General features: G+C 43.7%; 97 protein-coding genes, 1 tRNA gene and 2 pseudogenes (1 of these 100 running past the window's edge). 40 read left to right on the top strand and 60 right to left on the bottom strand.

What is annotated here, in order from left to right; genetic code table 11:
* The 3 genes from ACRQQK_RS04110 to ACRQQK_RS04100 form a co-directional block, all read right to left on the bottom strand.
* A protein-coding gene (locus ACRQQK_RS04110) for an ABC transporter permease (RefSeq protein WP_457510162.1) crosses the window boundary here: on the bottom strand, positions 1-379 show its 5' portion. 353 nt of this gene lie to the left of the window's left edge; the window shows 379 of its 732 coding nt (coding positions 1-379); its start codon is at positions 377-379; the stop codon falls past the left edge of the window.
* 125 nt (positions 380-504) lie between these two features.
* Positions 505-1,281 carry an ABC transporter substrate-binding protein gene (locus tag ACRQQK_RS04105; protein WP_457510161.1) on the bottom strand — a complete coding sequence of 259 codons (777 nt, stop codon included), beginning with the start codon at positions 1,279-1,281 and terminating at the stop codon, positions 505-507.
* 83 nt (positions 1,282-1,364) lie between these two features.
* Positions 1,365-2,135, bottom strand: coding sequence for an ABC transporter ATP-binding protein (locus ACRQQK_RS04100; protein ID WP_457510160.1), 771 nt, complete (start codon positions 2,133-2,135; stop codon positions 1,365-1,367).
* Positions 2,136-2,745: 610 nt separating this feature from the next.
* On the opposite strand from ACRQQK_RS04100, the gene ACRQQK_RS04095 reads away from it, so the two are divergent.
* The 3 genes from ACRQQK_RS04095 (at position 2,746) to ACRQQK_RS04085 (ending at position 8,070) form a co-directional block, all read left to right on the top strand.
* Complete coding sequence (locus tag ACRQQK_RS04095) at positions 2,746-4,293, top strand: DUF3360 family protein (protein WP_457510159.1); 1,548 nt, start codon at positions 2,746-2,748, stop codon at positions 4,291-4,293.
* A 322-nt stretch (positions 4,294-4,615) separates the two neighbouring features.
* Entirely contained in the window at positions 4,616-6,895 is a 2,280-nt protein-coding gene (gene pflB / locus ACRQQK_RS04090; RefSeq protein WP_457510158.1) for a formate C-acetyltransferase, read from the top strand.
* Between the two features lie 188 nt (positions 6,896-7,083).
* A complete protein-coding gene (locus tag ACRQQK_RS04085) occupies positions 7,084-8,070 on the top strand; it encodes a lipid A deacylase LpxR family protein (RefSeq protein WP_457510157.1) in 987 nt (328 codons plus the stop codon).
* A gap of 13 nt (positions 8,071-8,083) precedes the next feature.
* On the opposite strand, the gene ACRQQK_RS04080 is transcribed toward ACRQQK_RS04085, so the two are convergent.
* The gene (locus tag ACRQQK_RS04080; protein ID WP_457510156.1) at positions 8,084-9,964 is read right to left on the bottom strand and encodes a methyl-accepting chemotaxis protein; all 1,881 of its coding nucleotides are present in this window, start codon (positions 9,962-9,964) and stop codon (positions 8,084-8,086) included.
* A 235-nt stretch (positions 9,965-10,199) separates the two neighbouring features.
* On the opposite strand from ACRQQK_RS04080, the gene pflA reads away from it, so the two are divergent.
* The 3 genes from pflA to ACRQQK_RS04065 all read left to right on the top strand — a co-directional run bounded on the left by pflA (position 10,200) and on the right by ACRQQK_RS04065 (position 12,345).
* Positions 10,200-10,940 (top strand): pyruvate formate lyase 1-activating protein, encoded by a 741-nt coding sequence (gene pflA, locus ACRQQK_RS04075; RefSeq protein WP_457510172.1) that lies wholly within the window; start codon positions 10,200-10,202, stop codon positions 10,938-10,940.
* Positions 10,941-11,054: 114 nt separating this feature from the next.
* Positions 11,055-11,720: an energy-coupling factor ABC transporter permease gene (locus tag ACRQQK_RS04070; RefSeq protein ID WP_457510155.1), complete on the top strand. Its 666-nt coding sequence runs from the start codon at positions 11,055-11,057 to the stop codon at positions 11,718-11,720.
* Between the two features lie 124 nt (positions 11,721-11,844).
* The gene (locus ACRQQK_RS04065; RefSeq protein ID WP_457510154.1) at positions 11,845-12,345 is read left to right on the top strand and encodes a YfbU family protein; all 501 of its coding nucleotides are present in this window, start codon (positions 11,845-11,847) and stop codon (positions 12,343-12,345) included.
* A gap of 84 nt (positions 12,346-12,429) precedes the next feature.
* Here ACRQQK_RS04065 and ACRQQK_RS04060 read toward each other — a convergent pair whose 3' ends face one another.
* The gene (locus ACRQQK_RS04060; protein WP_457510171.1) at positions 12,430-13,182 is read right to left on the bottom strand and encodes a MipA/OmpV family protein; all 753 of its coding nucleotides are present in this window, start codon (positions 13,180-13,182) and stop codon (positions 12,430-12,432) included.
* A gap of 326 nt (positions 13,183-13,508) precedes the next feature.
* On the opposite strand from ACRQQK_RS04060, the gene ACRQQK_RS04055 reads away from it, so the two are divergent.
* The 3 genes from ACRQQK_RS04055 (at position 13,509) to ACRQQK_RS04045 (ending at position 18,405) form a co-directional block, all read left to right on the top strand.
* The gene (locus ACRQQK_RS04055) at positions 13,509-15,443 is read left to right on the top strand and encodes a PrkA family serine protein kinase (RefSeq protein WP_457510153.1); all 1,935 of its coding nucleotides are present in this window, start codon (positions 13,509-13,511) and stop codon (positions 15,441-15,443) included.
* Positions 15,444-15,565: 122 nt separating this feature from the next.
* Positions 15,566-16,837: a YeaH/YhbH family protein gene (locus tag ACRQQK_RS04050; RefSeq protein ID WP_457510152.1), complete on the top strand. Its 1,272-nt coding sequence runs from the start codon at positions 15,566-15,568 to the stop codon at positions 16,835-16,837.
* An 11-nt stretch (positions 16,838-16,848) separates the two neighbouring features.
* Positions 16,849-18,405: a SpoVR family protein gene (locus ACRQQK_RS04045; protein WP_457510151.1), complete on the top strand. Its 1,557-nt coding sequence runs from the start codon at positions 16,849-16,851 to the stop codon at positions 18,403-18,405.
* A gap of 157 nt (positions 18,406-18,562) precedes the next feature.
* Here the strand turns inward: ACRQQK_RS04045 and kdsB are convergent, their stop codons facing one another.
* From kdsB to ACRQQK_RS04020, 5 genes are read right to left on the bottom strand one after another with little or no spacing between them, the layout of a single operon-like run.
* Positions 18,563-19,318, bottom strand: coding sequence for a 3-deoxy-manno-octulosonate cytidylyltransferase (gene kdsB, locus ACRQQK_RS04040; RefSeq protein WP_457510150.1), 756 nt, complete (start codon positions 19,316-19,318; stop codon positions 18,563-18,565).
* Complete coding sequence (locus ACRQQK_RS04035; RefSeq protein ID WP_102940655.1) at positions 19,318-19,497, bottom strand: Trm112 family protein; 180 nt, start codon at positions 19,495-19,497, stop codon at positions 19,318-19,320. The genes kdsB and ACRQQK_RS04035 overlap by 1 nt, the downstream gene beginning before the upstream one ends.
* The gene (lpxK, locus tag ACRQQK_RS04030; RefSeq protein WP_457510149.1) at positions 19,478-20,485 is read right to left on the bottom strand and encodes a tetraacyldisaccharide 4'-kinase; all 1,008 of its coding nucleotides are present in this window, start codon (positions 20,483-20,485) and stop codon (positions 19,478-19,480) included. The genes ACRQQK_RS04035 and lpxK overlap by 20 nt, the downstream gene beginning before the upstream one ends.
* Positions 20,486-20,494: 9 nt before the next feature.
* Positions 20,495-22,243: a lipid A ABC transporter ATP-binding protein/permease MsbA gene (gene msbA, locus ACRQQK_RS04025; protein WP_457510170.1), complete on the bottom strand. Its 1,749-nt coding sequence runs from the start codon at positions 22,241-22,243 to the stop codon at positions 20,495-20,497.
* A 32-nt stretch (positions 22,244-22,275) separates the two neighbouring features.
* Positions 22,276-24,519 carry a DNA internalization-related competence protein ComEC/Rec2 gene (locus ACRQQK_RS04020; protein WP_457510148.1) on the bottom strand — a complete coding sequence of 748 codons (2,244 nt, stop codon included), beginning with the start codon at positions 24,517-24,519 and terminating at the stop codon, positions 22,276-22,278.
* Between the two features lie 8 nt (positions 24,520-24,527).
* Between ACRQQK_RS04020 and ACRQQK_RS04015 the strand changes: the two genes are divergently transcribed.
* Complete coding sequence (locus ACRQQK_RS04015; RefSeq protein WP_457510147.1) at positions 24,528-25,043, top strand: DUF2062 domain-containing protein; 516 nt, start codon at positions 24,528-24,530, stop codon at positions 25,041-25,043.
* Between the two features lie 147 nt (positions 25,044-25,190).
* Here the strand turns inward: ACRQQK_RS04015 and lolE are convergent, their stop codons facing one another.
* Genes lolE through lolC form a run of 3 tightly spaced genes read right to left on the bottom strand, consistent with a single transcriptional unit; the run spans position 25,191 to position 28,322 of the window.
* Complete coding sequence (gene lolE, locus ACRQQK_RS04010) at positions 25,191-26,435, bottom strand: lipoprotein-releasing ABC transporter permease subunit LolE (protein WP_042486715.1); 1,245 nt, start codon at positions 26,433-26,435, stop codon at positions 25,191-25,193.
* Entirely contained in the window at positions 26,435-27,121 is a 687-nt protein-coding gene (gene lolD, locus ACRQQK_RS04005) for a lipoprotein-releasing ABC transporter ATP-binding protein LolD (RefSeq protein ID WP_102953892.1), read from the bottom strand. Before lolD ends, lolE begins: the two co-directional genes overlap by 1 nt.
* Entirely contained in the window at positions 27,114-28,322 is a 1,209-nt protein-coding gene (lolC, locus tag ACRQQK_RS04000; protein ID WP_457510146.1) for a lipoprotein-releasing ABC transporter permease subunit LolC, read from the bottom strand. Before lolC ends, lolD begins: the two co-directional genes overlap by 8 nt.
* 249 nt (positions 28,323-28,571) lie before the next feature.
* Here lolC and ACRQQK_RS03995 point away from each other — a divergent pair, with 249 nt between their 5' ends.
* The 4 genes from ACRQQK_RS03995 (at position 28,572) to ACRQQK_RS03980 (ending at position 34,062) form a co-directional block, all read left to right on the top strand.
* On the top strand, positions 28,572-29,141 hold the full coding sequence (locus ACRQQK_RS03995; RefSeq protein WP_457510145.1) for a PilZ domain-containing protein: 570 nt from the start codon (positions 28,572-28,574) through the stop codon (positions 29,139-29,141).
* A gap of 8 nt (positions 29,142-29,149) precedes the next feature.
* Positions 29,150-32,611, top strand: a complete 3,462-nt coding sequence (mfd, locus tag ACRQQK_RS03990; protein WP_457510144.1) for a transcription-repair coupling factor — start codon at positions 29,150-29,152, stop codon at positions 32,609-32,611.
* Between the two features lie 69 nt (positions 32,612-32,680).
* The gene (locus ACRQQK_RS03985; protein ID WP_457510143.1) at positions 32,681-33,454 is read left to right on the top strand and encodes a peptidoglycan binding protein CsiV; all 774 of its coding nucleotides are present in this window, start codon (positions 32,681-32,683) and stop codon (positions 33,452-33,454) included.
* 68 nt (positions 33,455-33,522) lie between these two features.
* Positions 33,523-34,062: a GNAT family N-acetyltransferase gene (locus ACRQQK_RS03980; protein ID WP_457510142.1), complete on the top strand. Its 540-nt coding sequence runs from the start codon at positions 33,523-33,525 to the stop codon at positions 34,060-34,062.
* Positions 34,063-34,159: 97 nt separating this feature from the next.
* Here the strand turns inward: ACRQQK_RS03980 and ACRQQK_RS03975 are convergent, their stop codons facing one another.
* The 7 genes from ACRQQK_RS03975 to hinT all read right to left on the bottom strand — a co-directional run bounded on the left by ACRQQK_RS03975 (position 34,160) and on the right by hinT (position 40,129).
* Positions 34,160-35,449, bottom strand: a complete 1,290-nt coding sequence (locus tag ACRQQK_RS03975; RefSeq protein WP_457510141.1) for an NAD(P)/FAD-dependent oxidoreductase — start codon at positions 35,447-35,449, stop codon at positions 34,160-34,162.
* Positions 35,450-35,790: 341 nt separating this feature from the next.
* A complete protein-coding gene (ycfP, locus tag ACRQQK_RS03970; protein ID WP_457510140.1) occupies positions 35,791-36,330 on the bottom strand; it encodes an alpha/beta hydrolase YcfP in 540 nt (179 codons plus the stop codon).
* A 100-nt stretch (positions 36,331-36,430) separates the two neighbouring features.
* The gene (locus ACRQQK_RS03965; RefSeq protein ID WP_457510139.1) at positions 36,431-37,285 is read right to left on the bottom strand and encodes a phosphotransferase; all 855 of its coding nucleotides are present in this window, start codon (positions 37,283-37,285) and stop codon (positions 36,431-36,433) included.
* 35 nt (positions 37,286-37,320) lie between these two features.
* Entirely contained in the window at positions 37,321-37,911 is a 591-nt protein-coding gene (gene lpoB / locus ACRQQK_RS03960) for a penicillin-binding protein activator LpoB (protein WP_102962697.1), read from the bottom strand.
* A 20-nt stretch (positions 37,912-37,931) separates the two neighbouring features.
* Entirely contained in the window at positions 37,932-38,321 is a 390-nt protein-coding gene (locus ACRQQK_RS03955) for a YcfL family protein (protein WP_457510138.1), read from the bottom strand.
* Complete coding sequence (locus tag ACRQQK_RS03950; RefSeq protein WP_457510169.1) at positions 38,321-39,754, bottom strand: COG3014 family protein; 1,434 nt, start codon at positions 39,752-39,754, stop codon at positions 38,321-38,323. The genes ACRQQK_RS03955 and ACRQQK_RS03950 overlap by 1 nt, the downstream gene beginning before the upstream one ends.
* Positions 39,755-39,778: 24 nt before the next feature.
* Positions 39,779-40,129 (bottom strand): purine nucleoside phosphoramidase, encoded by a 351-nt coding sequence (gene hinT, locus ACRQQK_RS03945; RefSeq protein WP_042486751.1) that lies wholly within the window; start codon positions 40,127-40,129, stop codon positions 39,779-39,781.
* Between the two features lie 267 nt (positions 40,130-40,396).
* On the opposite strand from hinT, the gene ACRQQK_RS03940 reads away from it, so the two are divergent.
* Together ACRQQK_RS03940 and ACRQQK_RS03935 are read left to right on the top strand one after the other, a co-directional pair.
* On the top strand, positions 40,397-42,388 hold the full coding sequence (locus tag ACRQQK_RS03940; RefSeq protein ID WP_457510137.1) for a methyl-accepting chemotaxis protein: 1,992 nt from the start codon (positions 40,397-40,399) through the stop codon (positions 42,386-42,388).
* A 177-nt stretch (positions 42,389-42,565) separates the two neighbouring features.
* The gene (locus ACRQQK_RS03935) at positions 42,566-43,726 is read left to right on the top strand and encodes a DUF1887 family protein (RefSeq protein WP_457510136.1); all 1,161 of its coding nucleotides are present in this window, start codon (positions 42,566-42,568) and stop codon (positions 43,724-43,726) included.
* A gap of 44 nt (positions 43,727-43,770) precedes the next feature.
* On the opposite strand, the gene fadR is transcribed toward ACRQQK_RS03935, so the two are convergent.
* Positions 43,771-44,610 carry a fatty acid metabolism transcriptional regulator FadR gene (gene fadR / locus ACRQQK_RS03930; RefSeq protein WP_457510168.1) on the bottom strand — a complete coding sequence of 280 codons (840 nt, stop codon included), beginning with the start codon at positions 44,608-44,610 and terminating at the stop codon, positions 43,771-43,773.
* Between the two features lie 641 nt (positions 44,611-45,251).
* Here fadR and nhaB point away from each other — a divergent pair.
* Positions 45,252-46,844 carry a Na(+)/H(+) antiporter NhaB gene (gene nhaB, locus ACRQQK_RS03925; RefSeq protein ID WP_457510135.1) on the top strand — a complete coding sequence of 531 codons (1,593 nt, stop codon included), beginning with the start codon at positions 45,252-45,254 and terminating at the stop codon, positions 46,842-46,844.
* Between the two features lie 83 nt (positions 46,845-46,927).
* On the top strand, positions 46,928-47,461 hold the full coding sequence (dsbB, locus tag ACRQQK_RS03920) for a disulfide bond formation protein DsbB (protein WP_457510134.1): 534 nt from the start codon (positions 46,928-46,930) through the stop codon (positions 47,459-47,461).
* A 74-nt stretch (positions 47,462-47,535) separates the two neighbouring features.
* On the opposite strand, the gene ACRQQK_RS03915 is transcribed toward dsbB, so the two are convergent.
* Both ACRQQK_RS03915 and lrp read right to left on the bottom strand, forming a co-directional pair.
* On the bottom strand, positions 47,536-50,412 hold the full coding sequence (locus tag ACRQQK_RS03915; protein ID WP_457510133.1) for a DNA translocase FtsK 4TM domain-containing protein: 2,877 nt from the start codon (positions 50,410-50,412) through the stop codon (positions 47,536-47,538).
* Between the two features lie 188 nt (positions 50,413-50,600).
* Positions 50,601-51,095: a leucine-responsive transcriptional regulator Lrp gene (gene lrp, locus ACRQQK_RS03910; protein ID WP_004726475.1), complete on the bottom strand. Its 495-nt coding sequence runs from the start codon at positions 51,093-51,095 to the stop codon at positions 50,601-50,603.
* A 156-nt stretch (positions 51,096-51,251) separates the two neighbouring features.
* Here lrp and ald point away from each other — a divergent pair, with 156 nt between their 5' ends.
* The gene (ald, locus tag ACRQQK_RS03905) at positions 51,252-52,376 is read left to right on the top strand and encodes an alanine dehydrogenase (protein WP_457510132.1); all 1,125 of its coding nucleotides are present in this window, start codon (positions 51,252-51,254) and stop codon (positions 52,374-52,376) included.
* 43 nt (positions 52,377-52,419) lie between these two features.
* Here the strand turns inward: ald and ACRQQK_RS03900 are convergent, their stop codons facing one another.
* Entirely contained in the window at positions 52,420-53,622 is a 1,203-nt protein-coding gene (locus ACRQQK_RS03900; protein WP_457510131.1) for a methyltransferase, read from the bottom strand.
* A gap of 54 nt (positions 53,623-53,676) precedes the next feature.
* On the bottom strand, positions 53,677-54,651 hold the full coding sequence (gene cysB / locus ACRQQK_RS03895) for an HTH-type transcriptional regulator CysB (RefSeq protein WP_457510130.1): 975 nt from the start codon (positions 54,649-54,651) through the stop codon (positions 53,677-53,679).
* Between the two features lie 309 nt (positions 54,652-54,960).
* On the opposite strand from cysB, the gene ACRQQK_RS03890 reads away from it, so the two are divergent.
* Positions 54,961-55,725 carry a hypothetical protein gene (locus ACRQQK_RS03890; protein WP_042486783.1) on the top strand — a complete coding sequence of 255 codons (765 nt, stop codon included), beginning with the start codon at positions 54,961-54,963 and terminating at the stop codon, positions 55,723-55,725.
* Between the two features lie 71 nt (positions 55,726-55,796).
* Positions 55,797-56,567: a tRNA isopentenyl-2-thiomethyl-A-37 hydroxylase MiaE gene (gene miaE / locus ACRQQK_RS03885; protein WP_457510129.1), complete on the top strand. Its 771-nt coding sequence runs from the start codon at positions 55,797-55,799 to the stop codon at positions 56,565-56,567.
* 44 nt (positions 56,568-56,611) lie between these two features.
* Here the strand turns inward: miaE and pyrF are convergent, their stop codons facing one another.
* The 13 genes from pyrF to tig form a co-directional block, all read right to left on the bottom strand.
* Positions 56,612-57,307 carry an orotidine-5'-phosphate decarboxylase gene (pyrF, locus tag ACRQQK_RS03880; protein WP_457510127.1) on the bottom strand — a complete coding sequence of 232 codons (696 nt, stop codon included), beginning with the start codon at positions 57,305-57,307 and terminating at the stop codon, positions 56,612-56,614.
* 103 nt (positions 57,308-57,410) lie between these two features.
* Positions 57,411-58,580, bottom strand: coding sequence for a lipopolysaccharide assembly protein LapB (lapB, locus tag ACRQQK_RS03875; RefSeq protein WP_042486793.1), 1,170 nt, complete (start codon positions 58,578-58,580; stop codon positions 57,411-57,413).
* 12 nt (positions 58,581-58,592) lie between these two features.
* A complete protein-coding gene (locus ACRQQK_RS03870) occupies positions 58,593-58,880 on the bottom strand; it encodes a LapA family protein (protein ID WP_457510126.1) in 288 nt (95 codons plus the stop codon).
* Positions 58,881-59,009: 129 nt separating this feature from the next.
* A complete protein-coding gene (ihfB, locus tag ACRQQK_RS03865; RefSeq protein ID WP_042486798.1) occupies positions 59,010-59,288 on the bottom strand; it encodes an integration host factor subunit beta in 279 nt (92 codons plus the stop codon).
* Between the two features lie 308 nt (positions 59,289-59,596).
* Positions 59,597-61,267, bottom strand: coding sequence for a 30S ribosomal protein S1 (rpsA, locus tag ACRQQK_RS03860; RefSeq protein WP_457510125.1), 1,671 nt, complete (start codon positions 61,265-61,267; stop codon positions 59,597-59,599).
* A gap of 105 nt (positions 61,268-61,372) precedes the next feature.
* Positions 61,373-62,053, bottom strand: a complete 681-nt coding sequence (gene cmk / locus ACRQQK_RS03855) for a (d)CMP kinase (RefSeq protein WP_042486803.1) — start codon at positions 62,051-62,053, stop codon at positions 61,373-61,375.
* 243 nt (positions 62,054-62,296) lie between these two features.
* Positions 62,297-62,554 carry a ComEA family DNA-binding protein gene (locus ACRQQK_RS03850; RefSeq protein WP_457510167.1) on the bottom strand — a complete coding sequence of 86 codons (258 nt, stop codon included), beginning with the start codon at positions 62,552-62,554 and terminating at the stop codon, positions 62,297-62,299.
* Between the two features lie 202 nt (positions 62,555-62,756).
* Entirely contained in the window at positions 62,757-64,616 is a 1,860-nt protein-coding gene (ppiD, locus tag ACRQQK_RS03845; protein ID WP_457510124.1) for a peptidylprolyl isomerase, read from the bottom strand.
* 155 nt (positions 64,617-64,771) lie between these two features.
* The gene (locus ACRQQK_RS03840) at positions 64,772-65,044 is read right to left on the bottom strand and encodes an HU family DNA-binding protein (RefSeq protein ID WP_042486811.1); all 273 of its coding nucleotides are present in this window, start codon (positions 65,042-65,044) and stop codon (positions 64,772-64,774) included.
* 192 nt (positions 65,045-65,236) lie between these two features.
* Positions 65,237-67,591, bottom strand: a complete 2,355-nt coding sequence (gene lon, locus ACRQQK_RS03835; protein ID WP_269349443.1) for an endopeptidase La — start codon at positions 67,589-67,591, stop codon at positions 65,237-65,239.
* Positions 67,592-67,742: 151 nt separating this feature from the next.
* Entirely contained in the window at positions 67,743-69,023 is a 1,281-nt protein-coding gene (gene clpX, locus ACRQQK_RS03830; protein ID WP_042486817.1) for an ATP-dependent protease ATP-binding subunit ClpX, read from the bottom strand.
* Positions 69,024-69,106: 83 nt separating this feature from the next.
* Positions 69,107-69,733 (bottom strand): ATP-dependent Clp endopeptidase proteolytic subunit ClpP, encoded by a 627-nt coding sequence (gene clpP / locus ACRQQK_RS03825; RefSeq protein ID WP_042486819.1) that lies wholly within the window; start codon positions 69,731-69,733, stop codon positions 69,107-69,109.
* Between the two features lie 107 nt (positions 69,734-69,840).
* A complete protein-coding gene (gene tig, locus ACRQQK_RS03820) occupies positions 69,841-71,145 on the bottom strand; it encodes a trigger factor (protein ID WP_457510123.1) in 1,305 nt (434 codons plus the stop codon).
* A gap of 524 nt (positions 71,146-71,669) precedes the next feature.
* On the opposite strand from tig, the gene ACRQQK_RS03815 reads away from it, so the two are divergent.
* Together ACRQQK_RS03815 and ACRQQK_RS03810 are read left to right on the top strand one after the other, a co-directional pair.
* Complete coding sequence (locus ACRQQK_RS03815; protein ID WP_457510166.1) at positions 71,670-73,463, top strand: sensor histidine kinase; 1,794 nt, start codon at positions 71,670-71,672, stop codon at positions 73,461-73,463.
* A gap of 14 nt (positions 73,464-73,477) precedes the next feature.
* Entirely contained in the window at positions 73,478-74,818 is a 1,341-nt protein-coding gene (locus ACRQQK_RS03810; protein ID WP_457510122.1) for a sigma-54-dependent transcriptional regulator, read from the top strand.
* A 90-nt stretch (positions 74,819-74,908) separates the two neighbouring features.
* On the opposite strand, the gene ACRQQK_RS03805 is transcribed toward ACRQQK_RS03810, so the two are convergent.
* The 7 genes from ACRQQK_RS03805 to ACRQQK_RS03775 all read right to left on the bottom strand — a co-directional run bounded on the left by ACRQQK_RS03805 (position 74,909) and on the right by ACRQQK_RS03775 (position 83,365).
* Complete coding sequence (locus ACRQQK_RS03805) at positions 74,909-76,270, bottom strand: TRAP transporter large permease (protein ID WP_457510121.1); 1,362 nt, start codon at positions 76,268-76,270, stop codon at positions 74,909-74,911.
* Positions 76,271-76,273: 3 nt separating this feature from the next.
* A complete protein-coding gene (locus ACRQQK_RS03800) occupies positions 76,274-76,936 on the bottom strand; it encodes a TRAP transporter small permease (RefSeq protein ID WP_457510120.1) in 663 nt (220 codons plus the stop codon).
* Between the two features lie 84 nt (positions 76,937-77,020).
* A complete protein-coding gene (locus ACRQQK_RS03795) occupies positions 77,021-78,019 on the bottom strand; it encodes a DctP family TRAP transporter solute-binding subunit (RefSeq protein WP_457510119.1) in 999 nt (332 codons plus the stop codon).
* A gap of 275 nt (positions 78,020-78,294) precedes the next feature.
* Positions 78,295-79,542 carry an ABC transporter substrate-binding protein gene (locus ACRQQK_RS03790; protein ID WP_457510118.1) on the bottom strand — a complete coding sequence of 416 codons (1,248 nt, stop codon included), beginning with the start codon at positions 79,540-79,542 and terminating at the stop codon, positions 78,295-78,297.
* Positions 79,543-79,566: 24 nt separating this feature from the next.
* The gene (locus ACRQQK_RS03785; protein WP_457510117.1) at positions 79,567-81,021 is read right to left on the bottom strand and encodes an ATP-binding protein; all 1,455 of its coding nucleotides are present in this window, start codon (positions 81,019-81,021) and stop codon (positions 79,567-79,569) included.
* A 5-nt stretch (positions 81,022-81,026) separates the two neighbouring features.
* Positions 81,027-81,755: a response regulator gene (locus ACRQQK_RS03780; RefSeq protein ID WP_457510116.1), complete on the bottom strand. Its 729-nt coding sequence runs from the start codon at positions 81,753-81,755 to the stop codon at positions 81,027-81,029.
* A 140-nt stretch (positions 81,756-81,895) separates the two neighbouring features.
* A complete protein-coding gene (locus tag ACRQQK_RS03775) occupies positions 81,896-83,365 on the bottom strand; it encodes a protein adenylyltransferase SelO (RefSeq protein WP_457510115.1) in 1,470 nt (489 codons plus the stop codon).
* Positions 83,366-83,866: 501 nt separating this feature from the next.
* Here ACRQQK_RS03775 and ACRQQK_RS03770 point away from each other — a divergent pair.
* The 3 genes from ACRQQK_RS03770 (at position 83,867) to ACRQQK_RS03760 (ending at position 87,106) form a co-directional block, all read left to right on the top strand.
* Complete coding sequence (locus tag ACRQQK_RS03770) at positions 83,867-85,399, top strand: bifunctional GNAT family N-acetyltransferase/carbon-nitrogen hydrolase family protein (protein WP_042486855.1); 1,533 nt, start codon at positions 83,867-83,869, stop codon at positions 85,397-85,399.
* A 184-nt stretch (positions 85,400-85,583) separates the two neighbouring features.
* The gene (locus ACRQQK_RS03765; RefSeq protein WP_042486858.1) at positions 85,584-86,204 is read left to right on the top strand and encodes a LysE family translocator; all 621 of its coding nucleotides are present in this window, start codon (positions 85,584-85,586) and stop codon (positions 86,202-86,204) included.
* Positions 86,186-87,106: a DMT family transporter gene (locus ACRQQK_RS03760; protein WP_457510114.1), complete on the top strand. Its 921-nt coding sequence runs from the start codon at positions 86,186-86,188 to the stop codon at positions 87,104-87,106. The genes ACRQQK_RS03765 and ACRQQK_RS03760 overlap by 19 nt, the downstream gene beginning before the upstream one ends.
* 95 nt (positions 87,107-87,201) lie before the next feature.
* Here the strand turns inward: ACRQQK_RS03760 and ACRQQK_RS03755 are convergent.
* A tRNA-Arg gene (locus ACRQQK_RS03755) sits at positions 87,202-87,278 on the bottom strand.
* A gap of 200 nt (positions 87,279-87,478) precedes the next feature.
* Between ACRQQK_RS03755 and folD the strand changes: the two genes are divergently transcribed.
* Positions 87,479-88,339, top strand: coding sequence for a bifunctional methylenetetrahydrofolate dehydrogenase/methenyltetrahydrofolate cyclohydrolase FolD (gene folD, locus ACRQQK_RS03750; protein WP_457510113.1), 861 nt, complete (start codon positions 87,479-87,481; stop codon positions 88,337-88,339).
* 69 nt (positions 88,340-88,408) lie between these two features.
* Here the strand turns inward: folD and ACRQQK_RS03745 are convergent, their stop codons facing one another.
* Positions 88,409-89,380, bottom strand: a complete 972-nt coding sequence (locus ACRQQK_RS03745) for a lytic murein transglycosylase (protein ID WP_457510112.1) — start codon at positions 89,378-89,380, stop codon at positions 88,409-88,411.
* Between the two features lie 20 nt (positions 89,381-89,400).
* On the bottom strand, positions 89,401-89,682 hold the full coding sequence (locus tag ACRQQK_RS03740) for a YcgL domain-containing protein (RefSeq protein WP_102940072.1): 282 nt from the start codon (positions 89,680-89,682) through the stop codon (positions 89,401-89,403).
* A gap of 191 nt (positions 89,683-89,873) precedes the next feature.
* Between ACRQQK_RS03740 and minC the strand changes: the two genes are divergently transcribed.
* Genes minC through minE form a run of 3 tightly spaced genes read left to right on the top strand, consistent with a single transcriptional unit; the run spans position 89,874 to position 91,643 of the window.
* On the top strand, positions 89,874-90,536 hold the full coding sequence (gene minC, locus ACRQQK_RS03735; RefSeq protein ID WP_457510111.1) for a septum site-determining protein MinC: 663 nt from the start codon (positions 89,874-89,876) through the stop codon (positions 90,534-90,536).
* A 21-nt stretch (positions 90,537-90,557) separates the two neighbouring features.
* Entirely contained in the window at positions 90,558-91,370 is an 813-nt protein-coding gene (gene minD / locus ACRQQK_RS03730) for a septum site-determining protein MinD (protein ID WP_457510110.1), read from the top strand.
* Between the two features lie 9 nt (positions 91,371-91,379).
* Positions 91,380-91,643 carry a cell division topological specificity factor MinE gene (minE, locus tag ACRQQK_RS03725; RefSeq protein ID WP_042486075.1) on the top strand — a complete coding sequence of 88 codons (264 nt, stop codon included), beginning with the start codon at positions 91,380-91,382 and terminating at the stop codon, positions 91,641-91,643.
* A 74-nt stretch (positions 91,644-91,717) separates the two neighbouring features.
* On the opposite strand, the gene rnd is transcribed toward minE, so the two are convergent.
* From rnd to ACRQQK_RS03685, 8 genes are all read right to left on the bottom strand, one after another.
* A complete protein-coding gene (gene rnd, locus ACRQQK_RS03720; protein WP_457510109.1) occupies positions 91,718-92,836 on the bottom strand; it encodes a ribonuclease D in 1,119 nt (372 codons plus the stop codon).
* Positions 92,837-92,939: 103 nt separating this feature from the next.
* Complete coding sequence (gene fadD, locus ACRQQK_RS03715) at positions 92,940-94,628, bottom strand: long-chain-fatty-acid--CoA ligase FadD (RefSeq protein WP_457510108.1); 1,689 nt, start codon at positions 94,626-94,628, stop codon at positions 92,940-92,942.
* A 142-nt stretch (positions 94,629-94,770) separates the two neighbouring features.
* Positions 94,771-95,631, bottom strand: coding sequence for an alpha/beta fold hydrolase (locus ACRQQK_RS03710; RefSeq protein ID WP_457510107.1), 861 nt, complete (start codon positions 95,629-95,631; stop codon positions 94,771-94,773).
* Complete coding sequence (locus tag ACRQQK_RS03705; protein ID WP_457510106.1) at positions 95,628-96,191, bottom strand: Slp family lipoprotein; 564 nt, start codon at positions 96,189-96,191, stop codon at positions 95,628-95,630. The genes ACRQQK_RS03710 and ACRQQK_RS03705 overlap by 4 nt, the downstream gene beginning before the upstream one ends.
* A gap of 37 nt (positions 96,192-96,228) precedes the next feature.
* Positions 96,229-96,525 carry a chromosome partitioning protein ParA gene (locus ACRQQK_RS03700; RefSeq protein WP_457510105.1) on the bottom strand — a complete coding sequence of 99 codons (297 nt, stop codon included), beginning with the start codon at positions 96,523-96,525 and terminating at the stop codon, positions 96,229-96,231.
* Positions 96,526-96,614: 89 nt separating this feature from the next.
* Positions 96,615-97,334 (bottom strand): tRNA (adenosine(37)-N6)-threonylcarbamoyltransferase complex dimerization subunit type 1 TsaB, encoded by a 720-nt coding sequence (tsaB, locus tag ACRQQK_RS03695; protein ID WP_457510104.1) that lies wholly within the window; start codon positions 97,332-97,334, stop codon positions 96,615-96,617.
* An 8-nt stretch (positions 97,335-97,342) separates the two neighbouring features.
* Positions 97,343-99,274, bottom strand: a complete 1,932-nt coding sequence (locus ACRQQK_RS03690; RefSeq protein WP_457510103.1) for an ATP-dependent DNA helicase — start codon at positions 99,272-99,274, stop codon at positions 97,343-97,345.
* Between the two features lie 159 nt (positions 99,275-99,433).
* A complete protein-coding gene (locus ACRQQK_RS03685; RefSeq protein WP_042486091.1) occupies positions 99,434-99,643 on the bottom strand; it encodes a hypothetical protein in 210 nt (69 codons plus the stop codon).
* 197 nt (positions 99,644-99,840) lie between these two features.
* Between ACRQQK_RS03685 and purU the strand changes: the two genes are divergently transcribed.
* A complete protein-coding gene (gene purU / locus ACRQQK_RS03680; protein WP_102968121.1) occupies positions 99,841-100,674 on the top strand; it encodes a formyltetrahydrofolate deformylase in 834 nt (277 codons plus the stop codon).
* Between the two features lie 78 nt (positions 100,675-100,752).
* Here purU and ACRQQK_RS03675 read toward each other — a convergent pair whose 3' ends face one another.
* A complete protein-coding gene (locus tag ACRQQK_RS03675) occupies positions 100,753-102,756 on the bottom strand; it encodes an FAD-dependent oxidoreductase (RefSeq protein ID WP_457510102.1) in 2,004 nt (667 codons plus the stop codon).
* Between the two features lie 207 nt (positions 102,757-102,963).
* Here ACRQQK_RS03675 and sppA point away from each other — a divergent pair, with 207 nt between their 5' ends.
* Positions 102,964-104,811 carry a signal peptide peptidase SppA gene (sppA, locus tag ACRQQK_RS03670; RefSeq protein ID WP_457510101.1) on the top strand — a complete coding sequence of 616 codons (1,848 nt, stop codon included), beginning with the start codon at positions 102,964-102,966 and terminating at the stop codon, positions 104,809-104,811.
* Positions 104,812-104,931: 120 nt separating this feature from the next.
* On the top strand, positions 104,932-105,945 hold the full coding sequence (gene ansA / locus ACRQQK_RS03665; RefSeq protein ID WP_457510100.1) for an asparaginase: 1,014 nt from the start codon (positions 104,932-104,934) through the stop codon (positions 105,943-105,945).
* A gap of 105 nt (positions 105,946-106,050) precedes the next feature.
* Here ansA and ACRQQK_RS03660 read toward each other — a convergent pair whose 3' ends face one another.
* Entirely contained in the window at positions 106,051-106,335 is a 285-nt protein-coding gene (locus tag ACRQQK_RS03660; RefSeq protein ID WP_457510099.1) for a YeaC family protein, read from the bottom strand.
* Between the two features lie 192 nt (positions 106,336-106,527).
* Here ACRQQK_RS03660 and ACRQQK_RS03655 point away from each other — a divergent pair, with 192 nt between their 5' ends.
* Positions 106,528-107,349: a DUF2989 domain-containing protein gene (locus ACRQQK_RS03655; RefSeq protein ID WP_457510098.1), complete on the top strand. Its 822-nt coding sequence runs from the start codon at positions 106,528-106,530 to the stop codon at positions 107,347-107,349.
* 42 nt (positions 107,350-107,391) lie between these two features.
* On the opposite strand, the gene msrB is transcribed toward ACRQQK_RS03655, so the two are convergent.
* Positions 107,392-107,796, bottom strand: a complete 405-nt coding sequence (gene msrB, locus ACRQQK_RS03650) for a peptide-methionine (R)-S-oxide reductase MsrB (protein WP_457510097.1) — start codon at positions 107,794-107,796, stop codon at positions 107,392-107,394.
* A 336-nt stretch (positions 107,797-108,132) separates the two neighbouring features.
* Between msrB and gap the strand changes: the two genes are divergently transcribed.
* Together gap and ACRQQK_RS03640 are read left to right on the top strand one after the other, a co-directional pair.
* Positions 108,133-109,128, top strand: coding sequence for a type I glyceraldehyde-3-phosphate dehydrogenase (gene gap / locus ACRQQK_RS03645; protein WP_457510096.1), 996 nt, complete (start codon positions 108,133-108,135; stop codon positions 109,126-109,128).
* Positions 109,129-109,257: 129 nt separating this feature from the next.
* Positions 109,258-110,142, top strand: a complete 885-nt coding sequence (locus tag ACRQQK_RS03640; RefSeq protein WP_457510095.1) for a D-hexose-6-phosphate mutarotase — start codon at positions 109,258-109,260, stop codon at positions 110,140-110,142.
* A gap of 101 nt (positions 110,143-110,243) precedes the next feature.
* Here the strand turns inward: ACRQQK_RS03640 and ACRQQK_RS03635 are convergent, their stop codons facing one another.
* On the bottom strand, positions 110,244-112,127 hold the full coding sequence (locus ACRQQK_RS03635; RefSeq protein ID WP_457510094.1) for a methyl-accepting chemotaxis protein: 1,884 nt from the start codon (positions 112,125-112,127) through the stop codon (positions 110,244-110,246).
* A gap of 285 nt (positions 112,128-112,412) precedes the next feature.
* On the opposite strand from ACRQQK_RS03635, the gene rlmA reads away from it, so the two are divergent.
* The 4 genes and pseudogenes from rlmA to ACRQQK_RS03615 form a co-directional block, all read left to right on the top strand.
* Positions 112,413-113,231, top strand: a complete 819-nt coding sequence (rlmA, locus tag ACRQQK_RS03630; RefSeq protein WP_457510093.1) for a 23S rRNA (guanine(745)-N(1))-methyltransferase — start codon at positions 112,413-112,415, stop codon at positions 113,229-113,231.
* Positions 113,232-113,487: 256 nt separating this feature from the next.
* A complete protein-coding gene (locus ACRQQK_RS03625; RefSeq protein ID WP_102968116.1) occupies positions 113,488-113,844 on the top strand; it encodes a hypothetical protein in 357 nt (118 codons plus the stop codon).
* Positions 113,845-114,834: 990 nt separating this feature from the next.
* A pseudogene (locus ACRQQK_RS03620) lies at positions 114,835-114,999 on the top strand (type VI secretion system tube protein Hcp); the annotation flags it as partial.
* A gap of 113 nt (positions 115,000-115,112) precedes the next feature.
* Positions 115,113-115,343: pseudogene (locus tag ACRQQK_RS03615) on the top strand (type VI secretion system tip protein VgrG); the annotation flags it as partial.

The raw sequence follows: 115,343 nt of genomic DNA, 5'->3' as shown, positions 1-115,343 counted from the left end.
TGTAAGCACCAAAGATAAATCCAATCGTTAATACACCAGCAATAAATGGGCTCACATCGATATAATCTGGCACATACTGAACCCATTCATCGGCAGTACCAAGCCAGTTATTGAGAGATTCATTGATCGAATAAAGACTGTTATTAAGTAAGATTTGACCACCGAAGAAAATCAACATCATCAGAACAAGGTCTGGAATGCCGCGAATGATGGTGGTGTAAAGAGTCGCGATGCCCTTAGCCCAAGCATAAGGAGACAGCTTAGCCAGTGCGCCTAACATACCAAGCACAACGGCTAACAATAGTGAAAGTATTGCAACTTCAATGGTGAGTACAGCCCCCTTTGCAATAGAGGCTTCATATCCCTGTAGATCCAGCATAAAAACTTCCTAGTCCTTAAAGCTTGGCTGCTGGGTACTGCTACGAACTAGGAACCAACAACCAAGAATGCCTTTATTATTGTTACGTCTCTGCCGTTCAGCACGACAGAGACATTTGAGGCTTATTAATCGCCGTATACGTCGTACTTGAAGTATTTGGCAGCGATTTGTTGATAAACGCCTTTTTCACGAAGTGAAGCGATAGCGCCATTCAACTTTTCAGTCAGGTCTTTATCTTGTTTACGAGTTGCAATGCCGAAACCGTCACCAAACCATTTAGGGTCTGTCAATGATGGACCAACAAACTCGTAGCCTTCGCCACCCGGTTTGTTTAGTACGCCATCTTCTAGTGCAGACGCGTCACCTAGAACAGAAACAATACGACCATTTGCAAGGTCAAGATAGGCTTCATCGAACGAGCCGTAACGAACGATTTCTACAGAGTCACCGTAGTTGTCCGTTAAATACTTGTCATGAGTCGTTGCACGTTGCACACCAATTTTAACGCCTTTAAGGCCTTCTTTAGAAAAATCTAAACCCGCGCCTTTCTTAGCGATAAATTTGTTAGGAATCAGTGCGTATTTGCTGGTGAAATCGACTTTCTTCTTGCGCTCTTCAGTGATAGACATCGCTGCAATGATCGCGTCGTACTTACGAGCAAGTAGAGAAGGAATAATACCATCCCAATCTTGAGCAACAATTTGGCATTTTACTGCCATCTCTTTACAAAGCGCGTTTGCCATATCAACGTCAAAGCCTTTCAGAGAACCATCTGATTCTGTCCAGCTAAACGGAGGGTAAGCACCTTCAATACCAAAGCGTACAGTTTTCCACTCTTTCGCTTGGGCAACACCGGTCGCAGCTGTAGCAGCTATCGCCGCAACTAATAACCACTTTTTCATTTCCATACTCCTGTGATTGTTGTGTTTTATTTTTACTTTAGTTTTATCAACCTATCTTTAATGAATCGAAAGGCTGAAAGAATTTAATAAATTGAAGAGATAAACTGCTTGAGACGTTCTGAATCCGGATTACTAAACAGCTTTTTAGGATCGCCTTGTTCTTCCACCAATCCTTGATGCAAAAACAACATATGGTTAGAAACGTCACGTGCGAAAGCCATTTCATGAGTTACCACTAACATGGTTCGTCCTTCTTCGGCTAATGAACGCATAACTCCCAGCACTTCTCCCACTAATTCAGGGTCAAGCGCAGACGTCGGCTCATCAAATAGTAAGACTTCAGGCTCAACAGCGAGCGCTCTTGCAATTGCCGCACGTTGTTGCTGACCTCCGGAGAGATGTCCCGGATAATAATCTTTTCGTTCGTAGAGACCTACTTTCTTTAAAAGCAGCTCTGCATTTTCAATCGCTTGGGCTTTAGGAACACCAAGAACGTGAACGGGTGCTTCAATTACGTTTTCCAGCACTGTCATGTGTGACCAGAGGTTGAATCCTTGAAAAACCATAGCTAAGCGTGAACGGATGCGCTGCACTTGTTTTTCATTAGCAGGAAGAGAGATACCTTGACGGTTTTTTTTCATTTGAATCAATTCACCATTGACCCATATTTCACCATCTGTCGGTGTTTCGAGTAAATTGATACAACGTAGAAAGGTACTTTTGCCAGAACCAGAAGAGCCAATAATAGAGATAACATCCCCTTTATGTGCTTGAAGTGAGATACCTTTCAGAACTTCATTCTGGCCAAATGTTTTGTGCAGTTGTTTTATATCGAGCGCTGGTACTTCATTCATGCGCTTTAACTCCCTGTATTTTATGACACTGCAGAGCATTCCAGCTCAATTTCGCTACAAAGTATCACTCGACGCCATAACATGCAACAAATTATTAACCTGCAAAAATGAAATATTTAATTATTTTATGTGAGTATTAATTCATAAATTGGCTATTTCTTCTTCAAAGGTCGCATATTAAAACACTCTGAACCTATCTAACACAACCAAGCCAATTTAACAAAAATGCTAAAAGCAAGACATATAGCAAACTTTGAAACATAACCACCACATATAGGTTTTCACGTTTTGGCAAGTTAAAAAAGGGTAATAAACCTCACACTTTGAAAATAAATTTCAACTAAAAAATCCCCTATCTGACTGATTTCATTACTACGATGTAGTTTTCTTTCATTTCCTAAACTAAAGTGATCAAGATCAATCACTATAAAGGGTTAGCACGTTAAACTCGCCAGCAATTATAAGGCGATTCTAATGCCCATTATTATTACGTTAGCTATGCTATAAAGCACAATAGAAACGTGTTACATATTCAGCCGAAACTTTCGCTATTGCGGACACTTAAGCAGAATTCATTTCAGAATTAATAACTTTATACAATGAGGAATCTATGTCAGAAGCAGTGAATAAAGCGCATTCTGATTCAGATATCGAGACTAAGAGCTACAGTGAGCTTCATCGTCCAGCGTCTGAGTTCGACAGCCGTTCAGATTACTTAGATCATGAACTACAAATCATGAAGCCTCGCCGCTTTGGTTTAAACTTGCCAGGTCGCGATTTCCGTTTTGAGCTTGAAGATTTCGTTCCTGCTCTTGCAGGTACTATCGGCATTATCGCGATGTACTCTGCAGTTATGATGTCTTGGGCGGAAGGTCTGACACAAGCTTGGGATCACGTTCATCTAACGAAAGAGTTCGCCATCGAAGTTGCTCGTGTGGAAATGTTGATTCCTGCACTCTTATTCTGTGTGCTTGCTTCTGGTGTATTTAACCCTAAAGCAAACTTAGCAGGTAACCACGGTCCGATGATTCCACTTATCGGTACTATCGCTCTAGCTGGTGCTCACCCTCTTGCATTAGCATTGCTTATCGGTGTCTTTGGTTTGCTACTTAGCTTTTTCAAAGGCGGCTCTAAGCTTGTTAACCTTACTTCTGAAGGCACCGCGGGTGGTTTACTTATCTTCTTAGGTTTAACGGGTACAATCAGTCAGATTAACTCCATCCAATCTTGGGCTGTGAGTTTACAATCGGCAGATGTAGCAGCTGGAAGTATGGGTTACGTAGGCTTAGTTGTCCTCGGTGTAACCGTCGCTATCTACGCTTACCTAGCTAAAATCAATAAACGCTGGCTTGCAATCCCTGTGTGTGCGTTTACTGGTCTAGCTATCGCATTGTTATTTGGCGCTGGTTTCGATATTAAATTCGAAACAGAAATGGGGCTTCCAAACCTTAACCCTGTTTACTGGTGGGGCAGTACTGAAGAAGGTTGGATGTTAGGTCTTCCTAACATGGAACACTTCATCGCATCTCTACCGTTCGCAATTCTTGCAGTAGCAATGTGGTCTCCAGATTTCCTTGGTCACCGTATTTTCCAAGAGATGAACTACCCTAAAGGAACTGAAAAAGTACTGATGGACGTAGATGACACTATGACTATGTGTTCATTCCGTCAAATGGTAGGTACAGCGGTTGGTGGCGGTAACATTACTTCATCTTGGGGTACGTACATGATCCCAGCAGCTATCGCTAAACGTCCGATTCCTGCAGGTGCAATTCTGCTTGGTTTGATAGTAATGACTGTTGCTGTACTTGGTTTCCCAATGGACGTTGCAGTATGGCCACCAGTAATGCGTGTTGCTCTACTAGTAGGTGTATCTCTACCTCTACTAGAAGCGGGTATGCAAATGGTTCGCGATACTAAAGACTCACAGGCGGCTGGTATCTGTATCTTTGCTTCTATCGTAGCAAACCCTGTATTGGCGTGGGCTCTAACCATGTTCCTGGACAACAACGGTCTAATCGGCGACAAAGAACGTGCAGCACGCTTGTCTTTCATGGATAAAATTGTTATCCCTGTAACCGTGTTTATTATCTGTCTTGTTGCTATGCTTGCAGTTGGTATGCTTGAAGCGCAATACGGTCTAAAAGCTTGGCTTTAAGTTAAAAAGATTAAATACTAAACGGGTAGCGCAAAGCGCTACCCTCTTTTTATTATCTGATTATCTTTTCAACTTTTTTTTGTTTTATTCAACTTTTATTGATTTAGTTTAAGTTTTGCAATTTTTTTTTAGTGTAATGTAATTTCATCAAACGGACATTTGACAGTAAGAACGAGTAACAATATCTATAGTATTAATCTGAGATTATGAACTATATATATTGTTATTAAATATAGAGTGTACTGCCTCTCTTTAACTAAAGAGATAGCTGGCTCAACGGCGAAACAGTGCGTGTTTTTTCTACTAAAAAGGTAGGTATGTCATGGCAGAGCAATTTGCTAAAGCTTGGGAAGGTTTTGCTGCAGGTGAGTGGCAAAATGAAGTAAACGTTCGTGATTTCATTCAAAAGAACTACACTCCGTACGAGGGTGACGAATCTTTCCTAGTTTCTGAGGGAACTGAAGCGACCAACGCGCTTTGGGCTAAAGTAATGGAAGGTATCAAACAGGAGAACGCTACTCATGCTCCTGTAGATTTCGACACTTCTGTTATCTCTACCATCACTGCTCACGATGCAGGCTACATCGACAAAGATCTAGAAACTATCGTTGGTCTTCAAACTGACGCTCCACTTAAGCGTGCAATCATTCCTAACGGTGGCATCCGTATGGTTGAAGGTTCATGCAAAGCATACGATCGTGAACTTGATCCTATGGTTTCTAAAATCTACACCGAATACCGCAAAACACACAACGCGGGTGTTTTCGATATCTACACTCCAGACATCCTTGCATGTCGTAAATCTGGTGTACTAACAGGTCTTCCTGACGCATACGGCCGTGGTCGTATCATCGGTGACTACCGTCGTGTTGCACTTTACGGTATCGACTACCTAATGAAGGACAAACTGGCTCAATTCACGTCTCTACAAGAGCGTTTTGAGAACGGTGAAGATCTTCACATGACTATGCAACTTCGTGAAGAAATTGCTGAGCAACACCGCGCTCTTGGCCAAATCAAAAAAATGGCTGCGAAATACGGTTGTGATATTTCTCGTCCAGCTGAAACTGCTCAAGAAGCAATCCAATGGACTTACTTCGGCTACCTAGCTGCTGTTAAGTCTCAAAACGGTGCTGCAATGTCTCTAGGTCGTACTTCTACGTTCCTAGACGTGTACATCGAGCGTGATATCGCTGCAGGTAAGATCACTGAAGCTCAAGCTCAAGAAATGATCGACCACTTCGTAATGAAACTACGTATGGTTCGTTTCCTACGTACTCCTGAGTACGATGAGCTATTCTCTGGCGACCCAATTTGGGCAACAGAATCAATGGGTGGTATGGGTCTTGACGGTCGTACGCTAGTTACGCGTTCTAACTTCCGTTTCCTAAACAGCCTATACACAATGGGTCCTTCTCCAGAGCCAAACATCACGGTTCTTTGGTCTGAAGCGCTACCAGACGGTTTCAAACGTTTCTGTGCAAAAGTATCTATCGATACTTCTTCTATCCAGTACGAAAACGACGACCTAATGCGTCCAGACATGAACTCTGACGATTACGCAATTGCATGTTGTGTATCACCAATGGTTGTTGGTAAACAAATGCAGTTCTTCGGTGCTCGTGCGAACCTTGCTAAAACGATGCTTTATACCATCAACGGCGGTGTCGATGAGAAACTGAAAATCCAAGTTGGTCCAAAAATGGACAAAATCGCTGGTGAGTATCTTGACTACAATGAATTGTGGGACAAGATGGACCACTTCATGGATTGGCTAGCTAAGCAATACGTGACTGCATTGAACTCTATCCACTTCATGCATGACAAGTACAGCTACGAAGCTTCTCTAATGGCTCTACATGATCGTGACGTTGTACGTACTATGGCATGTGGTATCGCAGGTCTATCTGTTGCAGCTGACTCTCTATCTGCAATCAAATTCGCGAAAGTTAAGCCAATTCGTGACGAAGATGGCCTAGCAATCGACTTTGAAATCGAAGGCGATTACCCTAAATTCGGTAACAATGATCCTCGCGTTGATGACATCGCTTGTGAACTTGTTTCTGTATTTATGAACAAAATCCGTAAGCTTAAGACTTACCGTAATGCGATTCCTACTCAGTCTATCCTTACTATCACTTCAAACGTGGTATACGGTAAGAAGACTGGTAATACTCCTGACGGTCGTCGTGCTGGTACTCCATTTGCACCTGGTGCAAACCCAATGCACGGTCGTGACGAAAAAGGTGCAGTAGCATCATTGACTTCAGTAGCGAAACTACCGTTTGCTGACGCTCAAGATGGTATCTCTTACACCTTCTCTATCGTTCCTAACGCATTAGGTAAAGAAGAAGCAAGCCAACGTGCTAACCTTGCAGGTCTAATGGATGGTTACTTCCACCACGAAGCTGGCAAACTAGAAGGTGGCCAACACCTAAACGTTAACGTGCTTAACCGCGACACTCTACTTGACGCTGTTAAACACCCAGAGAAATACCCTCAGCTAACTATCCGTGTTTCGGGTTATGCTGTTCGTTTCAACTCTCTGACTGCTGAACAACAAGCTGACGTTATCGCACGTACATTTACTGAGTCTATGTAAGACTTAGCTTAAATAACAAGCTAAAAGCCCTCGCATTTGCGGGGGCTTTTTATTTATTCATTAATTTTATCAAAGCGTTAAAAACACCTAATATGACTCAATTGCTTAAATCCACCCTTTATCTTTACTCGTCTTAGTGTTTTCAATCAGTTAAACTCACAATTCTGTTGTATTCGAGTTGTAATCAAATGTCCGTATCCCGAATTTTCCTTTTATTAACATGCAGTTTTTCCGCTCTTGCTGCTCAAACATCGACTGTAACTCTCAACGTTGATAACGATGGTATTTACGGGATAGACCAAGATTACACCAGTGGTCTTTTCCTCTCTTACACGTCAAGCGCCATTCGTCCAAACTGGTGGTCAAAACCGCTTAGTCTTTCTGCTTGGGGCGCAGCCAGTTTAGATAAATGGGAAATCAGTGTTGGTCACAAAATGTGGACACCTTCAGATATCACGCTTGATACCCCACAGCCTAACGAACGCCCTTATGCAGGTTTGTTGCATGGCGAGTTTAGCTACATCAGTTTGCACCCGCAACAAGCACAGCGCTTTAACCTTCTAATTGGTACTACTGGTGAAAGTGCCTTATCCGAAGAAGCACAACGTGTAGTGCATTCCATTACCAAGTCTGACGATCCCAATGGTTGGGCTTATCAAGTTGAAGATAAAGTCGTAGGCAGCGTCGGTTATCTTTCGCATTTCAATTTAATTCGCCGTCGTTTCACCATGAGCACAGACTTCGAAATCTCCACCATTTCTGAAGTCAACGTTGGTAACTATCGCAGCGACGCCGCAACAGGATTTATGGTTCGTTGGGGACAAGATCTGGCAGGCAACTTTGGTAGTGCACAAATATCAGTAGAAAACCCATTTAAGGCCGGAATGATTGGCGCGTCTGACTACGGTTGGTTTCTATTCGGTGGTATCGAAGGGCGTTATCGCTTTAATGACATCACGCTTGAGGGAAATCGACCATTAGATGGTTTGGAGCACCCTGCAAGCTATTACGAAGTGACTTTAGAACCTTGGCAAGCGACTGCGGTAGCGGGTGCGGCTTGGTACAGCCGCCACTTCGGTTTTACTTTTACGACGACCGCCAATACCTCTGAATACAAACAAGATAAGAAATCTCTGCACGGTACTGGCGGTGTATCCTTCTATGCGTTTTTCTAATCGCATTTGTGGGTTAGATACTAAAGCGTTGGCAATCCGAGTTTAGCTCTGAAGAGCGTTGGTCAACGACGCGGCTGATTGAACGCAGCTGCTCGTTGTTATCTTCCAGCTCTTTCATTGCCACAGAAATTTGCGTCATATTATCGGCCATAGATTGACTGGTAGTCGCCAATTCTTTGATGGAACTGACAATGATTTCTGTTTGGTGCGCCGCCTCTCCCGCTTTATTAGTTATCTGAGCCAAAGCCTCCATCGCTTCATGGCCTCGTTCCTGACCAATTTGCATGGTTTGCCCAGATTGACCAAATTTCTGAATAACCTCAGCACTCTCTTTCTTCATCGTATCAATCGTACCTGAGATTTCAGCAACCGCATTTACGGTACGGACAGCCAAGTTTCGGACTTCATCTGCTACAACCGCAAAACCACGTCCTTGCTCTCCTGCTCGCGCAGCCTCGATAGCCGCATTTAGCGCTAGCAAGTTGGTTTGCTCAGCAATGCTGTTGATGATGTCCATAACTGAGTCAACTTTGGTCGAAGCTTCTTCCAGTTGCTGAATATTAGTCGTCGCAGAGCTTAGAATTTTACCTACATCCTCTAGTGAACCAATGGCGGCCGCAATGACTTTCGCACCATTTTCCGCTGCCTCTGTCGATGACTTACTCACATCAGAAACAAACGCCAGAGAATTAGACACTTCGTGAGTAGTGACACTGACTTCTTCAGTAGCAGAAGCCAATAGTTGAGTTTGCCCCAAAACATCAGACTGCCCGTTCACAAGGTCGTCAATGCCGTTGTTTAGCTGTGCTGCATCTCCTGATAAGGCTTCACTTCGCTGCTGAACAGCTTTAACCAACTCCCCTAAGTGTTTACAACTCTGGTTAATCGCTACTGCCAACTGATTAAATTCATCATTTGGGTTATTCGATATTGGCATGCGCTGTGATAAATCACCTTGCGACAAACGTTCCATCACCGCTTTGGTTTGTGATAGTGAACGAGTCAAAGAGATACTTAACATGACAAAAATCGAAATAGTTATCACCGCCAAAACAGCACAGGCCACCAGCACAGACCATTGAGTTTGTACGCCAGCTTTTTCCGCTTGTTGCTGATAGGTTTCACTAAGGCTCTCAATCTGTTTGGATAAACTTTCAATTAAACTTTTCGCTTGAGATTCACTGGCAATCAATTGCGCTTGCTGATCGTTAACCAATTGCGAAAGCTCACTGACACGTAAAAAAGTTTCTTTAAAATTCGCCACTTCTTTTTCATAGAGAGAAAGCATTGAGTAGCTTTTCGACATGTTTATAAAACCTGCCATAGCACGATTAAACAACTTTAGGTTTTGTTCACTTGGCTGAAGAAGATAGTTTTGTTGCGCTTTGACTACAGCTTGGAAATCGGAGTTGATAGTGACCATCCCTGTTTCAGCAATTTTCGCTTCTATGGTCGTCGCTAGTTGTTTTAGCTCACCCAATATTCCCTCTTCTACATTGAAGCCCAATTCGGACTTTAGCTCCATCCAAGGCAAAAGCGACTGTTCAAACTGTGAGGTAACTTGTAGCAGTTGCTGAGACTCTTCACTGAAATTCAATTGTTGTAGAAAAGTGATGTCTGCCTGCACATGCTCCATCAAACTTTTTAATTTGTCCTTCGCTTGAGAAACCTGATCTGCGGTAAGACTTTCTTTTTCGGAGGCCAAAGCAAGCAGATTTGCTTGGGTTGAGTGCAATGCTAACGCCCCAGACGTAATGTCCGAACTTTGCTTATATTGTGAACCCATACCTGACAGGCTCATTGCGGTATAAAGACCAAGGCTAACAAAGCCAATACATAGAACAATAATAAAAAGTGTGATTTTTTGCTTCTGAGATAATTTCAGTACATCCATGCTAATCTTCCTTGTCACCATCCTGTGACTTTAACTTCAAGATACTACGGGCTAAAGTGTTGTAATGTTTCATTTACATTTTTGTTACTAATATCTTTTTTATAACACCCATCTTCAGCAATTTCGATTTTTTTTTAAACTATTTATTACAACTCTGAATGGGATAAGGAAAACCTATTTAATCCACACTATTTGTAATAAAATGACGACTAAATTACACAATCGAGAGCAGCACATGTCTACTTCTGGTCGAATTCACTCATTCGAATCTTGCGGTACGGTTGATGGCCCAGGAATTCGCTTCATCGTTTTTCTTCAGGGTTGCTTATTCCGTTGTAAATATTGTCACAACCGTGACACTTGGGACACGCACGAAGGCAAGGTAGTTACTGTTGAAGAGATCATCAACGAAGCTAAGTCTTACCGTCACTTTATGAATGCCTCTGGCGGAGGTGTTACGTGCTCTGGTGGTGAAGCCATGCTTCAGCCAGAATTTGTGCGAGACTTCTTCCGAGCGGCGAAAGCAGAAGGCATACACACTTGTCTCGACACCAACGGTTACATCCGTAAATTTACGCCTGTGATCGATGAAGTTCTTGAAGTCTCTGATCTTGTGATGCTCGATATCAAACAAATCAACGACGACATCCACCAAGATTTAGTGGGTGTTTCCAACAAGCGTACGCTCGATTTTGCTCAGTACCTACATAAAATTAAGCAACCGACTTGGTTACGCTACGTGATTGTCCCAGGGTATACCGATGATGATGAGTCTGCTCATAAGCTGGGTGAGTTCATTAAAGATATGGACAACATTGAGAAGATAGAGCTGCTTCCATATCACAAACTTGGAGCCCATAAATGGGAAGCGATGGGAGAAGAGTACCCACTTGAAGGTGTAGAGCCTCCTAGCAAGGAAACCATGGATAGAATCGTATCTATTCTTGAGCAATATCACTCAAACGTAAAATACTGATTCAAACTCGGTGACTAATCGTGAAAAATGCCAACCTCAATAGGTTGGCATTTTTATATCTGTTCTAAAGTCCATAAATGCTCAACAGGATGAACTTAACATTGAGGGATAATTTTGCAGTTACAAGAACTGGTCGCACTGGCTATCGTGGTTATCTTTTTCGTCGTCTCGCTCAAAGATGCACAACACGCTTTCCTGCCAAAGTTTAAAACTGAAAAATCCTTTCAGCATCTTACCTATGCCGTAATGTTTGCCCTTGTATTACTGTGGTCAGCGCAAGCTAGTGTCAAAGATGGTCTCCAAATCCATTTCTTAGCACTCACAACACTGACCATGATGTATGGTTGGAGAAGTGCTTTCGTGCTAACCATTCCTGTGAGTTTTGCTCTGGTCACCGTGGGGAAATTGGCGCTGTTTGCTCTGCCGGAGTTTTTATTACTTTCCAGCTTAGTTCCGATTCTGATCTCTTATGTTGTATTCTCATTGAGCTATCACTATCTACCACGCAACATTTTTGTATTCATTTTTGTCGCAGGTTTTTTCAACGGTGGTTTGACCGGAAGTCTGCACCTCGCCATTAATGCGGGTTATCAGCTCAATCTGGGCAACCACGATTGGAAAACCATACTGGACAACTATCTTATCTTTGTGCCTCTACTCGCCTTCCCAGAAGGGCTGCTTAACGGTATGGCTCTGGCGATACTTTCCGTCTTTAAGCCAGAATGGCTGCGAGTGTTCTCTGATCGGGACTATATCTACAATCATCACCACAAAAAATAGTCATACCTCTGCATGTTTTATGTACTATCTCTATTAAAACAGTGTTGAGATCATGTTTCAGATTAATGCATTACTGTTAACCTAACTTCAGCAAAAAAATAATCAATTTTTAGTGAGGCCAGCTATGGAAATGACTAACGCTCAACGTCTTATTCTTTCAAACCAATACTTTTTAATGTCTCAGCTTGACCCTTCAAATTCAGCAAAATACAAGCGTATGCAGACAATTGTAGAGCGCGGTTATGAACTTCAAATGTGTGAATTGAATAAAGAGTTTGGCTGTTTAAGTGATGCCCAATGTCGTGAAGTTATCGACATCATGGAGATGTACCACGCAATGCAAGAATCACACAAAATGCTTAACGAAGACGCAAAAAAAGACGTTGATTTACGTCGTTTGAATTTCTTAGGTTACGACATTGCTACAGAAGGTCAATTGGTAAACTACGTGCGCTTCCTAGTCGATTCTGAAGGCCTTTATCCGCAGTTTGACAAAGGTGATCACCATTTCAACAGTCAGATGCCAATGGCTGACAAATATCGTCGTATGCTGGCGACATGGCGTCATTGCCCTCGTCAGTACCATTTGTCTGCAAATGAATTGCGTCAGATCTTTAACGCATAGCAAAGAACTCACCATCGTTAAAAATCTAGTTGGAAATGCTATAAGGCGGGCTCTGCCCGCCTTATTTATATCTAAAATTCGGGCTTAGAAAAGGTAAGCAATACCAAAAGAAACGCTAGTACTAATACCACTTTCTATTATTGGACTTTTTTCTATATCGCCTTCCAGATTCGTGTAACGAACGTTGCCCGTCACTCTTACTGTATCAATAATATTCCAGTAGGCAGACGCCCCAATAAAGTACTGACCGTCCCATTTCGCTTCAAATTCAGGCAATCCGCTGCGCGCCGCTTCTTCACTAGAAACACCATAGAGATGGTTATTTAACTTATCTGAGTTGTAGGAATAACCAATACCCGGAGTCACTCCCCAGTTACTAAAGCGCAGTGGGAAACGCAATGCAACTTCTGCATATAAACCATTATGTGTATCACCGATGTCTGTTGCCGCAGAGGTTTCAAGCATACCTACCGGAGTTCTCAACTGATAGCTGACACCGCCTAAAATCGTTGAAGAACGCTTATCCAACATTTGAATTTGCGCGTTGTCTGAGTCTCCCGGTTTGAGTGTTCTCGGATCATAGATCAATCTGAAAACGAAGTTTTGCGGAGAACTCATCGGCAGTACTCGGTAGCCCGCACTGAAGCCACGTAGAAACAGGTGTTCGCCTTCATAGCCGATAACAGGAATAACCGTTTGATTAGATGGTGTTTCTTTATATACCGCTGGTGAATACGCCGCTGCGACGCCTAACGACCATTGATCAGGCTGAGCTTGAACAGGAAGTGCCATTGTTAATGAGGAAGCAACAAACGCAGAAAAATAGAACTTATTCATAGTGATAGTTATGTCCATAGGTATGCAATCCATTGAAAGACATCATACGAACCTATACTCCCATTGACAATAAACATGGGAACTATTGTGATTTTTAGCCTTTAAAACCTTATAAAGGTCTCATTCATGAACCACATTTCGCACGACAAGCACAAAACATTTCTTCTGCAAATATCAATTTCGAAATTTCTTTTTATCATCACTAATTTGAAATAAATGCATAATCTCTAAGCAAAATCGTGAATAGCAAACTAGTCTTAATTTGTTAGGTATTTATGTTTTAAAGCGGTTGGATGTCTGTGTGACATTATTAGAGGGGACTTATTATGAGTATTTTTGACCACTTTCAGGCACGCTATGAAGCAGCCAAGGATGAAGAGCTAACAATTCAAGAGTTCTTAAATCTATGTAAGGAAGACAAAAGCGCATACGCAAATGCAGCCGAACGTCTGTTGCTCGCCATCGGTGAACCCGAGATGATAGATACTTCAAAGCACCCTCGATTAAGCCGTATTTTTTCAAACCGAGTTATCTCCAGATACAAAACTTTCCAAGACTTCTACGGTATGGAAGATGCCATAGAACAAATCGTTTCTTACTTAAAACACGCCGCTCAAGGCTTAGAAGAACGCAAACAAATTCTTTACTTACTCGGCCCTGTGGGTGGGGGTAAATCTTCTCTTGCTGAAAAACTCAAAGCACTGATGCAACAGATGCCTATCTATGTCCTTTCGGCTAACGGCAAACGCAGTCCAGTGAACGATCACCCGTTCTGTTTGTTTGATGTCAACGAAGACGGAGAACTTCTAAAGCAAGAGTACGGTATCGAAAAACGCTACATCAAATCCATCATGTCACCTTGGGCAGCCAAGCGATTACATGAGTTTGGTGGTGATATTACCAAGTTTAAAGTGGTTAAAGTACGCCCTTCAATCTTGGATCAAATCGCGATAGCGAAAACCGAACCGGGTGATGAAAACAACCAAGATATTTCCTCACTGGTAGGTAAAGTCGATATTCGTCAATTAGAACATTTCTCTCAAGATGATCCTGACGCTTATAGCTACTCAGGCGCATTGTGTCGCGCGAACCAAGGTTTAATGGAATTCGTAGAGATGTTTAAAGCCCCTATCAAAGTGCTTCACCCTCTACTTACTGCGACACAGGAAGGAAACTATAACGGTACCGAAGGTCTTTCAGCCTTACCGTTTGACGGAATGATACTCGCCCACTCGAACGAATCTGAATGGCAGGCTTTCCGTAACAACAAAAACAATGAGGCATTCCTAGACCGTGTTTACATTGTCAAGGTTCCATACTGTCTACGAGTTTCCGAAGAAGTCAAAATTTACCAAAAACTGCTTGAGCACAGTGAGCTTTCCAAAGCTCCATGCGCACCAAGTACACTTGATTTGCTTGCTCAATTCAGCGTACTTTCTCGTTTGAAAATTCCTGAAAACTCATCGCTATTTTCAAAAATGCGGGTTTACGATGGTGAAACACTCAAAGACACCGATCCAAAAGCGAAAAGCTACCAAGAGTATCGCGACTACGCAGGTGTCGATGAAGGTATGTCGGGTCTTTCCACTCGTTTTGCGTTCAAAATTCTCTCTCGCGTATTCAACTTCGACCACAGTGAAGTGTCAGCAAACCCTGTACACCTATTCTATGTAATTGAACAACAAGTAGAGCGTGAGCAGTTCCCGCAAGAAACGGCTGATCGTTACTTAGAGTTCGTAAAAGGTTATTTAGTACCGCGTTATGTAGAGTTCATCGGTAAAGAGATTCAAACCGCATATTTAGAGTCCTACTCTGAGTACGGTCAAAACATTTTCGACCGCTACGTTACTTATGCCGATTTCTGGATTCAGGATCAGGAATACCGCGATCCGGAAACTGGACAACTGTTTGACCGAGCTTCACTCAACGGAGAATTGGAGAAAATAGAAAAAACCGCTGGGATCAGTAATCCGAAGGATTTCCGGAATGAAATCGTCAACTTCGTATTACGTGCACGTGCGAATAATAATGGTAACAACCCAGCTTGGACCAGCTACGAAAAATTGCGCACCGTTATCGAGAAAAAAATGTTCTCGAATACTGAGGAACTACTACCTGTTATCTCCTTTAATGCGAAAACCTCTTCTGAAGATCAGAAAAAGCACGACAACTTTGTCGCTCGCATGATGGAGAAAGGTTATACCGAAAAACAAGTGAGACTGTTGTCTGAGTGGTATTTACGCGTGCGTAAATCTTCTTAAACACTGTCAGTACCCAAAGAACTTGTTGTAAAGGGTATATCTGAAATCCAACTCAGCAGGCATCCAATCAAAGGATGCCTCGTTGGGGGAGTTATTCAGGTGACGTATACGGGGGAAGACTCATGCCGCAATTCATCGATAGACGATTAAACGGTAAGAACAAAAGCGCAGTGAACCGACAACGCTTTTTACGCCGTTATAAAGAACAGATTAAAGAGTCGGTTTCCGATGCGGTAAACCGCCGTTCAATCACGAACACAGAAACTGGCGAAGATGTCTCTATTCCAAATAAGGACATCAAAGAGCCTATTTTTCATCAAGGTCAGGGAGGCATGCGTGAGCGTGTACACCCAGGCAATGACCAATTCACACGTGGTGACAAGATAGAACGCCCTCGCGGAGGCGGTCAAGGCGGCGGATCAGGCGAAGGAGAAGCCAGCCAAGACGGTGAAGGCGAGGACGAATTTGTATTCCAGATTTCCAAAGACGAATATTTGGATATTCTGTTCGAAGACCTCGAACTACCCAATCTCGAAAAAAACCAAATTAATAAGATAACGGAGTGGAAAACCCATCGAGCTGGATACCAGACTGCGGGCTCTGCTTCTAACATTGCTATTGTTCGCTCGTTACAACAATCATTGGCACGCCGCACGGCGATGACCGCCAATAAACGTCGTTTAATGAAAGAACTGGAAGATGAGTTAGAGCGTATTAAAGCCGCTGAACCAGCTAAACTTCTGGAAGAAAAACGCATTAAACAAGAGATTGAAGAGCTTCGCGCCAAAATTGAGAGCGTGCCTTTTATTGATACCTTCGATTTGCGTTTCAAAAATTATGAAAAACGCCCTATCCCATCTAGCCAAGCGGTTATGTTCTGTTTGATGGACGTCTCTGGCTCTATGGACCAAGCAACGAAAGACATCGCAAAACGTTTTTATGTCTTGCTCTATCTGTTCCTAACGCGCACATACAAAAATGTCGAAGTGGTTTTCATCCGCCACCATACTCAAGCGAAAGAAGTGGATGAACAAGAGTTCTTCTACTCCCAAGAAACCGGCGGCACGATTGTTTCCAGTGCACTAAAACTGATGCATGAAATCATTGAAGAACGATACCCGCTCGGCGAATGGAACATCTACGGTGCGCAAGCTTCCGATGGTGATAACTGGGCAGATGATTCGCCACGTTGTAAAGAGTTGCTCACCAAACAACTGCTACCTTATTGTCAATACTATGCCTATATCGAAATTACCCGTCGGTCACATCAAACCTTATGGCACGAGTATGAAAAACTACAGCCCGCTTTTGCTAATTTTGCTATGAAGAACATTCGTAATGTGGAGGACATCTTCCCTGTCTTTAGGGAACTATTCCAAAAGGAAACCGCATAGGGGGAGCGCGTATGACAACCAATACTACAAAAAATAAGTCAAATGCTGCGCCGAAGAAACGCGCAACCAAATCGAAAACTCTGCCTGATGGACCGGATTGGACCTTTGACATCCTTGAGCTGTACCACACAGAGATAAAACGTGTCGCTGAGTTTTATAAACTTGATACCTATGAGAACCAAATTGAAGTCATCACCTCAGAACAAATGATGGATGCCTATTCCAGCATTGGTATGCCTATCAATTACAATCACTGGTCATTTGGTAAGAAGTTTATCCATACCGAACAAAACTATAAACATGGGCAGATGGGGCTCGCGTATGAGATCGTAATCAACTCCGACCCTTGTATTGCCTACCTGATGGAAGAAAACACCGTAACCATGCAAGCACTGGTTATGGCACACGCCTGTTACGGACATAACTCTTTCTTTAAAGGAAACTACCTATTCCAAACATGGACCGACGCAAGTTCAATTATTGACTATCTGCTGTTTGCTAAAAATTACATTGCCGGATGTGAGGAAAAATATGGTGTTGATCAGGTAGAACGCCTATTAGACTCATGCCACGCCTTAATGAATTATGGAGTCGACAGATATAAACGCCCAGAAAAAATTTCCATCGCCGAAGAAAAGGCGCGCCAAGAAGAACGTGAAGAGTATTTACAGTCTCAGGTGAACGCCCTTTGGCGCACCGTTCCACAGAAAGCGAGAGCGGAAGACGACCAACTGCGTTTCCCGAGTGAACCACAAGAGAATATTCTCTATTTCATCGAAAAACACGCACCGTTACTTGAGCCTTGGCAGCGTGAAATCGTCCGTATCGTGCGAAAAATTAGCCAGTATTTCTATCCGCAAAAACAAACACAGGTAATGAATGAAGGTTGGGCTACGTTCTGGCACTACACCATTTTGAATCACCTGTATGACGAAGGACTAGTGTCTGACAAGTTTATCCTAGAGTTTCTGCACAGCCACACCAGTGTTGTGGCGCAACCACCATACAACAGTCGGTACTTCAGCGGCATCAACCCTTACGCGTTAGGGTTTGCCATGTTTACCGATATTAAACGCATTTGTGAAAACCCAACCGATGAAGACTACGAATGGTTCCCTGAACTGGCAGGATCAGACTGGTTAGAAGCGGTACATTTCGCAATGCACAACTTCAAAGATGAAAGTTTTATCAGCCAATATTTGTCACCGAAACTGATCCGTGATTTCAAACTGTTCGCCATTACAGACGACGACAGGAAGAACTTCATTGAAGTCACCGCCATCCACAATGACAGCGGCTATCAACAGATACGAGAGAAGCTCGCTGCTCAATATAATCTGAGTAACTTGGAACCGAACATCCAGGTATTCAGCGTCGACGTTCGTGGAGACCGTTCAATTACATTGCAATATGTCCCCCACGACCGAATTCCTTTAGACCCAAGCTACGAGGAGGTACTTAAACACATGCATCGCCTATGGGGTTTTGAAGTCAAATTAGAGGAGGTAAAAGACACTGGAAGAAGAGAAATCCTCGCAACCTGTCCTAAAAAAGGTGATCACGAATAGTGATTATCGTTGCGACAACTAAAACATCTAACCTAACAATTAGTTGTAAAAAGTAAGTAGTTGTAAAAGTAAGTAGTTGTAAAAGTAAATAGTTCTATATAACGAACAAAGCCCCAGACTCTCATCTGGGGCTTTTCTTATTCTGATTGCTTTTAGCCTACGACTGCTTTGCCACAATACTGCGTACTAACTCCAAATCTTCAGGAGTATCCACACCAGCAGGAGGCGCTTCCAGCGCGACTGCAACATGAATTTTCTCGCCATACCAAAGTACGCGTAGCTGCTCTAAACATTCAATTTTCTCAAGCTGGCTAGGCTGCCAGTTGATATAGGTATTAATGAAACCAGCACGATACGCGTAGATACCAATGTGGCGCATTAACGGCTGCACTATGGTTTTGTCTTCAGAGGCAAAGTTATCGCGATCCCATGGAATCGTTGCACGACTGAAGTAGAGTGCGTAGCCGTCTTTATCTGTCACCACTTTCACTGCATTGGGGTTGAACACTTCACTTTCGTGATCAATTTCAACCGCCAGTGTTGCCATAGGAGCGTTGCTCGCCGCCAAATTATCCGCAACCTGACGAACAATAGCGGGTGGAATCAGGGGTTCATCACCTTGCACATTGACTATGATGTGGTCATCTTCAATGCCCATTAATGCAACCACTTCAGCCAAACGCTCAGTGCCTGACTGATGGTCGGGAGAAGTCATACACACCGTACCGCCAAACGCTTTAACCGCCTGTTCAACGCGAGCATCGTCAGTTGCGATAATCACTCTTTCAGCACCCGCCAAAAGAGACTGCTCATAAACCCATTGGATCATAGGTTTACCACCAATATCCGCGAGCGGTTTACCCGGTAAACGCGTCGACTGATAACGAGCAGGAATAACAACGGTAAATGACATTATCGTCCCTCGTCCATTGACATAGTACGAGCTTCCGGTTCAAGGAGAACAGGAATGCCCTCTTTGATTGGATAAGCAAGACGGTCAAATTTACAAATGAGTTCTTGTTTATCTTTATCGTAAGTCAGCTTGCCTTTACATAAAGGACAAGCAACGATTTCAAGCAGACGGTGATCCATACTGTTCCATAACCTCTTTGATTGTTTCCACAATATGCTGCTCATCATGATAAGAGATCTGCGCAGAGACTGGTAGATACCACCAGTTCTCTTTGGCAAACGCAGCACATTTTACAGCGTCTTTTTCTGTCATAACCACATGATCCCCACGTTTTGCTAATGCAAACAGCTGCGAGGAATCAAAGTCTTGGTGGTCAGCGAATCCATGTTCTACTGCAGGTTTAGCACCTAGCTCTTTTAAGGTATTAAAAAAGCGTGGAGGATGACCAATACCCGCCCAAGCAACGATGTTTGACAATGTGTTCACAGGCACTCTTTCTCCAGTGATCATATTTACCGCCAAATCAGGTTGCAGTGTCATAGCTACTTCACCCGCGAGAGGCGCTCCGCCGTTAGTAATCGTGAAATCCACTTCTTTCAAACGTGACACAGGCTCACGCAGTGGGCCCAAAGGCAGTAGCTTCTCGTTGCCAAATCGTCTCACGCCATCAACTACTGCAAATTCAATATCACGGTCCAGTGCGTAATGCTGCAAGCCATCATCGGTAATAATAATATCGATGCTTTCCTTCAGCAGTGCTTTCACAGCATTGGAGCGAACGGGGTCAACCGCAACAGGCGCTTTGGTGCGTTGATAGATAAGCTTGGGTTCATCACCACAGTGGGCTGTCGACGTGTTGTCTGAGACCATCAGAGGATAAGCAGGCGCTTTCGCTCCATATCCTCGAGAAACCACGCCGGGTTTATAACCTAAGCGCTGAAGCGTTTCGACCAACCAGATAACCACAGGCGTTTTACCATTACCACCAGCGGTAATATTACCGACGATAACAACAGGCACTGGTGCCTTGTAACTCTGTTTTTTTCCTGATTGAAATGCCTTTCTGCGAGATTGGCTCATCGCTTTAAACACAAGGCTTAATGGCCACAAAAGTGGCCATAATAGAAAACGAATCGGATGATGTTGAAACCAGATTTTTTCAATCACAGTTCGAACCTACTCACCAAATTGAATTCGGTGCAGCTGTGCATAAGCACCATCTTTTTCAATCAATTCAGCGTGTTTACCGCGTTCAATGATTTCACCTTCATCAACAACCAAGATTTCATCTGCTTGTTCGATGGTAGAAAGTCTGTGTGCAATCACCAGTACGGTTTTGTTCTTTTGCAGCTCATCCAACGCAGCTTGAATAGCACGCTCAGATTCGGTATCCAATGCTGATGTTGCCTCATCCAGAATTAACACAGGGGCATCACGCAGCAGTGCACGCGCAATAGCAATACGCTGACGCTGACCACCAGATAAGCTCGTTCCGTTCTCACCAATAATGGTATCTAGGCCATTCTGCATACCATTAATAAACTCCATCGCATGTGCTAAACGAGCAGCTTCTTCAATTTGCTCTCGGGTGTATTCACCCTCTGCTGCATAAGCGATGTTGTTTGCAATGGTGTCGTTGAATAAATGCACGTTCTGCGACACTAGAGCGAAGTGTTTACGAAGGTTCGTTAGTTTGAAATCACGAACGTCGTGGCCATCTAGCTCAATCACACCGGAGTCCACATCGTAAAAACGTGTAAACAGGTTAGCAATGGTTGATTTACCAGAACCAGATCGCCCCACCAGAGCCACGGTTTTACCCTGAGGGATCCCAAAACTCACGTGTGATAGCGCAGGTTTTTCTTTACCAGAATAAGTGAAAGTCACGTCTTTCACTGCAATCTCACCACGTACCTTGTCCGTTTCGAAAGTACCGTTATCGCGTTCGGTTTCAAGATCCATAAGGTTGAACAGCGTTGCACTTGCCGCCATACCGCGTTGGAATTCTGATGTCACGTTGGTTAACGCTTTTAAAGGACGCATCAAACCAAACATCGCTGAGAAAACCACACTAAAGGTACCCGGAGTCAGTTCAGCACGAATGCTGTCATTGCTGGCGAGTAGTAACACGGTCACTAACGCTAACGACGCAATCATTTGAATCACCGGATCAGCGATCGATTGTGCCGCAACCATCTTCATGGTTTGCTGACGCATGCGATTACTCACTTCATCAAAACGTTCGCGCTCTACAGCCTGACCACCGTAGCTCAATACAACTTTATGGCCTTTCAGCATCTGCTCTGCCGACGATGTAACATCACCCATCGTGGTTTGCATATTTTTAGAAATCTTGCGGAAACGCTTAGAAACGAAACGGATACCCATAGCAACTATCGGGGCAACAACGATCAGTACTAACGAAAGCTGCCAGCTGTTCCAGAACATCAGTGTGAGCAAACCGATAATGCTTGCACCTTCACGCACGATACTGACTAAAGCTCGGCTAGTTGCACCAGAAACTTGTTCAGAGTCGTAAGTAATACGTGACAATAAGCTACCCGTTGGTTCTTTATCAAAGAAAGCGACTGGCATGTGCATGAAATGGTGGAATATCGCGCGGCGCATTTGCATGACCACATTCCCGGAAACCCAGCTTAGGCAGTAGGAAGAAACAAATCCACTCAGGCCTCGAACAGCCATCACTCCAAGAATAATAAACGGAATAACTTGTAAGAAATTAGATTCAACGTCACCAAAACCTTCATCAAGAAGAGGCTTCAGTAGAGAAATCATGTAGGTATCAGAAACGGCATTCACAATTAAAGCAATGACAGCGACATATAGCCCTGTTTTGTAAAGGCGGATGTAAGTCCACAAGCGTTTAAATGTTTGCCATGTTGTTTCGTCGGTATTCAGTGACATATAAGTGCTTATTCTTATTTCAATATTGGTCGTCATTCTACCTCTTTACGCATCATCTGCCTATACCAAGGGAGAATCCCATCTTGCCGTAAAGCGGATAAGTGACGACTTTCTGCTCTATATTGCAAAGTTATCTGACCGCTTTCTCCTGTGTCGTACCATTCAGACCCCAAACTGGTGTACCTTTCGACGATATCAGGGTGAGGAAGATTCCATCGATTCATTTTATCTAACGATGCAATCGCTATTTGGGGTGAAACACGCTCAATAAATGCCTTTGTAGAAGACGTTTTGCTGCCATGATGAGGAACGATCATGACATCACTTTGCAACATCGCATTATCTCTAGCCAGTAACCATTCACCAACAGCAGTAACATCCCCCGAAAGCAATACGCTGTGAGCATGCTTCATATCTGAAATGCGGACTACACATGAATGCTGATTGAAGGCTCGCTCGACTCGCTTTGGCGGCCATAGCACAGAAAAATGCAGACCTTGCCACTGCCACTCTTCACCGCGCACGCATGCCAAAGCGTCTTTTATATGCTGACTGGTATAGACATTGCGAGGTAGAAGTAGCTGGTCGACATCCTTTCTGCCACCAGCATGATCATCATCAAAATGGCTGTATATCACTGCATCAATCGTGTCTGTCCCCCGTTTTGCAAGCAGCGGTGCAATCACAGAACGAACATAGCTACCGTTCTCCCAACTGCTTCCTGTATCGTAAAGCAAGGTTTTCCCGTCTTTTTCGATCAAAACAGCCAGACCGTGACCAACATCGAGTACATCCATCCGCCAGTCATATGACGGAGTTCTAAACAACAAGGTTGAGATCAGAACTATCGCTAGCAACATTTGGCTAAAGCGGCTTAAAACCATCCGTAGTAGCCAAACTAAGGTCAAAACCAGCATCAACTGAAGCAGCCATTCACTGACGGCAATCCAACCTGAAGTCGCGTAAGGAAGCGCATGCGCCAATGGTTGAAACGAAAAGTCGACGAGTTGCCACAAACCGTCGCTGTAAGGAAAATCAAAGCAAGTACCAATCACAGCAATAAAAAGTACAGGAATGATGAGAAAAGAGAACCAAGGGATAAAAGCAATATTGAACAGGGTTGATACCCAGCTTACTCCACCAAAGAAGTAAGCACTTACAGGTGCCATCATCAGCACCAATATCACCTGCCCTGCGATAAATCGCGTCCACCACTGTTTCCATTGTGCGGTGATTGAACAGAGATAAATAACGATACAAACAGCAATAAACGAAAGCCAGAAACTGCTTGCTAATGAAGCAAACGGGTCTACCATCAAGACTGCCGCTAACGTAAGTAAAATTCGCCGAGATACAGATACATGAATCCGTAAGGCAATTAGCAGCACATTGAGCAGACACATAATCAATGCTCTCTGCGTGGGCAACGTAAAGCCGGCAAGCCACGCATAGCTCACCGCGAAGGATACGCCCAAAATAAAAGGAAGCCAAACGAATACAGGATGGAGCCTCGATACACCTAGGCCAAGTACATACCCTATCCCGAATGCAATGCCTATATGTAGACCTGAAATCGCCACCAGATGAATCAACCCGCTGTTTCTCAGTTGCATCCAATCTGTTTGGCTTAACCCAGAGCGCTCACCGAACATTAAGGCGGTGATCATTCCCTTAAATGGGCTATTTGATATCTGCTTCTGAACCGTGTCGTAAATCCAGTTTCTCAGACTTAATCCGGAGCTAATCTGAAAGCGGGAATTGTTAACGACCGATGCTCTAGCTACCAAACCTTGGCTTAAAGAGTAGGATTCGGCATCAAATCCGACTTCATTTAACCTGCCAACAACAGGTTTCACTTTTACAGCAAATTCAAATTGTTCGCCAATTTGCAACGGCAGAGGTGATATTAAACGAATACGAGGAGAGATCCATGTTGTGACAACATGGTCATTTATTTGATGTACGGCAACAGAACCTTCGTATCCATAACTTATTTGTTTAAAAAAGCTGTCAACTTTTCCTTTTATGGTAATATCCAGCCCTGCTTGAAAAATGCTACTGGATTGAGTTTTTACTACGTTGCCATGTGTTATTATCACGAGCAAAGCGAGTACAATCCCGCCCCAGCTTCTAAGCTTAGTGAATCGAACACTAAGAATGATAAAAAGTGGGCAAAATAGCGCAAAACCCAAATCTGGCATGTTAGGCCAATAGGGCGATGACAAAACAGTGAGCGAAAACGAAGCAAGCGTCCAATTTTTCGATAAGAGAGTCATGGTTCCCTATGCCAAGAAAATTCATCAAAAAATTTATGCCTAACCATGACGTTATTAAGCGTCAAAAGGCATTACAAATTTTTGGCAATGTCCTATATAACCCCAACTTGTGGTGTCTTAATCGACGTTCAGCAGCGGGTGCGTTTGCTGTTGGCCTCTTCATGGCGTTCGTTCCACTGCCAAGTCAGATGATCATGTCCGCGGGTATAGCCATCGCTTTAGGTGTCAATCTGCCGTTATCAGTTGCTCTGGTATGGATTACAAACCCGATAACCATGCCATTCATCTTCTATATCGCCTATAAGCTTGGTGCTTGGTTACTCAATATCCCTCCTCAGAATTTTCATTTTGAACTGTCTTGGGATTTTCTGACACACCAAATGGGCACTATTGCTCCACCGTTCCTGTTAGGTTGCGCGGTTTGCGCGGTTGTGGCATCAGTGGTTGGCTATTTCGGTATTCGTGGCTTATGGCGTTACTCTGTAGTCAGAAGCTGGCAGAGACGACGTACGAAAATAACCTGAAAACCTAAAGAGAAAATAACGGACGTTCTAACTTGAGATGAGCTTATTGCTCAGCAATGAAATGAATGTAGCGCGAACATGGAAAAAGGACCTTTCGGTCCTTTTTTGCTTTTCCATCGTCTAGCTAAAATCGCTAACGCTGGCGTTTTATTTGCTGCTCAGAACAGAGGCCGGATTGAGCTTACTCGCTCTTGAGGCTGGATACCAAGTTGCCAACAAACTTAAGGCAATTGCAGTCCCTGACACTAAGAAAACATCTCCGGCAATCACTTGCGACGGTAAGAAGTCCACAAAGTAGATATCTCCAGATAAAAATTGATGACCAATCAATGACTCTAGAGCTTTCACCATAGGTGTGAGATTTAAAGCCACCAGCACGCCTAACACACTGCCGACAACACCGCCAAGCACACCAGAAAACACGCCTTGCCATACAAAAATACGTTTAACCAAACCATCGCTCGCGCCCATGGTGCGAAGAATCGCGATTTCTGCAGCTCTGTCTTTTACTGCCATCATCAGTGTCGAAACGATGTTGAAACTGGCAACACCAATAACTAGCACCATCACCAGATACATGATGCTACGTACCATTTGTATATCGCGATAAAGGAAACCGAACTTCTGTTGCCAGCTTCGAAGGTAGACGTATTCATTTAGCGTCGTCCCTACTTCTCGCACCACATTCGTTGCTGCCAGCACATTACGCACTTTGATAGAAACACCGGTAACCGCATCGCCCAAGTTTGAATATTGCTGCGCGTCTTCAATCGGCAGGAGTGCCAGACTGTGATCAATTTGTCCATTTAAGGCCAAAAGCCCTGCAATTTTTACTCGTACCCGCTTTGGTGCTTGAACTCTGTTTTCGCTGTTAGAGCTAGGGATCATCAAGGTGATGAAATCGCCAACCTTAGCATCCAATTTATCGGCTACACCTTTGCCCAAAATCACTTGTTGCTGACCAGGTGTAAAATCTTGCCATGCATTATCCGTCACATATTGAGAAAGGCTGGATACCGCTCGCTCCATCTGAGGATCAATACCTCGAACTTCGATGGCTTTGAGCTGAGCGCCTTTTTCTGCCAACGCAGTCATCTTCACATAAGGCGCAGCAGCCTCTACTTCGGAATTTTCATTGGCTTTTTTAACGATGTCCTGCCAGTTATTAATCGGCTGGCGGACACCTTCAAACTCGCCGTGTGGGATTACAGACAGCACTCTGTTTTGCAATTCGCGCTCAAAGCCGTTCATGGCAGAAAGACCGATAATAATCACAGCAACACCCACCGCAATACCGATGGTTGAAGAAAGAGAAATAAAGGAAACCATTTTATTACGCTGTTTTGCACGACTAAAACGGCCGCCAATGAACATTGATAGTGAAGAGAACACTACGCCTCCTCCACATCAAGCAACAATCCATCTTTCATGTGCATCTGGCGATCCATTTTCGCCGCAAGTTCTCCGTCATGGGTTACGACTAGGAAAGCGGTTCCCGATTCTCTGTTCAGTTCACGCATCAGATCATAAATAGACAATGCCGTTGTGTGGTCCAAGTTACCCGTTGGTTCATCAGCCAACACGAGATCAGGTTTGTTGACCAATGCTCGAGCAATCGCAACACGCTGACGTTCGCCACCAGACAATTCCGAAGGACGATGCTCTAAACGGTGACTCAGCCCTACTCGCTCCAGCAAGGCTTGCGCCGCCGCTTTCGCTTCAGAAACTTTCATTCCACCAATGAGAAGCGGCATAGCCACGTTTTCCAGTGCAGAGAAGTCTGCCAATAAATGATGGAACTGATACACAAACCCCAGGTGCTTGTTGCGAATTTTCGCCTGCTTGTTGGAATGTAAACTCGTCAGATCTTGCCCAAGAAACTCAACACTTCCTTCGGATGCATCATCAAGCGCACCGAGAATGTGTAACAGAGTACTTTTACCCGAGCCGGAAGAACCGATAATTGAGACCAGTTCCCCACGCTGAATATCGAAGCTGACGCCTTTTAATACCTGAGTTTGTAGTTCGCCTTCTTGGTAAGTTTTGCAAACTTGGTGACAACGTAAAAGGTTATTCATAACGTAAAGCCTCAGCGGGTTTAACAGATGATGCACGGTAAGACGGGAATAAAGTCGCTAAAAGACTCAGGCATATCGCCAATATCACCACAATAAGAATTTGGGTTGGATTGATCACCACTGGCAATTCGCCACCCAGCGAGAACAGGGCGACACCTAAACTATCCAGAATGGTATTCAGGTTACTCGCCAGCAATACGCCTAAAGTTCCACCTACGATGGCACCAATCACACCACTGCTGGCTCCTTGAACCATGAAAATTGCCAACACTTGGCGGTCTGTCATGCCCTGTGTTTTCAAAATCGCAACTTCGGCCTGTTTCTCCATCACCACCATAATCAGGGCAGAAATAATATTAAAAGCCGCAACACCGACAATCAGTCCAAGCATTAAGCCCATCATGTTCTTTTCCATCCCTACGGCTTGGAAAAGTTCACCACGCTGCTCACGCCAATCTGTCCAATGCCAGCCTTCTGGTAGCTTAGTGTTCGCAAGCTCACCGACGACAAATGGGTCTTCAAAAAACAAACGCCATCCAGATACCGTGTCTTGGTTAAATCTCAGCAGTTTTCCGGCGTCACTGATATGGGTAATCATTAATTGCCCGTCAACATCGGAACCAGTGTTAAAAATTCCCGCAACAGTAAAATTGCGCTGGCTTGGAATACGCCCCAGAGGTGTGAACTGACTGGCTCTGGTGACCATTAATCTGACTTTATCGTGCAGTGATACGTTGAGATTGCGAGCCAATGTATGGCCCAAAAACACTTGGTACTCTCCCGCTTTAAGCGCCGAAAGACTTCCAGCAATCAGATAATCCATAATTGGATCTTTGTCACTAGGCTCAATCCCGACCATGAGCCCCGCAGCTAATTGAGAAGGGCTCTGTATGACCGCTTCGCTACGAACGATGGGTTCAGGGCTACGCTGAGTGGATAGCTGAGTAATAAATTCAGGTGCTTGTGCTGTTAGCGTCGTTTTATCTTGAGCTTGAGAAACAACCGCTTGTGGCAAAACGCCAAGAATGCGACTTTTAAGCTGAGCTTCAAAACCATTCATGACGGAAAGAACGGTAACCAGAGACATCACGCCTATCGTAATACCAGCAGTAGACATATAAGACACGAATCGACTGAACCTATCACCGGAGCGTCCTCTGAGATAACGCAGGCCGATAAAGGTCGATATCGGATGAAACATAATAAAAACCAATAAAATAAGATGCCGATACTGTAACTATAAACCCGCCAAGGTTGTAGCTTTTCTTTGCCAAATCTATGTAAGAGCGCAAATTATTGATGAGGAAGACAAACATTCAATCCGCGAACTTCTCTCTGCTAAGAAAAACCAACATTTACGAGAAAAACAATTATTTGCGCCCGATGGACAGGCATAACTTGATTACTTGGTCGGTATGGCGATAATCAACAAAGAAAAGAAGGAACTTATATGACAGATCAAGAATTTTTCACTGTACATCATGCACTCACTATCAATGTCGAGCCAATGTCGGACGATTTCGTTTTTCCTTCTTATGAGTATTTCGTTGCTGAGATCCCCGCGCCATTTGTCGTTGCCAGCGAGTTCAGTCAGTTGGACCAACTCAATGATGCTGCGAAACTGGAGCTCAAAAACAGTGACTTTAAACATGTTGTCCAGTTGCTGGATACTCAGAACTCAAAGCTGAATCTGTTATTAACCTTCATGTTGTCCCAACAAGATGAACCAGAGCTACGCCACCAAACCACTTCTTTTGGGGCAAGCCAGTTATCCTACTTAACCGATAAAGCACCCGTGGTGGGTACTAAGCTGCGCATCAAGCTATTTATAGAACATCCTGCAGCGGCAATTTATTGCTACGCCACTGTCCATAGCATTGAAGAACACGATGCTGATAAAGTCGTCACCGTAAAATACGATTTACTACGCGACACTGACCAAGACTTGCTGATCAAAGCAGCCCTCTATCAACAGCAAAAACTTCTGCGTCAGCGCTCTTTGGATAGAGATAAAACATAAGCGTTTCCATGACTAAAAATACACTACTCTCTTTGAATCCGGCATCCACTGCCGGAGACAAAAAGCACATAGGTAACCTGAAAGGTGCCAGTTTGGCATTAGCCATCGCTGAAATAGCGAATGGTCATTCAGGACACACATTGTTAGCGGTGCCTGACCCACAAACAGCACTGAAACTGCTTCATGAAATTGAACAGTTCAGCGAGCACGAAGTCGCTCTTTTCCCTGACTGGGAAACCTTACCGTACGATAACTTCTCGCCTCATCAGGAAATTATCTCTGACCGTATCTCCCGACTGTATAAGCTGCCTACGCTAAAGTCAGGCGTTACTATTGTACCGGTAAGCACACTGCTTCAACGCCAAACGCCGCGGGACTTTTTGCTTCAGCACACCTTGATGGTAAAACGCGGCGATCTTTTCTCGTTAGAAAAACTGAGATTACAGCTGGAAAAATCTGGTTATCGCCATGTAGACCAAGTGTTTGGCCCGGGTGAATACGCGAGCCGAGGCTCTATTCTTGACCTGTTCCCTATGGGCAGCTCAGACCCGTATCGTATTGATTTTTTTGACGATGAAATTGATACCATCCGCACGTTCGATCCAGAGAACCAACGCTCAATTGAAGAAATTCAGGAGATTTGTCTGCTTCCGGCGCACGAATTTCCAACAACAGAAAGTGCGATTGAAGATTTTCGAATTCGCTGGCGTCAACGCTTTGAAGCGCGTCGCGAGCCTGAGTCGGTTTACATGCAGGTTTCAAAAGGCACTTGGCCTGCTGGTATTGAATACTGGCAACCACTGTTTTTCGAACAAACCGAGACTCTGTTTGATTATTTGCCAGCGGACAGCCAGCTTATTTCTGTTGGGGATTTAGAAAAATCCATCGACCAATTCTTAACAGACGTCGACTACCGATACGATCAGCGCAAAGTAGACCCACTGCGTCCTTTGCTTCCACCAGAAGAACTGTGGCTTAAGAAAGACGAATTGTTTACACAGTTCAAGGATTTGCCTCATACCGTGATGAGTATCGACCCTGTGGCTGAAAAAGCCGGTCGCACGAATCCTGATATCAGCGCTCTTCCTACGCTTGCTGTTCAACACCAAAACAAAGAACCGATGGCGGCACTGCGTCAGTTCAGCGAACAATTTACTGGCAAGATCATCTTCTCCGTAGAATCGGAAGGTCGGCGTGAAGCTTTGCTTGAACTGTTACAACAGATCAAGCTTCGCCCACACAGTAAAAGCTCATTTAGTGAAGCGCTACAAAGCAGCGATAAATTTGCGCTGATTCTTGGCTCTTCAGAGCATGGTTTTGTTTTTGGAACCGACAAGGTCGCACTGATCTGTGAAAGCGATTTATTGGGTGACCGCGTCATTCAACGTCGCAGAAAAGATCGTAAAACCACCAATAGCGATGCCGTAATTCGCAACCTTGCTGAACTTAAGCCGGGTCAACCTGTGGTTCATATTGACCACGGTATCGGCCGTTACGTCGGTCTGCAGACCTTGGAAGCCGGTGGTTTAACCACAGAATACGTGACACTGGAGTATTTGAATGAAGCCAAGCTCTATGTTCCGGTTTCATCGCTGAATCTGATTAGCCGATACTCAGGCGGCGCGGAAGAGAGTGCGCCGTTACACAAACTGGGCAGTGAATCATGGACAAAAGCTCGTCGCAAAGCCGCTGAAAAGGTTCGTGACGTCGCGGCTGAATTGTTGGATGTTTATGCCAAACGCGAGCTCAAACCGGGCTTTAAGTTCACCCTAGACAGAGACCAGTACGCTACATTCAAAGCGGGATTCCCATTTGAGGAAACCGACGATCAGGCAATGGCAATTAATGCGGTACTGTCTGATATGTGCCAAGCCAAAGCGATGGATCGACTGGTGTGTGGTGATGTGGGCTTTGGTAAAACTGAAGTGGCGATGCGTGCGGCGTTCTTGTGTACGGATAACAACAAACAAGTTGCGGTATTAGTTCCGACTACTCTGCTGGCGCAGCAACACTTTGAGAACTTCCGTGACCGATTTGCCAACCTGCCAATTCGTGTCGAAGTGCTCTCTCGCTTCAAGTCAGCCAAAGAGCAAAAACAAATTCTACAAGATGTGGCTGAAGGCAAAGTCGACATCTTAGTCGGGACGCACAAGCTGCTTTCTAACGATATTAAGTTTGCTGATTTAGGCTTGCTGATTGTTGATGAAGAACACCGTTTTGGTGTTCGTCAGAAAGAAAAAGTGAAAGCGATGCGTGCGGATGTGGATATCCTGACTCTCACAGCAACGCCAATTCCGCGCACATTGAATATGGCAATGAGTGGAATGCGAGATCTGTCAATAATCGCAACCCCACCTGCTCGTCGCTTGGCGATCAAAACCTTTGTCCGTCAAAGTGAAGACAGTGTTGTTCGTGAAGCTGTTCTGCGTGAAATTATGCGTGGTGGTCAGGTGTACTTCCTGCACAACCAAGTCGAAACCATCGAAAAAGTGGCGGAAGACTTAACCAAGCTGGTTCCAGAAGCACGAATTACCACGGCACACGGACAAATGCGTGAACGTGAATTGGAACGCGTGATGAATGATTTCTACCACCAGCGCTTCAACCTGTTGGTGTGTACTACCATTATTGAAACAGGTATCGACGTTCCGACCGCCAACACCATTATTATGAATCGCGCGGATTCGTTAGGTTTGGCACAGTTACACCAATTGCGTGGTCGTGTAGGCCGTTCGCACCACCAAGCTTATGCGTACTTGTTAACACCGCCACCAAAAGCAATCACTAAGGATGCCGTCAAACGTCTTGAAGCTATCGCTTCGTTGGAAGACCTAGGTGCAGGCTTTACGTTAGCCACACACGACTTAGAAATTCGAGGTGCAGGAGAACTGTTGGGCGATGAGCAAAGTGGTCAGATCCAATCTATCGGCTTCACACTTTACATGGAGATGCTGGAACAAGCTGTTGAAGCATTGAAATCAGGTAAAGAGCCATCCTTGGATGACTTACTCCGCGAACAAACAGAGGTGGAAATGCGTTTACCAGCGCTGTTACCGGAAGACTATATTCCTGATATCAATACGCGTTTGTCTATGTATAAACAAATTGCCAGCGTCCATGATGAAAGCGAGCTTGCTGAACTGAAAGTAGAACTGATTGATCGCTTCGGCAAATTGCCAGATGCGGCTTTGAATCTGCTTGCTCTTGCACAACTTAAGCTTGATGCAGCACAACTTAAAATTCGTAAAATTGAAGCCCATGAGAAAGGCGGCTATATCGAGTTCTATCCAAATGCTGACATTAACCCTATGTTTTTGGTTAAACTGTTGCAGTCTCAACCGAAAAAATTTGCAATGGATGGTCCAACCAAATTTAAGTATGCGTTACCATTAGTCGACAGAAGAGAACGAATTCAGTTTGTTGCAGACATGCTGGGCGAATTCCAGCAAAATCTACTTCCAACAGCGTAAAGGCCTCTCAGAAAAGAGGGAAGCCTTAAAAATGATGTAAGGTGCAAAGCACCGAATGACGGAGTCATAATGAAAAAACTGATCCCATTACTGCTTTTACTGGTTTCAATGCCTAGCTTGGCTCAGAGACAGTTTGATATTGAAGTCATCATCTTCAAAAGAGCAGTAGATGCAGAAAAAATCAGCGAATCTTGGCCAGATAACTTGCCTGAAATTAACATGGCTCGAGCTGGCAGCTTTTCTGATGCTGCTTATCGACAGTCGAAAGGCGTTAAAATGCTTGCTTATTCAGATTATCAACTTAATGACCAAGTCCAAGAGTTAAAAAAGCACGCTGGCTTTGACGTTTTGCTACATACTGCATGGCGTCAGGGTGATGAAGGAAGAAGTTCTGCACCTGTATTCCATATTAAGGCAGGCAAAGACTATTCACGTCAATACCGTCCTGATGGCAGCGCCATTAATAGCGCTACTACACAAACATCGATTGATGGCGTGACAGAACAAAGCATTGCTAAGCCATTCTATGAGCTCGACGGCACCTTACAGATTTACGTTCAGCATTATCTCTACGCCGAAGTAATGATGGACTTGAAAGAGCCGAGTGTTCGTGAAGTGTTGATACAGGACACTCCGATGGAGTTGACACCTACTGACGAACAAGCCGACGGCACAGTTCAAGCGGGTAACTTAGCGCCAGTTTCTCCAACGAGACAAGTAGAAAGCTTCTTGAAAAGCTATCGCATAGACCAGAAAAGACGTATGCGCAGTAGCGAAACACACTATCTGGATCACCCTTTGATGGGCATGATTATCCAGGTGAGAAAAGTAGCAGAGCAATAAATATATTGAAGCGCCCTATGGGCGCTTTTTTGTATTCATAAAACCAGAACAACAATTGAGATTACACCATGCTGCCAGACTTTCAGATTGTGACTCAACGACTACAACTAAGGTTACTTAAGCTAGAGGAAGCCGAAGCCTTATCTGGCTGTATTCGTCACTCTCCTTCTCTTCATCAGTGGGTTGACTGGTGTCACGACCAGTTTTCCGCGAAAGATGCCGAACAGTTCATCTTGGCGAACCGTTTAAATTGGGTTAAGGCTGATGCTTACGGCTTTGGTGTGTTTGACAAACAGACGCAGACATTAGTCGGAATGGTCGCGATCAACGAATTCTATCGAGTATTTAATATGGCGAGTTTAGGTTACTGGATTGCCGATAATCATCAGCACAAAGGTTTTGGAAAAGAAGCCGTCGATGCATTAATTGAATTCTGTTTTAGTCAGCTAAAGCTCACCAGAATAGAGATTGTGTGTGATCCTGAAAACTTACCGAGCCAAAATCTGGCATTAGCTTGTGGCGCGTTGAAAGAGCATATAGCCCGCAACCGATTCATGTTTAATGATCAACCCAAAGACGGGATTGTATTTTCTTTAATCCCCGACTGAATATGGGTTAAGTAAACGGATAGCACCAATAACCAAATTACCAGACATAAAAAAATCCCACTGGCTAGTGGGATTTTTAAATTGGAATCAAAACTGATTAGTGCAGTTTTAAGTTCGGACGTAGTACTCGGTTAATACGACCCACCAACATCATCAGACCGGTTTTGAAAATGCCGTGTAGCGCCATCTGATGCATACGGTACAGTGAAATGTACACAACGCGTGCGATACGACCTTCAACCATCATAGAGCCTTTGGTTAAGTTACCCATTAAACTACCCACGGTAGAAAAACGGCTTAGCGAAACCAAAGAACCGTGGTCTTTGTATACATAGGATTTAAGTTCACGACCATTAATCATTGCCACAATATTCTTAAACGCTTGTGATGCCATTTGGTGAGCAGCTTGAGCACGAGGTGGTACAAACGAACCGTCAGCCTGTGTGCATTGTGCAAGGTCACCAATAGCGAAGATATTGTCGTCACGAGTCGTTTGCAGCGTGCCTTTCACCACTAACTGGTTAATACGGTTAGTCTCAAGTCCTGCAATATCTTTCATGAAATCTGGCGCTTTAATACCCGCAGCCCAAACCATAATTTGCGCGGTAATCTTTTCGCCATCTTTGGTTGTCAAACCGTCTTTTTCTGCCTGCGTAACCATGGTTGCAGTGCGTACGTTAACGCCAAGCTTAGTTAGTTCACTGTGCGCCGCAGACGAGATACGAGGAGGCAATGCAGGAAGAATTCGCTCGCCCGCTTCAATCAGGTTTACATTCAGTTTACTTGAGTCGAGGTCACCGAACCCGTAGGTACGAAGTTCTTTAACCGCATTGTGCAATTCTGCTGACAGCTCAACACCAGTCGCACCTGCGCCAACAATCGCGATATCTACCGTACCGTGACCATTTTTCGCGTGCAGTTTCAAAAACTCGTTGTTCATTTCGGTACGGAAACGATGCGCTTGTTCTGGACTATCAAGGAAAATACAGTTCTCACGAACACCTGGGGTGTTGAAATCGTTTGAGGTTGAACCGATCGCCATGACCAGAATGTCATACTCCAGTTCACGCTTTGGCATCAACAGCTCACCATTATCGTCACATAATTCGCTTAGTACGATTTTTTTACTGTCACGGTCAATGGATTCAAGACTTCCTAGCTGGAAATCAAAGCTGTGGTTTTTCGCGTGTGCTCGGTAACTCAGAGCATCTACACCTTCATCCAGCGAGCCTGTAGCAACTTCATGTAATAGCGGCTTCCACAGGTGACTGGATTTTCTGTCTACCAGAGTGATATCTGCTCGGTTTTTACGGCCCAAAGTACGTCCAAGCTTAGTTGCAAGCTCAAGACCACCAGCGCCACCACCAACTACAATAATGCGTGTCACAACAACATTCCTCAAAAATAATGAAAAATCAAAGTTCAGCATGACAAATTCACACTGAAGAAATTCTTAAACTCGTACTAAGCTCAACGATTTGAGGCTAACTATTAATGTTAAGTGTTTGGGACAGAAATGGATTTCAATCTAAATTCTAGGCAAGTTTCATGTCTTGCTCTTTATCGTTTTTTTGATATACATCAAATTTATTTCGAGGCTCACATTATATAGAGCTAAATCCTTCACGCAACCTTATATTCACTCAAAATGTAGGGAAATAAACCATCTGTTACATAATAAAAAACGGCCCACTGTACGGCCGTTATTCATATTCAAAACCAATCAAATCAAGCCATCTTGAAGGCTTTTATCGCTTGGAGATGTTGAGAGATTTTCTTGAATTTATGTGACTGTGTGTCATCCCATATGATGTCGTAATAATCTTCTAATGCTTTCGCCGTAAGTTGATTATCGAGCATCTCATCATTACGTGACAGTATCACTAAGCAGCGACCTTTGTTCTTCACTCGATACTGTTCAACACATTTGGTCGCGATGTCCTCATACTCTTCAGGACGGTCTATTTTGCCAGTCATGTTGGTTTCTGGGTTGAGATTCGGGTTAAAGATCACCTGTTTGATACCGCACAAAAAGCCGATACGTTCAGACCAATATCCCCCTAACCCCACTCCACAAATGATTGGGTTTGGATCATTAGAATGCTCAATCACTTTATGGACTTCTTTCAGCAAGTGCTGCATATCGTGTTTAGGGTGCCGCGTGCTGTAGCTGATAAAACGAACATCGTCGTCAATGAATTGCAGTTGCAGAACTTTTTCGTGGTTCCCTGGACTGGTTGAGTCGAAACCGTGCAAATAAATAATCATAATACTCCCCCGCTCCTTGAGGTTTTAATCTACCACGAACGCTAAGGTTTTAAAGCAAATCGTACGAAAACTAATGAGACATAAACAACAAACAGTGATCCTAACTGCAAAATGTTTCTTTTATTTTAAGAGCCTGATGGTAATAGTGCTCATCTCCCCAAAGCTGGAAAGCAAGCAAATACCAGAGCATTGCCATCATGGCTGTTCTCGGTAACCATGCTTTTGCCCCTTCAATCCAAATATCAATATCTTCTATTTCTCTCAGCTGACAGTAGCGAGCAATGGCTTCCACAGGGTTCTCGCCAGCGACATCAATACTCAGAGCAAGGTCGAGTCTTGGATCAGCAATCGCGGCATATTCCCAGTCGATAACCTTGAGTCCATGCTCGGTTTTCACCATGTTATATCCGGCCAAATCAAAGTGGCACAACGAATAGCCGACATTAGGCAAGCTTGGTGGGTTTCGCCAGTCTCGATAAAGCTTTTCAAATTCAGGAGTTTTAAGGCTCTCTTTAATTTGAAACCAATAATGGTCAACTCGAGCTAAAAATGAGAAAGGCACAACCGGTATTTTGGTCGTATCAATAGAGTGGATTCTAGATTGTATTTTGAGTAACGATTCGAAATTCACTCCTTTGTGGAGTGATTCCCCTTCCACCCATTCAACTAACAGCCCTTGATCACTAATGAATATTGGCGCTGGGCCAATATGTGTCGATTCTATCGCCTTAAGTATTTGGTATTCCTGAAATCGAGAAATAGAAAAGGCCTTGGTGATAGAGGTATTAGGTCGCCAGACATAAGCTTTGCCTTTCTGGCAAACCACTTTCCAGCAGCGATTGGTTAAACCGCCCGTCAGGGTTTGTGCATATTCTGGAGGAAAAGAAAAAAAGTGAGCAACAGACTGCAACGTGAAGTCTAACTGACATGCTTCTAGCCAAGACATTCTAGCCATTGCTCACCTCATTCAATTTTCCACACTAAATGGGATTAAAGACCAAGTAAACTTTTAGACTCTTGCTTACGGATTTCCGTTTCATCAGCCCATTCAATCAGGCCAGTTTGCAGATCCATTAAGCGCATTGTCATCTTGTAGTAAACATCTTTATCGCTTCCCGCATTCTTCACAATGCTGGATAGATTTCCATACAGCATGTACTGAGCACCGACCATTTTACCGAACTGAATCGCAGTGCTTTGGTTTACTAGCTCATCGTTATTCTGGAAGTTAAGCTGTTCGCGAACGGACTCTACACGGTCCATATCAACAAATCGGAACTTGCCTGAATTCAGCATTTTGGTGCTGATGGTGTCAGTGATCGATTCAGTATCAATATGCTCACTGGTTTTATTCTTGATGCGTTCGACAAAAACGATTGGACGAGAGTCACGAGTAATCGCGGCCACTGAGCCGGACATCATCATGCTGTCTACCATCTCACCTGCGATCTTTTGCAGATCCGTTGAACCAAAATCAACGTTAACCGTTTCTACGGCTTGCGCATCACCGTAACTGACTTTGTTTGAACATCCACCAAGAATCACAGCTAATCCAAGCAACGCAATAACACTCTTTTTCATTTGGCTTCCTCTAAAATTGCCTAGTCGTCAGATTCGCGAATCTGAACACGAAATTGTTTTCCATTTGGATTTACCGACACTTCTGAGATAGAGATACTTTCCATGCCGCGAACGATCGCTTGCTTCCAAGGCGCAAGACGAGTATTCACTTCCAAACCGTTATCGTCATACCAGTAGAATCGGTACTGAATATGCTGGTCGCCTTTGTAGTTGCTGACTAAACGAACCACGCCTCGTGCGTGTCCATCAACTTCTATCGTTGATATATCATCAATAACAAGTCGATTACCTAGTACGTTGTCAGCAAATAATACTCTTTGCGATTCACCTTCAACACTTAATCCTGCTGTGTTTTTACTACAGCCCACTATCGCCAGCATCGACAGTAAAGCTACAAGCCATTTTTTCATCACAATTTCCCTAGTTGCTTGTGCCACATAGTTGCGTTCGCCCCTTGTTGAGACACCCAAACAAGAGTGGTTCCTTGGTCTGGAACATTGAAGTTGTATGACTTACCAGCCGCATTCAAGGTCTGTTCACCTGATGGCACGACTTCAGTGATACCGTGAACCGACGCCGGTAACGTAATCCAACTGCGTGTATCTGGTTGCTCTGTCAATGTGTTCCACACATTCAACACTAAGTTACCGACATCATTACCGTTGGTGGTTTCTTTACGCAACTGTTCTTTTGCCACCACGCGTAAAGCTTGTCGAATAACGATTGCTGGCATCTTTTCAGACAAATTCCGCTGTGCCATTAAATCAACGTTAGTTAATGCAGAAGAGGCTAACTCTTTACCATTCAACTGCATATGAAATTTCTGCTGCACTACGTTGTTGTTATAGTACGGTAAAGCTAAAGAATACAGCGCACTATTACCTCTGCTGTCATAAAGAGGTAAAGATAATCGCCAGCTTTCCATCGCCTTTACAACACCTTGTTCATCTAAAATAATAACTCGCCCTTGCCCTTCCTGCAGAGTTTGTGCCGAGCCGTACTGTTTTTCCAATAAAGTTAAGTCTTCTTTCATACCAAGACGTTTAGCAACCCGTAAAGTTCCGTCGATAACGGCTTCATTTTCAGGGGTAACTGCTAATGCTCGTCTGTAATCGACATAGGCACTGTTAAGATCGTTTGAAGCTTCGTAAAGAAGTGCAGAAAGATAGAGTAGATAGCCATTTTGCACAGCCTGCAATGTTTTGCCTGCATCAGGATATCGAGAAAGAACACTGCCCAAGTTGGCACTAACGCCGTTTTCACGCAGCTCACTTTGAGCACTTTCAAGTTCAGCTTCACGATTCGCGCGAGCCTGTTCCTGAACCTGATTCGCTCGGCGCATCTCAACTAAAGCACCATCGAGATCATTAGCTTGAACGTAATTAAGCCCAAGGTATAGATGCAGGAAACCTAACTCATAATCCGCAGGCTGATATTCATTTAAGTTGTCGTTGACAGCGAGCGAACCTACGCTAGTCGCAGTGTCTGAAACTGAAATGATCGCCTTGCTCTGCTGCTGTTTTATAGCTTGATCTGAAAGCTCTAGTGTCGCTTTACTTTCGGCATACTGCTGATTCAAAAAATAAACGCGGCCTTTTTCAAGATTATCGAGAATATCGCCCGCAACATAATCTTCAAACAAATCGGTAGCTTCAGAGTATTGCCCCTGTTTGACCGTCTGATATAAGTCTTGGTTCTGGGCACTATAATGACTGAACAGGTTACCTGCCGTCATATTGGCACACGCACTTAACAGCAAACAGGCTATAGGAACCGTAATGTGTCGCTTTTTGGCCTTCACCACACACTCCGCAAAATTAGGATGGAAACAATAATGCCCCATTGGTGAACGGGGCATTATTCTTACTTAACTCATCAATAGTGGACCTAGAGGGCGACCACCGACAAGATGCATGTGGATGTGGTAAACTTCTTGGCCGCCGTGTGAGTTGCAGTTTACCAACAGACGATAGCCGTCTTCTGCAATACCCTCTTCTTTCGCCAATTTCTTAGCTACAGTAAACATACGACCTAAAGCAAGCTCGTCACTCTCTTCCACATCATTCACGGTAGGAATCAACTTATTAGGAATGATTAAAATGTGGCTTGGAGCGCGAGGATTGATATCTCGAAATGCAGTAACTAAATCATCCTGATAGAGGATATCTGCTGAGATCTCTTTGCGAATAATTTTACTGAAAATGGTTTCCTCAGCCATAAAGTGCTCCGTAATAGGCATTTTGTATAAATCATTGTGCATTTGAGTATGCGTCAAGGTGCTACAAACCTCAATACAAAACATTATCCAGTTAACAGAATTCAATTTTTGCGACTACCAAATTACAATTTTGTAACTTTCCTCTAAAAACTTACCACTAATCATCCATAGAATAGCGCTTGCTTGTCTAGTCGTTAAGCCATTTGCCATAGAGCAATTTTTTATATTTTTTATTTTTTGAGAATGTATTTATTTGGGGGTAGAAGTATGCAAGGTTCCGTAATAAGACGGATGTATGCTGGTTTTGCATTAATTATCGTCATGTTCGCCGTAACAGTTGCCATCATGATGAGTGGAATGAATCAAATTCATTCTAATTTTGAAAGTGTATCGAAAACAGCTCTACCGCTCGTTTCTTTATCTAATCAAACTAGCGTTCAATTATTGTCTGCAGACAAATCATTCAAAGATTTTCTGACTACTCAGAATCTTGAGCGAATGGACGAAATTCGAAGCTCGTTTGTTTCCGCCAAGGACAAGTTCAGCGAAACATTAAATCAGTTACAGGAGGCCAGTGTTTCACACTCCGATCTAACTGAACGCGTCGAAGCGCTTAAACAATTAGAAGACCGTTATTTCACCGAAGCTGATAAAGCGATGAATAATTATCAGGCGATGTTTGATGCGCAGGCTAAGGTACAAAAATCAACTCGTGAGTTCCAACGCTTGCAAGCTGAATTAAGCGCTGGAATGAAAGAAGCGGTTGACGGTGAAAACAATATTTCAGTGAAAGTAATGGCGAAAAGCTACTTCATAAAACTGCGTGATGCTGAAGTCATCACATCAGATGCATTAGCAAGCAGCGATGTGGTTTTTGTTCAAAAGGCAGTAGCTCTTAACAAGAAAGCCGTTACTCATCTTAACTACGCATATCGCGGTCTGGTCACTCAACTTCCGGGTCTAAAAACTGCTTTTGACGAGAAAGTTAAACAGTTTACTCAAGACATAGGTCAAAAGGGTGGCGTACTAGACCAACATAACGAATATCTTAAAGCTCGTGCGGCACTATATGAAAACATTGGTAACCTTGCGGCAGAAATTGATAACGCGATGACCATTTTGGATTCATTTAACTCAACTGCGACCAACGACCTAAACGGCTCACTGGTTGAAGCGGGTGGTGTTTATCAGCAAGGTCTCTACAAAGCCATTGGTATTGGCATCGCGGTACTTGTTATTGCTGTCGCGATTGGCTACCACTTGGCACAAAGTGTACGTGAGCCTTTAAAACGCATACTTACCACACTGGAAAGCTTAACTGATGGTGATATGACTCAACGTATCGATATTCGTTACAACAATGAGTTCAGTCGTGTGAGCGGCCATATCAATACCCTAGCCGATAGCTTGCATGACATTCTTAAAAAGCTAAACCAAGCTTCAGATGCCCTAACGTCTACAGCAAACAACAACCAAGCAACGTCTCAAGGTGCACAATCTCAGTTAAACAGTCAACGTGAGCAAACCGCGAGCGTAGCTACTGCAATGACAGAGATGGCGCACTCAGTAGGAGAAGTAGCTAACAGCGCTCAAAGCTCGCTGCAAATGGTTCAGCAAGTTGAAACAGCCTCTGAATCTGGCCGAGTAATTATGAGCCAAAATATTTCGACCATTAACCAATTGGAAACTCGTTTGAACGAGTCAGTGGAAGCAACAAACGATCTCCGCCGAATGAGCAGCCAGATTGGCAGCATTCTGGATGTCATTCGTAACATCGCAGAACAGACCAACTTACTAGCACTAAACGCCGCGATTGAAGCTGCGCGAGCTGGTGAGCAAGGGCGTGGTTTTGCTGTGGTTGCTGATGAGGTACGTGTTCTTGCACAACGCACCACTGAATCAACTGCTGAAATCGAGAATATGATCAGTAACCTTCAATCAAGCTCTACCTCAGCAAGTAAAGTGATTGAAAGTTGTATGAAAGATATGGAGCAATCTGTTGAACAGGCGTCAAACGCCAACAGTGCAATGGAAGAAATACAGGCACTCATCATAGAAATCAGCCAAATGAGTACGCATATTTCACAAGCAGCAGCAGAGCAAAACGAGACAACAACAAGCATTGCCCGCAGTATTGAGGACATCAACTTAATCTCCGATGAGAGCTACCGTGCAATGGCTGAAATTGCAGATAACAGCACCAACTTAACCCAACTTGCAGCTCAGCAAAGTTCGTTAGTACATAGATTTAAATTGTAATTTCATTGTGCACTTTACGCTCTAGATTGTAATCATTGAGTAAAAACAACCATAAGGGTGACCTTTTCTATAAGGTCACCCTTGTTTTTTATGCCTTGCGCCGTTATATGATAGTTATGGCTTGCGGCAAACCTTTCATACTTAACTCTTTTTGCAAGCCAAACATGAGGAAAAACTATGGCCGTTCATGTTGGCATTATTGACCAAGACCCTGTTCGTCTGGTCACTCCACTTTTAGATAACAGAACCGCAAGTCGTCATATTGTTTTTGTTGGGGATAGCTCGCAAGAAGCAATGTACCTTCGCCTGAACAAAGTATTGAGCCAGCGCGATATCACCTCTGAGTTTTTCGAAATCCCAGCAGGCTCGAATGTTGCAGAAATAAAGAAAGCGATCAATGTACTTGCTGACGAATTAAAGCAACGCAACCTGCCAATAAAACTCAATGCAAGTTGCGGTCTCAGACACAGGCTTCTTTGTGTATACGAAGTGTTCCGTACCTATCACTGGCCTATTTTTGTTGTGGAACCTAATAGCGATTGCTTATGCTGGCTCTATCCAGACGGAAATGCGGATACTCAGGTACAAGATCACATCACTATCTCCGATTACCTAACCATATTTGGAGCTAGAGGCGAGTTCAGTGAACACAACATCCCGCCTCAGTTGGATGAGAAACTGTATAACTTGGGAGAACGCTGGGCTGGTAATGCATTAGAACTTGGCCCTGGTTTAGCAACACTGAACTACTTAGCAACAACATGTCGTAAAGAGCAGCGGTTAGATGTAGAGCTTTCTGAAAAACAGCAAGGCTATCGTGAGCTTAACATGTTGCTTAATGACTTGGTGGAAACAGAGATCGCAACCTACCAAAATGGCATACTCACTTTTGCAAACGAAGATGCCCGCCGCTTTTCGAATGGTGAATGGTTAGAAACGCTTGTGCACAGTACGGTGAAACAAATTCAAGATGACTTACCGACTATTCAAGATCGTTCTTTAAACGTTCAGGTTTACCGTCAGTTGGGTGAGAAAGAAGTACGTAACGAGCTGGACATCGCAACAGTTGTTAACAACAAGCTGTATATCATTGAGTGCAAAACCAAAGGTATGCGTGATGACGGTGATGACACCTTGTATAAACTGGAATCTCTAAGAGACTTGCTTGGAGGGTTACAAGCACGAGCAATGTTGGTCAGTTTCAGACCTCTGCGTCACAACGATATAACTCGAGCAGAAGATCTTGGGCTCGCATTAATTGGCCCTGAAGAGTTAAAAGATCTCAAAACGCACCTTACTGCTTGGTTTAAACAAGCTGGTGGCAGAGAAAACATCTAAAATTTAAGTCACAAAAAAACCCGCTTTTGGCGGGTTTCTCAAAATTAGCAATCGTCTTCGGTAAAGTTCGATGGCAAGGTATCTTTCATCTTATTCCAGATCTGAGCACTATCGATACCATAGTGACGAATCACATTCGGTAACTGCTCCCGATCACCCGAACGACAGATCGTCAATAGATCACGATAAAACGTCAAAGAACGTTCGCGAGCTTCTGGGTTAGAGAAATAATAGCTCCCCACTCGATCATAGAGTTTTCTCACGCCATTAAAGATTAACCCGTAGATTTGGTTGCCAGAATGGAATGCTAAACGCTGAAACAACATATAGTCGTAATAGTTAAAAGTCTTAGCAATCAACACTGACTGACGCTTCTCTTCGTCTTTCTCACCGTCATCTTTAACGTGCTGCTGTAACTTCTCTGCAAATGGCGAAGATGCCATAAATGCATCCCAAGATTCTGAGGCAAGAAGCGATTCACACGACTCAATCACATTAGTGATTGTACGTTCTGAATTCTCTTTATTTACCTTAAATGCATAACGCATAAAGATAGGACTGATATTAGTACGAGCCGCTAGTAAGTCTTCAACAATACTGGTTGCATTGTCTGCATCTAACGTCATTAACGTATCTAAAATATGTAAACCAGAGGTTTCCATGAACTGGTTTACTTTCGTTGGTTTACCATGCTGAATCGTCAACCAACCATCACGAGCCAAACGCTGAAGGACTTCACGCAACGTTGTTCGAGTAACACCTATGAGTTCAGAGAGTTCACGTTCTGCAGGAAGAATGGAGCCAGGTGGGAAACGACCGTTCCAAATGCTCTCGATGATGTATTTTTCTGCGAAACCTGCTGGGCTTTTTGCCTTAATAACCATTAAGTACTGATCCAGTTTTCTATTTATAAGATTCAAATGTGACTCATCATACCACTAGTTATCACCAAGCGGAAACAAAGCAACCCTAAACTTGTCACAAAGCTAACTAATGGAAAAAGAATTCGCCGATGGCTCAATTCTTCTCTCAATTAAATCACTTAAAATATGTATCAAAATATTTCCATTGGTAACTTTAAATGCATAAAACCCCCACAAAAAAAGTGAGATTAATCACAATAACAATTGAGGAAAAAGCAAAATAAACTTACCTAAATAGAGTAATTTACGTGAGCTTTGTAGTATTTACGCACATTTATTATTCCTATAGGCTTGAAAATAATTTTTTAATTAGCTTCAGGTTATAAATGAAGCCACAATATCACGCCAAAAAATAAATATTCCTAGCTTCAACACCTTCAAGTCGAATGTTGACTAAATAAGTTATGAAGGTAGAGTTGCGGTCGAAGTCTAGAGTGCTTGTTTTGATCAGGGAGTGACTTGGCAAGGTTCTAAATAGGCGATTTTTCATTATTGCCTCTCTAAGTCACTGTTGAAAGACTTTGATTCCAAACCTATTGAGGTTCAAATCAAAGCTGGCACATATCCTTGTTAATTTTTTTATAACAGTGAGAGTAATTACCATGCCGATGTCCCTTGGAAACGCTTTTATCAAGAATTTCCTAGGAAAAGCACCTGATTGGTACAAAGTTGCCATAATTGCCTTTCTTATTATTAATCCAATCGTTTTCTTTTTTATCAATCCGTTTATTGCCGGCTGGCTACTTGTCATTGAATTTATTTTCACGTTGGCAATGGCACTTAAATGCTACCCGCTTCAACCTGGTGGTTTATTGGCAATAGAAGCGATTGCGATTGGTATGACTAGCCCAGCCCAAGTAAAACATGAATTAGTTGCCAATATTGAAGTACTGCTTCTACTGGTATTTATGGTTGCAGGTATCTATTTCATGAAGAATCTGCTTCTGTTTATATTCACTAAAATATTGCTCGGAATCCGCTCTAAAGCAGCCCTTTCTGTCGCGTTTTGTGTAACTGCAGCATTTTTGTCTGCCTTCTTGGATGCTCTGACCGTTATCGCAGTAATTATCAGTGTCGCCGTTGGTTTCTACTCTATTTACCATAAAGTGGCTTCTGGACAATCGTTCCATTCATCACACGACCACACCCATGATGAACACATTTCAGAGCTGACACGAGATGACTTAGAGAATTACCGTGCCTTCTTGCGTTCACTATTGATGCACGCAGGTGTCGGTACCGCTTTAGGTGGCGTAATGACCATGGTTGGTGAACCTCAGAACCTTATCATCGCCGATCAGGCTGGCTGGTTCTTTGGTGAATTCTTAATTCGCATGTCTCCTGTTACAGTACCAGTATTTTTCTGCGGTATTTTGACCTGTGTATTAGTGGAGAAATTCAAAGTATTTGGCTATGGCAGCGATCTACCAGCCAACGTTCGTCAAATCCTTATCGATTTCGATACAGAAGAACGCAAAACTCGTACTAATCAAGATGTAGCCAAACTTTGGGTACAAAGTATTATTGCAGTTTGGTTAATTGTGGGCTTAGCTCTTCACCTAGCAGCTGTTGGTCTTATTGGGCTTTCCGTAATTATCCTTGCAACCGCTTTTACGGGCGTTATCGAAGAACATTCGATGGGCAAAGCATTTGAAGAGGCATTGCCGTTTACTGCCCTGCTCGCTGTTTTCTTCTCGATTGTTGCTGTAATTATTGACCAACATCTGTTCAAGCCAATCATCGATGCTGTGCTTCACATCGAAGACAGCGGTACACAGTTAGCTTTGTTCTATGTTGCGAATGGTCTGCTATCCATGGTTTCGGACAATGTGTTTGTCGGTACGGTGTATATTAACGAAGTTAAAGAAGCCATGGTTCAGGGAATTATCACCCGCGATCAATTTGATTTGCTTGCTGTAGCCATTAACACGGGTACGAACCTGCCGTCTGTTGCTACACCAAACGGTCAAGCCGCATTTCTATTCTTGCTAACTTCGGCACTGGCTCCGTTAATTCGTCTGTCCTATGGTCGAATGGTGGTTATGGCGCTACCATATACCTTGGTACTTACATTGGTAGGCCTAGCTGGCATTATCTTCCTAACCGAGCCAATGACACATATGTTCTACGATTTTGGCTGGCTTTCTCATCATCCTGTTACTTCAGTTGGCAGCCTGGTACCAGAAGGCCACTAAAATTTGTATTGAATAGGAAACTATTTCAAGATAAAAAGCTCTGATAACTCAGAGCTTTTTCATTTAAACGGTAAGGATCAACTGTGAATTTCTTTTCTAAATTGCACACTTTTTCAAAAAACCGAATCTCATGGATGTTGTTGTTGGGATTCGTGTTGTTTTTTGAAATGTGTGCGCTTTTCTTCCAACATGTACTGGTTCTAGCACCATGCGTGATGTGTATTTATGAGCGCGTTGCGATGTTGGGAATCGGTGGGGCTGCGATTGTGGGATTAATTGCACCGAAAAACCCACTGTTTCGTTGGTTAGGATTTGGGGGGTGGGGTTACAGTGCCTACCAAGGCTTAATGCTATCTCTTCAACACGTTCAATATCAATTCCATCCTTCTCCTTTCGCTACATGTGATGTGTTTGTTCAATTCCCGAGTTGGGCACCATTAAACCAATGGTTCCCTTGGATGTTCGAAGCATATGGGGACTGTAGTAAGATCGTTTGGCAATTCTTCGACTTATCAATGCCTCAATGGCTAGTCGTTATTTTTGCCGCTAATCTCTTAGTCCTTACTGTTATTGTTATCTCTCAGTTTTTTAAAGAGAAGAGACGTTTCTTTAGCTAACAGAACCGTTAACAAAAGATCATTAAAAAAGGCGCCGATTGGCGCCTTTTTTTATGTTCATGAGTTGTTGATTGTTAATCTCTGATTGGTGCTGGAGAGAGAACTTCACGGTTACCATTGTGACCCGGAGCACTCACGATACCCTGAGCTTCAAGCTGTTCAACAATACGTGCTGCTCGGTTATAACCGATTTTAAAGCGACGCTGTACGCCAGACACAGAACCTCGACGCGTTTCTACAACGTGTTCTACTACCTGATCAAACAGAGGGTCAACCTCTTCATCACTTTCCATTCTTTCACCTGGTAGCATCATCTCTGGACTTTGATCGCCACTGATAATGTCACTGATGTAGTTTGGTTTGCCTCGCGCTTTCCAGTTATTCACTACTGCATGTACATCATCATCGGATGCAAATGCACCATGTACACGGGTTGTATGGCTGGAACCCGGGGGCAGATAGAGCATATCCCCCATACCAAGCAACGATTCCGCACCACCTTGATCTAAGATAGTTCGAGAGTCCGTCTTAGTCGATACGGTAAATGCCACACGAGTTGGAATATTCGCTTTAATCAAGCCTGTAATAACATCTACAGAAGGACGTTGAGTTGCCAATATCAGGTGAATTCCCGCTGCGCGTGCTTTCTGCGCAAGGCGAGCAATAAGCTCTTCGACTTTCTTACCCACCACCATCATTAAATCTGCGAACTCATCCACGACCACAACAATATAAGGTAACTTCTCAAGCAGTGGCGCTTCCGCGTCCATACTGTCACCTTCTTTCCACAGTGGATCGTGAATCGGGTGACCAGCTTCAGCAGCCATCTTCAACTTATCATTAAAGCCTTTGATGTTTCGCACACCTAAAACTGACATCAGTTTATATCGACGTTCCATTTCACCAACACACCAACGCAATGCATTTGATGCGTCTTTCATGTCTGTCACTACTTCAGACAGCAAATGCGGGATACCTTCATAAATAGACAACTCCAACATTTTCGGGTCAATCATAATGAAACGAACATCTTCAGGTGTAGATTTATACAACATACTCAGAATCATGACGTTCACGCCGACAGATTTACCCGAACCTGTAGTACCAGCCACAAGAACATGAGGCATTTTGGCAAGATCGGCTACCACAGCTTCACCTGCAATATCCTGCCCTAATACGATCGTTGTCGGAGATTTAGACTCTTTAAACTGAGGGCTGCTAATAACGTCAGACAAATACACGGTTTGGCGGCTCATATTCGGCAACTCTAGACCGACATATGGTTTACCCGGTATAACTTCAACCACACGAACTGCCATTGCAGACAGAGAACGCGCTAAATCCATCGACAAGCTCGAAATTCGGCTCACCTTAACACCTGGAGCCAAATCCAATTCAAAACGCGTAATAACTGGCCCAGGGAAGATATCGACCACTTCCGCTTGTATCTTATAGTCCGCCAATTTCGCTTCAACTAAGCGAGCTATCTCTTCCAAAGCAGCTCTATCAATGAAGTTTTCACGTTTTTCTGGGTGATACAGCAGTTCTAGTGTCGGCATTGGTTCAGACGGTTTTGGCAAATTCACGTCTTTTTGCATCAGGAATGGGTTTTGTTGGCCTGCCATATTTGACTGAGCTTCTGACACTAAACTCTGGAAAGCCGTCAGATCTTTATCTTCTTCAGTCTCATCGCTGTCTTCATCTTCATAATCATCAATGTCATATTCAGACTGCGTAGACTGAGGTTGCCATTCGTCCTCATCATCGAGAACATCAAAGTTAGAAATTGTTGGTTCAATGTGAGTGTCATCTTCCAACTCTACGGTATTCACTACATTTTCAAGTTGGCGTGTATCTACTGGTGGTTCGTCAGCAATATCTATCTGATCCATGAATCGATTGTGTTCGGGCTCGGCGCTGGAAGTCACGTCATCTTGAGCAAAGTCATCCGATTCACGGGCAACCATATCAAGTTCTTCGATTGTTGCTGAGAGCTGCTTAGCGCGAGGAGGAAGCTCCTCATCCTCGTCGTAATCATAGTTAGGCGCAGGTGAAAGTGGCGCTGAAAACGATTCATCCGTTTCAACTTTCGCTTCGACTTTAGAGCTGAAAACAGGCTCTTCTTTAGGCATATGAATATTGAAGCGGCGTGTTGTTGGCTGAGACTCATTTTCTGTTTCCAGAGGAATAGCTGAAATGCTTTCAACAGAATCAAGTGTTTCATCTGCTGGCTCTAACGCTTGGGTTTGAATAGGTTCTATGAGAGATGGAGGCGTTAGTTGAGGTTCAACGATTTCGTCTTTTTCACCACGCATGCGATTAAGTAACCTATGTAGACCTGCAATACTTAAATCGCCTAGCCCCTCAACAATACTCAACCATGAAATGCCTGTTAATAGCGTAAAACCTGCGCCCCAGAAAAACAGCAAAGCCAGTGTCGTACCTAATACGTTTAACGTAGGCAAAGCTAAGCTAGTAAGGACGTCACCGACAACACCACCAGATGAAAAGTACCAGATGTCGTCGAAATTAATGTCCGCTAAGCCACAACTGGTTAATAAAAGGACCACTAGACCGAGCAAGCGCGTTCCCCAAAGCATCAAATCAATGCTTTCATCTTCGCGACGTTTACGAAACACCACCCATGCGCCTGCGGTTAAAATAATGGGTAAAGGATAAGCAAGTGAACCGAAGACAAAAAATAACGTATCTGCGACCCAAGCGCCGATAATTCCGCCACCGTTTTGAATATCAGAACCCCATGCAGTTTGAGACCATGAGGGATCGGCAGGACTAAATGTGAACAATGCTACTGCTAATAAAATAGAAGCCAGAACCGCCAGTATCAGCCCGCACTCTTTAAGTCTTTGAATACCATCCAAACGTCCAGAGTCAAACTCTTCACTCGTTTTGATAATTGTTTCGACTTTATTTTTGTTCTCTTTGAACATAAACCAACTTGAATATGATTATTATGGCCAACGTGAGTAACACTATACTCATATTGGATAGGTGAAAACAGTCCGAGCGGCAAAAGCCGCTCGGTTTGTTCGAAGATTTAACCATATCAAGGTCAAAAACCCAATTAACTAAAGTCAGAATGCGGAAAGAAATACCACTATTCTGAACTTCAGCACGATTAACGAGTTTTAATGACTAACTGATTGGTTTGTTTAACTTCTTCCATTACTACGTAGGTACGAGTGTCGTTTACACCAGGTAAACGCAACAAGGTATCCCCAAGTAGCTTACGGTAAGCACCCATGTCTGATACACGAGTTTTCAACAAATAGTCGAAATCACCTGAAACTAAATGACATTCTTGAATATCATCCAGTTTTTGTACTGCAGTATTAAACTGTTCAAACACATCTGGAGCACCACGGTTTAGAGTGATTTCTACAAAAACCAATAATGATGCATCAAGATATTGAGGGTTTAATAACGCTGTATAACCCGTAATGTACCCCTGACGTTCTAAGCGACGTACACGCTCCAAGCACGGAGTTGGAGATAGACCTACTCGCTTAGATAATTCAACGTTCGAAATACGACCGTCTTTCTGCAACTCATTCAAGATGTTGCGGTCGATACGATCAAGATCCTTGGACGGCCTTTTATAGTTGTCTGCCATTTTTATATTCCACCTTAATTACTTCCTTGCAAAAAATATACTACAACTTTTTAATATGCAGTTTCAAATCTTAAACAATAGCGCATATACTAGCAATAAACTCGCCATAAAACTCAAGACACAGTCAATACAACCAAGTAAGACTAAGGAGTCAGGATGATCATTGGTGTACCTAAAGAAATCAAAAACCACGAATACCGTGTAGGTATGATCCCATCAAGTGTGAGAGAGCTAGTCTCTCACGGCCACCAAGTATTGATAGAAACAAATGCCGGACATGGCATTGGTATTTCCGACAACGATTATATCTCGTCGGGCGCATCCATTCTTCCTACCGCTGCCGACATATTTGCGAAAGCAGAGATGATTGTAAAGGTTAAAGAACCTCAAGCTGTAGAACGAGCATTGCTCAAAGAAGGGCAAATATTATTTACTTATTTACACCTAGCCCCAGATTTTCCACAAACTGAAGAGCTAATCAAGAGCAAAGCTGTCTGTATAGCATATGAGACTGTAACAGATAATATGGGTCGCTTACCACTATTAGCACCAATGTCTGAGGTCGCAGGCAGAATGTCTATTCAAGCGGGTGCACAGGCTTTAGAAAAATCGCGTGGCGGATGTGGTTTATTACTCAGCGGTGTCCCGGGGGTCGCCCCAGCAAAAATCGTCATCCTAGGCGGTGGTGTTGTAGGCGCAAACGCCGCACGAATGGCTGTTGGCCTAAGAGCTGACGTTACCATCATCGATAAAAATATCGATACATTACGCAGGCTTGATGAAGAGTTTCAGGGCAGAGCGAAAGTCTTATTCTCAACCAAAGATACCGTAGAACAAAATGTTCTAAATGCCGACTTAGTGATAGGCGCAGTTTTGATTCCCGGTGCAGCAGCGCCAAAACTGGTGACTAAACAGCACATTTGCCAGATGAAAACTGGTTCAGCCATCGTCGATGTTGCTATTGACCAGGGAGGTTGCTTCGAAACATCTCATGCCACTACGCACGCAGAACCGACATACATCATCGATGATGTGGTTCATTACTGCGTAGCAAACATGCCAGGAGCTGTTGCTAGAACTTCAACCTATGCTCTCAACAACGCAACACTACCCTATATTCTTAAACTAGCAAACAAAGGGTATCAAAGCGCATTACTTGAAGATTCAGGATTGCTCAATGGGTTAAACGTTATACACGGTAAAGTGACCTGTAAAGCAGTAGCCGATGCCTTCCAGCTTGACTATGTAGATCCTAGACAAGCAATAGAGATGTTCAAGTAAATCCAACGAAAGGATGCCGAGTTTAAGCTCGGCGTCCTAGACGCTATGTGCTCTCATTTCTTACTGCATGAATAAGGATATTTCTCGGTGTGTCTTCTCTGTTGCAAAACTCGCTCAACTCGACGTGATAGCCTGCCTCTTGTAAAAACATAGCTTTATCTAAAACTAGCCAAATTTCCAATAAGCGGCGAAAACTTTGCTGAACTAAACTCAGCCGTTCCATTTGCCAAAAATATTGTCTACCCACTGTTTCATAGTGCGCGAAATTCACTTTTGGAAGAATGATGCGTTTTTGCTCGACTGCCCATAAACAGAAAGCTTCAAAGCCTTCACTCAACATGGACTTCTTGATGCTAGGAACGGGCATATATTCGCTCAACCCTAACTCCTCTTTGAGTAGAACATTTAACCCCAGCCTGAAACTCATTTCTTGCTGCCTATGACGTTTAACCCGTTCTCCACCAGTTACCGTTTCCTGAAGTGGGATTCGCAGTTCTTGCTTGGTTAATCGGAGTTCGGAGTTTTGGCCCAAAGAAGATTGAGCTTGATATGTATCATAGTGAGTTAAATGGTAGCAACATGGCGAAAAGCTAAGCGCTTTAGTCTTGGCAGCCGCAGCGTTATGCATCAATCGAACATGCAAATCGCCACAGGCATGCAGCGCAACCGCATGTTGGTCAGAGTGAAAAACTTGCACACTTTCGGATTCAAACGCGTCACCTTGAACGAAAGTCATTGGTAAATCGAGATGTTCCGCTTCACTTTGTCCAGATTCACAAAGCGCTTGCTGATATTCAAAACTCACAACGGGTTGTTTTGAATTAAAAGCCAAAATTCGACCGAGATACCCTTTCCCAGAACACCATTCTAGCCATTCGTGACCGTGATGTTGTTTCAGGACGCTTTGTCCTAGCGCCTTAATCTGAGAAAGCTTTCTTCCGGGAATTCCCGCTTCAAGAGCTAGGTTTCGTTCCAATAATGAATACTGAGTAGAGGGCAAGCGGGTCAGTTGAGGAATAAGACTAATTTCAGGAATCAAGTGAGACAACTGATTAATCAACTCATTAGTGTCATTCTTCAATCGTTCGATCTCTTCAACGCTTACACTCTCGAGCCAGTGATGCAACTGAGGGTACTGCTGTTGCCACGAAGAAACACCTTCAAAACATTGCAGAAATGCTTCAAAACGCCAAAGAGACTGGTGAGTGACTAGAAAAGTATCGATTGTTTGAAATTTGGACTGCATGGCTCCCCCTAAACAGGCTGTAGTTTAGAGGGAGAGAGAAATGAAGTAAAAGCCTTAACGTACCGGAAGCTCAATATCTTTAAACATCTCTTCAATCTCCATGTTGGATTTCAGAGAAATAGCTTGTTCAACAACCGGACGGGTCAAATGAGGCGCAAAACGCTCCATAAAATCAAACATATAAGAGCGTAAAAAGGTGCCTCTGCGGAAACCAATACTGGTAGTACTCGCTCCAAAAATATGGCTCGCATCAATCGCAATAAGGTCTTTGTCTTGCTCTTTATCAATTGCCATGCTGGCAATCACACCGACACCAACCCCCATACGAACATAGGTTTTGATAACGTCAGCATCGGTAGCAGTAAAGACAACCTTAGGTGTTAACCCTACTCGATTAAACGCTGTATCCAGCTCAGAGCGCCCTGTAAAACCAAACACATAAGTGACTAACGGGAAAGCCGCCAGATCTTCAATAGAAATGCGATCTTTCTTAGCTAGTGGATGCTCTTTAGGAACAACAATCGAACGGTTCCAGTGATAACAAGGAAGCATCACTGCATCTTGGTATAGATGCAATGCCTCAGTTGCAATAGCAAAGTTCGCTACACCTTTGGCAATCGCTTCAGACATTTGACTCGGCGTCCCTTGGTGCATATGCAAAGAAACCTTAGGATAACGCGCGGTAAAGCCTTTAATAACTTCAGGCAGGGCATAGCGTGCTTGCGTATGAGTAGTTGAAATATTAAGCGTACCCATTTCTGGATGAGTATGTTCACCAGCAACGGCTTTGATACTTTCGACACGAGAAAGTATTTCTGTCGAGATGCGCACAATATCTTCACCAGCTTGCGTTACTTGAGTAAGGTGTTTACCACTGCGCTCAAATATTTGAATTCCCAGTTCATCTTCTAATAAACGAACTTGTTTACTGATCCCTGGCTGAGATGTGTACAAACTCTCGGCTGTGGCAGAAACGTTCAAATTATGATTGACCACCTCAACGATGTACTTTAATTGCTGCAACTTCATAACTGCCCTAATTCCTTGCCTAAATGAGTATGCTTTATAATTATTAGTTATATACCCATACTAATAGAATTTGCAAGGTCTCACAGCTCAGCAAACAGATAAATTTGAGAAAATACTGCTTAAGATGAAAAATTGACTCTATTCTTAAGTATTAGCGGCAAAACTTTGTGCGAACCTTCAAACAAAATATATAGGAGCGTTTTTTGCTTCAAAAAAAACATAATGAAATTAGTAAATTTCTAGGTGTAGTGATAAGTTATGTTGTTGTATCCTATTCACTAGTCATTGAAAAATGAAGACACGGAATTTATGAATATAGGTTTAATCATTGCGCTGGTTGCAGTACTGTTAGTTTTGGTGTTGGGCTACAACATTATGTTGCAGTATAAAGTCAAAGTTGAAGCGGCAAGAAAGCAAGAATCCTCAAAATACTTGGCCATCATTGATGCTACCGAAGATTTAATCGGTAATGCACATCACCTGCCTTTTAGTAAAGAATTACTGCTTTGCCTAAATATTCGAATTTTGGATTGCTTACAGAATATGCTTGAACTAGAGCCAAAGAATAAACAGTTGGCACAACGTATTGAGCATATGAATGCGCAAATTAAGCATTTGAAAGAGCATCATCCAGGTGGTGACAGTACAACCTTTAAAGTTCCTAGCAGTGATAAGCAAGCGATTGTAATGCTTAAACTGGTCAAACGTTTACGCGATACTATCAAGAGTGAACATAATAAAGGTCGCTTTGAAACCCAAGCTTATGTCACAGAAAACGCTCGTCTTGAAAATATTCAAGTCCGTATTAACATTGAAAACGTAATCAAGCGAGCAAATGATTCGATCATTCGAGGCCAACCGGGTACTGCAATACAATTGTTACGTAAAGGCTTAGATGTTCTGAGTACAAAGAACGACAACTACTCAAACCAAGCACGAGATAAGCTTCAGCAAATGTATGATGATCTCGAACATAGACGACAATCAAAAAGTGCAACTGAACTTCAAGAGATCGAAGAGAAAGAACGTAACAGTGATATGGAAGCGCTCTTTGGTGAAAAGAAAAAGTGGTAATATACTTGTTACCAACGTAACACTCAGTTTGATGAAAGGTTGCCTCGGCAACCTTTTTTATTATAAGAATTATGAACCAAGACCAAACCTTTAATACACTGCTAGAACCAATTCATCAGTTTCTTCAATGCTCAACTCCTGATGCTTGGATTGAAGAGGCAAGAAAGTCTAAAAATCTATCGAGAATCCTGCGAGACCATCTCTTATGTGAGCTAAAAGCGGCTCAGAGCGCTGTATTTTTACTAAAACGTTATGTACTTACTGAAGACGGTAAAAAGCAGATAAGCCAACTTGTGGAGCCATATGAGTTATTTGCTTACAAAGGCATAGGTAACCTTGATACGCTGCGTGGGAAAAGTCAGCTGTCTAAATCAATTGCAGCCAAACAAGGCTGTGTCTATGGACAAGATATGATCGACAAAATGGTACTCCTTATCAAAGAAGAGCTGCACCACTTCTATCAGGTTTTAGAAATTATTGAACAGCAGGGTTTAGAATATCGTCCGATTACAGCGAGTCGCTACGCGAAAGGCATGATAAAGCACGTCCGAACTTATGAACCAGAAGCTCTTATCGATAAGCTAATTATCGGCGCATATATCGAAGCCCGTTCCTGCGAACGCTTTGCTAAGCTCGCTCCTTATTTAAAAGAATCTATTCAGAAATTCTATATTTCACTCCTACGGTCTGAAGCTCGCCACTATCAAGATTACTTAGCACTTGCTGAGAAAATATCTACACGGGATATTACAGACAGAGTTAAACATTTTGGCGAAGTAGAAGCCAAGCTTATCTCTTCCCATGACACTGAGTTCAGATTCCATTCCGGTTGTCCAATATAGAAAAAGCCAGCGTGTGTCGCTGGCTTTTCTCATATCTCACTTACTTATGCTAATGATGCGTTAATTTCTGCAAGTACTGCGGCAGGGTCTGAAGCTTGAGTGATTGGTCGGCCAATTACTAAATAATCCGAACCTGCTTGAACAGCTTCATATGGCGTCATAATACGGCGTTGGTCACCAACATCAGCACCAGCCGGACGAATACCAGGAGTCACCAATTTAAACTCCTTACCTAAGCTTTGTTTGAGCATTTGAGATTCCTGAGCAGAACACACCACGCCATCTAAGCCCGCATTTTTCGTTAAGCTCGCTAAACGCATTACTTGCTCCTGAGGCTTAACATCTAGGCCAATACCAGCAAGATCACTTTGCTCCATGCTCGTCAATACCGTTACACCGATCAACAATGGACGGTCTTTACCATACGGTTCTAAGATTTCTCGAGAAGCGGCCATCATACGCTCACCACCACTTGCGTGGACGTTGACCATCCACACTCCAAGTTCAGCGGCAGCTTTTACTGCTTTAGAACAGGTATTTGGGATGTCATGAAACTTAAGATCTAAGAATACAGAGAAGCCACGTTTATGTAGTTCACGAACGAAATCTGGGCCAAAAAGCGTAAACATCTCTTTGCCCACTTTTAAGCGACAGCTTGTTGGGTCGATTCTACTGACAAATGCAAGCGCATCCGCTTGATTATCATAATCCAGTGCAACGATCACTTTCTGGTCGTTCATTTCTACTCCTAAGTATTTATTGAGCTTAAAAAAATGCAGCCATTAGAGCTGCAAGTCTTATTGGCTTAAAAAAAACCAATAATGGTGGCCTTTAGACCTATTACTATTCTCCGTCCAAACCACGAATAGGTTTGACTGACCCCCACCCTTTACAAGAAGGACAGTGCCAATATAAAGAGTGGGTTGAAAAACCGCACTTCCGGCATCGATAATGTGGCTTAACTTTTAACTGTTCACCAACAAGCTTCTTAAGCGTAGACAAACTGGCTTTTGCTCGCCCTTCTTCTGCTTCAGCAATATGATAATCGATAAGGCGATAGAAACCCTTCATTGTTGGATTCTTGACTAACTGTCGTGTTAATAGTTCTTGTGCTGTTGCGACGCCCTCATGCTGAGCAACCAACTGAGCCAGCATCAACTCGGCAGATACACCCGCTTTGTTTTCGATACACTTACGAAGGAATTCAACCAGTTCATGCTCTTGACCAAGATGGTAATAACACTCAGCCAGTGTAGGCAATACTTCACCGATGAAGTCGATATCTTGATCCAGAACCATCTTCATGTAATGGATAGTCTGCTTATAATCTTCACTTTCTAAGTAAGACTTTCCTAGAGCAATACTTGCTCTCACACATTTAGGATCTTCTGCTAGTGCTCGTTTAAAAAGCTGAATACTTTTGCTGTCGCTACCATTTGCTTTTTCCTGCATCGCCAATTCACACAAGAAATGAGCAATGCTGCTTTTCATGCGTTTACGCCCCATTTTTACCAACGCTGACGCACATTCGATGGCTTTGTGCCATTCACGTGTTTGTTGATAAATGGATGTCAATTGCTGCAATGCAGATTCGCGATGTTCAGGTTCATCGATAAGTTGTTCAAAAATTTTCTCTGCACGATCCAAGAAGCCGGAAACCATGTAATCTTTCGCGAGCTGCTGAAGAGCCAGATTTTTCTGTTCTATGGTTAGCCCCGAGCGGGAGATTAAATTTTGGTGAATACGAATAGCACGATCAACTTCTCCACGAGAACGAAACAAATTACCCAAAGCAAGGTGAGTATCGATGGTTTCGTTATCTACTTGAAGAAGTTCAATAAAGTGATCAACTGCCTTGTCTGATTGATCAGACAATAACAAGTTTAAACCCGTAACATATTGACGTGAGATTTGGTGAGAATGTTTCTGCTTGTCATGCTGGGCACTACGATTACCCATATACCAACCATAAGCGGCAGCGATTGGTAGTAACAAGAAGAGAATTTCTAACATCTAAAAACAGCCTTATCCAATATTAACTCTGTTTTCAGATGAGTCTTTAACTGTTGGCGTCACTTTTTTCAGTTGTTTGTTTAACTTACGTACTTTCAATTGAGATTTAAGATGTAAGCTGCCAAAAATAATCCAAGCAAGGACAAAGCCAGTGACAAATACAGAACCGAGGAGAGTGGATAGGTGAAACTCACCTTGTGCAAGTAGATAATTGAAAGTCACGACTTCTTGGTTTTGGGAACCCAAAGCCAGTGCAATCAAAAAGAGAGCGAGTACCACAACGATTTTTATAATTTTCATAGTCCATCACCTATCAATAAATCGGCTTTACTGATTATGCAGGAAAATGCCCTGACAAACCATGTCTATATATCATAAAAAAGCGGCACACCTCATCAGTGTGCCGCCAATTTCTTCAAGCTAGAGAATTTAACCGTTCACTCTCTCGCGTAATTCCTTACCAGGTTTGAAATGAGGCACATATTTGCCTTCAAGTTCCACTTTTTCACCTGTTTTAGGGTTACGGCCAACGCGTGGCTCGCGATAGTGAAGAGAGAAGCTACCGAAACCACGAATTTCGATGCGATCTCCACTCTCTAGAGTGTTGGCCATATGCTCAAGAATATCTTTTACCGCATCTTCGATTTCTTTTGCCGACAGATGTGTTTGCTCAGCACAGAGCCTTTCGATCAATTCAGACTTAGTCATAACTTCCCTCACATATTTTTTATTACTCATTATAGTGAGTAATATCAATTCCAACAAACACTTACTTAGTATTGTAGAAAATGATCCAGCAAAACACCTAATAGTTTTCTAAAGAATTTCTGTTTATTTACTAAAACATTAGCCCATCTAGGTTATAGATGCCGAACAAACACTCTCTTTTAATGAAAAAGAACACTAACTGCATAAGGTTCAGCGGGTTAAACATTCTAAAATTTTAAACTTAGAAATTAACAAGGCAAAAAAAAGGAGCCTTTCGGCTCCTTCTTATTTAGCGATAGCTATAGCTATTATTCGCCTTTAGCTGCTTTGAAAGCGTCTGCCATTGCGTTACCGAAAGAACCACCATCTTCTTGGTTGATAGAAGCCATTGCTTCTTGTTCTTCAGCTTCATCTTTAGCTTTGATAGATAGGTTGATTACGCGGTTCTTACGGTCTACACCAGTAAATTTCGCTTCAACGCTGTCACCAACACTTAGGATTAGAGTTGCATCTTCAACACGGTCACGAGCAACTTCAGAAGCGCGGATGTAACCTTCTACACCTTCTTCTAGCTCGATAGTTGCGCCTTTAGCGTCAACTGCAGTAACAGTACCGTTAACTAGAACACCTTTCTTGTTGTCAGCTACATAAGCATTGAATGGGTCGTTTTCCATTTGCTTAACGCCTAGAGAAATACGCTCACGCTCTGCGTCTACTGCTAGAACAACTGCAGAGATTTCGTCGCCTTTCTTGTACTCACGTACAGCTTCTTCTCCAGGAACGTTCCAAGAGATGTCAGATAGGTGAACTAGACCGTCGATGCCGCCGTCAAGACCGATGAAGATACCGAAGTCAGTGATTGACTTGATCTTACCAGTAACTTTGTCGCCTTTAGCTTGCGCTTCAGCGAATGACTGCCATGGGTTAGCTTTACACTGTTTCAGACCTAGAGAGATACGACGACGCTCTTCGTCGATATCAAGAACCATAACCTCAACTTCGTCGCCTACATTAACAACTTTAGATGGGTGGATGTTCTTGTTAGTCCAATCCATTTCTGAAACGTGAACTAGACCTTCAACGCCTTCTTCGATCTCAACGAAACAGCCGTAATCAGTTAGGTTAGTTACGCGACCAGATAGTTTGTGACCTTCTGGGTAACGCTTAGCGATTGCTACCCATGGATCTTCGCCTAGTTGCTTAAGACCTAGTGATACGCGAGTACGGTCACGGTCGAACTTAAGAACTTTAACTAGGATTTCGTCACCAACGTTAACGATTTCTGATGGGTGTTTAACGCGTTTCCATGCCATATCAGTGATATGTAGAAGACCGTCAACACCACCAAGGTCAACGAATGCACCGTAATCAGTAAGGTTCTTAACGATACCTTTAACTTCAGTACCTTCTTGTAGAGTTTCAAGAAGTTCGTCACGCTCAACGCTGCTTTCTGATTCGATAACAGCACGACGAGAAACAACTACGTTGTTACGTTTCTGGTCTAGCTTGATAACTTTGAACTCTAGCTCTTTGTTTTCTAGGTGAGCAGTGTCACGGATAGGACGTACGTCTACTAGAGAGCCTGGAAGGAATGCACGGATACCGTTTAGTTCAACAGTGAAACCGCCTTTAACTTTACCGTTGATGATACCAACAACAGTTTCAGCTTCTTCGTATGCTTTCTCAAGAACGATCCATGATTCGTGACGCTTAGCTTTCTCACGAGAAAGTTGAGTTTCACCGAAACCGTCTTCAACAGCGTCTAGAGCAACATCTACTTCAGAACCAACTTCAACTTCAAGTTCGCCAGCAGCGTTCTTGAACTGTTCAGCAGGGATAGCAGACTCAGACTTAAGGCCAGCATCTACAAGAACGTAACCGTTCTCGATAGCTACTACAGTACCTTTAACGATACTACCTTGTTGGAACTCAGTTTCATTTAGGAACTCTTCAAAGAGTTGAGCAAAAGATTCAGTCATTTATTTAATCTTCAATAATTAAACGTCCACGGGCATCCTACCACATGGGGGTTATTAAATTCGCCAGTCATCATCCTTGCGACCAACGCTCTTAGCTGACGTGGTTTATTCCGCCAACTTCGATTCGATATATTGTAGTGCTTTTTCGACAACTTCGTCGATAGACATTTCGGTTGAATCAAGCACAAGCGCATCCTCGGCAGGGCGTAATGGAGCCACTGGGCGGTTACGATCTCGATCGTCACGCTCTTGGATTTCGCTTAAAAGGGCGTCAAATTTAACATCAAGCCCCTTCAGTTGCAACTGCTTGAATCGTCTACGAGCTCTTTCTTCAGCGCTGGCATCTAAGAAAATTTTAGCTTCAGCGTTAGGGAATACCACAGTTCCCATATCACGACCGTCAGCTACTAAGCCATTCCCTTCAGCAAATGCGCGTTGTCTGCGCAGTAAAGCCTCACGAACACGAGGTTGAGCCGCGACTTTAGAAGCTGCCATGCCAGTCTCTTCTTTGCGCAGTTCTTTGGAAACATCTTCGCCTTCAAGGATAACTTTAACTAAGTCACCTTCAGCGATGAACTGAACATCTAAATGCATAGCCAGAGGCACTAACGCGTCTTCAGACTCAAGATCCACACCATGGTGGATAGCAGCAAGTGCTAATACTCGATAAATCGCACCTGAGTCTAAAAGATGAAAACCGAGTTTGTTTGCTAAAAGCATACAAAGGGTGCCTTTGCCTGCGCCACTTGGGCCGTCGACAGTAATCACCGGAGTGTGTGAGGGCATGTTTTACTCCACTTATTGTTATTCGAAGATAACTTTTATTTCCGTAGATAGACGGTATCCACGTTTCATCGGCGAAAAATTATAGTGGCAATAGGACAAAGGTGCTAGGAAGGATTTCCATATATCGCATTTTAATGAGCAAACGCGCAGTCGATAGGAGGTTATGAAACCAATTTACAGGCTCAAGTAATATCTCGAGCCTGCATTTAAACAAAAAACGGTTAGATATTGAACCCTAGACTATTACAGCAGGATTCGATCTTCGTTTTTCTTAACTGTTGAGGTACCGATACCTTTTACCTTAGTAAGCTCATCTTGGGATGAGAATGGTCCATTCTGGTCACGATATTCAACAATGGCTTGTGCTTTCTTAAGTCCAACACCTTTTAGCAAAGTGGATATTTCTTCTGCAGATGCAGTATTTACATTCACCGTTATCACGATGTCGTCTGTTTTCACTGCCTGACCGGTACTATTATCTGCTGCGGTCACACTCGTCATAGGTAGCGCTAATGCTAATAAACATGCCAGTAGCCATTGATTGACTAAACCGATTTTTTTCATCATTTTTCTGCTCTCACTGTTAATTAAACGAAGCCATCTTAAACAAGCCACAGCGAGAGACAGATTTAGGTTTGAACAAAATAAAAGGAGCTGCAACTGCAGCCCCTTTCGTTAAACATATCAATTACATCTATAGAGCTTATTGGCTCACAGCAAAATATTCGATATCCGTGTTTGCTCTTAGCACAGACAACACTCCCGCAATATCTTGTTGCACTGCAATACGTGAAAGCTGAGCACCAATTTGATTTTGATATTGAGGTTCAATCTTTGCTTCAACCTTGCTTAATTCAATCAAAACGATATTACCGTCCAAATCTTTTGCTTGACCGTATACAACTTGGTCAACTTGCGGTTTAGGCATAGAGTAAACCGTTTGAGCAAGTTGAGAGCCACGATCTACCGTTTCTAGATCACCAAATGCAAGTTTGTTTTCTTCTAGCAGAGATTTGTCACCTTGCTTAAGGCTTTCAATCAACTTATCAGCAAGCTCTAGCGCTTGTTGCTCACCTTTTACTTTAGATAGTTGTGCAACAACCTGATCTTTGACTTCTTCTAGAGGCAGTACCATCTCAGGACGCGTTTCATCAACACGAACAACAACGACATGTTCTGGTGCCACTTCAATGACAGAAGAGTTTAAGCCATCTTCTTTCACTTCAGGAGACTGAATCGCTTGTTGAACGGATGCATTTTGCAGAGCGGTTGGCATATCTGATTGAGAAATAAAATCCGTTTTAACCACTTGTGCCAAAGTCACTTTAGCAGCCTCATCAAGCGAATCTGGATATTCAAACGCGACTTTCTCTAACTCAGTTTGTAGCTCATAGAAAGTGTCTACCGCTTTTTGAGAAGACAGTTCAGTCTTAATTTCTGCAGCTACTTCCTCCAACGGTTTAGCAACCGAAGCTTTGACGCCATCTAACTTGATAATGTGGTAACCAAAATCAGACTTAACAAGACCAGATACATCACCGACTGAAGCCAAGCCAAATGCTGCAGCTTCAAATGCAGGATCCATTGTATCTCGTTCAATCCAACCTAAAGAACCGCCATTATCTGAGCTGCCAATATCTTCAGATTTTTCTTCAGCAAGTTTCGCAAAATCTGCACCTGCGTTTAGCTCATCAAGAATCGCTTGGGCTTTAGCTTCGTCATCGCCTTGTACTAGGATATGACTAACTTCGCGTTGTTCAGCAGTTGAATACTTGTCTAGATGCTCTTGATAGTACTCTTTTACTTGTTCGTCACTGATGGTAACTTGTTTAGACAGTTTCTCAGCTGATAGCTCAATATAAGAGACTTTTACTTGTTCTGGACGAGTGTAACGTTCCGGATTCTCAGAGTAGAACTTCTGTACGTCTTCGTCGCTTACAGCAACATGGTTGGCAAAGTCGTTCAAAGACAATGTAACAGTGCGAATGTCTCTGGTTTGTGCAATCAGCGCGCTTTGAGCGTCAATTTCACCCTGTAGAGTAAACTCACTACCTTGTAGCGCTGATGTTAGCTGGCTACGCAGTAAATCACGACGTAAATATTCAGCAAAAGACTCGGCATTGAAGCCGGCACGACGTAGTGCTGCTTGGTAGATTTCTTGGTCGAATTTGCCTTCAGATTGGAACTGAGGCATATCCAAAATCAGTTTACGAACTTGTTCGTCACTGATTCTTAGACCTAATGAATTCGCATGCTGCTCGATGAGAACATCGTTGATCATGCGATCTAAAACAGATTTACGGAAAGAAGCAACGTACGCTGGATCTGCTAGTAAGTTAGCAAAATAGTCACCCATTTGAGATTGCATACGGTTTCTTTCGTTTTGATAAGCTTGCTCAAACTGACCACGGTCAATCTCAATGCTGCCAACTTTAGCCGCCGCGTTATTACCGCCACTGACTAGGTAGCTACCTACCCCTGCGAAGATAAAAGAAAGGATGATTAGTCCTAGGATAATTTTTACCGCGATGCTGTTAACACCCTCGCGTAATCGATCCATCATAGTTTTACTGCTCTCCGGATTTGAAGTTTAGACTTCAGCCAAAAATGAATAGCGCGATAATATCAGAAAAAGAAATGCGCATCAGTAGGATGCGCATAATTAAAAAAGGTTCGAATAAATTTTGCTGCAAGCAGCAAAAAAGTCATTCTAAGAAATTAGTTGCAAGCGTCTTTCAGTGCTTTACCAGCTTTGAATGCAGGAACTTTAGCTTCTGCGATTTGGATTTCTTCACCAGTTTTTGGGTTACGACCAGTGCGAGCTGCACGAGTACGAACTTGGAAAGTACCAAAGCCAACTAGAGCTACTTGGTCGCCAGACTGAAGAGTATCGCTTACTGCTTCGATAAATGCGTCTAGAGCACGACCTGCTGAAGCTTTTGATAGATCAGCGTTAGCTGCGATTTTTTCTACTAATTGTGTTTTATTCACTGTGATTCCCCTTTGGTCGCCAATTTATTATTTTGTTCGGCGCCTATTCGTTCCATTGATGTTTAAAGATAACCTAAAGCCTTGTTACAACTGGGCTGAAAGCTATAGTGAATAACGGTAGCCTCCAAAAAAAACGCTGACAAGCCCTTTTTGAGCCTATCAGCGTAATCTTTTACTTATTTTTGCTGCACATCACTCTTTTTCGGCTTCAAATGCCACACCAGTAGGGTCATTTTCCAGTGCAACCTTCAAAACTTCGTCAATCCAACGTACAGGAATTACTTTAAGATCAGCGATTACGTTGTCAGGAATCTCTTCCAAATCACGTTCATTGTCCTTCGGAATTAGCGCCGTTTTGATACCACCACGATGAGCAGCCAGCAGTTTTTCTTTCAAACCACCGATTGGCAAAACTTCACCACGAAGGGTAATTTCGCCCGTCATTGCAACATCAGCTTTCACAGGGTTACCGGTTAAACAAGAGACCAATGCGGTACACATTGCCGTACCCGCGCTTGGGCCGTCTTTTGGTGTTGCACCTTCAGGTACATGTACGTGAATATCGCGTTTTTCGTAAAAATCTGGGTTAATGCCCAGTTTTTCTGCGCGAGAACGTACGACCGTCATTGCTGCTTGAATAGACTCTTGCATCACTTCGCCAAGTGAGCCTGTCTGAGTAAGCTTACCTTTACCAGGCATAGACTGAGCTTCAATCGTTAACAGATCACCGCCAACTTCTGTCCATGCTAGACCCGTTACTTGACCAATACGGTTGTGTTCGTCTGCTTTACCAAAGTCAAAACGTTGTACACCAAGGTATTCTTTAAGATTATCTTGGTTCACAGTGACATGTTTTACATCTTTGTTTAATAAGATGTTTTTCACTGCTTTACGACAGATCTTAGAGATCTCGCGCTCTAGGCTACGAACACCCGCTTCACGTGTGTAATAACGAATCACACCCATAATTGCTGAATCTTCGATGGTAATTTCAGAAGGTTTCAGACCATTACGCTCGATTTGCTTCTCAACTAAGTGGCGCTTAGCAATGTTCAGTTTTTCATCTTCGGTGTAGCCTGATAGACGAATAACTTCCATACGGTCCAACAGTGGGCCCGGAATATTCATCGAGTTAGATGTTGCAACAAACATTACGTCAGACAAGTCATAATCCACTTCGAGATAGTGGTCATTGAATGAGTTGTTTTGCTCTGGGTCTAATACTTCCAATAGTGCAGAAGCTGGGTCGCCGCGCATATCCGATGCCATCTTATCGATTTCATCAAGTAGGAATAGCGGGTTTTTCACACCAACTTTTGACATTTTTTGGATCAGTTTACCCGGCAGAGAACCGATGTAAGTACGGCGGTGACCGCGAATCTCAGCTTCGTCACGAACGCCGCCGAGCGCCATACGCGTGTACTTACGCCCTGTTGCCGCGGCAATTGAACGACCTAGTGATGTTTTACCCACACCCGGAGGACCAACTAAGCAAAGGATCGGACCTTTTAACTTGCTAATACGACTTTGTACCGCCAAGTATTCAAGAATGCGTTCTTTAACGCGCTCAAGACCATAATGGTCAGCATTAAGAATTTCTTCTGCTTTTGCCAGATCACGTTTCACTTTAGAACGCTTAGTCCAAGGAACGTTGATCATCCAATCGATATAGCTGCGAACTACTGTTGCTTCTGCTGACATCGGAGACATCATTTTCAGCTTCTGCAACTCTTGCTCTGTTTTTTCACGCGCTTCAGCAGGCATTTTTGAGTCTTCGATTTTCTGCTTTAGAACTTCGAACTCATCTACGCCATCTTCTGTTTCACCCAGCTCTTTCTGAATCGCTTTCATTTGCTCATTCAGGTAGTACTCACGCTGAGATTTCTCCATTTGCTTCTTAACGCGAGTGCGGATGCGTTTTTCAACTTGCAGCAAATCTATTTCAGATTCCATCTGTCCCATTAAAAACTCTAGACGTTCAGTCACATCTAAAATTTCAAGAACTTTTTGCTTGTCCACTAACTTAAGAGGCATGTGTGCTGCAATAGTATCCGCTAGGCGTGCAGCTTCCTCGATGCCATTCAATGAAGTCAAAACTTCAGGTGGAATCTTCTTATTCAGTTTAATGAAACTATCGAACTGGTTGATAGCACTGCGTACTATCACTTCTTGTTCTTTATCATCTAACTCTGGAGTTATCAGGAATTCAGCACTTGCAGAGAAGAACTCTCCTTCATGAAACTCATTAATTTTGGCGCGCTGTTGACCTTCAACCAACACTTTCACAGTGCCGTCGGGTAACTTCAGCAATTGCAGAATGGTAGCAACCGTACCCACTTCGAATAAGTCCGAAATAGTAGGTTCATCTGTTTCGGCCTGCTTCTGTGCAACCAGAAGAACTTGTTTGTTGTTGTCCATTGCCGCTTCTAGGCATTGAATCGATTTCTCACGACCAACAAACAAAGGGATCACCATATGTGGATACACAACCACATCACGCAAAGGCAATACGGGGATCTCTATACGCTCGGAACGCTCCAAGTTCATATTATTCTCTCTTCCGCTTTGATATATATCGGAGTATATGGGGGCTAACTAACTGGATTCAATAACAGAATAAAAAAAAGGAGGTAATGATTACCTCCTTTGATTATTTATTGACTCTTAATGGCTTTTAAACCCAAGAGACTTGGCAAATTTACTCAGCGCCAGCTGCTTGGCTCTCATTACCTGAGAAAATCATTAGTGGTTCTGATTCGCCGTTAATCACCGACTCATCAATCACAACTTTCTCAACGTCAGACATTGAAGGTAGCTCGTACATGGTTTCTAGCAATACGCTTTCAAGAATTGAGCGTAGGCCACGAGCACCCGTCTTACGAGCCATCGCTTTTGCTGCGATAGCACGAAGTGCATCTTCACGGAACTCTAGATCTACATCTTCAAGTTCGAAAAGTGCTGCGTACTGTTTCGTCAATGCGTTCTTTGGCTCGCATAAAATCTGAATCAGCGCTTCTTCATCAAGCTCAGTCAATGTAGCTGTCACAGGTAAACGACCAATGAACTCTGGAATCAGACCATATTTCACTAGATCTTCAGGTTCTACCTGAGTAAACAACTCGCCTACTGTTCTGTTTTGATCTTTAGAACGAACTTCAGCGCCGAAACCAATACCAGTACCCGTTGCTACACGTTGTTCAATCACTTTATCCAAACCCGCAAAAGCGCCGCCACAGATAAATAAGATCTTAGAAGTATCTACTTGCAAGAACTCTTGTTGAGGATGTTTACGACCACCTTGTGGTGGCACTGATGCAACAGTACCTTCAACCAGTTTCAATAGTGCTTGCTGAACACCTTCACCAGAAACGTCTCGCGTGATTGACGGGTTTTCAGCCTTACGAGAAATCTTATCGATTTCATCGATATAGACGATACCGCGTTCCGCTTTTGCTACATCGTAGTCACACTTCTGAAGCAGTTTTTGAATGATGTTTTCAACATCTTCACCCACATAACCCGCTTCAGTTAGCGTAGTAGCATCTGCCATCGTAAATGGTACATCTAGGAAGCGAGCCAATGTCTCAGCGAGGAGAGTTTTACCGCTACCTGTAGGGCCGATCAGCAAAATATTACTTTTACCAAGTTCGACACCATCACTTGTCGTATCACCATTACGTAAACGCTTATAGTGGTTATATACCGCAACAGCGAGCACTTTTTTAGCGTGTTCTTGTCCAATTACATAGTCGTCAAGATGTGCACGAATTTCACGAGGCGCAGGCAATGCTGACGACTCTTTCTTAGGTAACACATCTTTAATCTCTTCGCGAATAATGTCGTTACATAGATCAACACATTCGTCACAGATATACACGGAAGGACCTGCAATCAGCTTGCGAACTTCGTGCTGGCTTTTGCCACAGAAAGAGCAGTACAGCAGTTTACTACTACCACCCTCTTTGCTTTTATCTGTCATTCGCTAACCTCTTAGCCTTTACTCTTTATGGTTTGAGTGTATAACAATTTCAATTAAATTGCGTTAAACAATTACCAGAACTGTTACTCACCACGGTGGGTCAGTACTGAATCCACCAAACCGTATTCTACTGCTTGTTCGGCAGACATAAAGTTGTCGCGGTCAGTGTCTCGCTCAATAATTTCAAGCGGTTGACCGGTATGCTCTGCCAACAAGTGGTTCAACTTGTTCTTAATCGATAGAATTTCTTGCGCATGAATTTGGATGTCCGAAGCTTGACCTTGGAAACCACCTAGCGGTTGGTGAATCATTACGCGCGAGTTTGGTAGAACATAACGTTTGCCAGGTGCGCCACCAGCTAGTAGAAATGCGCCCATAGAACAAGCTTGTCCCATACATACTGTACTCACGTTTGGTTTAATAAACTGCATAGTGTCGTAAATAGACATACCCGCAGTCACACTACCACCTGGTGAGTTGATGTATAGGAAAATATCTTTGTCTGGGTTTTCCGACTCTAAGAAAAGCAGCTGAGCCACGACAAGGTTTGCCATGTGGTCTTCTACCTGACCCGTTAAGAAAATAACTCGCTCTTTTAAAAGACGTGAATAGATATCGTATGAACGTTCGCCACGGGAAGTTTGTTCAACCACCATTGGTACTAGCGCATCAATAATCGGCGACATTGCGTTTTTTTCTTGGTAGCTCATAGTCTTAATATCCCTAAAAATAAATGGCCCGGATGATGTATATCATGCGGACCATTGTTAGCAGAATAGTTGATGTCTCGTCAACCTTCTACGCTATAGATTGCTTATTAAGCAGCAACTTGAGGGTTCATTAGCTCGTTAAAGCTAATTGCTTTCTCAGTTACTGTTGCTTTAGCAATGATCGCGTCAATCGCTTGTTCTTCTAGAGCCACGTTGCGCATGTTGTTCATCATTTGCTCGTTTTGCTCGTAGTAAGAGATAACTTCAGTTGGATCTTCGTAAGCAGTCGCCATATCTTCGATAAGCGCTTTTACTTTCTCGTCGTCTGCTTTTAGCTCTTCAGTCTTGATTACTTCACCTAGAAGTAGACCTACAACTACGCGACGCTTAGCTTGCTCTTCAAACATTTCACGTGGAAGTTGGTTTGCAGCTTCGATGTTGCCACCGAAACGTTGTGCAGCTTGCTGACGTAGAACGTCGATTTCTTGATCGACTAGAGCCGCTGGAACGTCGATTGCGTTTTCTTTCACTAGGCCTTCAATCGCTTGATCTTTGATACGCGCTTTGATTGCTTGCTTAAGTTCACGTTCCATGTTCTTGCGAACTTCAGCTTTAAGTGCGTCAACACCGCCTTCAGTTACGCCGAACTTAGCAACGAACTCATCGTTCAGTTCAGGTAGTTCACGAGCTTCAACTTTGTTCACTTTGATAGCGAACTTAGCTGCTTTACCTTTTAGGTTTTCAGCGTGGTAATCTTCTGGGAAGTTCACGTCGATTTCGAATTCCATACCTTTAGTTTTGCCAACGATACCGTCTTCAAAACCAGGAATCATACGACCTGCACCCATTTCTAGTGGGAAGTTTTCAGCTTTACCGCCTTCAAACTCTTCACCGTCGATAGAACCAACGAAGTCGATAGAAACGCGCTTACCGTTTTCTGCAGCTTCTTCTACTTCAGCCCAAGTAGCTTGTTGCTTACGTAGTGTTTCTAGCATCTCTTCAACGTCAGAATCTTGAACTTCTGCTGCAGGTTTTTCTACAGTGATGTTTTCTAGACCTTTCAGTTCTACTTCTGGGTACACTTCGAAAGTTGCAGTGAATACTAAGTCTGCACCTTCTTTAACTTCTACTGGTGCGAAAGTTGGAGCGCCAGCTGGGTTGATTTTCTCTTTTACGATTGCTTCGATGAAGTGGCGTTGCATCACTTCACCAAGAATGTCTTGACGTACTGCTTTGCCATACATTTGAGCAACCATCTTCATCGGTACTTTACCTTTACGGAAACCATCGAAACGACGATTTTTCGCGATGTTGCGTAGCTCAGCTGCCACTGCATCTTCGATGTTTGCAGCAGGAACAGTAATATTCAAACGGCGCTCTAGGCCTTCTAGCGTTTCAACAGTAACTTGCATTGTATATAAACCTCAAAACTGGCTCAGTATTCCTGAGCATCATGAGCCAACATCTCTGTTTGGCTTCATCCTTATTTTGTGCTCGGTAGAACACTTAACTGTAAATATTGAGCATCGATACTCTCAGTGAATTTCACCTAAATACCGAACTAATGAGTGACATCTTTTGTCGATTTGCGCCGAATAAAGGTATCTCTGATTAGCCTCAGGACTAAAAAATTAGACGCGATATACTACCGATCTCAGCTTTAGCTGTCGAGCGAATCCCCAGCAAGAAAAAGCCAATGTCCTAAAAAACTCTTTGAGTGCTAAAAAAACCATCAATCAATAGATCACTCGATGGCACAGAAATGGGGACAATATAGGCTTTTTCAAGAGAATCGAGGGATTTTTTTCCTCAAATAATCAAAAAGAGATCTGGCTCTTGTTTTGTCTCCCATATTCGAGATGTTTTTAAACAGATAATTTGAAGTTCCCAGTATCATTAGTGGCGAAGTAAATGAGGAAAAAAAGGTATGACAAGGATGCTGTCTGTGCGCCAACTATCAGTATTGTTTTTGATAATTTATGGTGTCATCGCCGCCATGTCAGCTCATCTCGTTTGGCGCTATAGCTATCAATCTCTGTTGATAGAACAACAATCAGAACTTGAACGCTTCTCAAGCCACATCTCGGCCAAACTCGACAAATACGCGCACATACCTCGCCTGCTTTCTAAAGATAAAGAACTGGTTGACGCACTAAGCCACCCAGAAAATAGTGCACAAATTGACTTAACCAATCGCTATTTGGAACAAGTCAACGAGGTCATTCAAGCGGCTGACACCTATTTGCTGGATGGCATCGGCAATACCATCGCATCCAGCAATTGGAATCTAGACCGTTCCTTTATCGGCCGAAACTTTGCGTGGCGTCCCTATTTCTACGATGCTATTTCCGGCCAGAAAAGCCAGTACTTTGCTCTAGGCTCCACTTCTGGTCAGCGCGGCTACTACTATGCCTATCCCGTTATTTATGCTGCAGAAGTGATTGGCGTTGTGGTGGTGAAAATGGATCTTTCCTCCATCGAGGACAACTGGCAGAACAAAAACAGCTACTTTGTTGCAACTGATGATAACAACATTGTTTTCATGTCCAGTAGATCAGACTGGCTGTTTCACAGCGTTTCCGAACTAAGCGAACAGTCGCGACAAAAAATACAGGAGACCCGCCAGTACCTAGACAGTACGATTCCCTCCTTGGGTTTTTATGGTGATGTGAATCTTTCGGAAACCGAGTGGATAAAGCCTAAGCAAGGTTGGATTAAAGACGACTATATTGTTTCAACTAACAAGCTGGATAATCTCGCGCTCAACATTCACGTCTTATCACCCAAAGTAAACGTGTTCTGGGATACCTTTGGCTTCTTAATAATCCTTACTATGATTTTCGCCATCATCTATCTTGCTTTTCTGCTGTTGCATCACAGACAAATACGCCAGCGCCAGATAGAACGACTACAGGCTGAAGCCAAACAGAAACTTGAGTTTTTGGTGATGGAACGTACTTCAAAACTTCATGTAGAGATTGATGAACGGATAAGAGCGGAACAAGCATTAAGACAGACTCAGGATGAGTTGATACAAGCAGCAAAACTGGCAGTGCTCGGACAGATGTCTGCCAGTATCAGTCATGAGCTGAACAATCCGCTCGCGGCCATTCGCAGCTTTGCCGACAATGGAAGACGGTTCTTAGCGAATGGTAAACCAGAACGCACCGATGAAAATCTTGAGCGTATATCGGCATTAACGGTGCGTATGGCAAAGATAAGTGAGCAGCTTAAATCTTTTGCACGAAAAACAGAAACCGGTGATCAAGTTGAAGCACAACTGCTTCCTCTGATCATCAACGCAAAAGAGCTTATGCAGCCACAGTTTAAATCCCATTACGTAGAGTTTGAGATAAAGGCGCCAGAGTCTCCAATTCGATGCAGCATTAACCCGATCCAACTGGAACAGGTGATCATTAACTTACTGACCAATGCAATACAGGCGGTTGATGAACAAGACATCAAGAAAGTTGTGCTGACGCTAGAACAGCATCAAAACCACGTTTACATTCATGTTGACGATTCAGGTTCTGGCCTCAATTTGAACCAAATCAAAAACCTATTTGAACCCTTCTTCACCACCAAGAAAAATGGTTTAGGGTTAGGATTATCTATCTCGCAACAAATTATGCATGGCATGGGTGGCGATCTTACAGCCCACTCATCACCGCTAGGAGGCGCGAGATTCACTATTACGTTAAACAAGCCCCAACAAAGTTCAGAGCAGTAAATTAAGGAAGTTGTATGTGCGATGTATTTTTTATTGATGACGAAGACGACATTCGAATCGCCATTGAGCAAAGCTTTGAACTGGCAGACATCGATGCGCGTTTTTTCTCTAGTGCTGAAGACGCATTATTAGCCATTAAGCAGGACAAACTGCCTATGGTAGTCGTCACGGATATCTGCTTGCCCGGCTTAAGCGGACAAAATCTGCTTTCATCCGTTCATCATCAGGATAGTGATGTCCCTGTCATTCTCATTACAGGCCATGGTGATATCTCTATGGCAGTACAAGCGATGCATGACGGAGCGTACGATTTTATTGAAAAACCTTTTGCTCCAGAAAGATTGATAGAGACTGTGAATCGCGCGATTGAACGCAGAAAACTAACGCTGGAAAACCAACAGTTAAAACGGAGCCTAAAAGCCAGCCAGACACTTGGCCCTCGGATTATCGGTGAAACCAACAGTATCATCGCATTAAGAGAAACCATTACTCACGTTGCCGACACCAACGCTGACATTCTGCTATTTGGTGAAACAGGCACAGGTAAAGAACTTGTCGCCCGCTCTCTTCACGAACAAAGCTCAAGACGTGAGAAAAACTTCGTTGCTGTTAACTGCGGAGCGGTACCGGAAAACCTTATCGAAAGTGAACTCTACGGACACGAAAAAGGCGCATTTACCGGTGCAGATGCAAAACGCATCGGTAAGTTTGAACATGCCCAAGGTGGTACGCTGTTTCTTGATGAAATTGAATCGATGCCTATGCATGCTCAAATTCGATTACTGCGCGTACTACAAGAACGTGTGATTGAAAGAGTTGGCTCCAATGAACTGATTCCGTTAGATATTCGAGTGATTGCTGCTACCAAAGTGGACCTAAAAAAAGCATCTCAAGAAGGGACTTTCCGTCAGGATCTTTATTACCGACTCAACATTGTCACGCTGGATATTCCGCCGCTTCGCGAGCGTCGCGAAGACATACCAGCCCTATTTCACCACTTCCTGCTTGTAGCAGCAGCACGTTACGGTAAAGCAGCGACCGCTCTGCCTCAAAGTGCATTGCAAGCTCTGCTCAGTCACGACTGGCCGGGTAACGTCAGGGAACTGCGGAACGCTGCGGAACGTTACGTTTTACTGGGCAAACTTTCAGAACTTGGTGAACAGAGCAAAAATGCAAAAGTGCTGACCAGTCTCGCCGATCAGGTTGCTGAGTATGAAAAGTCTCTTATCGAACAAACACTGATAGAGTGCTCCGGCAGTATTAAAGACACCATGGAACTGCTGAAGATCCCAAGGAAAACACTTTACGACAAAATGCAGAAATATCAGATAAATAAAGACACTTACAAAGAGTAAAAACGACTTTTACAAAAGTGCTATAGAGACACAAAAGAAACGCCCAGCAATGCTGGGCGTTTTGTTATGTTTGTTAGAATACCGCCTACTCTATCGGGTAATAATCTCCGGTCCCATTAGTAAGGTTGGTAGCCAAGTCGATACGATTGGCACATAAGTAACGATGATTAGGAACAGGAACATGATCGCTACCCAAGGCATAGCGGCTTTCACCACATGCATCATGGACATCTTGGCGACCCCTGCGGTTACGAAGAGGTTGAGCCCGACAGGCGGTGTTATCATGCCTATCTCCATGTTCACCACCATCATGATACCTAAGTGAATAGGGTCAATTCCTAACTCAATAGCAATCGGGAAAACCAGCGGAGCAACGATGATTAGCAGACCTGATGGTTCCATAAATTGCCCACCGATCAACAACAAGACGTTCACTACGATTAGGAATGTGATTGGTCCTAATCCAGCAGAAAGCATGGATTCAGTAATCATCTGTGGTACGCGTTCTTCTGTCAGAACATGTTTCAAGATCAGCGCGTTAGCGATGATAAATAGCAACATGATCGTCAGTTTACCCGCGTCATAAAGCGTATTTTGCGTATCTTTATGAACAAAAGACTCGAACACTTTGACGACGAAGTGCTTGGTATTATTTTTGTCAGCGAAAGGCCCCATATCGCGATAAATAAAGTTTGCGATAAAGAACGAGTATACAGCTGCAACTGCCGCGGCTTCTGTTGGTGTAAAGATACCACCGTAGATACCACCAAGGATGATCACCACCAGCAACAGACCCCAACTCGCATCTTTTGCTGCTGCCATTGCTTCTTTCCAGCCAACAAAAGGCTGTTTTGGTAAGTTTTTGATACGGGCAGTAATGTAAATCGCAATGATCAACATCAGACCAGCCAATAGTCCCGGAATTACCCCGCCAAGGAACATACGGCCAACAGAAACGTTAGTCGCCGCTGAATAGACAACCATTACGATTGAAGGCGGAATCAGAATCCCCAAGGTGCCCGCATTACAAATTACACCCGCTGCAAACTCTTTGCTGTAACCATTTTTCACCATACCGGCAATAACAATACTACCGATAGCGACAACCGTAGCAGGTGATGATCCAGAAAGTGCCGCAAACATCATACAAGCAACAACCGAAGCCACTGCTAGACCACCACGGAACCAACCTACCATCGCGATAGCAAAGCGAATAATACGTTTCGCCACACCGCCAGTAGACATAAAGCTAGAAGCCAAAATAAAGAATGGGATAGCTAAAAGGGTGTAGTGGCCTTCAAACGCATTGAATAGGGTTTGTGCAACCGAAGCAAGTGAAGCTTCCGAGTGCCACATTAAAAACAGAATACTCGACAGACCAAGCGATACAGCAATTGGAACGCCAATCAACATGAAGCCAATAACGAGTATGAATAACAACAAAATAGCCATGGCTTACTGCTCCTTAGTCTTATTTTTTGTGCCCATAACATCTTCCACGTCAGCCAATTCCGCTTTTAATGCATCAAGGTCTTCTTCGGCTTCATGACCCGCAATCATTCGGTCTAACTTGCCTGTTAGGATCTGATACGCGATTTGTAAGAAGCGGAAAGTGAGCATAGCCATACCTACTGGTAATGCCATGTAAGGGATAAATCTAGGTAACTTCTCATAACGCTCACCTTCATTAAGCCAATCCGCTAGGAATTGCAGCATTTCTGGCATCGGAATATCGTCGGTTTCATACCAAGCGCGTTCAGTCGCAAATGGGTACCAGTAATTCCACGAACCGATCAGCAGTAAAGTAGAGAAAGCGAGACAGCAGCTAATAGCGATCAAAGCGTAAATTTTTCGGCCTGCAGGCGGTGCCATATTGATCAGCACATCAACACCGATGTGGAAGTGTTTCTTCACTCCATAGGAAGCTCCGACGAGCACCATCCATGCAAACATAAATACGGTGAGTTCTAACGCCCAGAGAATGTTGTCGTTAAACATATAGCGCATCACTACGTTGGCAAAAGTGAGTAGCGTCATTGCACCTAAGAAGAAGGCGATCAATGTCTCTTCCGCTTTGTCAGTAAAACGACCGACTTTGGCAAAAAATGACTGTTCCATAAGATACTATGCTCTTGTTGTAATCGTTGTTGTCATGTAATTGGTGTAAAAGCCCCCACCCGTAAAGAGCAGGGGCAAACATCATTACTTCTGATTAGAAGCCAAAGCAGCATCAATTAGATCGCTACCGATATCTTTTTCAAACTTCTTCCAAACAGGTTTCAAAGCATCAACCCATTGTTGGCGTTGCTCTGGTGTTAGCTGACGAACAACACCACCCGCTTCAATGATGTATTGCTTGTTCTGTTCTTCTACTTTGTTCGATTCCGAATTACGAGCAACCGTTACTTCGTTAAGAATGGTTGCTAGCTGATCACGGATGTCTGCTGGTAGACCGTCCCACCATTTCGATGAAGTCACCACTAGGTAATCAAGGATGCCGTGGTTGGTTTCAGTAATACCATCTTGAACTTCGAAGAATTTCTGACCATAAGTGTTTGACCAAGTGTTTTCCTGACCATCGATAACTTTGGTTTGTAGGCCACCGTACACTTCAGCAAATGACATCTTTTGAGGGTTGGCACCCAACTGTTCAAACTGTGCAACTAACACGTCAGACGCCTGAACACGGAACTTAAGACCTTTAGCATCTTCTGGAACAATAATGGGTTTGTTCGCAGAGATTTGCTTCATACCGTTGTGCCAAAATTCTAGACCTTTCACGCCACGACGAGTCATTGCATTCTTTAGCTGTACACCAGATTCTGAGTTTTGGAAGCGGTCTACTGCGTCTACGTCTTCAAAAAGGAAAGGTAAGTCGAAAAGGCGGAACTTTTTGGTAAATTTTTCAAATTTAGACAGAGACGGAGCGGCTAACTGAACGTCGCCGTTCAACAATGCTTCTAACACTTTGTCATCATCGTAAAGCGTTGAGTTAGGGAAAACTTGCATACAAGCTTTGCCATTCATCTCTTCGTTAACACGCTTTTCAAGTAATGACGCGGCAATGCCTTTAGGGTGTTTATCTGTGTTGGTTACATGGCTGAATTTAATCACCATTTCACCTGGGTCACAGTTTGCAGCAGCATTGAAGCTTGTAACAGCTAGGATAGAGGCAGTCAGTAGGGTAAGAGGCTTTAACATTATTATTCTCCTTGGTTTATATCATCAGCTAACTCATCAATGAGCGCTGCATGAACTCTATAGAGCAAAGAGCAAGCCAAGTTGAAACAATTAATTAACATTCATTTAAAAACAATTAGTTACACTTAGTTTCTAAATGTCATATCGATAAGACGGGTAATGAAGAATGTCGAAATGGGTGGAAAATGACACATTAAAAATTAACGTTTGTGTCATTTTCCGCCTATTGAAAGAGAAGCTGCGCAGCTTTATCGCCCCTAGTAACAGCGATAAAGCTACATTGAGGATTTCACCACCTTAACAAGGCGCTGCACCGCCTGCTCTGGTGTTTCATCTGGATCGTTAAAGAAGTTGGTGATCACATCAAACATTGCACTTTGAACATAACTGGTGGTCGACATCCCATGAGCCATACTTGGCACCAAATCGCCTGTTTTCGCCGATGATTTAAACTCTTGCATTGAATCGAGTGCACACTGGTCGAAGTGAGACATATCCATATCGACCCGCACAGGTATGGAACCTTTGTTCAGGTTGAATACTTCCTGAAATTTAGGATTAAGTATCGTGGACGCTAATGCTTTTTGCGCTTCAAAGTTCTCTTCATCGTGAAGTTCAAAGAACGCAAAACTGTCGACGTTATAAGTGAATTTTCCGGCCGTCCCCAGAGCAGGTGCACAGATATAATCTTTACCGGGTATCTTACCAGCCGCAGAAAACTCTCCTTTTGCCCAGTCACCCATGATCTGCATTCCTGCCTCGCCTTTAATCACCATCGAGGTCGCTTCAAGCCAGTTTCTTCCGGGCGCATCATCATCAACATAACTTAGGACTCGTTTAAACTGAGTAAAAGCCTCGACCATTTTGTCACTGCCTAGAATCTCCATATCCAGATCGACAAACGCTTTTATATAGTCTTCTGAACCCAGCACGTCTAAAGCAATAACTTCAAACAGGGTTGCATTCTGCCAAGGCTGACCACCATGAGCCAAAGGAATCACCCCTATCGCTTTAATTTTATCTGCGGTAACAAAGAAATCGTCTAATGTGGTCGGCACACTTGCACCAGCTTTCTTCAGAACCTCAGCATTCGCCCAAAGCCAGTTGATTCGGTGAACATTCACGGGTACTGCGACATACTGCCCGTCATACTTCATCACATTACTGATGATGTTGGGGATAACGTTATCCCAGTGCTCTTTGTCCGAGACTTGGTTCAGGCTGGTTAAAAAGCCGAGTCGAGCCCACTCTTGAATATCGAGCCCTTTGATATTCGCAGCTGAAGGTGGATTACCCGAGACAGCACGAGTCTTGAGAACTCTCATTGCGCTTTCGCCACCGCCGCCTTCCACACCGAAATCAATCCATGAGTATCCTTGTTGCTCCAACATGGTTTTCAATACAGAAATAGCATTGGCTTCACCACCGGCAGTCCACCAGTGAAGCACTTCTACCTCACCTGCAAACGTTGGTGTAGCAGCAGAAAGCAGTGAAGCGGCAAGAAGAGTTTTTGTTATTTTCATTGTTTTTCCTTTTGAGTAAGGAATTTACACTTCGAGTGTCGGTGGGATAAACAGCTTGATACGCAAACCACCACTCAACAGATTCTCTATCACCATGTCGCCACCATGTCCGCGAAGAATACTACGACTGATCCCTAAACCAAGCCCATGCCCTTCATCATCATTGGCAATTCGGAAGTAAGGTTCAAAAACTCTTTCCAGCTTATCTTTGGGGATACCCGGCCCTCGATCTTCAATACAGATGGTGATCCAGTCCTCTGTCTCTTCAATGCTCACCCAAACTTCATAACCGTACTTAACGCCGTTGTTAATCAAATTGGTAAGTGCCCGCTTCATCGCTAACGGTTTTGCGACAATAGGTTCAATGGCTATAGGCTTAAAGTGGACAGTCTGAGTCGTTAGATTATGTCCTTCTGCAATCGACAGAATCAGCTCGTTGAGATCGATAAAGTCGTTGTTTTCGTGCAAATCTGTATCACGAACACACTGCAATGCGCCTTTAACCATCATCTCAAGTTCATCTAGATCGCGGTTAAATTTCTCGCGCTTAATATCATCTTCAAGCAATTCTGCTCTTAGCCTTAGGCGAGTAATCGGTGTTTTTAAATCGTGGGAAATGGCAGAAAAGAGATTCTCCCTGTCCGATACATAGCGGCGAATGCGCTGTTGCATGAGGTTAAATGCGCGGGTAGCGGTAATTAACTCACTTGCACCTTCTTCATTCAAAGGCCGCTGTTCGATACCCATACTCATATCGTTGGCAGCACGGGCTAAGTTTTTTAAAGGTCTAACTTGTCTGCGCATTAACAGGTAAGTAAGCACTAGCAAAATGGATGTCGAAAAGAACAAATAGATAATCTGCTCTTTACCTATGATGGTGTCATCCAAGGTGATGTATGGTGAAGGCAGTAAGGCTGCTATGTATATCCACTCTTTTTCATCCAGTTCAATCTGCACCACCATGACCGGAGGGTTGAGCGGTTCCAAAGTGAGCGTGTGATGAACCCATGACTTGGGTAAGTCATTCATGAAAATACTGTTCTTGAGTAAACGCAATCTTTCAGGACGAGAAAAATCCACCAGCACCTGACCGACATTGTTCAGTTTGTCATTTAAGACCTCTTTCACCGCCTTCACCGATGCCTTTTTCAGGCTTGTTTCTTCTATCGGCTCAACGATTAACCTTTCCTTGTTCAAGGAGACAAAAAAACGTGTACCGCCCATATTTCGGATCTGATCCAAAATAATATGACGATAACGGACAGGAAGAGACTGGAAAAATGTCACTGTAGAGGCAAACATACCCGCCATACTGGCTGATGCCGAATGAATACCTTCCAGTTCTTTGGCCTTTGATTGGCTATACCAGACGGAGGTCGCAATCCCCTGAGCGATCACCACTGCCAGCAGCGTCAACATTAAAGTACGAGCCACTAGCGAGTTGGGCTTAAATCTTTTCCAAAAACGTGGAGCTGACATAAAGATTAATGCTCATATTGAACAGGAATGGCTAACTTATAACCATTGCCACGCATGGTTTTAATGTAGTGAGGAAACTGCTCACTGCTGCCCAAACGCTGTCTTAAACGACTTAATTGAACATCGATACCGCGCTCGTAAGGCAAGGCTTCACGCCCACGAGTTGCCATAGAGATAGTGTCCTTGTCGATCACTTCGTTCGGATTAGTCAAGAACAGCATCAACAATGCGAAGTCACTTCCGGACAGGTCATGCTCTTCCTGAGTATGAGCATGCACAATACGATGAGATGTGGTATCTAAACGCCAATCACCAAACTCGATATGTTTCGGCAATACTTCTTCGCCTTTCTCTTCGTTGGCATTGAAACGTCTTAGCACGGCTTTAATACGAGCTACCAGCTGTCTAGGACTAAATGGCTTCGCAATATAGTCATCCGCACCGATTTCCAGACCGATAATTTGGTCGGTTTCATCCGATACCGCAGTCAACATAATGATAGGAACATTCGAATCACGGCGAATATGTTGGCAAATATCGAAACCGTCATCTCCCGGCAACATCACATCCAGCAAGATAAGATCAGGATACCCTTTGGCATCTAAATAAGCCTGAAGTTCTACACCGTCACCAACTGCGGCGACATTGAAACCAGACTTACTGAGATACTCATCCAGTAGCTCACATATTTCTTTGTCATCATCAACGACGAGGATGCGAGTATCTTCCAGCATGTTTCTTCCATATTCCGTATGTAACAAATAGTGAATAGATTTTATAACCGTAGCGCTTTCTTGATTACGCTTATTTCACTAAAACTTGAATTCATCATGGATAGAGATCACATTATTCAGTCAAATTATTGTAAACGTTCTCATGAAGAGCAGCTAATCTCCAAAGTTTTGCCCCATTCTGGCGGTAACTTGGCGTAGTGTTCATTGTGTGGCTGATCTTCAAATGGCTTTTTCAGTAGTTCGGCTAAGCGCTCTAACTCTGAAAAATCCCCTTCTTCGGCTCTATCTATAGCGACCTGCGCCAAATAGTTCCTTAAAATGTATTTAGGATTTACCTGACGCATTTTCTCACAGCGTTGTGCCGTACTCACTGGTTCACCTTGACGACTTAACTCGCGCTCACAGCGAGTAAGATAAGTATCCAACCACTGAGAGGCTTGCTCGCGATCGAGAAACAGGTCAATCACCTCTTGTGACTTGGCTATATCCAACATAGAGATCTGGCGGAAGAAACGCGTGTAGTCCACCTTGTTGGCAGCCAAAAGCTCAAACATGGTATCGAAAATGCCGCCATCTTCAGGTAAACGCGTTAACAGGCCAAGTTTTTTACGCATCATTTCGCTAAAGTAACCATTGAGCTGAACTTCGTATTGATTCAGCGCCTGTTCGAGATCTTCTCTCTCAATTAACGCCGATAAAGAATGTGCCAGTGCCGATAAATTCCATAACGCAATTCTCGGTTGCTGGTCGAAGGCATAACGCCCCTGATAGTCCGAATGGTTGCAGATAAAATCAGGCTGATAATCATCCAAAAAGCCAAAAGGACCGTAATCAAAAGTCTGCCCAAGAATAGACATATTGTCGGTGTTCATGACCCCATGCGCAAACCCCACCGCTTGCCACTGCGCAATCATTAGTGCTGTTTTATCTACGATTTGATTGAACATCATGGCGTAAGGATTTTCCTGTCCGGCACATTCAGGGAAATACCACTCAATCACTTTATCTGCGAGGAGTTTTTGCTGATCTAACTGATTGGTATAAAAGAAATGCTCGAAATGGCCGAAACGAATATGAGTATCAGCCATACGAATCAACAACGCACCGTACTCTTGTTTTTCACGATAAACTGGTGTGTCACTGGTCATTAAACCGAGCGCTCTGGTAGTTGCGATTCCCAGCCCAGCCATCGCTTCACTGCACAGATATTCGCGCACCGATGAACGTAATACCGCACGCCCATCACCCATTCGCGAATAAGGTGTTAAACCCGCACCTTTAACATGAATATCAGCCACTTGACCACTTTTCGATGCCACTTCTGCCAATAACAATCCACGTCCATCACCCAAATCAGGGTTGTAAACGCCAAATTGGTGACCAGCATACTTCATCGCCAGCGGAGCAAACTGCTCTGGCACTTCCTGCCCTGAAAAAGCCTGTAAGAGTTCGTTATTCGGTTTGTCAGGAAAACCATAGTGCTTGGCTAGATCGCTGTTCCAAGTCACCCATCGGGTATTACTCAAAGGCTGAGGCTCAATAAGTGTGTAAAAAGCTTTAGGTAACTCGCTAAAACGAGTTGTCAATGTGACGGTATCCCAGAATGACATAACATTTCTCACAAGCATCGATTGCGCTGATTTATTTGTTCGAACGTTAGCAAATACCCGAGTTAAATACTAGGTTATATAAAACAGAGATAAAAAAGCCCCAACTTGATTTGGGGCTCATAGTGTCACTTGCTGAATAACGGTTAAATCAGAGCGAATACGCCTACTACCGCAACTAAGGAAAACACTAGCGTGCGACCAATAACGCCTAAAAGAGTTGGTTGAATCATTTCTACATGCATAATGCTCTCCTCGATAAATATGACAATGTAATGACAATATGATGAAAATTTCGCTAATGAGCAATAACTAGACAGATTAAATTTTTGTTACAACGTAAGTTACTCACTGAATGAAATTCAAAATGTACCTACATAGAAATGATAAACATAGAACTGATAAACCTTGCCTATCGGCAAACCCTTTACCGCATTATCCCTTGTATTGAAGCATTAAATTGTCCAGTATGAAAAAAGGACAGCAATAGAAGGATAAGGATGAATGAGAAATCCAACACCGCGCCTAACATTGCGCGTGATTGAAAAAAGCGACTATCCAGAATTAGCAGAGCTAATGGATTTAGTTTTTCATGACGTGGGCGGAGCCTGGCCACGCATGACAATTATGGATTTGATTCACCAGTTTCCTGATGGACAAATTTGTATCGAAGACGACGGCAAAATCATTGGCGCAGCTCTCACTATCAAAGTCGATTACAACCGCTTCTCTCTTCCCCATGTGTACACAGATATCATCAATGAAAACAATGTAATTCAACATAAAGCGAACGGTGACGCACTGTATGGGTTAGATGTGTTTGTGCACCCCGATTATCGTGGTTTGCGCTTAGGACGACGCTTATATGCGGCTCGTAAAGAGCTCTGTCGCAGCACCAATTTGAAAGCGATCCTCGCTGGCGGAAGAATTCCCGGATACGGCGCTTACGCCAATACTATGCCAGTGACCGAGTACATTGAAAAAATCAAACGCCGCGAAATCCACGACCCGATACTCTCCTTCCAACTTTCCAACGACTTTGACGTAAAACGTATCATGCGTCATTACCTACCAGAAGATGACAGTTCGCGTGGTTACGCCACTTTGTTGGAATGGGATAACTTCTTTTATGAAGACGATATTATCTCCATTCACGACATTGAAAAAACGTTGGTCAGAATCGGTATCGTACAATGGCAGATGCGGGCCGTGACCAGCGCGGAAGACTTGATGGATCAGGCTGAATTCTTTGTCGATTCACTCTCCAATTACAAAGCTGATTTCGCCCTCTTCCCTGAATTTTTCAACGCCCCATTAATGGGACTTAAAAACGATCAAAATACGGTAGAGGCGATTCGTTTTCTTGCGTCATTCAGTGAAGAAATTAAACTGCGTTTTTCTGAGTTGGCCGTTACTTACAACATCAACATCATTGCGGGCAGTATGCCTGTGTTGGAAGATGGCATTCTCTACAACGTGGCATATTTGCTTCATCGCGACGGAACCATTGATGAACAGAGTAAAATCCACATCACTCCGCATGAAAAGCGAGATTGGGTTATCGACGGTGGTGACAAAGTGCAGGTGTTTGAAACCGACGCAGGACGTGTTGGCATTCTGATTTGTTACGACAGCGAGTTTCCTGAACTGGGCAGAATGATGGCAGAACAAGATGTGCAAATTATCTTTGTTCCCTTCTGGACTGATACCAAAAACGGCTATCAACGGGTTCGTCTGTGCTCACAAGCTAGGGCAATAGAGAATGAGTGCTACGTGGCCATTGGAGGAAGTGTCGGTAACTTACCACGCGTGGATAACGTCGATATTCAATACGCACAATCTGCAGTATTTTCTCCATCTGACGTCTATTTCCCTCACGATGCGACAATCACGGAAGCCAGCCCCAATACCGAGATGATCATCTTTGCTGATGTCGATTTAGATAAGCTTAAGCAGCTGAATACCGAAGGTTCGGTTACTAATCTTCGCCATCGCAGAATGGATCTCTACGGCGGATTCACACAACCCAAGTCCTAGTCAGTGAATACTGCTCATTAGAACTTCGAAGCGCACAGTAACTACTGTGCGTTTTTTTGCTGTGCGTTTTTGTTTGAATCTCAATTTAAGCCTAATTTTTCTGCGAACCACATCAAACAAATATTGATCGTCATACGCTCTACGCTTATTGTTGTTCTCCTACTTTCAAGATATGGATATCTCTATGAATACCGCGTTGTTAGGAATGTTTATTCCTACTTTTTTCTTCGTTTCTATCACCCCGGGTATGTGTATGACACTTGCACTCACTTTGGGTATGACCATCGGTTACAAGCGTACGCTTTGGATGATGGCAGGAGAATTGGTAGGGGTAGCTGTTGTCGCGGTTTCAGCGGTTGTGGGTATTGCAGCGGTCATGCTTACCTACCCTTGGCTATTCACCGTCTTCAAATCTATCGGTGCTTGCTATCTTTTTTACCTCGGCGTGCAAATGTGGCTTTCAAGAGGCAAACTTGCATTAAATGTTGATAGTGAAGAATCATACAAAGGCAGCAACTGGGAACTAACCGCTCAAGGTTTTATTACCGCTATTGCTAACCCTAAGGGGTGGGCTTTTATGATCTCTTTGTTACCACCATTTATCGACCAATCCATCAGTCTGACGCCGCAACTCATTTTTCTGGTATCCATTATTCTTGTGTCCGAGTTTGTGTGTATGACGCTATACGCAACTGGCGGTAAAGGCCTGAAACGCGCACTTGGAAAAACTCAAAACGTGAAGCTAATGAACCGTATTTCGGGAACGTTGATGATGGGTGTCGGTATATGGCTATTTTTGAGTTAGATCGTTTAAATACGGGAGTCAGAAAACTTTCTGAATCGCGAGCGGTGATCGTGTTTTTCTTCCTGCTGCCACCGCTTTTCTGGGCGGGCAATTTTATTGTCGGTCGTGCGGTTCGCGATGAAATTCCGCCAGTAACCCTTTCATTCAGCCGTTGGGTTCTGGCAAGCATCTTATTGCTGCCTTTTTCTTATAAATTCATTCTTAAAGAATGGAAGCTCTACATCGAGCAGTGGCGTTTAACACTAGTCACTTCAATTACAGGCTTTGCCGCGTTTAACTCTTTTATCTATCTTGGTTTGCAATCGACACCAGCAACCAATGGCACCTTATTGAACGCCTTTATTCCTATTCTGATAAGCATCTTTGGCGCTCTTTTTTTTGGCCTCGCGATAACTTGGCGACTGTGTCTAGGGATTACTCTTTCCCTATGCGGCATACTGACGATCGTCAGTGCTGGCGACTGGAACAACCTTCTCGCACTCAACATCAACCATGGTGACTTTATTATCTTCTTAGCTATGGTTTGTTGGGCGATATACACCATCGGTCTTAAACAATTACCTCCGACCATCAATCGACTCGGTTTGATGTCAGTGCAAATGATATTGGCGATACTGGCTCTGCTGCCGTTTTATCTATGGGAAGTGTTTTCAGGCCAATATCCGATTTGGAATGCCCACTCCATTATGAGTTTGCTTTATATCGGCATTTTCCCTTCTATAGGTGCTTTCTTGCTTTACATGCAATGCGTGAAACTGCTTGGCCCAGCAAAAGCCAGCCTTTCCGTTCACTTGATTCCAGTGTTTGGCGCTATGCTCTCTGCCCTATTTCTTGGTGAATATGTGCAGCTGTACCATCTTTGGGGAATGATGTTGATCTTTTTAGGCATCACTCTTAGCTGAATAATGACAAAGAGAAATGATGATGAAGAGATAAGAAATGGAGCGCAGAAATGAAAAAGGCTCCAGCAATGTTTAGTTGCTAGAGCCTAGAATAATGGCACGCCCTACAGGATTCGAACCTGTGACCACCTGCTTAGAAGGCAGGTGCTCTATCCAGCTGAGCTAAGGGCGCGCTACAGGGAAAGGATTATACGAGTTAAAGATGGTAAATCAACGGCTTTATCTTAGTTTCTGATTTAAATGCCTAAAAATTTACCACTCGACGGACAAGCGCCGAAAAACACAACAAAGCAAACGTTTGCTTATAGATGTTCATCAAAATTTCTGCGACAATGCGCGCAAAAATTTTCGCTCTAAATGTGAAGGAAAGTCATGACTGCTCAAAATATTGATGGAACACTTATTTCTAAAACCGTGCGTTCTGAAGTTGCAGCACGAGTAAAAGCTAGAACAGAAGCTGGATTACGTGCTCCGGGACTAGCAGTAGTGCTTGTGGGTGAAGACCCTGCATCACAAGTTTATGTTGGCAGTAAGCGACGCGCTTGTGAGGAAGTGGGCTTTGTTTCTAAGTCTTACGACTTACCTGCAACGGCTTCAGAAACAGAATTATTGGATTTGGTTGACGAGCTTAACCAAGACCCAGAGATCGATGGCATTCTTGTTCAACTTCCTCTGCCCGCTGGCATCGATTCAACCCACGTACTAGAGCGTATTCACCCAGAAAAAGACGTGGATGGTTTCCACCCATACAACGTTGGACGTTTGGCTCAACGCATTCCAAAACTGCGTTCATGTACACCAAAGGGTATCATCACCCTTTTAGACCGTTACAACATCCCTATGCGCGGTAAACATGCCGTTGTTGTTGGCGCATCAAACATCGTTGGCCGCCCAATGACACTGGAGCTGTTACTTGCAGGTTGTACAACAACGACCTGTCACCGATTCACCAAAGATCTTGAAGGTCATGTTCGCCAAGCGGATATCTTAGTTGTCGCGGTAGGTAAACCAAACTTCATTCCGGGCGCTTGGATCAAAGAAGGTGCAGTAGTGGTCGATGTCGGTATCAACCGTCTAGAGAGTGGCAAACTGGTAGGCGACGTTGAGTACGACGTGGCACGCAGCAATGCAAGCTTCATTACACCAGTACCGGGTGGCGTAGGCCCAATGACGGTAGCAAGTTTGATTGAGAATACTATGATTGCGTGTGAACAATTCCACACCAAGAAATAAGTGATCACGTTGAACTAAAAAGGGCTCTAAGAGCCCTTTTCTATTTTCAATGTATGTCATCGATTAAGACTAGTAGACGATTCTATCCGCCAAATGACTTACCGCTAACGCAAAGTAGTATGAGCGGTTCCATTTCATCAGCACATTGTAGTTGTTGTAAACCAGATACGTACGACCGTCTTCGTCATCAGGCATAATCAGCCACGCTTTAATATCATCGCTGAGGGCTGGAAGCGGCTTGCCATCATAACGAGTAATACCCAGCTCGTTCCACTCACGTAAGTATTTGCCTTTCTCTGGCTGACGGCCTTCGAGGTTTTTATCTAAACCATGAGGCACTTTGACTTGGCGACCCCAAGTGTATTTGTCATCCCAGCCTGACTGGCTTAGATAATTCGCCGTTGAAGCAAACACATCTGACTTACTGCCCCAAATATCTTTCTTACCATCACTGTTGCCATCGGCAGCAAAGGATAAGAATGAACTTGGCATAAACTGGCATTGCCCCATCGCGCCAGCCCAAGAGCCTTTCATAGCATCAGGTTTAATGTGACCTTGCTGAAGAATTTGCAGCGCTGCCATGGTCTCTTTTCGGAAGAACTCTTCGCGTCGCCCTTCGTAGGCCATAGTTGATAAAGCATCAATAACGCTAAAGCGCCCCATATTGGCACCGAAATTACTTTCCACACCCCACAAGGCAACAATGAAACGAGGCTGAACTCCGTATTGTTCACCAATGCGGCTCAACTCTTTGTAATGTTTTTCATACAAGGCTCGAGCTTGTTTTACTTTCCAATCCGGCACAGCACTTGGAATATATTCATCCAGCGTTTTCTTTTTCTCTGGCTGATTACGGTCAGCAACAACTGCACGAGGCTTGTATTCTACGTTGGTAAAAGCAGACTGAAGAATCTGCTCTGAAATACCTTCTTCGCGGGCTTGTTGTTTCAGTCCTTCAACATACTGTTCGAAACTCAATTCGTTCGACAATACGGGTGCAGAAAGACTTAACCCCAAAACCACTGATAATAATTTTCTCAACCTAGCCTCCTTGAGTATTCTCACTCAGGATTGTTCTGAGCTTTTCTTTCTTTATGTTGTTCTAATAGATTCACTGGTGGTGGCGGCAATTGCAAGAAGAAACCTTGTTCATCCAGCGACGCTTTGACTTTTTCCACATTTACCTGAGCTAATTGGCGTGATTCCAGATTAACCAACATAACAAATATCGGTTTGCCGAATGTTTGCATCAGCGCTTCTGGGATCTGTGAGAAATCATCTCTTTTTGGAATATAGAGATAGGTGCCTTCTTTCTTAGGACTTTTGTAGATAGAACAAAGCATGATGAGCCTTTTATTGTAAATAACACGTACTAATGACGAGTTTTGTCTAGAAATGGTCAAGATTCGACAAAAATGCGACCAAATCACTTAATTAACCGCAAGATAACTTGCTGAGCATGGGCGCTGAATATAACATGACAACCCTAGTCTCAGGCAACGCCTAGCCAAGAGTTTATGAGGTCAACGTTTCAATGTCTAATACACCTGACCTAAAAGGTAGTAGTTTTACTTTGTCAGTTTTACACCTTTCTGACAATCACATCACCAACACTATAGATTTTCTCAAACAAAAAATCGCGCAAGCGCCTGCATTTTTTGCAAATGCTCCCGTCGTTATCAATATTGCTAAAGTCGACGGAGACATCGATTTTGCGCAGCTGAAAAACGGTATCAGCGAGGCAAACTTAATTCCCGTTGGTATTTCCGGCTGCAAAGATAAACGCAGCCAAACGCTTGCTTCTGAAGCGGGTTTTGCCGTGATGACGGCCAGTAACAGCCCAACTAATGCGCCAGCGAAAATGGCTCCAACCAAAGTGGTACGCACCCCTATTCGCTCTGGTCAGCAAGTGTATGCCAAAGATGGTGACTTAGTGATTCTTAACCACGTCAGCGCGGGTGCTGAAGTCATAGCCGATGGTTCAATTCATATTCACGGCACACTGCGTGGACGCGCTATCGCAGGAGCGAGCGGTCAAAAAGAAGCACGTATTATTTGTCACGATTTACAAGCTGAGCTAGTCTCCATTGCTGGGAATTATTGGCTTAGCGATCAGATAGAAAGTGAATTTTGGCAGAAGAAAGTCATGCTGAGCATGAACGACGACTCACTGCTATTCGAATCTCTCGCAATTTAAGTTTTAAAGGAAATTATAAAAATGGCACGCATTATTGTCGTAACGTCGGGTAAAGGCGGTGTAGGCAAAACCACATCTAGCGCAGCGATTGCGTCAGGCTTAGCTTTAAAAGGTAAAAAAACAGCGGTTATCGATTTTGATATCGGTTTGCGTAATCTTGATTTGATTATGGGTTGTGAACGTCGCGTTGTTTATGACTTCGTCAACGTCATCAATGGTGAAGCTACACTGAACCAAGCGCTGATCAAAGACAAACGCAACGAGAACCTGTTCATTCTTCCTGCTTCTCAAACTCGCGATAAAGATGCGTTAACCAGAGATGGAGTGCAGCGTGTATTCGATGAGTTAAAAGCAATGGGCTTTGACTTCATCATCTGTGATTCGCCGGCAGGTATTGAGCAAGGTGCTTTGATGGCGCTTTACTATGCAGATGAAGCGATTGTAACAACTAACCCAGAAGTCTCTTCTGTTCGCGACTCAGACCGTATTCTTGGTATTCTTGACTCGAAATCACTACGTGCAGAACAAGGTCTGGAGCCTATTAAGCAGCACCTGCTTTTGACGCGTTACAACCCAACACGTGTTAATCAAGGTGAAATGCTTAGCGTACAAGACGTTGAAGAAATTCTGCATGTGCCTCTATTGGGTGTTATTCCTGAGAGCCAAGCAGTGCTAAACGCATCAAACAAAGGTGTTCCAGTTATTTTCGATGAGCAGTCTGATGCAGGTCAGGCATACGATGACACAGTATCTCGTCTGCTTGGCGAAGAAATCGAATTCCGTTTCCTAACCGAGCCGAAAAAAGGCATCTTTAAACGACTTTTTGGGGGCTAAACAGCGACTATGTCTTTACTTGAATTTTTCAAACCACAGAAAAAAACATCCGCAAGTTTAGCGAAGGAACGTTTACAGATCATTGTGGCAGAACGTCGTAGTCAGAATGATCCTGCGCCAACCTATTTACCACAACTGAAAGAAGACATTCTTCAAGTGATAGCAAAATACGTGGCAATTGACCCGTCAATGGTCGAACTTTCTTTCGAACATAAAGATGATGATATTTCAGTGCTAGAGCTGAACGTCAAACTTCCAGATGACGAAAAATAATTCGCAATGAGTATAAAAAAACAGCCGACATTTCACTGTCGGCTGTTTCATTTCTATTCGCATAAGCACAACGCTTAATTCACCAGCTTATCTAAACGCTCGCCAAGAATAGGCAGACGCCATCCACTCATCACATCAGGAAGATGCTCAGGATCACGCTCGTTATTCCAAACCCAACTTAATAGTTGATTCAGCTGTTTTTTCGATGCCAAGAATTCCGTCGCAAGCCCTGTTGATTGAGACACCGCCTTCACTTCATCTTTCAGCTTCTTAAACAGTTGCTTATAACCAGGATAATCCATCAAAGGAACGATTTTCTCTGGATAGTAATCTTCCGGTGTTTGCATTGCATCTTTCACGATTTGAATCAGTTTAGTGCTGTGACGACGAACAGCGTGTGGATCTACCCCCTCTTCGATCATCCGTTTAGAACTGCGCAGTGCCAGACGAGCAATAGTCAGCAGCTCATTTTCACGCACCACAAAATTCAACGCTAAATCGCGTTTCACTGCTTCCTGATAACGCCACGTTGCTAGCGGTTTTAAAATAGCCAGCTCTTTAGGGCTAAGCTGCCATGCGCCTTTGATCTCTAAATACACATTCTCAGGATTGACTGACTTAATACGTTTTTCTACCAGTAATTCTGATTCCTGCTGCGCTGCATCCCACCAGCCGACTTGAGTCACTTTCTCTAACAGTTGCTCATACATTGGCTGTAAATAGAAAACATCCGCTGCAGCGTAATCAAGCTGCTTTTGTGATAAAGGACGAGCCAGCCAGTCAGTGCGAGATTCACTTTTATCTAGCTCAACATCCAGAAGATCCTTCACCAAAGAAGCAAAGCCTGTTGAAAGGCCGTAACCGAGAAAAGCTGCCATCACTTGGGTATCGACCATCGGAAATGGCACACAACCGAAGGCATTCTGGAATACTTCCAAATCTTCACCACAGGCATGGAGTACTTTCAGAACCGAAGTATCTTTGAGTAATTCGGTAAATGGCGACATATCGTCCATTGTAAGCGGATCAATCAAGGATAGATTTTCTCCGTCAAACAGTTGGATAAGTCCTAACTGCGGGAAAAAAGTACGGGTACGAACAAATTCGGTATCGAGCATAACGACATCGGCGTCTCGTGCTAGTAAGCACACGCGCTCTAGTTCGTTAAACTGGGTAATAATCTGATAATTCACAAATGGCTCACTATGAGTTTCCCTTTTCGGCATCAGCATGATTTCCACAGGAACAAAAATGCCGACGGTTTAGGTCGGCATTGTAACATCATTAAATATAAGGTTACGCACTTTTAGCTAAGGCTGCTTCGTTCTCTTCACGCAATACGCGACGCAGAATCTTACCAACGTTCGTTTTTGGTAGTTCGTCTCTGAACTCCACTAACTTAGGTACTTTATAGCCAGTTAAGTATTCACGACAGTGCTCAATGACATCTTCTTTGGTCAAACTTGGGTCGCGTTTAACCACGAAAATTTTCACCACTTCACCAGAAATCTCATGAGCCTGACCAATCGCGGCCACTTCCAGAACTTTTCCATGCAGCGCAACCACATCTTCAATTTCATTTGGATAAACGTTAAAGCCTGAAACCAGAATCATATCTTTCTTCCGGTCAACAATATGCAGTAAGTAATTTTCGTCAAATCTTACGATGTCACCCGTTGATAGCCAACCATCTTCATCCAACACTTCTTTGGTCGCTTCAGGGCGCTGCCAGTAACCTTGCATGACCTGCGGACCACGTACTTGCAGCTCACCGACTTGATCATTCGGCAATACCTTACCTTCATCATCAACGATACGAACTTCCGTTGACGGTACAGGTAAGCCAATCGCACCAGTATATTCAGTGAGGTTATGAGGATTGCCAGTAACCAATGGAGCACATTCGGTCAAACCGTATCCTTCGAGCAAATGGATACCAGTGATCTTTTTCCACTTTTCAGCAACAGCACGCTGTACAGCCATACCGCCACCAACAGACAATTTCAGGTTGCTGAAATCAAGCTCATGGAAATCTTCATTGTTTACCAGGGCGTTAAACAAGGTGTTTACCCCTGTAATGGCGGTCGCAGATGTTTTCTGTAACTCTTTCACAAAACCCGGAATGTCTCTCGGGTTGGTGATCAGCAGGTTGTTGCCACCCATTTCAATAAATAGCAAACAGTTCACGGTTAATGCGAATACGTGGTAAAGCGGCAGCGCTGTAACCACTAACTCACGTCCTTCACGTAATACCGCACCGTAGGCACCTTTTGCCTGCAATACGTTAGCAATCATGTTTCTGTGCGTCAGTACTGCACCTTTCGCTACACCCGTAGTACCACCGGTATATTGAAGGAAAGCAATATCATCACCAGCCATAAAAGGTTTCACATACTGTTGACGGCGACCTTTATGCAGAGCCTTACGCATAGAAATCGCACCAGGAAGATGATACTTCGGCACCATTCCTTTTACGTACTTCACCACGAAATCAACCACAGTGCCTTTTGCACGTGGTAGCATCTGACCAAGGCTGGTCAGAACGACATGTTTAACCTGTGTATTCGCAACGATTTTTTCTAGCGTGCTGGCAAAGTTGGAAACAATAACTATCGCTCGCGCATCTGCATCATTTAGCTGATGTTCTAACTCTCGAGGAGTGTAAAGAGGGTTCACGTTAACTGCGATAAGACCGGCTCGCAAAATACCGAACAACGCAACCGGATATTGCAAAAGGTTTGGCATCATTAGCGCTACACGATCGCCTTTCTTTAATTTCAAATCGTTTTGTAGATACGCAGCAAATGCTCGGCTACGCTCTTCCAATTTGCGATAAGTCATCACCGTGCCCATGTTAATGAAAGCAGGTTGATCAGCAAATCGATTAACCGATTGTTCGAACATTTCCACCAATGATGGATATTGATCTGGATTTATGGTCTCTGGTACTTCACTTGGGTAACGTGAAAGCCAAGGTTTATCCACAGTAATACTCCTCGTTATTGGCTGGCAATTTTTCGTCAATGACCTTCTTGTAGAGGATTGACTTTATGTCGTGCCATTATTTTTATGGCGCTTATTACAGCACAGCCTCGATGCTTGAGCACGAAAAGGCTCAAACACTTGTTTAAATTTTGTTAACTACGCCAAAAATTAGTTCTGCAACCTGCTCTGGTTGTTCTAAATGGCAATGATGACCACCAGAAACAGTGAACGTCTCAAGACAACTTTGCTCCGAAATGTTGCGATGTTGCTTTAAATTTTGAAAGCCATGCTCACCGAGGATTAATCGATGAGGGCATTGAATCGCATTGACAATTTCGGCCGCATGTTGCGGTGACATCCGATATAAAGATTCACTTTTTAACTTAACGTCGTGGCGCCAGTGCCATTTGTCATAGACCTGTTTGATACCCCGTTCGACAATAGGAGCGATCAACTCAGGAGCAATCTGGTTGGCCATCGAGCGACGCGCTATTGCTTGTGATATATCGTCATAGCCACGTTGCGGCTTTTTGCGTAAGCGTTGGCGACTCATGACACCCTGACGTATTCTTTCAACGCTTTCGGAAGCAGATTCAGCCAAAGGTGCGTAGCCTTCAATCTGAATTAATCCATCCACGTGCTCAGGAAAGGCGGCACTATAGCAACTTGCAACCAAAGCACCAAGAGAATGACCTACGATCACTAACCTGTTTGCTGAGAAATTAAGCGATAACTGACAAAAATCATCGATATAGTCGTGAAAAGGATAAAAATTGCTGCCATTTTTATGCTCAGACAACCCATGCCCCGGTAAATCGATTGCGCAAAGGTGTAACAGAGGCTCAAGAGCCGTCAGCCTTTGCATTACTGAGAAAAAGCTCGCTGCGTTATCTAGCCAGCCATGAATAAAAACGACCGAAACTTCGGCCGCTTTTGCATCTCCAAATTCCACTGCGGCTATCTTGCCGCTATGGATTGAGTATTGAGTCTGTTTGAACATCATTTCACTTCTTGTATTACTCTGCCTTCACGATACATGTCACCTCTATCACGGCAGAAATAACTTAAACAGTGGTGAGATAAATAAGGCCCGCTGTCTTGCATGATGATGCGTTCTTCAACACGCCACAAGTGATAACCCTTAACTGTCATCACTGGGTATTGATGTTCGAAATCACCCACTTTACCTGTTTCAGGTTTAGCCGTATTGCCGAGTAGCGTCACCAATCTACCTTCTGAGAAAGTGACTGGATCTAAGAACTCATTCACGTAACCGACGAAACGTCCCTGTGGTTCAACCTTCACGCTTGGCCTGCCGACACTATCAATCGGTACATTAACCACTTCAATACGGGTCTTGTCTTTGAGGTTGGTAATATTGGCGATAACACCGCCTAATCGGACTTCACTACCTTGCGCAGTGCCGGATTCCACCCATGTTTTGTAATCAGAAATAACCGTTTCTTCTGAAGAAGCGTTCAGTTCGGTTGGTAATGAGGTACAGGCAGAAATAACAAAGACGGCAGACAAGGCGAATAAGTGGCGTAAAGTGAATGGTTTCATGATGGCCTCTCAGGCTAGGCTTTAAGATGCAAATGGTTCAAATATAAATATCGACCCCTAACAACTGGGCTAGTTCCTCTCTTTTAGCACGATTCATCACATCCATATAAGCTTCCATGGCTTTTCTGGAGCGTCCTTCCGGTAAATCGTACTCAACTTGAGCTCGATGGATTTCAGATTCATCAACGGGACGAATAGAGTGCGAGACGGCTTCAGCTACTTTCGTCGCTCTGGTCGCAACTTCACTACCCTTTTTGACCCCGTTGTTTTTCTTTGCCTTGGATGTTCGGTTGGTATTCGAGACATTGCCGGGCAATCCATTAATTGAAACCATAAAGCTCCTACAGTAAGTGGGGTAAGGTTCAGATCCTTACCCTTGCAAGTGACTTGTCCTCAACTCAACGCTTATCCGCGACCTTACGCTTACTCACGTCCCGGTAGCTTTTTCCATGCCACTGTGTCACGCAAATACACTGGGCTAGAGTCTTCTACTGCTGTTGTATTGCCTTTTGCCCATTCAAACTGAGCAAGATAAACAATGTCTTGCGAATCTGGGTAAAGTATTTCACTTTCGGTCAAATTCAGTGGTAGCGTCGCCAAATCATCAGCGTATGTTTGCCAACCAGTTCCTACTTTCGCCCAAGTATTGTCATCGTTCTGAACGTGTTGAGCCGTTTCGATTTGTTGAACAAGCACAGCCGGTGGAATCACGCATTCCGCATCGACTTCATTCCAACTGCCATCTTCTTGACGCTCAAAACGGCCCCAATATACTTCACTCATTCGCGCGTCAATCGCGCTCGCTACGTGTGTCACACCACGTTGACGGTACGCACCTTGCGCCATTGTCGCCAATGTAGATACGCCAATCATGGGTAAATCAGCACCGAATGCTAAACCCTGTGCAATTCCGATACCAATTCGAACGCCAGTAAAGCTACCCGGACCACGCCCGAAAGCTAGCGCATCTAAATCGCTAAGCGCTAAGCCCGCTTCTTTTAGAACCTCATCCACCATTGGCAGAATTTTTTTTGTATGGTCGCGAGGTGCAAACTCACTGCGGGAATAAACTTTATCACCAACCATTAAGGCGACTGAACACTGCTCTGTCGCTGTGTCTAAGGCAAGAATTTTTGCGCTCATGAATATCTCTAAATTGTTTCTGTTTCTGATAATTGTGCAAGAAAGCTTTTGACCACATCCAAATCACGCGTACGCGGGATAGGAGGCAAACTGGCAAGGAATATTCCGCCATAGTCTCGGGTCACTAATCGATTGTCACAAATGATCAGTGCACCTTTATCTTTCTTGTCTCGAATAAGTCGTCCAACACCCTGCTTCAAGGTAATCACCGCTTCTGGCAACTGGACCTGAGCAAACGGCTCTCCACCTCGCAAACGGCAATCTTCAATACGCGCTTTTAACAGCGGGTCATCTGGAGCGGTAAACGGAAGTTTGTCGATGATAACACAGCTTAATGTGTCACCTCTAACATCAATCCCTTCCCAAAATGCACCTGTAGCCACCAGCAAGGCGTTGCCTAACTCCATAAACTCAGCCAGCGTTTTCTGCTTGCTGGTTTCACCCTGCATTAATACCGGTAAGGTCAGCGTTTCTCTGAATTTCTCGCCCAGTTCTCGCATCATGCTGTGTGAAGTACATAAAAAGAAACAGCGCCCTTGGTTTTGTTCAATGACCGGAGAAAGCATGCGGACCAATTTGTCGGCAAGCCCCGGACTGTTTGGCTCTGGCAGATACCTTGGAACACACAACTTTGCCTGATTCTGATAATCAAAAGGACTCGGCAACGAGAATTGTTCGCCGGGCTGTAACCCTAAACGATGAGTAAAGTGACCGAAGTCGTCATTCACTGCCAACGTAGCTGAGGTAAATATCCAAGCCCCTTGCTTCATTTCGATCTGTTCGTGGAACTTGTCAGCAACGGAAAGCGGCGTAATATGCAAACTAAAATGACGAGGTGTGGTATCAAACCAATACGAGTAACCCGTGATGGAAACATCACACACTCTTTCAATTCGGCCTTTAATCAGGTTGGCGCGTTCAAAGGCGGCATCCAGTAACTGGCTGCGCCCTAAAGCGATTTTGAGTACGTCTATCGCAAAGTTGAGGCTGTCTTTAACACGTTCAATTTCACGAGCAATAGAAGGCGAAGCCATCGCTTCTCTCCAGTTGCCTCTGTGCCCCGAATCGCCAAGTGCAATGCGTAAATCAGCCGCAGACTGAACCAGTTTATCGCCTACTTTTTGCAGTTGGCGCATATCCTTGGCTTCAGTGCGATAAGCAATTTCAATGTCTTTAGCCAGATCTTGGATTTGTCTGCTCGATACCGACTGACCAAAATATTGACTGGCAATATCAGGCAACTGATGAGCCTCGTCGAAGATAAACACTTCTGCTTCTGGAATCAGTTCGCCAAACCCAGTCTCTTTAATTGCTAGATCGGCTAAGAACAGGTGATGGTTGACCACTACGATATCGGCATCCATCGCTTTGCGTCTTGCTTTATTGACGAAGCAATCGGTATAGCTCGGACACTCTTTACCCAAACAGTTGTCATTGGTGGAAGTAATGGTTGGAATGATCATGCTGTCTTCAGGCAGTGCATCGCACTCGCCTAAATCGCCGCTTTTGGTCTCTGAGGACCATGACCTCACCTTCACCAGCTGTGTGAGCAGCTGCGGGTCAGCAGCATCATTGGTGTGGCTTTCAACCATTTGCCTGCTCAGGCGGTCTAAACACAAATAGTTAGCGCGGCCTTTGAGTAATGCGACATTACCGTGAAAGCCCAGAGCATCAACCATTAAGGGAAGATCACGGTGAAATAGCTGCTCTTGCAGGTTTTTAGAACCCGTACTGATGATGGTTTTCTTACCGCTTAATAGCGCAGGCACGAGATAAGCGAAGGTTTTGCCGGTCCCGGTTCCAGCTTCCACGACCAACTGCGATTCGCCCGCAATTGCTTTTGCAACTGCCTGAGCCATATCGATTTGAGCTTGTCGAGGCTGGAAGCCCGGAATGGCTTTGCCTAATGCGCCTTGTTGAGAAAAGGTTTTTTGGATCATCCACGCCTAAAAAATAGTGAGTTTGGCGCGATTATGGCAGGTTTTTAGGTCGGGAGCGAATGCCGTTAAACCCCGAACGTTAAGAAAGAGTTGGTATGTAATTACATTCAAAACAGATTATGTCAGGTACGAAACCAAGCCGTACCTGACATAGGGGAACTATTTCCTATTTAAGTAGCGATTTAACCACTTAGAACCCACTTCGAGTGAGGTTAGCTCCACTTGAGGCATCATCGCTTTCGCCGCCTCTTCCGGTGACGCTTTGCTCTCCCACATAAACTCTAAAATGTCGTCATCAACACTGTGATCACCCATCAATGAAATAACACGTTCAACGTACAATTTACGTGCAAGTAATTCTTTGTCCATAAATACCACCTTCGCAAAACAAGTACCAACAGAAGAGACGCTTTCAATAGCCGAGGATTCACTGAGCCTAGTTATATTAGTTGAAACCATTAGGAGAATAGATTAATTATAGAAGCCAAATTCGAAATTGGTTTACCGTTCAAGCCAATCTATCTCTTCTAAGAATGAAAAATTTGCACGCCCGGAAGTCGTAATTAATGGAAAAGAAAACTCTCCTAACGCATTGCAGTGATGCACCAGGACTTATCTCAAAAATCACTAACATCTGTTACAAACATCAGCTAAACATCATTCATAACAATGAGTTCGTTGACAATACCAGCGGTCACTTCTTCATGCGTACTGAGCTTGAAGGCTACTTCAATGACCACACGCTGTTGGCAGACTTAGACCAAGCTTTACCCCAAGGAGCAAAGCGTAAATTGGTCGGCTCATCACGTAAGCGTATTGTGATACTGGTCACCAAAGAAGCGCATTGCTTGGGTGATATTCTGATGAAAAACTACGATGGCAGCTTAGATGTAGATATCGCAGCTGTGGTGGGTAACTACGACAAACTGCAAACCTTAACTGAGAGATTCGACATCCCTTATCACTGTGTGTCTCATGAAGGTCTTAACCGCCAAGAACATGAAAAAGAGTTGTTGGAAGTGATTGAACAATATCAACCGGACTATATTGTTCTTGCTAAATACATGCGTGTTCTGACTCCAGGCTTTGTTGAGAAGTTTCACCATAAAATCATTAACATTCACCACAGCTTCTTACCTGCATTTATCGGCGCGAAGCCATACCAGCAAGCTTATGAGCGCGGTGTGAAGATCATTGGTGCGACGGCTCACTTTGTGACTAATGATTTGGATGAAGGTCCAATCATCAAGCAAGATGTCATTCCTGTGGATCATACATTCAGTGCTCAAGATATGGCTCAGGCAGGACGTGATGTAGAAAAGAACGTTCTAAGTAAAGCTCTGAACAAAGTGATCAATGACCACGTGTTCGTCTACGGCAACAAAACTGTGATTCTTTAATCTACGAGAGCAGAATCTACGAGAATAAAAAATGGCGCTGATTCAGCGCCATTTTTTTCGTTTGCTCATAACCATTCACTAAATAGACACCGCCAGTTTCACCCCTTGGCGAATTGCACGTACCGCGTCTAGTTCACCCGCAAGTTCAGCACCACCAATGACATGAAGCTTTCCTGACAATTCAGGCCATTTGTCTTCAAACGGACGAACTGAAACCTGCCCTGCACAAATAATCACTTTATCTACATCAAGAAGCTTTGATTCACCATCGACACCGATGTGAAAACCTTGGCTATCAATACTTTGATATTGAACACCGCCCAGCATGTGTACGCCGCGCTTCTCTAAGGTGCGTTTGTGAACCCAGCCTGTCGTTTTGCCCGGCCCTTTGCCGACACTGCCTTTTCTGCGCTGCAGCAACCACACTTCTTTTTCACTACGTGAATCAGGATAAGGATACAAACCTCCAGGGTAAGTAATCTCTTTGTCTATGCCCCATTCATGTAACCAGTCATCCAAATCATGCTCGGACGGTTCAGTAATCATGCTCGCAACATCAACGCCAATACCTCCAGCACCAATGATTGCGACTTTATTGCCTACCGGTGTCTTTTCGCGAATCAGCGTTTGGTAATCCACCACTTTTTCGCTGTTTTCCAAACCTTCAATATCGACTTTACGCGGTTCAACGCCCGAAGCCATTACCACTTCGTCATACTCCGACAACATAGAGAAATCGGCTTCGGTTCTTAAATGCAAACGTACACCAGTTTCGTCAATACGATTCGCGAAGTAACGAATCGTCTCACGAAACTCTTCTTTACCCGGAATTTGCATCGCTAATCTGAATTGACCGCCTATACGATCGTTTCTTTCAAACAGGTCAACATTGTGCCCACGCTCAGCCAAGGTCGTTGCACAAGCCAGCCCTGCTGGACCTGCACCAATCACCGCCACGGTTTTCTTAATGCTGGCAGGTTGAACCACAATTTCTGTTTCGTAACAGGCGCGCGGGTTAACCATGCACGATGCGCGTTTACCTTTAAACACGTTATCCAAACAAGCTTGGTTACAGCCAATACAAGTATTAATAAACGCCGCTCGACCTTGCTCTGCCTTATTGACAAATTCTGGGTCTGCCAAGAATGGACGAGCCATAGAAACCATATCCGCTTTGCCTGAAGAGATAATGCTCTCCGCTTCTTCCGGGGTATTGATACGGTTACAGGTAATCACTGGAATCGACAAATGAGGCTTGATCTTCTCCGTTACCCAACTGAATGCTGCACGAGGAACTTGCGTCACTATGGTTGGGATCCGAGCTTCATGCCAGCCAATCCCGGTATTGATGATTGTTACACCCGCCTTTTCTAGCTCTTTAGCCAGCATCAACACTTCTTCAAATGTGCTGCCTTGCTCCACCAAATCCAGCATCGACAAGCGGAAGATGATAATGAACTCTTCACCCACAGCTTCACGAATAGCTCTCACCACTTCAAGCGGGAAACGGATTCGATTGAGATAGCTGCCGCCCCAGTCGTCATAACGCATATTGGTACGTTTACAAATAAACTGATTTAGCAAGTAGCCTTCAGACCCCATAACTTCAACGCCGTCATACCCTGCGAGTTGAGCCAGCTCAGCGCTGTTGGCAAAGGCTTGAATGGTTTTTCGAATCTGGCGCGGTGTCATTTCGCTAGGAACAAACTTACTGATTGGAGATTTAATCGCAGACGCGCTCTGTGAGAAAGGATGCATGGCATAACGGCCAGCGTGAAGAAGTTGCAGCGCAATTTTGCCACCATGTTGATGTACCGCATCGGTCACCACTTTATGCGCTTTAGCATGTTTCACACTGCTAAACTCGGCACCAAAAGGATGTAAACGTCCACGAAGATTTGGTGAGTATCCACCCGTAACAATTAGGCCCACACCACCTTTTGCTCGTTCTTCATAAAATGCGGCAAGCTTGTGTAAACCTTCTTTTTCGTCTTCTAAACCAGTGTGCATTGAACCCATCAAAACTCGGTTTTTTAACTGAGTAAATCCTAAATCCAATGGCTGTAGCAGATTTGGGTACATGGAGAGTTAACCTTTATCGTTATTGTTTTCCGACCACATTATTCCTCACCCATACAAAAATCAAACAAGTGTTTACATTTTTGTAACACCGATCAATCTTGCGGTTGTTTGCGTATACTAGATCACGTACGATGCAACTTAATTAATATTCCAAGGTGTTGTTTTGGTGATATTAACAAGCATTTCGATGGCATTGCTGGAGACACAATGAAAACAATATTCCGATTTATTGGGCTGCTTTTTAAAGGGATTTGGAAACTAATCACTTTCATTCGTATCGCTCTTACCAACCTCATTTTCCTACTCAGTATCGCGTTAGTGTATTTCCTTTACGCTTATGAGACCCCAGCACCTGTGGTTGAGAAAAAATCTGCCCTAGTGCTCAACCTATCTGGCCCCATCGTTGAGCAAAGCAGTTATTTAAGCCCGATGGATTCAGTAACGGGCTCAGTGTTAGGCAAAGATCTACCAAAAGAAAACGTGCTCTTTGATATTGTCGAAACTCTACGTCACGCTAAAGACGACGATAAAATTACTGGTTTGGTTTTGGCGCTGCGTAATATGCCAGAAACCAACCTAACCAAATTGCGCTATATCGCGAAAGCCATTAATGAATTCAAAGCCTCTGGCAAGCCGGTATATGCTCTGAGCGACATGTACAACCAAAGCCAATATTATCTAGCAAGTTACGCCGATAAAGTGTTTATGGCACCTGATGGCGCGGTTCTATTACATGGCTACAGTGCTTACAACATGTATTACAAAACCCTTCTAGAGAAGCTAGACGTCAATACTCACGTGTTCAGAGTCGGCACATACAAGTCAGCTATTGAACCCTTCATCCGCGACGATATGTCAGATGCAGCGCGTGAATCAGCGTCACGTTGGTTAACTCAGTTATGGGGTGCTTACATCGATGATGTTGCCACCAACAGAGGCATTGATGCAGACGTATTAACACCAAACATGGATGAGTTTCTTGCGCTTCTTGAACAAACATCCGGTGACTTAGCTCAGCTGTCACTGAACATTGGTCTCGTTGATGAATTAGCAACTCGCCAGCAAATTCGCCTTGAGCTTGCAAAAACCTTTGGCAGCGACGGTAAAGATAGCTACAACGCTGTGAGCTATTACGACTACGCGCCGACGGTAACGCCTCAAGTGAGTACGGCTAACGATGATATCGCTATTGTGGTTGCCAGCGGCACAATTATGGACGGTTCTCAACCTCGCGGTAGCATAGGCGGTGATAGCACTGCGGCTCTTCTTCGCCAAGCTCGCAATGACAACAACGTCAAAGCCGTGGTTTTACGAGTAGACAGCCCAGGGGGCAGCGCTTTTGCTTCCGAAGTGATTCGTAACGAGATTGATGCATTAAAAGCAGCAGGAAAACCTGTGGTTGTTTCAATGTCGAGCCTAGCGGCTTCGGGCGGTTACTGGATTTCAATGAGTGCAGATAAAATCGTTGCTCAGCCAACGACCCTAACTGGTTCAATCGGTATCTTCAGTGTCATTACGACTTTTGAAAAAGGTCTTAACAAGCTGGGCATTTCTACCGATGGTGTTGGTACTACACCATTCTCAGGAATTGGTATCACGACTGGACTTAACGAAGGGGCACAAAAAGCGCTGCAAATGGGCATTGAACATGGTTACCACCGTTTCATCTCGCTCGTGGGTGAAAATCGTGGCATGTCCGTCGAACAGGTTGATCAGGTAGCTCAAGGTCGTGTCTGGACAGCACAAGATGCGCAGAAATTTGGTTTGGTTGATAAACTGGGTGACTTTGATGACGCCGTTAAACTCGCAGCTGAACTGGCGAAATTAGAAGATTACAACCTGTTCTGGGTGTCAGATCCGCTAAGTCCGGCTCAGCAAATTCTGCAAGACCTCTTTGGTCAAATAAAAGTAAGCTTAGGCTTGGACGTTTCCAGCATGGTTCCAGCAGCGTTTCAACCGGCAGCAAGCCAGTTGATTAACGATGCGAACCTGCTAAGCAGCTTTAACGATCCAAAAGGACAATACGCGTTCTGTCTGCCCTGCCAAGTACAATAGTCAGACTAACAGCACGAAATTTCCGTTTCAGGGGCGCTAAAAACACAGCGCCCCTTTTTATTACAATCGTTTTCGTTATAATCGCCACACTATTTACCTCCATCTTTAGTAGTTGTAATCATGGCAAGAAAACATATCTATATCGCCTACACTGGCGGCACTATCGGCATGAAGAAATCCTCACACGGATATGTTCCTGTAGCTGGATTCATGGAAAAGCAATTGGCAAATATGCCAGAGTTCCATCGTGACGAAATGCCTGAGTTTACGGTTCATGAGTACGAACCACTGATTGACTCTTCAGATATGACGCCGGAAGACTGGCAAAAAATCGCTGATGATATCGCAGACAACTACGACAAATACGATGGTTTCGTTATTCTGCATGGTACCGACACAATGGCTTATACCGCTTCGGCGCTTTCGTTCATGTTAGAAAACTTAGGTAAACCCGTCATTGTGACAGGCTCACAAATCCCATTGGCAGAACTACGCTCGGATGGTCAGGCTAACTTGCTGAATGCACTTCACATTGCTGCAAACTATCCGATCAATGAAGTCACACTGTTCTTCAACAATCACTTGATGCGCGGAAACCGCAGCACTAAGTCTCATGCAGATGGTTTCAACGCGTTTACTTCACCAAACATTCCGCCACTGCTTGAAGCGGGTATCAATATTCATGTCAGCAACGGTGTGCAAATTGGTCAGGTGCCTGAAGGCAAGTTCCGTGTACACCACATTACACCGCAACCTATCGGTGTGATCACCATGTACCCGGGCATCTCTCATGAGGTCATTCGCAACACCCTGTTGCAACCCGTGAATGCGATGATTCTGCTCACTTTTGGGGTTGGTAATGCGCCTCAAAACCCAGAACTACTGGCACAGCTAAAAGATGCCTCTGAACGTGGAGTTATTGTCGTAAACCTAACCCAATGTTTAGCAGGTAAAGTCAACATGGGCGGCTACGCAACGGGCTGTGCGCTTGCTGATTCAGGTGTTATTAGTGGGTACGATATGACACCAGAGGCGGCGTTGGCAAAACTTCACTACTTATTGAGCCAAAATCTGTCTTACGAAGAAGTGAAGCAAAAGATGCAGCAAGTACTGCGTGGCGAAATGTCTCTATAATTTACAACGGCTAAAGTTCAAAGCGGCTTAAGCTTAAAAAAACAGCTTATAAAGTAAGAAAACCCCGTATTCACATACAGGGTTTTCTTTTTCCTACCCAAACAACTACTCGTGATTAGGATTAATACGTACGATATCTTCTTGATTATCTTGAAAACGTTTTTTTAATTCTGCTTTTGATTTAAAGATCATCTCGCCACCAACGCCAATGCTCATATGGTCAGCGTTGTTATTGTACTTTGATTGGTACAACATCACAGCTTGCATACAAGAATCTCGCTGCTCTGGAGAAAGTGAAGTACCTTCAGGCCACTTACCCGTTTCAACAGCAAACAATAAACGCTCATAGGCTTCCGGTGTGATAGCAGCAACAAGTTGATTTGCGTCCATGGTGCATTCCTAATTTAACGATTTGCGCCAAAATAACTTGCTGGCATATTGAGTCAAGACAAGCTAAATAAATAAGTGTATCGGATCACAAGCTAAACATTTTTCTAACATGATATGGCATAGCTCCTGCTTTTACTCAGTTCAATCCGTTACAAAAAAGAATCTCTATAAATAAGGTCAACAGGCCAAAATATGAACACAATAAAATTCATTCTCGTTTTATCACTGCCATTGGCTCTATCAGGGTGTTTTGAAAATAAAAAGAACACAGATAAACTTTGTGCAGATAACCCAGCACTGCAGTGTGAAAGACTCAATGTTAATGATGGACAATGCCGAATCCCCAGAACTGACCTGATCTGGCATCGCTTCGAAGTACTTAAAGACCCGACTCCAGTGAACAAAATTGAAGAGTACAATCTAACCAGTGCTTACCGAAAATGTTTAGAACTCGCCTCTCAAATTCAGGCGATAGACCAAGCAGAGCTCAAACAAAGACGAGTGAGCGCGCTGGTTAATGCAGGAGAAGATTTAAAGCGTATCGCGACCGAACTTCGTAACCAACGCACACCAGAGTCTCTTTATTTTTTATGGAGCCAAGAGGGTGACCACAAAGCTCGCCGTGAATTTTTACAGCTAGAAGGCAAACCTGAACTAGAAACGGCCGAATTGCAGTACGCATTAGCCACCTTCTATACTTCACGCGACCGAGCGAAAACCATCACCTTACTCAATCATGCGTTAGAGTTGAGCAAACCGGATAATATCAACACCGAGATACTTAAATCACTCGCGAGTAACTATCATGCTTCTGGTGATAAAGAACATGCCTATGTTTGGGCTATGGTCGGTAAAGAATATAATGTACCTATCGCCAGCGAGTCTGAACTTGCTTTGATGTATGGCTTTAATGAAGAGAAATTTGAAAAGCTTGACGATATTGCAGAGACGGTTGTTAAGTCGATTAAAGAGGGACAATACCGAAAAAGCATCGTCCCTAACTCTTTGAAATAATGTTGCTATCAAACAAAAGTTGGTGGTCTACCACCAACTTTTTCACTTTTTGTTGAAAATTAACGACACCGAATTAACACAAAAGCGTTCACCAGTGGTCTGTGGACCATCAGGAAATACATGCCCTAAATGGCTATCACAAGCAGCACAACGAATCTCAGTTCTTATCATTCCGTGACTTAGATCTTCTATATAACGGATGGCCTGATCATTAATAGGCGCATCAAAACTTGGCCACCCACAACCAGAGTCGTATTTGTTTTCAGAACTAAACAAAAGCGCATCGCAGCAAGTGCAATGGTAATCGCCAGTTAGTTTGTTATGCAGAAGCTTACCAGAGAAAGGGGCTTCGGTACCTCGTTGGCGACAAACATAATATTCCTCTTCCGATAACTGGTCTTTCCAGTATTCGTCAGGCTTCTCAAGATTTTGGGCTTTATCAACCACGCTTTTACTTCTCCATTTTTGTAATAATTATTTTTGACTTTTTTCGCTAAAAACTTGCGTACCTATGATTTTGTAGCACATACTTTTTTACCATAGTATTGCAGGTTATTAGAACTTCAATAACCTCGCTTCTTGATTATTTTACGACAATCGGTTGGGATGAAAAGCAGTAGCACGTCTAAAAACTAACCAGTTGTAAGTGATTGTGAAAAAAAGCGACAGTTTTTTTTGACTTTAAACAAGTTAAGTCGGATTATCTGTTGCAGATGTTTACTGGATTTTGTAATTTTACTACCAGTTATCTTTAATCAGAAATTAAGTTGTGGAGCAACTATAATGACTATCAAAGTAGGTATTAACGGTTTTGGCCGTATTGGCCGTTTCGTATTCCGTGCAGCACAAGAACGTAATGACATCGAAGTTGTTGGTATCAACGACCTAATCGACGTAGATTACATGGCTTACATGCTTAAGTATGACTCAACTCACGGCCGTTTCAACGGTACTGTTGAAGTTGAAGGTGGTAACCTAATCGTAAACGGTAAGACTGTACGTGTTACTGCTGAGCGCAACCCAGAAGATCTAAAATGGGATGCAATCGGTGTTGACGTTGTTGCTGAAGCAACTGGTCTATTCCTAGACGACGCTACAGCACGTAAGCACATCACTGCTGGTGCAAAGAAAGTTGTTCTTACTGGTCCTTCTAAAGACGCAACTCCAATGTTCGTTAACGGCGTAAACTTCGACACTTACGCAGGTCAAGACATCGTTTCTAACGCTTCTTGTACTACTAACTGTCTAGCGCCTATCGCTAAAGTTCTTAACGACAAGTTCGGTATCGAATCTGGTCTTATGACTACAGTTCACGCTACTACAGCAACTCAAAAAACTGTAGACGGTCCTTCAGCTAAAGACTGGCGCGGTGGTCGTGGTGCTTCTCAAAACATCATCCCATCTTCAACTGGTGCTGCTAAAGCAGTAGGCGTTGTACTTCCAGCAGTTAAAGGTCTTCTAACAGGTATGGCTTTCCGCGTACCAACTGCTAACGTTTCTGTTGTTGACTTGACTGTTAACCTGAAAAACGCTGCTTCTTACGAAGAAATCTGTAAAGCAATGAAAGAAGCTTCTGAAGGCGAAATGGCTGGCGTTCTAGGTTACACTGAAGACGCAGTAGTATCTCAAGACTTCATCGGCGAAACATGCACTTCAGTATTCGATGCTAAAGCTGGTATCGCTCTAACTGACAAATTCGTTAAAGTTGTATCTTGGTACGACAACGAAATCGGTTACTCAAACAAAGTTCTAGACCTAATCGCTCACATCTCTAAGTAATGTAAGCATTAGCGAAGAAATTCTTTGAGAATATGAAAGGCGGCCGATGTGTCGCCTTTTTTGTTTCTACAGATTTGATTTTCCTAATAACAATCAGTCTAAGCAAAAAGCTGAACGAGGAATGATATTATGGATCTACTTTCTCTCCCTACCCTTACTTACCTTTCTGACAATGTGACCATCGTTGAAAAAGATGAGGTGAAAATTGTTCGTGTCATCCACGATAAGGCAACAGCCGCTATCGCTCTGCATGGCGCGCATGTTCTTTCTTATATTCCTGCAGGAAAAGAAGACCTGATTTGGATGAGCAGCAACACACCTTTTGACGGCAAAGCTGCACTTCGCGGAGGTATTCCAGTTTGTTGGCCTTGGTTTGGAAAAATTGCAGAACCAGGACATGGTTTTGCACGTATCAGCCAATGGAAATTGGCAGAACACAGAGAAAATGAACAAGGTGTTGTAGTTGTTCTAGAGCTTGAAGAGTCGGAAGAAACACTGGCAATTTGGCCATACAAGTTTAAGACCCGCTTGTTTGTCGAAATTGGCGATGAGTTGAAAGTGACACTGGAAGTAAACAACACGGATGAAAAAGCTTGGACGTTCTCAAGTGCACTTCATACTTACCTGAATGTTGGCGATGTAGCTCAAATTACCACAACAGGTATGGGCGCAGAATACATCGACAAGCTACAAGATTCAAAAATCTGCCAAGGTGAAGAGACATTGGTACTCACTGATACGATTGATCGTGTCTACACTATGCCGGAATCAAAAATTACAGTGACAGACCCTGTGCTGAAACGAGCTCTCTTAGTTGAAAACAGTGGCCACAATTGCGCGGTACTTTGGAACCCTTGGTCACAAGGTTCAAAAGCGATGGCTGACATGCCTGATGACGGCTACAAAACTATGTTCTGTGTTGAGTCGACCATCCATGCTCCATGCCTTTCTGCAGGTCAAACGTTGCAACCAGGTGAACAGTACCTATTAGCGACGACAATTTCGGCTAACTAACCATCTCGTCTTAGTGTGGTTCGAACCCGAAAAGAAAAAATCCGATAGACATTGTTTATCGGATTTTTGTTTATGCGTTTAAGTAAATCGGTTAAGCAAAATTATACTTTGAATCGGCGAATCTCAGATTCAAGCTCATGAGAGAGTGAAGAAAGTATTGCGGCCTGCTCTGCTGCATCTTTCGCTTCAATTGAAAACTCATTCGATACATCACGAATACCTTGTGTATTACGCGTAATTTCCGATGTCACCGAAGCTTGCTCTTCCGCCGCAGTCGCAATGTGTGTTGCCATATCACTAATCGCAGACACTACCGTTCTGATTTGCTCTAACGACTGAGAGGCATTAATTGCATCGTTTACACTGGTCGTCGCTAAGGCACGGCTGTCATTCATGATCGATACCGCTTTACCTGTTGTACTCTGCAGCGTATCAATCATTTGCTGAATTTCTTTTGTCGATGCATAAGTACGTTGGCTCAACACTCGAACTTCATCGGCAACAACCGCAAATCCTCGGCCCTGCTCACCCGCTCGCGCAGCTTCAATCGCTGCATTAAGAGCTAGCAAGTTTGTCTGCTCTGCGATTCCCTGAATCGTCGATAGGATATTGCTAATTTGGTTACTGTGACCTTCAAGCTCAGTAATAACGCCAGTTGCCACTTCCACTTCGGTCGCTAGATTTTCAATAGAAACTTGCGTTTGAGAAACCTGACGAGCACCTGCATCACATGCAACAACAGCATCATTCGAGTTACCAGCCGTTTGCTCTGCGTTACCCGCAATCTCATGCGTTGCAGCTGACATTTCATTAATCGCTGTCGCAACCATGTTGATTTCATCTTGCTGCTGCTGAATGCGCATATTGTTTTGGTCTGATTGCTTCGCAGCATGAGCGGATTGTTGTAAAAGCTCAGCAGACACATTGCCTAAGTTCGCTACCATTTGCTGCATATTGCCCACAAACTGGTTAAAGCTTTGCGCCAGTTTACCCACTTCGTCGTCAGAATGAATGGTCAGGCGTTGCGTCAAGTCCGCATCACCAGAGGCTATTTCTTCCAACGCTTTGCTCACGCGAGAAAGATCTCTAATCAAGAAATTAACCAACCACGACACTGCAAGTAACACTAAAAACGTAATCACTACTGCCGTTGAAATTAATCCCCAAAGCAATGAATCCGTTGATGCAAGTTCAGTGTCTTTATCCAACTCTACCGCAAAGATCCACTGAGTTCCCGGTACAGACTTGAAGTAGTACCACTTTTGTACGCCATTCAAAGTAACAGGAATAAAGGTTTTGTCTCTCGCCGCTTTATTAATCGCGTCGATAGTTAATGCTTTTGATACTGCTGATACTGGTTTTAGCGTGAAGTCTTTATTTGGATGCGCCAACCAGTTGCCATCTTGAGTATCAATAAGCATGGTTCTTGCGTTCTCACCCGCATCGGATGAAAGCACGTCAGAGACCAGCTGTTCAATCAACACATCAGCGCCGACAACACCAGAAAAGCGTCCATTGACAGTAACAGGCTCTGCAATAGTGATAAGTAGTGCATTGGTTACTGCATCTTGATATGCCGTGGTTACAATCATTTTGCCAGCCGTTGATGCATCAATATACCAAGGGCGCTTGCGAGGATCGTAGCCTTCCTGATATCTCTCAGGATAAGAACGGTTCATCACCCCTTCGGTGGTACCGTAATACAGCTCATCAAAACCGCCCGAAACTCGGCCTTGTTGTAAAAAAGGCGTTGGGTCCGCAGCGTTTGCATAGGCTTTAAATGCTGAAGTGATAGATTTTCTGTCAGCAACCCAATCCGAGATACCTTTGGCAGTCGCAGTCGTTAGAGATTCAACACGCTCTGACATTGCTTTTTGCGTCTGATCATAGATACGATCTATAGACAGCCAGGTTAATGCACCGGCCATAACAACAACCGCGGTTAGGCTAGCACCAATTAACTTTTGCTTTAGCGAAAATGACATTATTTAACAGCTCTCATATTGTTGTTTTTACAGGCGAGATACTAACCTCATTGCCATAGGCTATCCACTAAAAAGATATAAAAGTTTCAATATATAACTCTTTGTTATGCAAGGGTTTATGTCAACAATTTGGCATAAACCAAATTATTGTCGGTATAGCAGCACAAACGCGATATAAATAAGATTCCCCTTCCAAAAGTCATGCAACACCTACCTGTTAACTTGCTTTTTATTTGGTGGAGTAACCGCTACACTTACGCTTCCATTTATAACCTTGAGAACACCATGGCTTACCAGTGTCCGCTTTGCCAGCATCCCCTCACTCTTAACCAACGCACCTATTCATGTGTAAACAACCATCAGTTCGATTTGGCAAAAGAAGGCTACGTCAACTTGATGCCTGCTCACCATAAACGCTCGAAAGATCCAGGTGACAACAAAGAGATGATGCAAGCAAGACGTCGTTTTCTCGATGGCGGTCATTACAACCCGATGCGTGAGAAAGTCGCTGAGTTGTGCCAACGTTTCTTAATAAACACAGACCACCAGCTGTTAGACATCGGTTGCGGTGAAGGCTACTACACAACTTATATTGCAGATTGCCTAAAACAGGAGAACCCGCAAGCAAATACCTTTGGACTGGACATTTCCAAAGTGGCTATTCGATATGCGGCAAAACGCTACTCAAACTGTGATTTTACCGTTGCTTCAAGTCATCGCTTACCTTTTGCCGACGAAGAGCTCGACGGAATTTTACGCATCTATGCTCCTTGCAAAGCAGATGAACTGAATCGCTGTATTAAATCAGGCGGTGTTGTCATCACCGTCACCCCAGCAGCAAGGCATTTATACGAGTTTAAACAAGGTATTTATCAAGACGTACGCTTACATGAAGAGCAACCTGAAGTGATTGAAAACTTCACCTTAGAACACGAAGAGAAAGTGAATTACTTGATGACACTAAGCGGAGACGATGCATTTGATTTACTTCAGATGACTCCGTTTGCATGGCGCGCAAGTGAAGCTTACAAAGCTGAACTGAAGAACTCAGCAAATGTGCAATGCGAAGCAGACTTTATGATTCGAGTGTATAGAAAAGCTTAGTTATCCTTATCTGTCGAATAACACTAGTAATCTGAAGTTACAGGAGCCTCAAAAACTACTGTAACTTCAATGACAAACAACAGTTTCTCCACTAGCAGCACCTCAATATCCCTTTCCGAAATCCCTATCTGAAAAAGTATAAAAAACAGGCATGTTTATTGCTTTGTAAGAAACAGTGAAAATATGTTCAAGAAATAACACAAGTTTGACATAAGCCTGTCGATATAGTTATTGAGGATGGATTTAGGAGAGCAGCATGAACCCAGTAGGCGCAGGATCAGTATCTAATCTGAATGCCACTCAACCGGTAAAAAATCAAGCTTCAGCGAATACAGAGTCGGCTTCACCAGCACCACTGAAAGTCGAACAAAACAAAGTAACGCTTTCTGACGAAGGAAAGGCGTTGCTTGCCGCGCTACAAGATATCGAGCAGAACGGCAAAATGCCTGAAGGTGATAAAACCATGAGTGATAAGGTGGAAGCCTTTACCTATGGCGCTTTAGGTATGGAACATCCAGACAAAGTGAAAGATAAAGATGATTCGTTCTTCTCTGCGGGGCAATATCTTTCCGCAGCGGCAACCGTTGGTAGCTTATTACTCTTATTAGCCTAACCCTACTCTACCAATTCTTCCCAAGCTTTAAAAAATCCCACAATGTTTAAGTACACTGTGGGATTTTTGTAATGTGAGATTTCGTTTCGATTAGGGTGGTTCAAATGTGCAAAAATTAATTGTTGTTTTTATGAATCATGATAGAAGCCTGCAATATCAATGGATTCCAGACTTTCTCAACAAGTAGTCCTTTCTTTGATCAAAACCAGAGCAAATATTCCCACAATTCTCTCCTCTCCCATCAACGAAATCGAACCAAATCTAGACGTTTTGATGCACGTCAGCGCTCTGCTATACAGGAAGTGCATAATCATACAAACATAAACCCTTGCAACAAACTTTTGGACAAAAATCATTTAGCGCGATGAACTCCCCCCATCGCCTGAGCAACTTTCACAGCCAATATTTTAGCTGACCTCTAGTGTGGTAAAACACACAGTAAAGCTCTCGCTTTCGCGCAAGATATAAACCTGTCTTCACTTCATTACAAAGTGGCATTCATTTTCTCTCACATCCTTTACCTGCATACCTATCACCACTTTCCCTTAGGAAGTTATTCAGGCTTACGCCGTTCCGTATGTCGCTTAATTCCAGATTAGATGCCCACTCTAGTGCGGAGAGTACAACTATCAAGAAAGGGCTCTGACCAACACCTTTCCGACTCTCATTACTATTCTGGCCATAGCGTATTAACCAGCTCTTCGGCTTTATTCAGAATCCGAGGGGCATCTGGTGATACAGAGAGTTCACTCTTGTCGTGGTGAGCTACGCTTCTTACTACTTCAGGTCGCACGGGCAGAGATAAGTTACGTGATCTCGCTTCGGGCAACTTTTTGCTCAATTGAGCAAGAAGTTGCCCCGTTTGAGCAACTTCTTGCTCGCTGAAACATCACATAGATATAACTTGTTGAATTTTAATGCTATTTGTATTGGTGCAATTATTGCTTCAGGTAGACCTCGATGGTTCGTTGTTTACTAGAAAGGAATGCAATGCCAACACCATGTTGTATATCCATTAATGGGAAAGCTCAGGACCTTATTATTACAGGGGAGTACAGCGTATTCTATTGTTGACTCTTACGTTGGGGTCACGAAGGTAGAATGCGGGTTCAACCGTTTAATTACACCGTGACGGTTCCTACTGATCCACAATCAGCCAACCGTCCGTCACTTAATCCCGCACTCCAACTTAAATGATGGAACCTTAACCCAATCAGGTTATTTTAGCCTGATTGGGTTAAGGCACTCAGTGGTATGAAGGAAAACGCATGGCAACGCTGCATTACACGCTCACCGTTGATGGATTAGACGATAACAGTCTCGTAGTTCGGGGCTTTGAAGGGCAAGAAACACTGTCGGATGATCTTTATCTGGACAATCACGGCTTTCGATATGAGATAGCGCTGGCAAGCCGCCGCCCCAATTTATCCCCTGAGCAAATGGTGGATATGCAGGCAGAGCTCAAACTCTATCGCAATGGTGAGTTGACACAGCGAGTA

It is taken from the genome of Vibrio sp. C8 (genome assembly GCF_054051265.1).
The sequence above is the reverse complement of the archived record's forward strand: the minus strand, read 5'-3'. Positions and strand labels throughout refer to the sequence as shown.

What these genes read in the sequence shown, in the direction of transcription:
- ACRQQK_RS03660 (WP_457510099.1), bottom strand. Translation starts at nt 106,335, where the DNA reads ATGGACGCAAATCAACTTGTTGCTGCTATCACACCGGAAGCCTATGAG.
- ACRQQK_RS03775 (WP_457510115.1), bottom strand. Translation starts at nt 83,365, where the DNA reads ATGTCATTCTGGGATACCGTCACATTGACAACTCGTTTTAGCGAGTTA.
- ACRQQK_RS03850 (WP_457510167.1), bottom strand. Translation starts at nt 62,554, where the DNA reads ATGACGAGTGTGACCGCAGCAGATAATAGTACCGGTCAGGCAGTGAAA.
- ACRQQK_RS03700 (WP_457510105.1), bottom strand. Translation starts at nt 96,525, where the DNA reads ATGGTTTCAATTAATGGATTGCCCGGCAATGTCTCGAATACCAACCGA.
- ACRQQK_RS04105 (WP_457510161.1), bottom strand. Translation starts at nt 1,281, where the DNA reads ATGAAAAAGTGGTTATTAGTTGCGGCGATAGCTGCTACAGCTGCGACC.
- ACRQQK_RS03770 (WP_042486855.1), top strand. Translation starts at nt 83,867, where the DNA reads ATGAGAAATCCAACACCGCGCCTAACATTGCGCGTGATTGAAAAAAGC.
- miaE (WP_457510129.1), top strand. Translation starts at nt 55,797, where the DNA reads ATGAACCAAGACCAAACCTTTAATACACTGCTAGAACCAATTCATCAG.
- ACRQQK_RS03940 (WP_457510137.1), top strand. Translation starts at nt 40,397, where the DNA reads ATGCAAGGTTCCGTAATAAGACGGATGTATGCTGGTTTTGCATTAATT.
- ACRQQK_RS03625 (WP_102968116.1), top strand. Translation starts at nt 113,488, where the DNA reads ATGAACCCAGTAGGCGCAGGATCAGTATCTAATCTGAATGCCACTCAA.
- ACRQQK_RS03965 (WP_457510139.1), bottom strand. Translation starts at nt 37,285, where the DNA reads ATGGCTAGAATGTCTTGGCTAGAAGCATGTCAGTTAGACTTCACGTTG.
- ACRQQK_RS04085 (WP_457510157.1), top strand. Translation starts at nt 7,084, where the DNA reads ATGTCCGTATCCCGAATTTTCCTTTTATTAACATGCAGTTTTTCCGCT.
- lolD (WP_102953892.1), bottom strand. Translation starts at nt 27,121, where the DNA reads ATGAATAACCTTTTACGTTGTCACCAAGTTTGCAAAACTTACCAAGAA.
- ACRQQK_RS04015 (WP_457510147.1), top strand. Translation starts at nt 24,528, where the DNA reads ATGCCAAGAAAATTCATCAAAAAATTTATGCCTAACCATGACGTTATT.
- sppA (WP_457510101.1), top strand. Translation starts at nt 102,964, where the DNA reads ATGAAAACAATATTCCGATTTATTGGGCTGCTTTTTAAAGGGATTTGG.
- ACRQQK_RS03675 (WP_457510102.1), bottom strand. Translation starts at nt 102,756, where the DNA reads ATGTACCCAAATCTGCTACAGCCATTGGATTTAGGATTTACTCAGTTA.
- minC (WP_457510111.1), top strand. Translation starts at nt 89,874, where the DNA reads ATGTCTAATACACCTGACCTAAAAGGTAGTAGTTTTACTTTGTCAGTT.
- pyrF (WP_457510127.1), bottom strand. Translation starts at nt 57,307, where the DNA reads ATGAACGACCAGAAAGTGATCGTTGCACTGGATTATGATAATCAAGCG.
- ACRQQK_RS03705 (WP_457510106.1), bottom strand. Translation starts at nt 96,191, where the DNA reads ATGAAACCATTCACTTTACGCCACTTATTCGCCTTGTCTGCCGTCTTT.
- ACRQQK_RS03765 (WP_042486858.1), top strand. Translation starts at nt 85,584, where the DNA reads ATGAATACCGCGTTGTTAGGAATGTTTATTCCTACTTTTTTCTTCGTT.
- ACRQQK_RS04065 (WP_457510154.1), top strand. Translation starts at nt 11,845, where the DNA reads ATGGAAATGACTAACGCTCAACGTCTTATTCTTTCAAACCAATACTTT.
- ACRQQK_RS03690 (WP_457510103.1), bottom strand. Translation starts at nt 99,274, where the DNA reads ATGATCCAAAAAACCTTTTCTCAACAAGGCGCATTAGGCAAAGCCATT.
- cmk (WP_042486803.1), bottom strand. Translation starts at nt 62,053, where the DNA reads ATGCCCTCACACACTCCGGTGATTACTGTCGACGGCCCAAGTGGCGCA.
- clpX (WP_042486817.1), bottom strand. Translation starts at nt 69,023, where the DNA reads ATGACAGATAAAAGCAAAGAGGGTGGTAGTAGTAAACTGCTGTACTGC.
- hinT (WP_042486751.1), bottom strand. Translation starts at nt 40,129, where the DNA reads ATGGCTGAGGAAACCATTTTCAGTAAAATTATTCGCAAAGAGATCTCA.
- ACRQQK_RS03760 (WP_457510114.1), top strand. Translation starts at nt 86,186, where the DNA reads ATGGCTATTTTTGAGTTAGATCGTTTAAATACGGGAGTCAGAAAACTT.
- ACRQQK_RS03935 (WP_457510136.1), top strand. Translation starts at nt 42,566, where the DNA reads ATGGCCGTTCATGTTGGCATTATTGACCAAGACCCTGTTCGTCTGGTC.
- pflA (WP_457510172.1), top strand. Translation starts at nt 10,200, where the DNA reads ATGTCTACTTCTGGTCGAATTCACTCATTCGAATCTTGCGGTACGGTT.
- ACRQQK_RS03890 (WP_042486783.1), top strand. Translation starts at nt 54,961, where the DNA reads ATGAATATAGGTTTAATCATTGCGCTGGTTGCAGTACTGTTAGTTTTG.
- ACRQQK_RS03655 (WP_457510098.1), top strand. Translation starts at nt 106,528, where the DNA reads ATGAACACAATAAAATTCATTCTCGTTTTATCACTGCCATTGGCTCTA.
- ACRQQK_RS03710 (WP_457510107.1), bottom strand. Translation starts at nt 95,631, where the DNA reads ATGATGTTCAAACAGACTCAATACTCAATCCATAGCGGCAAGATAGCC.
- ACRQQK_RS03870 (WP_457510126.1), bottom strand. Translation starts at nt 58,880, where the DNA reads ATGAAAATTATAAAAATCGTTGTGGTACTCGCTCTCTTTTTGATTGCA.
- ACRQQK_RS03635 (WP_457510094.1), bottom strand. Translation starts at nt 112,127, where the DNA reads ATGTCATTTTCGCTAAAGCAAAAGTTAATTGGTGCTAGCCTAACCGCG.
- folD (WP_457510113.1), top strand. Translation starts at nt 87,479, where the DNA reads ATGACTGCTCAAAATATTGATGGAACACTTATTTCTAAAACCGTGCGT.
- cysB (WP_457510130.1), bottom strand. Translation starts at nt 54,651, where the DNA reads ATGAAGTTGCAGCAATTAAAGTACATCGTTGAGGTGGTCAATCATAAT.
- ACRQQK_RS03780 (WP_457510116.1), bottom strand. Translation starts at nt 81,755, where the DNA reads ATGCTGGAAGATACTCGCATCCTCGTCGTTGATGATGACAAAGAAATA.
- rlmA (WP_457510093.1), top strand. Translation starts at nt 112,413, where the DNA reads ATGGCTTACCAGTGTCCGCTTTGCCAGCATCCCCTCACTCTTAACCAA.
- ihfB (WP_042486798.1), bottom strand. Translation starts at nt 59,288, where the DNA reads ATGACTAAGTCTGAATTGATCGAAAGGCTCTGTGCTGAGCAAACACAT.
- msbA (WP_457510170.1), bottom strand. Translation starts at nt 22,243, where the DNA reads ATGTCACTGAATACCGACGAAACAACATGGCAAACATTTAAACGCTTG.
- lapB (WP_042486793.1), bottom strand. Translation starts at nt 58,580, where the DNA reads ATGTTAGAAATTCTCTTCTTGTTACTACCAATCGCTGCCGCTTATGGT.
- lrp (WP_004726475.1), bottom strand. Translation starts at nt 51,095, where the DNA reads ATGGCAGACAACTATAAAAGGCCGTCCAAGGATCTTGATCGTATCGAC.
- ACRQQK_RS04080 (WP_457510156.1), bottom strand. Translation starts at nt 9,964, where the DNA reads ATGGATGTACTGAAATTATCTCAGAAGCAAAAAATCACACTTTTTATT.
- ACRQQK_RS03740 (WP_102940072.1), bottom strand. Translation starts at nt 89,682, where the DNA reads ATGCTTTGTTCTATCTACAAAAGTCCTAAGAAAGAAGGCACCTATCTC.
- tig (WP_457510123.1), bottom strand. Translation starts at nt 71,145, where the DNA reads ATGCAAGTTACTGTTGAAACGCTAGAAGGCCTAGAGCGCCGTTTGAAT.
- ycfP (WP_457510140.1), bottom strand. Translation starts at nt 36,330, where the DNA reads ATGATTATTTATTTGCACGGTTTCGACTCAACCAGTCCAGGGAACCAC.
- ansA (WP_457510100.1), top strand. Translation starts at nt 104,932, where the DNA reads ATGGCAAGAAAACATATCTATATCGCCTACACTGGCGGCACTATCGGC.
- ald (WP_457510132.1), top strand. Translation starts at nt 51,252, where the DNA reads ATGATCATTGGTGTACCTAAAGAAATCAAAAACCACGAATACCGTGTA.
- rpsA (WP_457510125.1), bottom strand. Translation starts at nt 61,267, where the DNA reads ATGACTGAATCTTTTGCTCAACTCTTTGAAGAGTTCCTAAATGAAACT.
- clpP (WP_042486819.1), bottom strand. Translation starts at nt 69,733, where the DNA reads ATGAGCTACCAAGAAAAAAACGCAATGTCGCCGATTATTGATGCGCTA.
- ACRQQK_RS04045 (WP_457510151.1), top strand. Translation starts at nt 16,849, where the DNA reads ATGACAACCAATACTACAAAAAATAAGTCAAATGCTGCGCCGAAGAAA.
- ACRQQK_RS04020 (WP_457510148.1), bottom strand. Translation starts at nt 24,519, where the DNA reads ATGACTCTCTTATCGAAAAATTGGACGCTTGCTTCGTTTTCGCTCACT.
- ACRQQK_RS04035 (WP_102940655.1), bottom strand. Translation starts at nt 19,497, where the DNA reads ATGGATCACCGTCTGCTTGAAATCGTTGCTTGTCCTTTATGTAAAGGC.
- pflB (WP_457510158.1), top strand. Translation starts at nt 4,616, where the DNA reads ATGGCAGAGCAATTTGCTAAAGCTTGGGAAGGTTTTGCTGCAGGTGAG.
- ACRQQK_RS03640 (WP_457510095.1), top strand. Translation starts at nt 109,258, where the DNA reads ATGGATCTACTTTCTCTCCCTACCCTTACTTACCTTTCTGACAATGTG.
- ACRQQK_RS03685 (WP_042486091.1), bottom strand. Translation starts at nt 99,643, where the DNA reads ATGGACAAAGAATTACTTGCACGTAAATTGTACGTTGAACGTGTTATT.
- tsaB (WP_457510104.1), bottom strand. Translation starts at nt 97,334, where the DNA reads ATGAGCGCAAAAATTCTTGCCTTAGACACAGCGACAGAGCAGTGTTCA.
- gap (WP_457510096.1), top strand. Translation starts at nt 108,133, where the DNA reads ATGACTATCAAAGTAGGTATTAACGGTTTTGGCCGTATTGGCCGTTTC.
- ACRQQK_RS03815 (WP_457510166.1), top strand. Translation starts at nt 71,670, where the DNA reads ATGCTGTCTGTGCGCCAACTATCAGTATTGTTTTTGATAATTTATGGT.
- ACRQQK_RS03985 (WP_457510143.1), top strand. Translation starts at nt 32,681, where the DNA reads ATGAAAAAACTGATCCCATTACTGCTTTTACTGGTTTCAATGCCTAGC.
- ACRQQK_RS03805 (WP_457510121.1), bottom strand. Translation starts at nt 76,270, where the DNA reads ATGGCTATTTTGTTGTTATTCATACTCGTTATTGGCTTCATGTTGATT.
- ACRQQK_RS03800 (WP_457510120.1), bottom strand. Translation starts at nt 76,936, where the DNA reads ATGGAACAGTCATTTTTTGCCAAAGTCGGTCGTTTTACTGACAAAGCG.
- purU (WP_102968121.1), top strand. Translation starts at nt 99,841, where the DNA reads ATGGAAAAGAAAACTCTCCTAACGCATTGCAGTGATGCACCAGGACTT.
- mfd (WP_457510144.1), top strand. Translation starts at nt 29,150, where the DNA reads ATGACTAAAAATACACTACTCTCTTTGAATCCGGCATCCACTGCCGGA.
- ACRQQK_RS03810 (WP_457510122.1), top strand. Translation starts at nt 73,478, where the DNA reads ATGTGCGATGTATTTTTTATTGATGACGAAGACGACATTCGAATCGCC.
- minD (WP_457510110.1), top strand. Translation starts at nt 90,558, where the DNA reads ATGGCACGCATTATTGTCGTAACGTCGGGTAAAGGCGGTGTAGGCAAA.
- ACRQQK_RS03950 (WP_457510169.1), bottom strand. Translation starts at nt 39,754, where the DNA reads ATGGGGCATTATTGTTTCCATCCTAATTTTGCGGAGTGTGTGGTGAAG.
- lon (WP_269349443.1), bottom strand. Translation starts at nt 67,591, where the DNA reads ATGAACTTGGAGCGTTCCGAGCGTATAGAGATCCCCGTATTGCCTTTG.
- ACRQQK_RS04060 (WP_457510171.1), bottom strand. Translation starts at nt 13,182, where the DNA reads ATGAATAAGTTCTATTTTTCTGCGTTTGTTGCTTCCTCATTAACAATG.
- lpoB (WP_102962697.1), bottom strand. Translation starts at nt 37,911, where the DNA reads ATGAAAAAGAGTGTTATTGCGTTGCTTGGATTAGCTGTGATTCTTGGT.
- ACRQQK_RS03955 (WP_457510138.1), bottom strand. Translation starts at nt 38,321, where the DNA reads ATGAAAAAATGGCTTGTAGCTTTACTGTCGATGCTGGCGATAGTGGGC.
- ACRQQK_RS03980 (WP_457510142.1), top strand. Translation starts at nt 33,523, where the DNA reads ATGCTGCCAGACTTTCAGATTGTGACTCAACGACTACAACTAAGGTTA.
- ACRQQK_RS04050 (WP_457510152.1), top strand. Translation starts at nt 15,566, where the DNA reads ATGCCGCAATTCATCGATAGACGATTAAACGGTAAGAACAAAAGCGCA.
- nhaB (WP_457510135.1), top strand. Translation starts at nt 45,252, where the DNA reads ATGCCGATGTCCCTTGGAAACGCTTTTATCAAGAATTTCCTAGGAAAA.
- ACRQQK_RS03915 (WP_457510133.1), bottom strand. Translation starts at nt 50,412, where the DNA reads ATGTTCAAAGAGAACAAAAATAAAGTCGAAACAATTATCAAAACGAGT.
- fadR (WP_457510168.1), bottom strand. Translation starts at nt 44,610, where the DNA reads ATGGTTATTAAGGCAAAAAGCCCAGCAGGTTTCGCAGAAAAATACATC.
- kdsB (WP_457510150.1), bottom strand. Translation starts at nt 19,318, where the DNA reads ATGTCATTTACCGTTGTTATTCCTGCTCGTTATCAGTCGACGCGTTTA.
- ACRQQK_RS03995 (WP_457510145.1), top strand. Translation starts at nt 28,572, where the DNA reads ATGACAGATCAAGAATTTTTCACTGTACATCATGCACTCACTATCAAT.
- ACRQQK_RS03795 (WP_457510119.1), bottom strand. Translation starts at nt 78,019, where the DNA reads ATGTTAAAGCCTCTTACCCTACTGACTGCCTCTATCCTAGCTGTTACA.
- ACRQQK_RS03785 (WP_457510117.1), bottom strand. Translation starts at nt 81,021, where the DNA reads ATGTCAGCTCCACGTTTTTGGAAAAGATTTAAGCCCAACTCGCTAGTG.
- ACRQQK_RS04095 (WP_457510159.1), top strand. Translation starts at nt 2,746, where the DNA reads ATGTCAGAAGCAGTGAATAAAGCGCATTCTGATTCAGATATCGAGACT.
- lolC (WP_457510146.1), bottom strand. Translation starts at nt 28,322, where the DNA reads ATGTTTCATCCGATATCGACCTTTATCGGCCTGCGTTATCTCAGAGGA.
- ACRQQK_RS04055 (WP_457510153.1), top strand. Translation starts at nt 13,509, where the DNA reads ATGAGTATTTTTGACCACTTTCAGGCACGCTATGAAGCAGCCAAGGAT.
- minE (WP_042486075.1), top strand. Translation starts at nt 91,380, where the DNA reads ATGTCTTTACTTGAATTTTTCAAACCACAGAAAAAAACATCCGCAAGT.
- ACRQQK_RS04100 (WP_457510160.1), bottom strand. Translation starts at nt 2,135, where the DNA reads ATGAATGAAGTACCAGCGCTCGATATAAAACAACTGCACAAAACATTT.
- ACRQQK_RS03900 (WP_457510131.1), bottom strand. Translation starts at nt 53,622, where the DNA reads ATGCAGTCCAAATTTCAAACAATCGATACTTTTCTAGTCACTCACCAG.
- ppiD (WP_457510124.1), bottom strand. Translation starts at nt 64,616, where the DNA reads ATGATGGATCGATTACGCGAGGGTGTTAACAGCATCGCGGTAAAAATT.
- ACRQQK_RS03790 (WP_457510118.1), bottom strand. Translation starts at nt 79,542, where the DNA reads ATGAAAATAACAAAAACTCTTCTTGCCGCTTCACTGCTTTCTGCTGCT.